The sequence below is a fragment of the Serratia sp. GW822-FHT06E05 genome (genome assembly GCF_058799445.1).
Genome location: NZ_JBXALM010000002.1, coordinates 110,427 through 223,969, shown reverse-complemented (window position 1 = coordinate 223,969; position 113,543 = coordinate 110,427). Strand labels below are relative to the sequence as shown.

General features: G+C 55.8%; 115 protein-coding genes and 1 riboswitch (2 of these 116 cut by a window edge). Of the genes, 73 read left to right on the top strand and 42 right to left on the bottom strand.

Translation table 11 applies throughout. The features are described from left to right. From AC1RKC_RS08665 to AC1RKC_RS08550, 24 genes are all read left to right on the top strand, one after another. Positions 1-1,584 carry the 3' portion of a polysaccharide biosynthesis tyrosine autokinase gene (locus AC1RKC_RS08665; protein WP_493092352.1) on the top strand. 597 nt of this gene lie to the left of the window's left edge, so the window shows 1,584 of its 2,181 coding nt (coding positions 598-2,181); its start codon lies off the left edge, out of view; its stop codon occupies positions 1,582-1,584. A 4-nt stretch (positions 1,585-1,588) separates the two neighbouring features. Continuing rightward, positions 1,589-2,878, top strand: coding sequence for a flippase (locus tag AC1RKC_RS08660; RefSeq protein WP_174574371.1), 1,290 nt, complete (start codon positions 1,589-1,591; stop codon positions 2,876-2,878). Continuing rightward, positions 2,868-3,716, top strand: a complete 849-nt coding sequence (locus AC1RKC_RS08655; protein WP_020827447.1) for an ATP-grasp fold amidoligase family protein — start codon at positions 2,868-2,870, stop codon at positions 3,714-3,716. The genes AC1RKC_RS08660 and AC1RKC_RS08655 overlap by 11 nt, the downstream gene beginning before the upstream one ends. Positions 3,717-3,855: 139 nt before the next feature. Beyond that, on the top strand, positions 3,856-4,761 hold the full coding sequence (locus AC1RKC_RS08650; protein ID WP_048760208.1) for a glycosyltransferase family 2 protein: 906 nt from the start codon (positions 3,856-3,858) through the stop codon (positions 4,759-4,761). Between the two features lies 1 nt (position 4,762). Continuing rightward, positions 4,763-5,824 (top strand): glycosyltransferase family 4 protein, encoded by a 1,062-nt coding sequence (locus AC1RKC_RS08645; protein WP_493092353.1) that lies wholly within the window; start codon positions 4,763-4,765, stop codon positions 5,822-5,824. Between the two features lies 1 nt (position 5,825). After that, on the top strand, positions 5,826-6,569 hold the full coding sequence (locus AC1RKC_RS08640; protein ID WP_020827444.1) for a glycosyltransferase family 2 protein: 744 nt from the start codon (positions 5,826-5,828) through the stop codon (positions 6,567-6,569). Then, a complete protein-coding gene (locus tag AC1RKC_RS08635; protein WP_493092354.1) occupies positions 6,566-8,452 on the top strand; it encodes a carbohydrate-binding protein CenC in 1,887 nt (628 codons plus the stop codon). The genes AC1RKC_RS08640 and AC1RKC_RS08635 overlap by 4 nt, the downstream gene beginning before the upstream one ends. A 6-nt stretch (positions 8,453-8,458) precedes the next feature. Next, positions 8,459-9,445 carry a glycosyltransferase family 2 protein gene (locus AC1RKC_RS08630; RefSeq protein ID WP_115058611.1) on the top strand — a complete coding sequence of 329 codons (987 nt, stop codon included), beginning with the start codon at positions 8,459-8,461 and terminating at the stop codon, positions 9,443-9,445. A gap of 103 nt (positions 9,446-9,548) precedes the next feature. Next, positions 9,549-10,451: a glycosyltransferase family 2 protein gene (locus tag AC1RKC_RS08625; RefSeq protein WP_262033779.1), complete on the top strand. Its 903-nt coding sequence runs from the start codon at positions 9,549-9,551 to the stop codon at positions 10,449-10,451. Between the two features lie 56 nt (positions 10,452-10,507). Next, entirely contained in the window at positions 10,508-11,761 is a 1,254-nt protein-coding gene (locus tag AC1RKC_RS08620) for a hypothetical protein (protein ID WP_349525716.1), read from the top strand. Positions 11,762-12,335: 574 nt separating this feature from the next. Next, positions 12,336-16,112: a nitrate reductase subunit alpha gene (locus AC1RKC_RS08615; RefSeq protein ID WP_261135476.1), complete on the top strand. Its 3,777-nt coding sequence runs from the start codon at positions 12,336-12,338 to the stop codon at positions 16,110-16,112. Beyond that, positions 16,109-17,653, top strand: a complete 1,545-nt coding sequence (narH, locus tag AC1RKC_RS08610; protein WP_046373295.1) for a nitrate reductase subunit beta — start codon at positions 16,109-16,111, stop codon at positions 17,651-17,653. Before AC1RKC_RS08615 ends, narH begins: the two co-directional genes overlap by 4 nt. After that, positions 17,650-18,387, top strand: coding sequence for a nitrate reductase molybdenum cofactor assembly chaperone (gene narJ / locus AC1RKC_RS08605; protein WP_115058616.1), 738 nt, complete (start codon positions 17,650-17,652; stop codon positions 18,385-18,387). The genes narH and narJ overlap by 4 nt, the downstream gene beginning before the upstream one ends. Positions 18,388-18,389: 2 nt before the next feature. Then, positions 18,390-19,067: a respiratory nitrate reductase subunit gamma gene (gene narI / locus AC1RKC_RS08600; RefSeq protein WP_044551986.1), complete on the top strand. Its 678-nt coding sequence runs from the start codon at positions 18,390-18,392 to the stop codon at positions 19,065-19,067. A gap of 322 nt (positions 19,068-19,389) precedes the next feature. Continuing rightward, entirely contained in the window at positions 19,390-20,397 is a 1,008-nt protein-coding gene (locus AC1RKC_RS08595; RefSeq protein WP_020827434.1) for a 3-oxoacyl-[acyl-carrier-protein] synthase III C-terminal domain-containing protein, read from the top strand. Then, positions 20,394-21,410, top strand: coding sequence for an NAD-dependent epimerase/dehydratase family protein (locus tag AC1RKC_RS08590; protein WP_404779991.1), 1,017 nt, complete (start codon positions 20,394-20,396; stop codon positions 21,408-21,410). The genes AC1RKC_RS08595 and AC1RKC_RS08590 overlap by 4 nt, the downstream gene beginning before the upstream one ends. Next, complete coding sequence (locus AC1RKC_RS08585; protein WP_401658859.1) at positions 21,403-22,209, top strand: MBL fold metallo-hydrolase; 807 nt, start codon at positions 21,403-21,405, stop codon at positions 22,207-22,209. Before AC1RKC_RS08590 ends, AC1RKC_RS08585 begins: the two co-directional genes overlap by 8 nt. Further along, positions 22,206-23,492, top strand: a complete 1,287-nt coding sequence (locus AC1RKC_RS08580; RefSeq protein ID WP_493092355.1) for a F390 synthetase-related protein — start codon at positions 22,206-22,208, stop codon at positions 23,490-23,492. Before AC1RKC_RS08585 ends, AC1RKC_RS08580 begins: the two co-directional genes overlap by 4 nt. After that, the gene (locus tag AC1RKC_RS08575) at positions 23,489-24,106 is read left to right on the top strand and encodes a phosphatase PAP2 family protein (RefSeq protein ID WP_020827430.1); all 618 of its coding nucleotides are present in this window, start codon (positions 23,489-23,491) and stop codon (positions 24,104-24,106) included. The genes AC1RKC_RS08580 and AC1RKC_RS08575 overlap by 4 nt, the downstream gene beginning before the upstream one ends. Next, positions 24,103-25,221 carry a sterol desaturase family protein gene (locus AC1RKC_RS08570; protein WP_493092356.1) on the top strand — a complete coding sequence of 373 codons (1,119 nt, stop codon included), beginning with the start codon at positions 24,103-24,105 and terminating at the stop codon, positions 25,219-25,221. The genes AC1RKC_RS08575 and AC1RKC_RS08570 overlap by 4 nt, the downstream gene beginning before the upstream one ends. Then, positions 25,214-26,305, top strand: coding sequence for a fatty acid desaturase family protein (locus AC1RKC_RS08565; RefSeq protein ID WP_149572776.1), 1,092 nt, complete (start codon positions 25,214-25,216; stop codon positions 26,303-26,305). Before AC1RKC_RS08570 ends, AC1RKC_RS08565 begins: the two co-directional genes overlap by 8 nt. A 2-nt stretch (positions 26,306-26,307) precedes the next feature. Continuing rightward, on the top strand, positions 26,308-27,402 hold the full coding sequence (locus AC1RKC_RS08560) for a fatty acid desaturase family protein (protein ID WP_493092438.1): 1,095 nt from the start codon (positions 26,308-26,310) through the stop codon (positions 27,400-27,402). A gap of 125 nt (positions 27,403-27,527) precedes the next feature. After that, a complete protein-coding gene (locus AC1RKC_RS08555) occupies positions 27,528-27,752 on the top strand; it encodes a hypothetical protein (protein WP_020827426.1) in 225 nt (74 codons plus the stop codon). Then, the gene (locus tag AC1RKC_RS08550) at positions 27,749-28,015 is read left to right on the top strand and encodes a hypothetical protein (RefSeq protein ID WP_116690288.1); all 267 of its coding nucleotides are present in this window, start codon (positions 27,749-27,751) and stop codon (positions 28,013-28,015) included. The genes AC1RKC_RS08555 and AC1RKC_RS08550 overlap by 4 nt, the downstream gene beginning before the upstream one ends. Before the next feature lie 8 nt (positions 28,016-28,023). Here AC1RKC_RS08550 and AC1RKC_RS08545 read toward each other — a convergent pair whose 3' ends face one another. From AC1RKC_RS08545 to AC1RKC_RS08535, 3 genes are read right to left on the bottom strand one after another with little or no spacing between them, the layout of a single operon-like run. Then, the gene (locus AC1RKC_RS08545; RefSeq protein ID WP_071844604.1) at positions 28,024-28,173 is read right to left on the bottom strand and encodes a DUF2474 domain-containing protein; all 150 of its coding nucleotides are present in this window, start codon (positions 28,171-28,173) and stop codon (positions 28,024-28,026) included. Positions 28,174-28,187: 14 nt separating this feature from the next. After that, positions 28,188-29,195, bottom strand: a complete 1,008-nt coding sequence (cydB, locus tag AC1RKC_RS08540) for a cytochrome d ubiquinol oxidase subunit II (protein WP_020827423.1) — start codon at positions 29,193-29,195, stop codon at positions 28,188-28,190. A 2-nt stretch (positions 29,196-29,197) separates the two neighbouring features. Continuing rightward, positions 29,198-30,598, bottom strand: coding sequence for a cytochrome ubiquinol oxidase subunit I (locus tag AC1RKC_RS08535; RefSeq protein WP_020827422.1), 1,401 nt, complete (start codon positions 30,596-30,598; stop codon positions 29,198-29,200). A gap of 144 nt (positions 30,599-30,742) precedes the next feature. Here AC1RKC_RS08535 and AC1RKC_RS08530 point away from each other — a divergent pair, with 144 nt between their 5' ends. From AC1RKC_RS08530 to AC1RKC_RS08505, 6 genes are all read left to right on the top strand, one after another. Then, positions 30,743-32,161 (top strand): aminotransferase-like domain-containing protein, encoded by a 1,419-nt coding sequence (locus tag AC1RKC_RS08530; protein WP_046373304.1) that lies wholly within the window; start codon positions 30,743-30,745, stop codon positions 32,159-32,161. 153 nt (positions 32,162-32,314) lie between these two features. Then, the gene (locus tag AC1RKC_RS08525) at positions 32,315-34,003 is read left to right on the top strand and encodes an ABC transporter substrate-binding protein (RefSeq protein WP_493092357.1); all 1,689 of its coding nucleotides are present in this window, start codon (positions 32,315-32,317) and stop codon (positions 34,001-34,003) included. Between the two features lie 48 nt (positions 34,004-34,051). Further along, positions 34,052-35,008, top strand: a complete 957-nt coding sequence (locus AC1RKC_RS08520; RefSeq protein WP_020827419.1) for an ABC transporter permease — start codon at positions 34,052-34,054, stop codon at positions 35,006-35,008. Between the two features lie 2 nt (positions 35,009-35,010). Continuing rightward, positions 35,011-35,961 (top strand): oligopeptide ABC transporter permease, encoded by a 951-nt coding sequence (gene opp4C / locus AC1RKC_RS08515; RefSeq protein WP_493092358.1) that lies wholly within the window; start codon positions 35,011-35,013, stop codon positions 35,959-35,961. After that, entirely contained in the window at positions 35,958-36,944 is a 987-nt protein-coding gene (locus tag AC1RKC_RS08510; protein WP_130016301.1) for an ABC transporter ATP-binding protein, read from the top strand. Before opp4C ends, AC1RKC_RS08510 begins: the two co-directional genes overlap by 4 nt. After that, positions 36,934-37,902, top strand: coding sequence for an ABC transporter ATP-binding protein (locus tag AC1RKC_RS08505; RefSeq protein WP_493092359.1), 969 nt, complete (start codon positions 36,934-36,936; stop codon positions 37,900-37,902). The genes AC1RKC_RS08510 and AC1RKC_RS08505 overlap by 11 nt, the downstream gene beginning before the upstream one ends. 2 nt (positions 37,903-37,904) lie before the next feature. Here the strand turns inward: AC1RKC_RS08505 and AC1RKC_RS08500 are convergent, their stop codons facing one another. Further along, positions 37,905-38,879: an alpha/beta hydrolase gene (locus AC1RKC_RS08500; RefSeq protein WP_048760173.1), complete on the bottom strand. Its 975-nt coding sequence runs from the start codon at positions 38,877-38,879 to the stop codon at positions 37,905-37,907. A 259-nt stretch (positions 38,880-39,138) separates the two neighbouring features. On the opposite strand from AC1RKC_RS08500, the gene AC1RKC_RS08495 reads away from it, so the two are divergent. Next, positions 39,139-40,065 (top strand): glycosylasparaginase, encoded by a 927-nt coding sequence (locus AC1RKC_RS08495; RefSeq protein ID WP_129982710.1) that lies wholly within the window; start codon positions 39,139-39,141, stop codon positions 40,063-40,065. Between the two features lie 97 nt (positions 40,066-40,162). Here the strand turns inward: AC1RKC_RS08495 and AC1RKC_RS08490 are convergent, their stop codons facing one another. From AC1RKC_RS08490 to AC1RKC_RS08465, 6 genes are all read right to left on the bottom strand, one after another. Further along, positions 40,163-41,155, bottom strand: a complete 993-nt coding sequence (locus AC1RKC_RS08490; RefSeq protein WP_020827413.1) for a LacI family DNA-binding transcriptional regulator — start codon at positions 41,153-41,155, stop codon at positions 40,163-40,165. A 61-nt stretch (positions 41,156-41,216) separates the two neighbouring features. Then, positions 41,217-42,350, bottom strand: a complete 1,134-nt coding sequence (locus AC1RKC_RS08485; RefSeq protein WP_041415470.1) for an ABC transporter ATP-binding protein — start codon at positions 42,348-42,350, stop codon at positions 41,217-41,219. Continuing rightward, entirely contained in the window at positions 42,350-43,762 is a 1,413-nt protein-coding gene (locus AC1RKC_RS08480) for a leucyl aminopeptidase family protein (protein WP_493092360.1), read from the bottom strand. Before AC1RKC_RS08480 ends, AC1RKC_RS08485 begins: the two co-directional genes overlap by 1 nt. Positions 43,763-43,766: 4 nt before the next feature. After that, entirely contained in the window at positions 43,767-44,600 is an 834-nt protein-coding gene (locus tag AC1RKC_RS08475) for a carbohydrate ABC transporter permease (RefSeq protein WP_020827410.1), read from the bottom strand. Further along, a complete protein-coding gene (locus AC1RKC_RS08470; RefSeq protein WP_493092361.1) occupies positions 44,590-45,531 on the bottom strand; it encodes a carbohydrate ABC transporter permease in 942 nt (313 codons plus the stop codon). Before AC1RKC_RS08470 ends, AC1RKC_RS08475 begins: the two co-directional genes overlap by 11 nt. A gap of 61 nt (positions 45,532-45,592) precedes the next feature. Next, positions 45,593-46,867 carry an ABC transporter substrate-binding protein gene (locus AC1RKC_RS08465; RefSeq protein ID WP_020827408.1) on the bottom strand — a complete coding sequence of 425 codons (1,275 nt, stop codon included), beginning with the start codon at positions 46,865-46,867 and terminating at the stop codon, positions 45,593-45,595. Positions 46,868-47,607: 740 nt separating this feature from the next. Here AC1RKC_RS08465 and AC1RKC_RS08460 point away from each other — a divergent pair. From AC1RKC_RS08460 to ompC, 6 genes are all read left to right on the top strand, one after another. After that, entirely contained in the window at positions 47,608-48,822 is a 1,215-nt protein-coding gene (locus tag AC1RKC_RS08460; protein ID WP_128864731.1) for an aspartate aminotransferase family protein, read from the top strand. Between the two features lie 52 nt (positions 48,823-48,874). After that, positions 48,875-49,909, top strand: coding sequence for an arginine N-succinyltransferase (gene astA, locus AC1RKC_RS08455; RefSeq protein ID WP_020827406.1), 1,035 nt, complete (start codon positions 48,875-48,877; stop codon positions 49,907-49,909). Next, complete coding sequence (gene astD, locus AC1RKC_RS08450; protein WP_400825848.1) at positions 49,909-51,381, top strand: succinylglutamate-semialdehyde dehydrogenase; 1,473 nt, start codon at positions 49,909-49,911, stop codon at positions 51,379-51,381. The genes astA and astD overlap by 1 nt, the downstream gene beginning before the upstream one ends. Before the next feature lie 180 nt (positions 51,382-51,561). Then, entirely contained in the window at positions 51,562-52,902 is a 1,341-nt protein-coding gene (gene astB / locus AC1RKC_RS08445) for an N-succinylarginine dihydrolase (protein WP_128864729.1), read from the top strand. Between the two features lie 11 nt (positions 52,903-52,913). Continuing rightward, on the top strand, positions 52,914-53,897 hold the full coding sequence (astE, locus tag AC1RKC_RS08440; RefSeq protein ID WP_493092362.1) for a succinylglutamate desuccinylase: 984 nt from the start codon (positions 52,914-52,916) through the stop codon (positions 53,895-53,897). 650 nt (positions 53,898-54,547) lie between these two features. Further along, positions 54,548-55,630, top strand: coding sequence for a porin OmpC (gene ompC, locus AC1RKC_RS08435; RefSeq protein WP_046373317.1), 1,083 nt, complete (start codon positions 54,548-54,550; stop codon positions 55,628-55,630). Positions 55,631-55,713: 83 nt separating this feature from the next. Here ompC and AC1RKC_RS08430 read toward each other — a convergent pair whose 3' ends face one another. Continuing rightward, complete coding sequence (locus tag AC1RKC_RS08430) at positions 55,714-55,938, bottom strand: biofilm development regulator YmgB/AriR family protein (RefSeq protein ID WP_020827319.1); 225 nt, start codon at positions 55,936-55,938, stop codon at positions 55,714-55,716. 130 nt (positions 55,939-56,068) lie between these two features. Further along, complete coding sequence (locus AC1RKC_RS08425) at positions 56,069-56,260, bottom strand: YdfD/YebW family protein (RefSeq protein ID WP_012145560.1); 192 nt, start codon at positions 56,258-56,260, stop codon at positions 56,069-56,071. A 228-nt stretch (positions 56,261-56,488) separates the two neighbouring features. On the opposite strand from AC1RKC_RS08425, the gene lysM reads away from it, so the two are divergent. From lysM to AC1RKC_RS08405, 4 genes are all read left to right on the top strand, one after another. Continuing rightward, positions 56,489-56,935 carry a peptidoglycan-binding protein LysM gene (lysM, locus tag AC1RKC_RS08420; protein ID WP_493092363.1) on the top strand — a complete coding sequence of 149 codons (447 nt, stop codon included), beginning with the start codon at positions 56,489-56,491 and terminating at the stop codon, positions 56,933-56,935. Positions 56,936-57,393: 458 nt separating this feature from the next. Then, positions 57,394-57,558 carry a hypothetical protein gene (locus AC1RKC_RS08415; protein WP_020827317.1) on the top strand — a complete coding sequence of 55 codons (165 nt, stop codon included), beginning with the start codon at positions 57,394-57,396 and terminating at the stop codon, positions 57,556-57,558. 96 nt (positions 57,559-57,654) lie between these two features. Continuing rightward, on the top strand, positions 57,655-58,596 hold the full coding sequence (locus tag AC1RKC_RS08410) for a pirin family protein (RefSeq protein ID WP_142815072.1): 942 nt from the start codon (positions 57,655-57,657) through the stop codon (positions 58,594-58,596). Positions 58,597-59,023: 427 nt separating this feature from the next. Beyond that, on the top strand, positions 59,024-59,377 hold the full coding sequence (locus AC1RKC_RS08405) for a DUF1304 domain-containing protein (RefSeq protein WP_122079640.1): 354 nt from the start codon (positions 59,024-59,026) through the stop codon (positions 59,375-59,377). 29 nt (positions 59,378-59,406) lie between these two features. Here AC1RKC_RS08405 and AC1RKC_RS08400 read toward each other — a convergent pair whose 3' ends face one another. Both AC1RKC_RS08400 and AC1RKC_RS08395 read right to left on the bottom strand, forming a co-directional pair. Further along, the gene (locus AC1RKC_RS08400) at positions 59,407-59,793 is read right to left on the bottom strand and encodes a helix-turn-helix domain-containing protein (protein WP_041414657.1); all 387 of its coding nucleotides are present in this window, start codon (positions 59,791-59,793) and stop codon (positions 59,407-59,409) included. A gap of 457 nt (positions 59,794-60,250) precedes the next feature. Further along, positions 60,251-60,463 (bottom strand): YccJ family protein, encoded by a 213-nt coding sequence (locus AC1RKC_RS08395; protein ID WP_037419942.1) that lies wholly within the window; start codon positions 60,461-60,463, stop codon positions 60,251-60,253. A gap of 200 nt (positions 60,464-60,663) precedes the next feature. On the opposite strand from AC1RKC_RS08395, the gene AC1RKC_RS08390 reads away from it, so the two are divergent. After that, positions 60,664-60,903, top strand: coding sequence for a DUF2766 family protein (locus AC1RKC_RS08390; RefSeq protein ID WP_004945684.1), 240 nt, complete (start codon positions 60,664-60,666; stop codon positions 60,901-60,903). A gap of 42 nt (positions 60,904-60,945) precedes the next feature. Here AC1RKC_RS08390 and AC1RKC_RS08385 read toward each other — a convergent pair whose 3' ends face one another. Then, positions 60,946-61,179 (bottom strand): YobH family protein, encoded by a 234-nt coding sequence (locus AC1RKC_RS08385; RefSeq protein ID WP_020827312.1) that lies wholly within the window; start codon positions 61,177-61,179, stop codon positions 60,946-60,948. A 178-nt stretch (positions 61,180-61,357) separates the two neighbouring features. Between AC1RKC_RS08385 and mgrB the strand changes: the two genes are divergently transcribed. Then, positions 61,358-61,501, top strand: coding sequence for a PhoP/PhoQ regulatory lipoprotein MgrB (mgrB, locus tag AC1RKC_RS08380; protein ID WP_461545429.1), 144 nt, complete (start codon positions 61,358-61,360; stop codon positions 61,499-61,501). Between the two features lie 99 nt (positions 61,502-61,600). Continuing rightward, positions 61,601-61,873, top strand: coding sequence for a YebO family protein (locus tag AC1RKC_RS08375; RefSeq protein WP_020827311.1), 273 nt, complete (start codon positions 61,601-61,603; stop codon positions 61,871-61,873). Positions 61,874-61,922: 49 nt separating this feature from the next. Here AC1RKC_RS08375 and fos read toward each other — a convergent pair whose 3' ends face one another. Then, positions 61,923-62,330 (bottom strand): fosfomycin resistance glutathione transferase, encoded by a 408-nt coding sequence (fos, locus tag AC1RKC_RS08370; protein ID WP_128864724.1) that lies wholly within the window; start codon positions 62,328-62,330, stop codon positions 61,923-61,925. Between the two features lie 169 nt (positions 62,331-62,499). On the opposite strand from fos, the gene AC1RKC_RS08365 reads away from it, so the two are divergent. The 3 genes from AC1RKC_RS08365 to AC1RKC_RS08355 all read left to right on the top strand — a co-directional run bounded on the left by AC1RKC_RS08365 (position 62,500) and on the right by AC1RKC_RS08355 (position 64,662). Continuing rightward, positions 62,500-62,814, top strand: coding sequence for a phage protein NinX family protein (locus AC1RKC_RS08365; protein ID WP_020827309.1), 315 nt, complete (start codon positions 62,500-62,502; stop codon positions 62,812-62,814). 67 nt (positions 62,815-62,881) lie between these two features. After that, entirely contained in the window at positions 62,882-63,118 is a 237-nt protein-coding gene (locus tag AC1RKC_RS08360; RefSeq protein WP_020827308.1) for a DUF4060 family protein, read from the top strand. A 176-nt stretch (positions 63,119-63,294) separates the two neighbouring features. Further along, a complete protein-coding gene (locus tag AC1RKC_RS08355; protein WP_142816399.1) occupies positions 63,295-64,662 on the top strand; it encodes an amino acid permease in 1,368 nt (455 codons plus the stop codon). Positions 64,663-64,700: 38 nt separating this feature from the next. On the opposite strand, the gene AC1RKC_RS08350 is transcribed toward AC1RKC_RS08355, so the two are convergent. After that, a complete protein-coding gene (locus AC1RKC_RS08350) occupies positions 64,701-64,991 on the bottom strand; it encodes a hypothetical protein (RefSeq protein ID WP_020827306.1) in 291 nt (96 codons plus the stop codon). Positions 64,992-65,213: 222 nt separating this feature from the next. On the opposite strand from AC1RKC_RS08350, the gene AC1RKC_RS08345 reads away from it, so the two are divergent. The 3 genes from AC1RKC_RS08345 (at position 65,214) to cspE (ending at position 67,459) form a co-directional block, all read left to right on the top strand. After that, positions 65,214-66,212 carry an MBL fold metallo-hydrolase gene (locus AC1RKC_RS08345; RefSeq protein WP_122079636.1) on the top strand — a complete coding sequence of 333 codons (999 nt, stop codon included), beginning with the start codon at positions 65,214-65,216 and terminating at the stop codon, positions 66,210-66,212. An 879-nt stretch (positions 66,213-67,091) separates the two neighbouring features. Next, complete coding sequence (locus AC1RKC_RS08340) at positions 67,092-67,208, top strand: DUF2627 domain-containing protein (RefSeq protein WP_071593021.1); 117 nt, start codon at positions 67,092-67,094, stop codon at positions 67,206-67,208. Between the two features lie 41 nt (positions 67,209-67,249). Beyond that, positions 67,250-67,459: a transcription antiterminator/RNA stability regulator CspE gene (gene cspE, locus AC1RKC_RS08335; protein WP_002221949.1), complete on the top strand. Its 210-nt coding sequence runs from the start codon at positions 67,250-67,252 to the stop codon at positions 67,457-67,459. Positions 67,460-67,511: 52 nt separating this feature from the next. On the opposite strand, the gene pgeF is transcribed toward cspE, so the two are convergent. Beyond that, positions 67,512-68,228: a peptidoglycan editing factor PgeF gene (gene pgeF / locus AC1RKC_RS08330; RefSeq protein WP_116928022.1), complete on the bottom strand. Its 717-nt coding sequence runs from the start codon at positions 68,226-68,228 to the stop codon at positions 67,512-67,514. Positions 68,229-68,370: 142 nt separating this feature from the next. On the opposite strand from pgeF, the gene rlmA reads away from it, so the two are divergent. Then, positions 68,371-69,192 carry a 23S rRNA (guanine(745)-N(1))-methyltransferase gene (gene rlmA, locus AC1RKC_RS08325; protein ID WP_217331347.1) on the top strand — a complete coding sequence of 274 codons (822 nt, stop codon included), beginning with the start codon at positions 68,371-68,373 and terminating at the stop codon, positions 69,190-69,192. 100 nt (positions 69,193-69,292) lie between these two features. Here rlmA and mntP read toward each other — a convergent pair whose 3' ends face one another. The 5 genes from mntP to manX form a co-directional block, all read right to left on the bottom strand. Further along, positions 69,293-69,862: a manganese efflux pump MntP gene (gene mntP, locus AC1RKC_RS08320; RefSeq protein ID WP_493092364.1), complete on the bottom strand. Its 570-nt coding sequence runs from the start codon at positions 69,860-69,862 to the stop codon at positions 69,293-69,295. Between the two features lie 11 nt (positions 69,863-69,873). Further along, a riboswitch (yybP-ykoY riboswitch) is annotated at positions 69,874-70,057 on the bottom strand. Positions 70,058-70,278: 221 nt separating this feature from the next. Beyond that, entirely contained in the window at positions 70,279-70,737 is a 459-nt protein-coding gene (locus AC1RKC_RS08315; RefSeq protein ID WP_020827301.1) for a DUF986 family protein, read from the bottom strand. Between the two features lie 54 nt (positions 70,738-70,791). Next, positions 70,792-71,634, bottom strand: coding sequence for a PTS mannose transporter subunit IID (locus tag AC1RKC_RS08310; RefSeq protein ID WP_012145539.1), 843 nt, complete (start codon positions 71,632-71,634; stop codon positions 70,792-70,794). A 15-nt stretch (positions 71,635-71,649) separates the two neighbouring features. After that, positions 71,650-72,450: a PTS mannose/fructose/sorbose transporter subunit IIC gene (locus AC1RKC_RS08305; RefSeq protein ID WP_017893113.1), complete on the bottom strand. Its 801-nt coding sequence runs from the start codon at positions 72,448-72,450 to the stop codon at positions 71,650-71,652. Between the two features lie 55 nt (positions 72,451-72,505). Beyond that, positions 72,506-73,477: a PTS mannose transporter subunit IIAB gene (gene manX / locus AC1RKC_RS08300; RefSeq protein ID WP_046373327.1), complete on the bottom strand. Its 972-nt coding sequence runs from the start codon at positions 73,475-73,477 to the stop codon at positions 72,506-72,508. Positions 73,478-74,052: 575 nt separating this feature from the next. Between manX and AC1RKC_RS08295 the strand changes: the two genes are divergently transcribed. Next, positions 74,053-75,597 carry a TerC family protein gene (locus AC1RKC_RS08295; RefSeq protein WP_262017343.1) on the top strand — a complete coding sequence of 515 codons (1,545 nt, stop codon included), beginning with the start codon at positions 74,053-74,055 and terminating at the stop codon, positions 75,595-75,597. Between the two features lie 17 nt (positions 75,598-75,614). Here the strand turns inward: AC1RKC_RS08295 and AC1RKC_RS08290 are convergent, their stop codons facing one another. The 4 genes from AC1RKC_RS08290 to pabB form a co-directional block, all read right to left on the bottom strand. Then, the gene (locus tag AC1RKC_RS08290) at positions 75,615-77,231 is read right to left on the bottom strand and encodes an EAL domain-containing protein (RefSeq protein WP_493092365.1); all 1,617 of its coding nucleotides are present in this window, start codon (positions 77,229-77,231) and stop codon (positions 75,615-75,617) included. A gap of 281 nt (positions 77,232-77,512) precedes the next feature. Continuing rightward, positions 77,513-78,877, bottom strand: coding sequence for an L-serine ammonia-lyase (gene sdaA / locus AC1RKC_RS08285; protein WP_493092366.1), 1,365 nt, complete (start codon positions 78,875-78,877; stop codon positions 77,513-77,515). Between the two features lie 445 nt (positions 78,878-79,322). Continuing rightward, entirely contained in the window at positions 79,323-79,901 is a 579-nt protein-coding gene (locus tag AC1RKC_RS08280) for a CoA pyrophosphatase (protein WP_046373330.1), read from the bottom strand. Continuing rightward, positions 79,898-81,271, bottom strand: a complete 1,374-nt coding sequence (gene pabB, locus AC1RKC_RS08275) for an aminodeoxychorismate synthase component 1 (protein ID WP_493092367.1) — start codon at positions 81,269-81,271, stop codon at positions 79,898-79,900. Before pabB ends, AC1RKC_RS08280 begins: the two co-directional genes overlap by 4 nt. A gap of 499 nt (positions 81,272-81,770) precedes the next feature. On the opposite strand from pabB, the gene AC1RKC_RS08270 reads away from it, so the two are divergent. Together AC1RKC_RS08270 and AC1RKC_RS08265 are read left to right on the top strand one after the other, a co-directional pair. Then, positions 81,771-82,778 (top strand): glycosyltransferase, encoded by a 1,008-nt coding sequence (locus AC1RKC_RS08270; protein ID WP_115058642.1) that lies wholly within the window; start codon positions 81,771-81,773, stop codon positions 82,776-82,778. Positions 82,779-82,841: 63 nt separating this feature from the next. Beyond that, entirely contained in the window at positions 82,842-83,087 is a 246-nt protein-coding gene (locus AC1RKC_RS08265; protein WP_044551884.1) for a YoaH family protein, read from the top strand. Positions 83,088-83,120: 33 nt separating this feature from the next. Here the strand turns inward: AC1RKC_RS08265 and purT are convergent, their stop codons facing one another. Then, on the bottom strand, positions 83,121-84,299 hold the full coding sequence (gene purT / locus AC1RKC_RS08260) for a formate-dependent phosphoribosylglycinamide formyltransferase (RefSeq protein ID WP_176983455.1): 1,179 nt from the start codon (positions 84,297-84,299) through the stop codon (positions 83,121-83,123). Between the two features lie 241 nt (positions 84,300-84,540). On the opposite strand from purT, the gene dbpA reads away from it, so the two are divergent. From dbpA to yebF, 4 genes are all read left to right on the top strand, one after another. Next, positions 84,541-85,923, top strand: coding sequence for an ATP-dependent RNA helicase DbpA (dbpA, locus tag AC1RKC_RS08255; protein WP_048760146.1), 1,383 nt, complete (start codon positions 84,541-84,543; stop codon positions 85,921-85,923). A gap of 88 nt (positions 85,924-86,011) precedes the next feature. Continuing rightward, positions 86,012-86,335, top strand: coding sequence for a YebG family protein (locus AC1RKC_RS08250; RefSeq protein ID WP_115058644.1), 324 nt, complete (start codon positions 86,012-86,014; stop codon positions 86,333-86,335). A 39-nt stretch (positions 86,336-86,374) separates the two neighbouring features. Beyond that, positions 86,375-86,683: a N(4)-acetylcytidine aminohydrolase gene (gene yqfB, locus AC1RKC_RS08245; RefSeq protein ID WP_020827289.1), complete on the top strand. Its 309-nt coding sequence runs from the start codon at positions 86,375-86,377 to the stop codon at positions 86,681-86,683. A gap of 70 nt (positions 86,684-86,753) precedes the next feature. Beyond that, complete coding sequence (yebF, locus tag AC1RKC_RS08240; RefSeq protein ID WP_020827288.1) at positions 86,754-87,113, top strand: protein YebF; 360 nt, start codon at positions 86,754-86,756, stop codon at positions 87,111-87,113. Positions 87,114-87,196: 83 nt separating this feature from the next. On the opposite strand, the gene AC1RKC_RS08235 is transcribed toward yebF, so the two are convergent. The 5 genes from AC1RKC_RS08235 to mdtH form a co-directional block, all read right to left on the bottom strand. Then, positions 87,197-87,760 (bottom strand): lipoprotein, encoded by a 564-nt coding sequence (locus AC1RKC_RS08235; protein ID WP_020827287.1) that lies wholly within the window; start codon positions 87,758-87,760, stop codon positions 87,197-87,199. Between the two features lie 154 nt (positions 87,761-87,914). Next, positions 87,915-89,555, bottom strand: coding sequence for an ABC1 kinase family protein (locus AC1RKC_RS08230; protein WP_493092369.1), 1,641 nt, complete (start codon positions 89,553-89,555; stop codon positions 87,915-87,917). A gap of 27 nt (positions 89,556-89,582) precedes the next feature. Next, on the bottom strand, positions 89,583-90,230 hold the full coding sequence (gene grxB, locus AC1RKC_RS08225; RefSeq protein WP_115058646.1) for a glutaredoxin 2: 648 nt from the start codon (positions 90,228-90,230) through the stop codon (positions 89,583-89,585). 129 nt (positions 90,231-90,359) lie between these two features. Then, positions 90,360-90,608 carry a hypothetical protein gene (locus AC1RKC_RS08220; RefSeq protein ID WP_020827284.1) on the bottom strand — a complete coding sequence of 83 codons (249 nt, stop codon included), beginning with the start codon at positions 90,606-90,608 and terminating at the stop codon, positions 90,360-90,362. A gap of 86 nt (positions 90,609-90,694) precedes the next feature. Then, on the bottom strand, positions 90,695-91,900 hold the full coding sequence (mdtH, locus tag AC1RKC_RS08215) for a multidrug efflux MFS transporter MdtH (protein ID WP_261447850.1): 1,206 nt from the start codon (positions 91,898-91,900) through the stop codon (positions 90,695-90,697). A gap of 345 nt (positions 91,901-92,245) precedes the next feature. On the opposite strand from mdtH, the gene rimJ reads away from it, so the two are divergent. The 4 genes from rimJ to murJ all read left to right on the top strand — a co-directional run bounded on the left by rimJ (position 92,246) and on the right by murJ (position 96,054). Beyond that, positions 92,246-92,830, top strand: a complete 585-nt coding sequence (gene rimJ, locus AC1RKC_RS08210; protein ID WP_020827282.1) for a ribosomal protein S5-alanine N-acetyltransferase — start codon at positions 92,246-92,248, stop codon at positions 92,828-92,830. Positions 92,831-92,839: 9 nt separating this feature from the next. Beyond that, on the top strand, positions 92,840-93,484 hold the full coding sequence (locus tag AC1RKC_RS08205; RefSeq protein ID WP_048760134.1) for a YceH family protein: 645 nt from the start codon (positions 92,840-92,842) through the stop codon (positions 93,482-93,484). Further along, a complete protein-coding gene (locus AC1RKC_RS08200; RefSeq protein WP_493092370.1) occupies positions 93,477-94,397 on the top strand; it encodes a Gfo/Idh/MocA family protein in 921 nt (306 codons plus the stop codon). Before AC1RKC_RS08205 ends, AC1RKC_RS08200 begins: the two co-directional genes overlap by 8 nt. 121 nt (positions 94,398-94,518) lie before the next feature. Further along, positions 94,519-96,054 (top strand): murein biosynthesis integral membrane protein MurJ, encoded by a 1,536-nt coding sequence (gene murJ / locus AC1RKC_RS08195; protein WP_261139335.1) that lies wholly within the window; start codon positions 94,519-94,521, stop codon positions 96,052-96,054. A gap of 71 nt (positions 96,055-96,125) precedes the next feature. Here the strand turns inward: murJ and argS are convergent, their stop codons facing one another. After that, positions 96,126-97,856 (bottom strand): arginine--tRNA ligase, encoded by a 1,731-nt coding sequence (gene argS / locus AC1RKC_RS08190; RefSeq protein ID WP_020827278.1) that lies wholly within the window; start codon positions 97,854-97,856, stop codon positions 96,126-96,128. Between the two features lie 125 nt (positions 97,857-97,981). On the opposite strand from argS, the gene AC1RKC_RS08185 reads away from it, so the two are divergent. After that, the gene (locus tag AC1RKC_RS08185; protein WP_165366488.1) at positions 97,982-98,239 is read left to right on the top strand and encodes a hypothetical protein; all 258 of its coding nucleotides are present in this window, start codon (positions 97,982-97,984) and stop codon (positions 98,237-98,239) included. A 526-nt stretch (positions 98,240-98,765) separates the two neighbouring features. After that, on the top strand, positions 98,766-99,329 hold the full coding sequence (locus tag AC1RKC_RS08180) for a VOC family protein (protein WP_020827276.1): 564 nt from the start codon (positions 98,766-98,768) through the stop codon (positions 99,327-99,329). On the opposite strand, the gene AC1RKC_RS08175 is transcribed toward AC1RKC_RS08180, so the two are convergent. Next, positions 99,326-100,477, bottom strand: coding sequence for a MalY/PatB family protein (locus AC1RKC_RS08175; protein ID WP_493092371.1), 1,152 nt, complete (start codon positions 100,475-100,477; stop codon positions 99,326-99,328). The genes AC1RKC_RS08180 and AC1RKC_RS08175 overlap by 4 nt on opposite strands. A gap of 100 nt (positions 100,478-100,577) precedes the next feature. Here AC1RKC_RS08175 and cutC point away from each other — a divergent pair, with 100 nt between their 5' ends. Together cutC and AC1RKC_RS08165 are read left to right on the top strand one after the other, a co-directional pair. Next, positions 100,578-101,336, top strand: coding sequence for a copper homeostasis protein CutC (gene cutC / locus AC1RKC_RS08170; RefSeq protein WP_020827274.1), 759 nt, complete (start codon positions 100,578-100,580; stop codon positions 101,334-101,336). 356 nt (positions 101,337-101,692) lie between these two features. After that, positions 101,693-102,190, top strand: coding sequence for a hypothetical protein (locus AC1RKC_RS08165; protein WP_046373342.1), 498 nt, complete (start codon positions 101,693-101,695; stop codon positions 102,188-102,190). A gap of 51 nt (positions 102,191-102,241) precedes the next feature. On the opposite strand, the gene cmoB is transcribed toward AC1RKC_RS08165, so the two are convergent. The 5 genes from cmoB to AC1RKC_RS08140 all read right to left on the bottom strand — a co-directional run bounded on the left by cmoB (position 102,242) and on the right by AC1RKC_RS08140 (position 106,022). Continuing rightward, positions 102,242-103,213, bottom strand: a complete 972-nt coding sequence (gene cmoB, locus AC1RKC_RS08160; protein WP_020827272.1) for a tRNA 5-methoxyuridine(34)/uridine 5-oxyacetic acid(34) synthase CmoB — start codon at positions 103,211-103,213, stop codon at positions 102,242-102,244. Beyond that, the gene (gene cmoA, locus AC1RKC_RS08155) at positions 103,210-103,953 is read right to left on the bottom strand and encodes a carboxy-S-adenosyl-L-methionine synthase CmoA (RefSeq protein WP_046373343.1); all 744 of its coding nucleotides are present in this window, start codon (positions 103,951-103,953) and stop codon (positions 103,210-103,212) included. Before cmoA ends, cmoB begins: the two co-directional genes overlap by 4 nt. A 102-nt stretch (positions 103,954-104,055) precedes the next feature. Further along, complete coding sequence (locus AC1RKC_RS08150) at positions 104,056-104,451, bottom strand: MAPEG family protein (RefSeq protein ID WP_020827270.1); 396 nt, start codon at positions 104,449-104,451, stop codon at positions 104,056-104,058. A 102-nt stretch (positions 104,452-104,553) separates the two neighbouring features. Then, positions 104,554-105,369, bottom strand: coding sequence for a DUF72 domain-containing protein (locus AC1RKC_RS08145; RefSeq protein ID WP_401658898.1), 816 nt, complete (start codon positions 105,367-105,369; stop codon positions 104,554-104,556). A 74-nt stretch (positions 105,370-105,443) separates the two neighbouring features. Continuing rightward, positions 105,444-106,022 (bottom strand): hydrolase, encoded by a 579-nt coding sequence (locus AC1RKC_RS08140; protein WP_046373345.1) that lies wholly within the window; start codon positions 106,020-106,022, stop codon positions 105,444-105,446. Positions 106,023-106,224: 202 nt separating this feature from the next. Here AC1RKC_RS08140 and AC1RKC_RS08135 point away from each other — a divergent pair, with 202 nt between their 5' ends. The 7 genes from AC1RKC_RS08135 to ruvB all read left to right on the top strand — a co-directional run bounded on the left by AC1RKC_RS08135 (position 106,225) and on the right by ruvB (position 112,144). Continuing rightward, positions 106,225-106,452, top strand: coding sequence for an FmdB family zinc ribbon protein (locus AC1RKC_RS08135; RefSeq protein WP_493137980.1), 228 nt, complete (start codon positions 106,225-106,227; stop codon positions 106,450-106,452). Between the two features lie 198 nt (positions 106,453-106,650). Continuing rightward, positions 106,651-108,441: an aspartate--tRNA ligase gene (gene aspS, locus AC1RKC_RS08130; RefSeq protein WP_020827266.1), complete on the top strand. Its 1,791-nt coding sequence runs from the start codon at positions 106,651-106,653 to the stop codon at positions 108,439-108,441. Beyond that, positions 108,441-108,887 (top strand): dihydroneopterin triphosphate diphosphatase, encoded by a 447-nt coding sequence (nudB, locus tag AC1RKC_RS08125; RefSeq protein ID WP_020827265.1) that lies wholly within the window; start codon positions 108,441-108,443, stop codon positions 108,885-108,887. Before aspS ends, nudB begins: the two co-directional genes overlap by 1 nt. Before the next feature lie 19 nt (positions 108,888-108,906). Beyond that, a complete protein-coding gene (locus AC1RKC_RS08120) occupies positions 108,907-109,650 on the top strand; it encodes a YebC/PmpR family DNA-binding transcriptional regulator (protein ID WP_020827264.1) in 744 nt (247 codons plus the stop codon). A 73-nt stretch (positions 109,651-109,723) separates the two neighbouring features. Then, positions 109,724-110,245 (top strand): crossover junction endodeoxyribonuclease RuvC, encoded by a 522-nt coding sequence (gene ruvC, locus AC1RKC_RS08115; protein ID WP_020827263.1) that lies wholly within the window; start codon positions 109,724-109,726, stop codon positions 110,243-110,245. A 259-nt stretch (positions 110,246-110,504) separates the two neighbouring features. Then, the gene (ruvA, locus tag AC1RKC_RS08110; RefSeq protein ID WP_020827262.1) at positions 110,505-111,119 is read left to right on the top strand and encodes a Holliday junction branch migration protein RuvA; all 615 of its coding nucleotides are present in this window, start codon (positions 110,505-110,507) and stop codon (positions 111,117-111,119) included. A gap of 20 nt (positions 111,120-111,139) precedes the next feature. After that, the gene (gene ruvB, locus AC1RKC_RS08105) at positions 111,140-112,144 is read left to right on the top strand and encodes a Holliday junction branch migration DNA helicase RuvB (protein ID WP_020827261.1); all 1,005 of its coding nucleotides are present in this window, start codon (positions 111,140-111,142) and stop codon (positions 112,142-112,144) included. 69 nt (positions 112,145-112,213) lie between these two features. Here the strand turns inward: ruvB and znuB are convergent, their stop codons facing one another. After that, positions 112,214-112,999 carry a zinc ABC transporter permease subunit ZnuB gene (znuB, locus tag AC1RKC_RS08100; protein WP_020827260.1) on the bottom strand — a complete coding sequence of 262 codons (786 nt, stop codon included), beginning with the start codon at positions 112,997-112,999 and terminating at the stop codon, positions 112,214-112,216. Next, positions 112,996-113,543, bottom strand: the 3' portion of a protein-coding gene (gene znuC, locus AC1RKC_RS08095; protein WP_020827259.1) for a zinc ABC transporter ATP-binding protein ZnuC. 211 nt of this gene lie beyond the right edge of the window; 548 of the gene's 759 nt are visible here — the last part of the coding sequence; its start codon lies off the right edge, out of view; its stop codon occupies positions 112,996-112,998. Before znuC ends, znuB begins: the two co-directional genes overlap by 4 nt.

Genomic DNA, 113,543 nt, shown 5'->3' with positions numbered 1-113,543 from the left:
CCGGGCACCACCTTCACCGTGGTTAACGTGCCGCGCCAAAAAGCGGTGGACGATCTGCGCAATATTCTGGATGTCGCACCTGGCGGCAAGGAAAGCGGCATCATGACCTTCAGCCTGGCGGGGGAGGATCCGCAGCGTGCGGAAGCGGTGCTCAAGAGCATCACCGATAACTACCTGCAGCAGAATGTGGATCGCAAAACTGAAGAGGCCCAGCGCATGCTGGCTTTCTTGCACGAGCAGTTGCCGCGGACCCAGACCTCGCTCAATAACGCCGAGAATCAGCTTAATCAATTCCGTCAGCAGAACGACTCGGTAGACCTGTCGCTGGAGGCCAAGTCGGTGCTGGACACCCAGGTGCAACTTGAAGGGCAACTCAATGAGTTGACCTTCAAAGAGGCGGAAATTTCCAAGCTCTATACCCGGGTGCACCCAGCCTACCGCGCACTGTTGGAAAAACGCGCCACGCTGGAGGCTGAAAAGGCGCGGCTCGGTAAACAAGTACAAACCTTGCCGAAAACCCAACAGGAAATTTTGCGCCTCACCCGCGACGTGCAGGTGGATCAGCAGGTTTATATGCAGCTGATGAACAAGCAGCAGGAGTTGAGCATCAGCAAGGCCGGTACCGTGGGCAACATCCGCATTATCGATGAGGCCGAAACCGGTCTGCGGCCAGTACAGCCGCAGAAAGCGATGATCGTTTTCTTCGCTCTGTTGATGGGGGGCGTGCTGTCGGCGTCAGTGGTGGTACTGCGTGCTGCGCTTCATCGCGGCATCAGCGATACCGATACGCTGGAAAAACGTGGGATCAGCGTCTATGCCACGGTGCCGTTGTCGCCATGGCAGCAAAAGCGCAATCGAGTTCAGCAGCAGCTGTTGACCAAACACAGCAGCGGCAAACTGCCGATCCTGGCGCAGGAAGAACCGGAAGACTTATCCGTTGAGGCTATCCGCAGCCTGCGCACCAGCCTACATTTCGCCATGATGGAGGCCAAAAACAATATTCTGATGGTTTCCGGTGCCAGCCCTGCCAGTGGTAAAAGTTTCACCAGCACCAACCTGGCGGTGGTGATCGCTCAGGCAGGGCAGCGGGTGTTGCTGATTGATGCCGATATGCGCAAAGGCTTCTTGCACCGTTGGTTGAACAACAGCGCCAAGGAAGGCCTTTCAGACATGCTGTCAGGGCTGATTGCGCCAGAGATGGCGGTGAAAAAGACCGATATCGCCAACCTGGATTTTGTGCCGCGCGGGCAGGTGCCACCTAATCCGTCCGAACTGCTGATGCACCAGCGCTTTGCCGATTTTCTGCGTTGGGCGGGACAGAACTACGATCTGGTGCTGATCGACACACCACCGGTGTTGGCGGTGACCGATGCCGCCATTGTCGGGCACCACGCCGGTACGGCACTGATGGTGGTGCGTTTTGAGGTCAACACCGTCAGGCAGATTGAGACCAGCATCCGCCGGTTCGAACAAAATGGTGTCACCATTAAAGGGGTGATCCTCAACGGCATGGTGAAGAAAACCGCTACCGACGCCGGTTACTATGCCTTTGCTTACCCGAGCCACCAGGAAAAGGTCCAGTAACCCTATGAAAGCGATGCTGATGAACTCCCTGTGGTTAATGTTGGAGCGAGTATCGCTGAGCCTGTCGGGGATTTTCGTTTCGGTCTACGTCGCGCGCTATCTTGGGCCGGCGCAGTACGGGCTGATTAACTATTTGCTGTCGGTGATTGCCATCGCGGTTCCGCTGGTGCAACTGGGGGCCGATGCGGTGTTGTTCAATCGCGTAGCCCGCCAGCGGCACAGCGGCATTCGGCTGATGTTGGCCTCGATGCGTCTGCGGCGGCAACTCTTTGCGCTGATCGCGGTGCCGCTGATGGCCTGGGCATTGTTAACGCAGGATCGCACCAGCCAGATCATGATGGCGCTAATGCTGGTCAGCGCATATTTCTCGGTACAGGACGTTTATAAAATTTATTACGACGCCCTGTTGAAATCGAAGCTGAACACGCTGATCAACAATGTGGCGCTGCTGTTGTCGATTGTGATGCGGTTGGCGCTGGTGCATGCCAAGCTGCCGCTGGAGTGGTTCGCGGTGCCCTATGTGCTGAGCAGCCTGATCCCCTACGGGGTACGTTGGCTGCTGTTTCGCCGCGAGCAAGGGGGCATGCGGCCCATCAGCCTGCGTCATCAACGGCGCTATGGCCGCTATCTGCTGAAGGTGGGGCTGCCGCTGGCCGTGTCCGGGTTATCGATTGTCATCTATACGCGTATCGATCAGATCATGATCGGTAACTACCTCGGGGAACACAGCGTTGGGTTGTACAGTGCCGCCATCACCCTGAGTCAGGGATGGGTCTTCGTGCCCATTGCGCTGATTACCTCGATGATGCCGGGGGTGGCCAACGCCGGTTCCTTAAGCGAGCAGGAAGGGCGGATCCGACTGCTGTATCTGGTGGTTCTGCTGCTTTCTATGCCAGTGATATTACTGCTGTCGCTGTTCCCGGGCCCGATAGTGAAGCTGATGTTTGGCGACAGTTACCGTGAAACCGCCGCCATTCTGGCGCTGTGCTCGGTGACTTCACTGTTCTCGGTGATGGGCACTGTTTCTTACCGGGCGATCGTGTTGTTTGGCGGTTATCGGTTTATCGCGATAAAAATGCCTTTGGCCGCTTTGGTCAACGTGCTGATGAATCTGGTGTTGATCCCGCGTTATGGCATTTTGGGCGCGGCGATATCAACGTTTATTACCGAATTTATTTCGTTTTTTGTACTTAATGGCTTTTTTAGAAAAGGACAAATTACCCGGCTGCAGGTCACCTGCTACCGTTGTTTACCGCAACTAATAGGGAAGGTGCGAGAACTTTATGCTAAATAATCTGGTGAAGGGTTTTTACCGTAATATACCCGATGCATTATATCATCAGTTAAAATACGCCTTATTTTTTCGCAAGGTGCCACATCTTGCTAAACCGGTGGGGTATAGCGAGAAACTGATGCGCAGAAAAGTCTATCCTCTGGCAATGTATACTCAACTGTCCGATAAATATCTGGTCAGAGAGTACATTGAACGGCTGTGGGGAAAAGAATACCTCATCGAACTCTATGCACAGGGTAAAAAATTAACTGAGGAAATGTATGAGTCATTGCCGAATACCTTCGTTATCAAGGCGAATCACGGCAGCGGTTATAACAAGCTGGTGTTTGATAAAAGCCAGACCAGTTTTAATGAGTTAAGGGTATTGACCAACAGTTGGTTGCGACAGAATTTTTATCAAGTCTATCGCGAGCGACATTATAAGGATATTTCGCCCTGCATCATGGTGGAAAAGATGTTGCTGGAAGACGGCAAGACGCCGAACGACATCAAGATCCACTGTTTTAATCGCAATGGAGAGGTGCGTTTTTTCATTCAGATTGATTACCAGCGCTTTATCGACCACCGTCGCGACTTCTTCGACGCCCACTGGAACCGCACGGAAATCCGCATGGGGGTGCCTAACAGCGATGTTCCGATGGAGAAACCTTGCCGTTTAGAACAGATGCTGAAGCTGGCACGCCAGGTGGCAGAGCAGTTCTCCTATGTGCGCGTCGATTTTTATCAGGTGCAGGAACGGATCTATTTTGGCGAGTTGACATTTACTCCCGGAGCCGGCCTGCAACGATTTACACCGGAAATTATTGAACAGGAGTGGGGAGGTTATTTCCAGGAGTAGTTGAGTAACCGGTGGGCTGCGCGTATTTCACCGCGTCAGGACGGGGGGAGTAACCGGACAAGGACATTCTGGGATAACAAGCTATTCCGTTGGCATTAGCGTTGTTTTGCCAAATGATAATATATTGTTGAGGTAATAAATGGACTTATCGATTGTCATGCCCGTTTTTAATAACTCAGCCAGCCTGGCCACTACATTAGTCAGGATGACTAATGCCTGCTCCGGATTCGATTATGAAATTATCGTGGTGGATAATGCGTCGGATAAACAAGAGCTGGATAATATGCGTAGCCTGTTGGTTGCAAATCGTCGGGCTCGGTTGCATGAAAATAAAGTTCGCCGTAATACCGCGGCGTCGTGCAATACCGGTTTTCGGTTAGCGCGAGCGGAAGTGGTTTTCTTTCTGGAACCGGAGGATTCGTTTAACACCAACTATATTATCCGCCGCCTGAAACGTCATCAGGACACCCGTATAGACATTATTTTTGGTAACTACGTTACGGTAAGTGACAGGAATGTACGCAGCTATCGATTCGATTATAAAGAAGGTGCAACGGGGGCGGATTTTTTATTTATCGACATGGGCGATATCCGCACTTCAACCATCAGTCTGCGTAAAAAGGATGACCGCCGGTTTTTATTTCCGGAGTTTCTTTATAAGTACCAGGATTGGGGATTTTTGGTCAATGCCACCAACCTGGGAGCCAAAGTGGCCTTTGACGAGGGACGCGGCGTGTTTATCCGCTGCGGTGATGCCGATACGGACCGCTGTCGGATGAATATCGACGCCAGCGAACAGTTTATTGACGCTTATCTCAATGCCAGCGGCCGCTATATCAGTGGTTTTGCCTGCAAACACCTGCTGGCCTCGCTCTACAGCGAAAATCTGCAGGCCTTTAACTATTACTCATCGCGCACTGAGCGCGATGCCCTGAGCAGCAAATTCAGGGCGATCAAACTGTACGGCGACTGTCTGGCCAGACTGGGGCTGTTTCCACTGGGCGGGCGGCTGTTGCGTACCGCTCGCGAGGGATTTCGGAGATGACATGCAGCAACGAAAAGTAGCGATTGTGATTGAGAATATCGCCGAAAAAGGCGGTACCGAGCGGGTGGCCAGCAGTCTGGCCAATGCGCTGGCGACGCGTTTAGGGCATCAGGTGGATCTGGTGTCGATCAGCGGTGACCGGGCGTTTTACCCGCTAGACCCGGCGGTGAATTTGCGCTTTATGCGCGGCAGAACGCTGCTGTGGCCCTGGCGACTGGCATGGTTTTTACGGCGCGGCCGCTATGACGCAATTATCACCGTTTCGATGGGCAAACTCTCGTCGATTATTGTGCCGTACCTGCGCTTGCTGTGCCCGCACAGCCGGCTGCTGCTGAGTGAGCACGTCAGTTTCCATCAGTACCCCTGGCCGATGAAGTGGTTGAAGGTACTGGTGTACCGACTCGGTGACCGTACGGTTCTGCTGACGAAGAAAGATTTGGCGACCATCAGCCGTTGGGTGCCTGACCGCAAATGTCGGGTGATCGAAAACGTTTCGCCATTCCCGGTGCAACCGCCACAACCGGCTCAGCAACAGCCGGTGGCGTTGGCGGTGGGGCGGTTATGCCGGCAGAAAGGGTTTGATCGCTTGATCGCCGCCTGGCAACGGATAGCGCCACAAGCGCTAGGCTGGCAATTGCATATCGTTGGCGACGGTCCGGACCGCGAAACGTTGCAACAACAGATTGACGCCGCCGGTCTGGGTGATCAGGTGAAGCTGTTGCCGGCGACGGCGGATATCGCCAGTCACTACCGTCAGGCCGCGATGCTATTGATGACCTCGCGTTACGAAGGCTTGCCGATGGTGCTGATTGAAGCGATGAGTTTTGGTCTGCCCCTGGTGGCGTATGACTGTCTGACCGGACCGGCTGAGCTGATCGATAACGGTAAAAACGGTTATCTGGTGGCGGAGGACGATATCGAGGCCTTCAGCCAACGAGCGCTGTCGCTGATAGGCGACGGCGAGTTGCGTCAGCGCTTCTCTCTGCACTCGTTGGCGCGGGCGCAGCAGTACATTCCCGAGCGTATTTATCCCCAATGGCAACAGCTTATCGCTGGAGGTTAAGATGGAAAAAGTTTCAGTTATCATGCCGGCTTACAACGCCGCGGGCTTTATCAAAGAGTCGATCCTCGGGGTGTTGAACCAGACTTACCAGGATTATCACCTGTATGTGATCGACGATGCTTCCACGGATCATACCGCCGAGGTGGTGAAACCGTTCATCCACGATCGTCTGACTTACATCCGCAACAACACCAATCAGGGCGTAGCCGAAACCCGCAACATCGCGATTGAAGCCGCACGCGGCGATTATATTGCGTTTTGCGACAGCGATGACGTTTGGCACCCGAACAAGCTGGCGCGTCAGGTCGGTATTCTCAAGACCAACCGCTACGACGTGGTGTGCTCCCATTATTACACCTTCGAAGATGACCCGACGCGGGTGAAAAACTACCGCGGTGCCGGCGAAATCATCGCCTATAAAGACATGTTGAAAAGCAACTGGATCGGCAATCTGACCGGCATGTACAACCAGCGACAGGTCGGCAAGGTGTACCAGAGCAAAGTGGGCCATGAGGACTACGTGATGTGGCTGTCGGTACTGGAGAAGGCGCGGAACCACATGGCTTATTGCATCCCCGAACCCCTGGCCTTTTATCGCCTGTCGGCGCAGTCGCTGTCCGGCAATAAATTCCGCGCGGCCGACTGGCAGTGGCAGATATATCGCCGCCATCTGGGGCTTTCCTATCAGAAGTCCTGTTATCTGTTCTTCTCCTATCTGTACAGCGCGGTGATGAAAAGACAATGAATTTCAGCAAACTAACCTCGGCCTGCCTGCTGGCGAGCGCCGGCTGGGCGGGGCTGGCTAATGCGGCCGGCTGCGACAGCAACCTGCTCAAGGATCCCGGCTTCGAGCAGGGTGGTGCCGGGTGGTCGCTGGCCTCGGCGCAGGTGGTCGCGGGTGGCCACGGCGGTCAGAGCAGCCTGTTTTATCAAAATCACAACCCGGCCAACTACCACAATATGCTGCAAACCCTGTCGGTCAAACCGGGTCAACAGCTGGCTTTTGGTGCCTGGGTACGCGGTGAAAACCTCAGGGGCAAGGGCGAAAATCAGGGCGCCGGCGTGTTTGTCGAAAGCTATGACGACCAGGGACGTTTTTTAGCGGGCAGCTATCCGCAGGGGCTGCTGGGCACCAGCGGCTGGCAGCCGGTGACCGGCGATTTTCGGGTGCCACCACGGGCGGTGAAAGTGGTGCTGGGCGTTTATCTGCGTCAGGGCACCACCGGCAATGCCTGGTTTGACGATGTTTACGCCTGCCTGCAACCCGTTGCGCCGGAGCTGTACCAGATGCGCAGCGGTAACGGCGCGGCCTCCAGCCTGATTGAAGTGGTGGGGCCGCAGCAGGTGCAGGTGGACAGTACCCTGGTCGATGACAAAAAAACCGCGGTGAAACGTGACAGCCGCCGTTATGCCATCAGCGGGCAGCAAAAGGTGGAATTTCCGCTGCCGGCCGATTTGGCCGCCGGCGAGTATCGTTTGCAGCAGCAGGTGACGGACGTGGCCACGCAACGCAGCCAGCGCAGCGAAATGCCGATCAGCGTTGGTCGCCCGCAGCCCAAGGTAGCGCTGGATGCTCAGGGTTACGTTTTGAAGCAAGGCAAGCGCTTCTTCCCGCTCGGCATCTACATGTACGGCGAGATGGCGACGGACGAACACCTGGCGCGCATCCGCGATGCCGGTTTCAATACCTTGCTCAATTACAACTACGGCACCGGCCGCGACCCCTACAACTATTTCCGCAAAACCCAGCAGTATGGTTTGCAGGTGATTTTTTCGCTCAAGGATATGTACGCCGGCACCCGCTTTGCGCCGGAAACCAAAATGAGCTATCCGCAGCTGACGGCCAGCTATGTGGAGAAGTTCAAGCATCAACCAAACCTGCTCGCCTGGTACATCAACGACGAACTGGGCCCGGAATATGTGCCGCAAATTGAGCAAAAACACCTGCAGGTCAAGCAGTTGGATCCGGATCACCTGACGTTCCAGGTGTTGGACAAGACCGGGACGCTCAATGCCTATTTCAACAGTTCGGACGTATTGGCCAGCGACCCTTATCCGGTCGGCAGAGACGCCGATCTGACGCGGACGCTGGAGTACAGCCGTATTACCAGCCAGGTGGCGCGCCAGGCAAAAGGAGCCTGGTTGGTGATGCAAATTATGGATCATGCCGCTTACGCCCCCGGCCGCAAACCGCGTCAGCCAACCGAGGCGGAGATCCGCAATCAGGCCTGGCTAGGGCTGATCGGCGGGGCCAGAGGCATCCTGTTTTATTCCTATACCGACTTGTTCTACAAGCGCCAGCGTGGCGGCTTCAGTCAGCAGGAGTTTGACGCTATCTGGCGCGGCGTCTCCGGCGTAGCACAGCAGATTGTCAGCTTTGAGCCTTACCTGCTTTCCGGTGAAAGCCGGTTGTTGCAAGGCAACAATACCGCCATCCCGGCCCGGCTGTTTATCCGCGGCGATCGCGGCCTGGTACTGATAGCCAACCCTTATTACCGTCAAATGTCGGCACGTTTTGATCTGCCTGCCGGTTGGCAGGCTCAGGGGCAACGGCAGATTGAGGCGAAATTGCCTTCGATGGGCAGCCGTGCGGTATGGGTGCAACGTCAAACAGAAGATAAAGGATAACCGGTCATGAATATTACCCTGAGCCTGATTATTCCTGTGTACAAGGTCGAGGCTTACATCGAGGCATGTCTTGACTCGGTGCTGCAACAGTTACCTGACTGGGCGGAAGTGATCATCGTGGATGACGGCAGCCCGGACGGTGCCATCGGCATTGCCGAAGAGATGCTGTGTCGCTACCCGCAGCACAAACGGCGGGTCAGCATTCTGCGACAGGAAAATCAGGGGTTAAGCCAGGCGCGCAACAACGGCATTGACCATGCCGAGGGGAACTACATTGGCTTCCTGGACTCCGACGACGTACTGCTGGAGGGCTACTTCAGCATTTTGGGGCGTTTGTTGGCGGATAATCCGTTGGCCGACATTGTGGCCTTCAACGCCCAGCGCTTTTCGACCTTCAATAACGGCAAGATCCAACCGGACGGAACCATGGCTATCGTGCCCGGTAATGCGGCTCCGCAGCAGCGTGATGAGCATATGGCGCTGCTGGCAGACAGCTTTAACCGCAGCATGTGGTACGCCTGGGCGAGGATTTATCGCAAAACGCTGTTCGATGAGGCTCGCTTCCCGGCGGGGCGCAATTTTGAAGATATTCAGCTGATCCCGCAGCTTTACCTGAAGGCCGAACGCATCGTGGTCTGCGATACGCCGTTGGTGGGATACCGCGCTAACCCGAATGGCATTACGCGCGCGCCCAAGCGACGCGATCTGGACGATCTGGATTACGCACTCGACGGCGCTGACAGCGGGCGACGGCAGGGACTGGGGCATGGACTTTACTCGATTCTCTACGTCACCACCCTGAAAGCGCGCTTGCTGGTGGGGTTGGACTTTTTCGGGCCGCGTGATGCGTTGCGCGAAACCCGCGAGCTGAAGCGCCGTTATTCCGGCCTGCGCGGCGAGGAGCGTAAAATGCTGAGCCGTAAAAACCGGCTGTTTTACCGTAGCCCGTTGGCTTACTACCTGATGGCCCGGCTGTACAACCTGCGTGGCTAGCGGCACAGCATTCGCTTCTTTCCCGTTTTCGTCAAAGCAGCAGCATGCTGCACCCATGTCAATTGGGGCGAGCCCTCTCGCCCCCAACAGGCAGAATAAAACTATGAGTATCACCGTCAGCGTCATCATACCCACCTATGGCCGCAGCGAACTGCTGGCACGCGCCATCGATAGCGTATTGGCACAAACCCATCGCCCGTTGGAAATCATCGTGGTGGATGACAACCCGCAGGGCGACGCCCATCGCCTGGCGACCCGCGAGCGCCTGGCCGACTACATTGAGCGGGGTGAGATTATTTATTACCCGCGCAGGCGCAATGGCGGCGGCGCGCTGGCACGTAACAGCGGGATCCTGCGTTCGAGCGGTCAGTACATCAGCTTTCTGGATGATGACGATTACTACCACCCACAGAAAATCGCCCGTCAACTGGCGTTTATGCAGCAGGGCGATTACGACGTCAGCCTGTGCGATATGGATATTCTGAAAAACGGGCAGATCAGCGCTGAGCATTACTACCGCGCGCGTTGCGAAGGGCTGGAGGACTTTATGCTGGCCGGCGTAGCCTACACGCCGATGATCATGATGCGCCGTAGCACGGCGATTGCGGTACGGGGTTTTTTCAACACTCCTCGCTACCAGGATCATATCTTCCTCTACCGGCTGCTGGCGGCCGGAGCGAAGATCGGTACGCTGCACGAACGACTGGCGGTGCACAACGACCATGACGGCGAACGCATCACCTCCAGTCCGAAGGGCATTATTGGCTACCGCAACAAAATGCAGTTTGAGCGGCGGCTGATGCCGCAGGTGTCACCCCGGGCACGCAAGATCATGCGTCTGCGCCATACCTGCATTACTTCGCGCATCATTACCGACGGCAAGAGTCGCCTGGCAGGTGTTTTCTATGGGTTGAAGGGCATTGTTTACGTTAATAGCGGCTTGATGGCGGGGGTGTATATGAAAAATATCATCCGCAATGTGTTTTTCCGCGGCGTGCCATTCTGAGATGCGTTTCGCGTACTCCGTTACCCTTAAGAGATTCCCCCTTTCAGAGGATGATTATGCGCTTTGAACGTTCGACGCTGATCGGCAGCGTACTGTTGCTGACGGTACCGCTTTTCGCCTTGTTGCACAGCATAGGCACGCTGAGGGCAGGAAAGAAGAACTCGGCGGCTTATGTGCTGATTGCGCTGTGTTTTTTCTTTTTTTTCATCAAAATTCCGCCGCTGGCGGACCTTTACCGCCACTTTGCCAACTACGATGCCATCAATTCGGCGACCCGCCTGAGTGATGTCATTCAGGGCAAGGTGGACGTGGTGCTGTACGCCAATTTCTATATTTTTAAAACGCTGGGGATCCCCTTTTTCATTATTCCGGGGCTGTACGTCGCGCTGTCGGTTTACTGCTATCTCAGCGCGCTGAATATCGTCATGCTGCATTCCGGCAAGGTGTTCACGGCGCGGCAGTTTGTGCTGCTGCATCTGGCGGTGCTGTTTTTGATTAACCCGTTTATCATTGCCATGGGGCTGCGCTTTGGCTTCTCGATGGCGGTGATGACCCTGGCGATGGTGCTGTTTTGCCATAAGCTTAACCGTCCGCTTGCCGCGGGCTTGATGCTGTTCGCCATGTTGACCCATTTTTCCAGCATGCTGCTGGTGGGGGTGTTTCTGTGCAGCCGGGTGATGCGCCTGAACCGCCTGCTGACGGTGGTGTTCAGCGCCATCGCCTTCCTGACCGCCAAGTTTGCGCTGCCGTTTATCGTTTCCCATATTACGATCTCCGGCATCAACAGTTACTCCGACGTCTATACCTCCGGCATGTACGCCAGCGACTACCTGACATCCGGCAACGCCAACGGCATGATTAACTTCCTGATCGTGTTATTCCCGGCGCTGTTTCTCGGCGTGTTTATGCTCGCTAACCCGATGCGCAATCAGGCGGGGGACATCAAAAACTACGCGGCATGGCTGGTGGTGTTTGTGTTTCTGTGTTCCAGCTCGCTGCAGGCGGCCAGCCGTTATGCCAGCGTGGCTTCGGTGTTCTTGCTGTTTTATTACGTGGCTCATCGGGGATCGTTCATCCGCGGCAGATTTAACTACTTCTTCCTGTGCTTTATGCTGATGGCCACCGGTTATAACCTGATAGAGAACATTTACGTTCCGCGTCGCCCGATCATGCTGGGGCAGATGTGGCAGTCGTTCTATAAAACGCCGCTGCTGAACCTGTTCTATGGCGAACAGGAATATGAGCAGTATCTGCAATTTATCAACCGCGACAGCGGCGAGTGGATAGGGCATGAGATGGATTTAGGCTAATGCGCTTTTTTAATCACTTCACCGAATCGGAAGCGGGCATCAGCCCGTTTGAGGCCGTTGACAAAGTTTAATGGTAGGGGCGCTGCATGCTGCGCCCAATAGCATCATCAATGGGTTAAATCGGGTCGAACATGTTCGACCCCTACCGGTTTAGCCCTTTCGCTGGTTTGTCAGCAGTCTGAAGCGGGCATCAGCCCGTTTCTACCCCCAAATACCTCGCCCCGCTCAGCACATCCCGTCATAGAAGTTCCATCTCATAATTTCTATATTATTTTCAATTAATTAAATCAATTTCACGCACTGATACTTTAGGGGTAGGCTTGCCGTTGCCGCCGTTTTTCTCCCCTCGTTCTCTTGATCGCAATCAATTTGCCCAACTTCTGGCCTCAGTAGGCTGGCGGCAGATTGAGCAACGTCATTACCCGCCGTATTTCAAGCCGCAGCGTTGTTACCTGCGTTAGCTCACTCCAGTGACTTACTTGAGTAAGCGCCTGGAGATGAGCGAACTGGCCGCCTGCTGCGACTTGAAATCCATAGGGTAAAAAATATTAAAAAGCCCTCAGGAGAATTCCGGATGAGCAAGTTTCTAGACCGATTCCGCTATTTTAAGCAGTTGGCGGAACCCTTTTCTGGCGATCATGGCCAGACGTTGAACACCAACCGCGACTGGGAAGACGGCTACCGTAGCCGTTGGCAGCATGACAAGATTGTGCGCTCCACCCATGGGGTCAACTGCACCGGCTCCTGCAGCTGGAAAATTTATGTGAAAAACGGCCTGGTCACCTGGGAAACCCAGCAGACCGATTACCCACGTACCCGTCCCGATCTGCCAAACCATGAACCGCGCGGTTGCCCACGTGGCGCCAGCTATTCCTGGTATCTGTACAGCGCTAACCGCCTGAAATACCCGTTGATGCGCAAACGCCTGATCAAACTGTGGCGCGAAGCCAAGGCGTTGCACAGCGATCCCGTCGATGCCTGGGGCTCGATCGTCAGCGATCCTGAAAAAGCCAAAAGCTACAAAGTGGCGCGTGGGCGCGGCGGTTTTGTGCGTTCCAGCTGGCAGGAGGTTAACGAGCTGATCGCCGCTTCCAACGTCTACACCGCCAAAACCTTCGGTCCGGATCGCATCATCGGCTTCTCGCCAATCCCGGCAATGTCGATGGTGTCTTACGCCGCCGGCGCCCGTTATCTGTCGCTGATTGGCGGCACCTGCCTGAGCTTCTACGACTGGTATTGTGACTTGCCGCCGGCCTCGCCAATGACCTGGGGCGAACAGACCGACGTGCCGGAATCCGCCGACTGGTATAACTCTTCCTACATTATCGCCTGGGGTTCCAACGTGCCTCAGACGCGCACCCCGGACGCGCACTTCTTCACTGAAGTCCGTTACAAAGGCACCAAGACCGTGGCGGTCACGCCGGACTACGCCGAAGTCGCCAAGCTGTGCGACCAGTGGCTGAATCCGAAGCAGGGCACCGACAGCGCGATGGCGCTGGCGATGGGCCACGTGATGCTGAAAGAGTTCCACCTGGATCGTGAGGTGGGTTATTTCCGCGATTACGTGCGTCGTTATACCGACATGCCGATGCTGGTCATATTGGAGCTGCGCGAAGAAGGGCATTACGCCGCCGGTCGTCTGCTGCGCGCCGCCGATTTGGTTGACGGCCTGGGGGAAGAAAATAACCCTGAATGGAAAACCGTCGCCATAGATCAACGCAGCGGCGAGCTGGTTGCTCCGCAGGGGTCGATCGGTTTCCGCTGGGGCGAACAGGGCAAATGGAACCTGGAACAACGCGCCGGGCAGGACCAGCAGGAAGTTGAATTGCAACTCAGCCTGCTGGGCGCGCATGACGACGTGGCCGAGGTGGGTTTCCCTTACTTTGGCGGCATCAAAAGCGGCGCTGCCGAGGGCGGGAACTTCAACAGCGTGGCGCTGGACGAGATCCTGCTGCACAAACTGCCGGTCAAACGCCTGCGCCTGGCGGACGGCAGTGAAGCGCTGGTGACCAGCGTGTATGATTTGACCCTGGCCAACTACGGCCTCGAGCGCGGCCTGAACGACGCCAACTGTGCCACCGGCTACGACGATATCAAAGCCTATACCCCGGCCTGGGCGGAGCAAATCACCGGCGTTTCCCGCCACAACATCATCCGCATTGCGCGCGAATTTGCCGACAACGCCGAAAAAACCCATGGTCGCTCGATGATTATCGTCGGTGCCGGTGTCAACCACTGGTACCACATGGACATGACCTACCGTGGGCTGATCAACATGTTGATCTTCTGCGGCTGCGTCGGCCAGAGCGGTGGCGGCTGGGCGCACTACGTCGGCCAGGAAAAGCTGCGGCCGCAGACCGGCTGGCTGCCGCTGGCGTTTGGCCTCGACTGGCAACGTCCGCCGCGTCATATGAACAGCACCTCGTTCTTCTACAACCATTCCAGCCAGTGGCGCTACGAAACCGTAGGTACCGAAGAGCTGTTGTCGCCGATGGCGGACAAATCACGCTTTGGCGGTAGCCTGATCGATCTCAATGTGCGTGCCGAGCGCATGGGCTGGTTGCCGTCCGCACCACAGCTGGGCACTAACCCGCTACATCTGGCAGCGCAGGCGCAAGCCGCTGGACAATCGCCGGTGGATTACACCGTCGACGCCTTGAAAAAAGGGACGTTGGGCTTTGCCGCCGAGCAGCCGGACAACCCGCAGAACTTTCCGCGTAACCTGTTCGTCTGGCGCTCCAACCTGCTGGGTTCCTCCGGCAAGGGCCATGAGTACATGCTCAAATACCTGTTGGGCACCGAAAACGGCATTCAGGGCAAGGATTTGGGCCAGCAGGGCGGTGCCAAACCGCAGGAAGTGGAATGGCTGGAAAACGGCGGCGAAGGCAAGCTGGATCTGGTGGTGACCCTCGATTTCCGCATGTCCAGCACCTGCCTCTACTCCGACATCGTGCTGCCGACCGCTACCTGGTACGAAAAAGACGACATGAATACCTCGGATATGCATCCGTTTATTCACCCGCTGTCGGCGGCAGTCGATCCGGCATGGGACTCGAAGAGCGACTGGGAAATCTACAAGGGCATCGCCAAAGCCTTCTCCGAAGTCTGTGTCGGGCATTTGGGGCAGGAAACCGACGTGGTGACGCTGCCGATCCAGCATGACTCTGCCGCAGAGCTGGCGCAGCCTTACGGCGTCAAAGACTGGAAAAAAGGCGAATGTGACCTGATCCCGGGCAAAACCGCGCCGCATATTATGGCGGTAGAACGCGATTATCCGGCCACCTATGAGCGTTTCACTTCGCTGGGGCCGCTGCTGGATAAGCTGGGCAACGGCGGTAAAGGCATCGGCTGGAACACCCAGGACGAAGTCGACTTCCTGAAAAAACTCAACTACGTGAAAACCGCCGGCCCGGCAGTGGGCAGGCCGAAGATTGAAAGCGCTATCGATGCGGCCGAAGTGATCCTGGCGTTAGCGCCGGAAACCAACGGGCAGGTGGCGGTCAAGGCGTGGGACGCGCTGGGTAAAATGACCGGTCGCGATCACCGCCACCTGGCGCTGAACAAGGAAGACGAAAAAATTCGCTTCCGTGATATTCAGGCCCAGCCGCGCAAAATCATTTCCAGCCCTACCTGGTCAGGGTTGGAAGACGAACATGTGTCGTATAACGCCTGTTATACCAACGTGCATGAGCTGATCCCATGGCGCACCATCAGCGGCCGCCAGCAGCTGTATCAGGACCACGAGTGGATGCGCGCCTTTGGCGAGAGTTTGCTGGTGTACCGTCCGCCGATCGATACTCGCGCCGCGCAGCCGTTGCTGAACCAGAAGCCGAACGGCAACAAGGAGAAGGCGTTGAACTTCCTGACGCCGCACCAAAAGTGGGGCATCCACTCCACCTACAGCGACAACCTGTTGATGCTGACCCTGTCGCGCGGCGGGCCGATTGTCTGGATGAGTGAAGACGATGCCAAAGAGCTGGGCATTGAGGACAACGACTGGATCGAGGCCTTTAACGCCAACGGCGCACTGACCGCACGGGCGGTGGTCAGCCAGCGTATTCCGGCAGGCATGACCATGATGTACCACGCGCAGGAACGTATCGTGAATATCCCCGGTTCGGAAATCACCAGCCAGCGCGGTGGTATTCACAACTCGGTGACCCGCGTCTGCCCGAAACCGACCCATATGATCGGCGGCTACGCGCAGCTGGCCTACGGTTTCAACTATTACGGCACCGTCGGCTCCAACCGCGACGAGTTTGTGGTGGTACGCAAAATGAACCGCATCGATTGGTTAGACGGTGAAGGCAACGACGACTCGCAGGGCTGCCAGCAGGAGAAAGCAAAATGAAAATTCGTTCACAAGTCGGCATGGTGCTGAACCTGGACAAATGCATCGGTTGCCATACCTGTTCGGTGACCTGCAAGAACGTCTGGACCAGCCGCGAGGGTATGGAGTACGCCTGGTTCAATAACGTTGAAAGCAAACCCGGCGTCGGTTACCCGCACGCCTGGGAAGATCAGGAAAAATGGAAGGGCGGTTGGATCCGTAAAATCAACGGCAGGCTGGAACCGCGCATGGGCAGCCGCGTCGGCCTGCTGTCGAAGATTTTCGCCAACCCGGACGTACCGGCGCTGGACGACTATTACGAGCCTTTCGACTACGACTATCAGAACCTGCATACCGCGCCGCAGGGGAAACATCAGCCGATCGCCCGTCCGCGCTCGCTGATCACCGGCCAGCGCATGAAGAAGATTGAAAGCGGCCCGAACTGGGAAGAGATCCTCGGCGGTGAATTCGAAAAACGCTCGCAGGACAAAAACTTCGACAATATGCAGAAGGCGATGTACGGCCAGTTCGAAAACACCTTCATGATGTATTTGCCGCGCCTGTGCGAACACTGCCTTAACCCGGCCTGTGTCGCTACTTGCCCAAGCGGTGCCATCTACAAGCGTGGCGAAGACGGTATTGTGCTGATCGATCAGGATAAATGCCGCGGCTGGCGCATGTGCCTGACCGGCTGTCCGTACAAGAAAATCTATTTCAACTGGAAGAGCGGCAAGTCCGAGAAGTGTATCTTCTGCTACCCGCGTATCGAATCCGGCCAGCCGACGGTGTGTTCGGAAACCTGCGTTGGCCGTATTCGCTATCTTGGCGTGTTGCTGTATGACGCCGACCGCATTGAGCAGGCCGCCGCCGCCGAAAACGAACAAGACCTCTATCAGCGCCAGTTGGATATCTTCCTGGATCCGCACGACCCGGCGGTGATTGCCCAGGCGTTGCAGGATGGCATTCCACAAGGGGTTATCGAGGCCGCACAGCAGTCGCCGGTGTATAAAATGGCGATGGACTGGAAGTTGGCACTGCCGCTGCACCCGGAATACCGCACGCTGCCGATGGTGTGGTACGTGCCACCATTGTCACCGATCCAATCCGCCGCCGATGCCGGTGAGCTGGCACACAACGGCGTATTGCCGGACGTGGAGAGCCTGCGTATTCCGGTGCAATATCTGGCCAACCTGCTGACTGCCGGGGATACCGCGCCGGTGCTGTTGGCGCTTAAACGCATGCTGGCGATGCGCCACTACAAACGGGCGGAAACCGTTGACGGCGTGCTGGACACCAGTGCCCTGGAGCAGGTGGGGTTGAGCGAAGCGCAGGCGCAGGAGATGTACCGTTATCTGGCGATCGCCAACTATGAAGATCGCTTTGTCATCCCGTCCAGCCACCGTGAACTGGCGCGTGAGGCTTTCCCGGAAAGCAAAGGCTGCGGCTTCAGCTTTGGTGACGGCTGCCACGGCAGCGACGGTAAATTCAACCTGTTCAACAGCCGCCGTATTGACGCCATCGATGTGACGCAAAAAACCGCCCGTCAGGAGGATGCCTCATGATCAGCCTGAAAGTGATTGCCCGCCTGCTGGATTATCCGGAGCAGGCGTTATTTGACCATCAGCAGGCGCTGGTAGAGGCACTGGAGCCGGCCAGCGAACTGGATTTGCACCACAGCGCGCAGTTGATCTTGTTTATTCGTCGATTTTGCGCTCGCCCGTTGTTGGACGTGCAGGCCGAATACTGCGAACTGTTTGACCGTGGTCGCGCCACCTCGCTGCTGCTGTTTGAGCACGTGCATGGTGAATCGCGCGATCGCGGCCAGGCGATGGTCGATTTGATGGCGCAATACCGTGAAGCGGGCCTGGAGATCGACAGTCGTGAACTGCCGGACTTTTTGCCGCTGTATCTGGAATACCTGGCCAGCCGCAGCCCAGCGGAGGCGCGCGGTGGCTTGCAGGACATCGCGCCGATCCTGGCGCTGCTGGGAGCCCGGTTGCAGCAGAGGGAAAGCCCGTACGCGCTGTTGTTTGACCTGTTGCTGACGCTGTCCGGTACCGAGGTGAAAAGCGCCAGCCTGGAAAGCCAGGTGGCGGGAGAAGCCAGGGACGACACGCCGCAGGCGCTGGACGCGGTCTGGGAAGAGGAGCAGATACGATTCACTTCCCAGGGCGGTCCCGGTGAGCAAGGCTGCGCTTCGGCACAGCAAACGGCACATCAGCGGCGTTTTGCCGGCGCGGTGGCGCCACAGTACCTGGACCTGACGGATGCGCTAACCGGAACCAAAGGACGCTAATCATGCAATTTTTAAATCAATTCTTCTTCGATATTTACCCCTATCTGGCGGGAGCGATTTTCCTGATAGGTAGCTGGTTACGCTACGATTACGGGCAGTACAGCTGGCGTGCCGGCTCCAGCCAAATGCTGGATAAAAAGGGCATGCGGTTGGCTTCCAACCTGTTCCATATCGGTATTTTGGGTATTTTCGCCGGGCACTTCCTCGGCATGCTGACGCCGCACTGGATGTATGAAGCCTTCCTGCCGATCGACGTGAAACAGAAACTGGCGATGATCGCCGGCGGTGCCTGCGGCGTGATGACGCTGGTTGGCGGGGCGCTGTTGCTGAAACGCCGCCTGACCAACCCACGAGTGCGGGCCACCAGCAGCTTTGCCGACATCATGATCCTGACGCTGTTGGTGGTGCAGGTGTGTCTGGGGCTGCTGACCATTCCGTTCTCCGCCCAGCATATGGACGGCAGCGAGATGATGAAGCTGGTGGCTTGGGCGCAGGCAGTGGTGACTTTCCACGCCGGGGCGTCACAGCATTTGGCCGGCGTTGCGTTGATCTTCAAATTGCATATGGTGCTGGGCATGACGCTGTTCGTGCTGTTCCCGTTCTGCCGTCTGGTGCATATCTGGAGCGTGCCGGTGGAATACCTGACCCGTCGCTACCAATTGGTGCGTAACCGCCGTTAATTCCTCGCCTACATAGCGGCAATGCCTGCCAGGTGTTGCCGCTTTTCTGCTTCTCCGTTGTTTTCCACCTATTCTTAATTCATCTCCCCTGAGTGAGTTCCTGTAGATCTCCGTTCGACCTTGCTCTAGGCTGTGGCCGGATAAACAGACGTGATTTATCGGCTCAGTTAAATGAACGGAATCAATCAGTAAGAATGCCACTTAGGTTTTTCTTTATACTGATGTCAAACAAGGGTGTGGCTGTGGATAGCGGGGTTTGAATCATTAACCGCGCTTGAGAGTCGGCCAACGGAATAATGGACACACAGGCTGAACAACGATAATGACCCTAAATAGCCTTTCCCAAAGCTTATTGCCTCTTAAAATTATTGCGACCGGCGCGGCGTTGCCGCCGCAGTGCGTCGAATCCTCGGCGCTGGATCGTCGCTTGAACAAGTCGGCCGGTTACGTAGAAAAACGTTCGGGCATTATTCATCGTTTCCATGCCGACAATGATGCCAGCCAGGCTGAACTGGCCGTTGCCGCGCTGGACGATGCTCTTGCCCGCCATGCGATCCCGCGAGATTCCATCGATCTGCTGATCTCTGCCTCGGCCATCGCGGTGCAGGCATTGCCTTTCAGCGCCGCCCATATTCTTAAACTGGCACGACTGCGGCCGGGTATTGCGGGCTTTGATATCAACACCAGCTGCGTGAGCTTTATTTCCGCATTGCAGGTGGCGGCGGGGTTACTCAATACGGGCGTTTATCGGCGTATTGCCATTGTCTCTGCCGATATTGCTTCGCGCGGTATCGACTGGGAAGACGAAGAGTCTTCATTGATCTTCGGTGATGGCGCGGCCTGTGCCATTGTCGAACGCGGTGACGGGCGTAGCGGTATTTTGTCCTACCTGATGGAAACCCACCCGGAAGGCAGCGATCTGTGTGAAATCAGGGCTGGGGGGACGCGCTGTAATCCGCGTGCCGGCATGAACGACAGTGACTTTCTGTTCCATATGAAGGGCAAGCAGCTGTTCCGCCAGGCGTCGGCGCTGATCGAAAGCTTCCTTGGCCGCTTGTTGTCGGCTGCGGGGCTAAACCTGGCGCAAATCGCCACCGTGGTACCGCATCAGGCCAGCCATCTCTCTTTGGAACATATGCGCAAGCGGCTGCACGTTTCCCCGCAGGCCCTGGTGGATATCTATCGTTATCGGGGCAATCAGGTGGCGGCTTCGATCCCTTCGACCCTGCACCAAGCGGCGATCACCGGCAGGCTGCACGCCGGACGTCCGGTGATGCTGATCGGCACCGCCGCCGGTTTAACGCTGGGCGGCATGGTACTGCTGCCATGAGAGTGTTGATCACCGGAGCGACCAGCGGGCTGGGGCGCAACGCCGCCGAGTGGCTGCTGGCCGCCGGGCATCAGGTGCATGCCACCGGGCGGGACGTTGCCGTTGGACGGCAGTTGGCGGCACGGGGCGCCAAGTTTACCGCGCTGGATCTGACCCTCGCCGACGACGGGCAGTGTGAGCAGTTAATGGCGGGCTACGATATTGTCTGGCACTGCGCCGCAAAATCTTCTCCCTGGGGGAGCCGCCAGGCATTTTATCAAGCCAATACCCGCGTGACGGAAAAACTGGCCCATGCCGCCGGACGTTGCGCAGTGCAGCGGTTCATTCATATTTCGACGCCGGCGGTTTATTTCGATTTCAGCCATCGTCACAACGTGACCGAAGCGGATGTTTCCCCACGCTTTGCCAATCACTATGCCGCCAGTAAGTTTGCTGCCGAGCAACGTATTGCGGCGCTGCTGCCTGATTATCCGCAAACCACCTACCTGATCTTGCGCCCTCGCGGCCTGTTCGGCCCCCATGACCGGGTGATTGTGCCCAGGATACTGGCGCAGCTGCAGGGCGATAAAGGCCTGTTGCGTTTGCCGGGCGGCGGTTCGGCTTATCTGGACCTTACCTTTGTGCTCAACGTGGTGCATGCGATGGATCTCGCCAGCCGTCAACCAGGTTTGCCGTCCGGCAGCATTTTCAATATCACCAACCAACAGCCGCAGCGGCTGGCCGATATGTTGCACCAGTTGCTCAACCGGCAGCTGGGCTGGCAATACGCCGTCAAAGCGGTGCCTTATTCCTTATTGTCGGGCGTTGCGGCGGGGATGGAGCTGTTGGCGCACGTCACCCGCAAAGAACCGATGCTGACCCGCTATAGCGTTGCGGCAGCCTATTTCGACATGACGCTGGATAACACCCAGGCGATAGAGGTGCTGGGTTACCGGCCGCGCTACAGCCTGGAGCAGGGGATCGAACTGACGGCGCAGTGGTTAAAGCAACAGGGGATGAGCGCAGATGGCTAATATCACGACCTTTGAAATCGGTTATTGCACTCATCTGGGCTGCATGGCGCTGCGCGGTTCGGCGATGCGCACCTGTAAATTTCCTTCCCGGGCCTATCTGCTGGAAGTCGGCGAGCGCCGCTGGCTGTGGGATACCGGTTATGCCAGCCATTTTGAACATTACACCGCCAGCGGCATTTTTCGGCTTTATCGCCAGGTGACGCCGGTTTATTTCAGTCCGCAGCAGGCACTGTTGGAACAGTTGCGCAGTCTGGGGCTGAACACTGGCGATATCGAGGCGGTGATCATTTCGCACTTTCATGCGGACCACATTGCCGGTCTGCGAGACTTCAGCAGCCTGAAGATGATGTGCTCCGGCGAAGGGTGGCAGCAAACCCGAGAGCTGCGCGGTTTTGCCGCGTTGAAAAGGGCGTTTGTGCCAGGATTGATCCCGGAAGGTTTTGAATCTGCGCTGCAGTTCGTCGAGGGATTTCCGCAGCAAAGCCTGCCTGCCGCATTGGCCCCCTTCCAACAGGGCTATGTGCTGCCGGGCAGCGGTGGAGAAATTGTTATCGTGCCGCTGCCGGGGCACGCCGCCGGGCACCTTGGGGCCTTTGTCCTGACCGATGCCGGTTGGACGCTGCTGGCCAGCGATGCCGCCTGGTCGCCGCTGAACTATCAGCAACTGCGTGGCCCTTCGCGGTTGGCTAACCTGATCATGGACAATCCGCGCAGCTATTACGACACCCTGGGCGCGCTCAACCAGCTCTATCTTGGCGGCGCTGCGGAGATCCGCCTGTGTCATGAGGGGGATTTATGATCCCGCTGATGACGCTATGGCACTACCTGCGCGCACGGCGACTGCGCTTTACCCAACGGGCGGTGCTGGAGGCCTATCAGGCGCGCCAGCTGAAGCGGTTTGCCCAGCGCGTATTGGCGAACAGTCCCTATTTTCAGCCCTATAGTTCATTGCCTCTGACCGCGTGGCCAACGATGGACAAGGCGGTGATGATGGCCAATTTCGATCGGATGAACACCGCCGGTCTGCGATTGGAGGCGCTTTTGGCCTGTGCCCGGCGCAGCGAAAGCGATCGCGATTTCAGCCCTAAAGTGGGCAACTACAGCGTCGGTTTATCTACCGGTACCTCTGGGCGGCGCGGCGTGTTCGTCGTCAGCCCGCAGGAGCAGCAGATTTGGGCCGGGGGCATGCTGGCAAAAATGTTGCCGCAGGGGGTGTTTGCCGGGGAGAAGGTCGCGCTGTTCCTACGGGCCGACAACAACCTGTACCACAGCGTCAATAACCGTTGGCTGAGCCTGTCGTTTTACGATCTGTTCGCTCCCTTTGCCGAACATTTGCCGCAGATTGAACGTGAACAGCCGACGATTATCGTGGCCCCGGCCCAGGTATTGTGCGCCCTGGCTGATGCCGTTGAAGGCGGCGAACTCAAGCTCAGCGTCAAAAAAGTGATTTCAGTGGCCGAAGTGCTGGAACCGCAGGATCGCCAGCGCCTGCAGCGGGTGTTTGCGCAGATGGGAGAAGTGTATCAAGCCACCGAAGGTTTTTTGGCCGCGACCTGCAGCCACGGCACTTTGCATCTGAACGAAGAGTTTATTCATGTCGAACCGCAGTGGATCGACGAGCGGCGTTTTACCCCGTTGATTACCGATTTTACCCGCCGTACCCAACCGATAGTGCGTTATCGGCTGGACGATATTCTGGTGATGAGCGAACAGCCCTGTCCCTGCGGGCTGGCGACCATGGCATTGGATCGTATCGAAGGGCGCTGCGATGACCAACTGCTGTTACCGGCCAGGCAGGGCACAATGCAGCGGGTCTTCGCCGACCTGTGTCGCCGCGTGATAGCCAATGCGTTGCCAGAGGTGGCGGATTATCGGCTGACGCAACGGGGCGACAGCGAGCTGCATCTGATGGCCGATTGCAGCCCGGAGGCGTTGGCGAATTGCCAACGGCAATTGATCGCGCTGTTCGAACAGCAAGGTATTGCCACGGAGCAACTGGCGTGGCGCCTGCAAACGCAGGCGATCATGCCGCAGTTTGATGCCAAGCGTCGCCGCATTGTTCGCATGCCGGAGGCCGGATGAAACTCGTTGTTTATCGCTTATGGCAGATGCTGCTGGGGTGGGGATTTGTCGGGGTCATCTACCATGGTAGCGATCGCTGGCAAGGTGCCGGCCACCTGCTGACGCCAGGTTGGGTCGACCGAGCGATCCCGTTCAGCCCGCACGCCATCTGGCTGTATCTGTCGTTTTTCCTGATTATCCCGCTGTGCTATCTGCTTTGCCCGTTAAACCGGCTAAAATGGCTCAGAAGTACCATGCAGCTTAGCGCCTTGCTGGCGGGAGCCATTTATCTGCTGTGGCCGACGACGATGAACTACCCGATCGTTCCGTCCGATTCGGTGAGCGGCGATTTACTGGCGAGGTTGATCAGCGTCGATTCGTCGCAAAACTGCCTGCCTTCACTGCATATCGCCCTGACGGTGTTGGCGGTGTGGGCGGCGGCGGAAAGCCGCAAAAAACTGCGCAGCGCGTTGCTGATCGTCTGGGGGCTGGCGATTGCCTTTTCTATCTTGCAACTGCGTCGGCACCTGTTTGTGGATTTGCTCAGTGGGGCGGCGTTGGCATGGGGCGTGGGCTACGTCTGCCAGCGAGTTCAAGGGATTGGCTGGGGCGTACGGCAGGGGGAAGAGTCATGATCGATCTGGTGATACCTATCGTGTTTATGCTGTTGGTGGTGCTGGGGGAAGCCCTGTGGCTACAGTGGCGGCGCAAGGGCAGCGTGGATTGGCATGACGTGATTTTCAACCTCAACTCCGGGCATATCATGCTGTGGCTGTTTCGCGGTTTGGAGATAGCCTGCTACGGCTACGTGGTCACGCATTTTAATCAAGGCTGGCTGGGCGGTTGGCCGCCGGTGCTGATGTGGCTGTTTGCGATACTGGCCTGGGATTTCGGCTTTTACTGGCTGCACCGGTTACACCACCGTTTTCGCCTGCTGTGGGCGGTGCATGTGGTGCATCACCAGGGCGAGCATTTCAATCTGTCGCTGGGCGTGCGCAACTCGTGGTATTCGTCACTGACCTCGATCCCGTTCTTTATGCTGTTGGCATTGGCGGGCGTGCCGCTGTCGGTGTTCATCACCGTTTCTATCCTGCATTACAGCATTCAGCTGTTTAACCATAATTCGGTAACCCCCAAACTCGGCTTTCTGGAGCACATCCTGGTGACACCGGCGCATCATCGGGTGCACCACGTTAAAGATTTGGCCTATTCCAACCGGAATTTTGGCGGCAGCTTTATCTTCTGGGACAAGCTGTTTGGCACCTTTTGCCCGGCGCTGCCAACGGAGCCCTTTACCTATGGCGTGCGTGGCGACAAATCTTCCGCCAACCCGTTTTGGGCCAGTAACCTGCCGTTTATGCGCTACTTCAAGCTGCCTTTCCAGCCTTCGAGCAAGGGCGGGCATTTCCGCTGTTCCCCCGGCTGCCTGGTAAGCGGGGCGATGCTGCTGTTCGCTCTGGTGTTGGGTTATGTTTATCGTTTTGGTTACGGGTATGGCGGGGTGACCGGCGAGCAGGCGGCGTTGTTTGTGCTGTTGGCGGCCGGGGCGATAGCCTTGGGTGGGATGGCTGAAGGTCGCCGCTGGGGCGTAGGCGTTTGGCTGTTGGTGACGTTGGCATTCCCCCTGTGGTTATTGAGTGTGCCCGATGGGCAGTCTGCTCTCTGGTGGGGCGTAGCCGGTGCCATGGTGTTGCACGGTTGCGCTGTCGCGGTCGGTTGGGGACGCCAAAAGGAGGCCGCATATGGCTGATTTGCCGCCGCTGAGTTTCCCCGCTGCGGGGGAACAGGCGTTTCATCGGGAATTGAAACGACGGGCGCATGCTTATCTGAGCGCTCGCGACGATCACCGGTTTGCCGATGCGGCCCGTTGGGCCAAGGCCACGATTTTGTTGCTGCTTTGCGTTGGCTTCTACCTGCTCAGTTTGGTGCAGCACCAGGCTCTGGCCTTTATGCTGAGTTACTTCGCTTTTGTCATGATGGGCATGTTGCTGAACGTCAACGTCAATCACGATGCTTCGCACAACGCCTTCGCCCGCACGCCGTGGGTCAATCGTCTGGCCGGGCGGCTGGTGACTTTGCCGCTGGGCGTCGATCCGGATTACTGGCGAACCCGGCACGTCAGCTATCACCATGTGTATGCCAACGTCGAACATTACGATCTGGATACGGAAGAGAACGGCTTTTTCCGCCAAACCCCGTTCCAACGTTGGCGGGCTTATATGCGCTATCAACATCTTTACTGGCCGCTGATTGCCGCGCTGTCGTTGCCGTACATTGCGCTGGTGTTCGATTGGTCGGATCGCTTGGGCAAAACACCGTTGGCGACCAAGGACGTATTGCCGGGGCGTAAGGGCTGGGCAATGTTCATTGCCGGGAAATTGTGTCACCTGTTGCTGGTGCTGGTGATCCCGCTGGTGGTGGCACAACAAAATGGCATCGGCTGGCAAACGGTACTGATTGCCTATTTGATTAGCCAAATGCTGGCCTCGTTACTGGTGGTTTTTTTGCTGTTGGGCACGCACTGGGCGCAAGCCGAATTTTATGCGGTGCCGGCAGGCAGCCAGATGCCGCAGGGCTGGTATCGGCATAACTTCGCCACCGCCTGCGACTGGGAAACTTCGCCGAAGAGCTTGCACCATCTGACCGGCGGGCTGAATTATCACCTTACTCACCATCTGTTCCCCGGCTGGAATCATCGCCATTATCCGGCGCTGGCTGCCATATTGGCTGAGACGGCGGCGCGACACGGCATGGATTATCGCTGTATCGGTTATCGTGAATTGTTGCGACAGCAGCAACGTTTTTTACGTGCTATGGGGCAGCCACCACAATGAAAATGCCGGATACCACACCGCTGCCGCCTTTGGCGTTCCAGCGAGAGGCGAGTGAGATCCATCAGGAGCTGATGCGGGCTAGCCAGGCCTACCTGGCGACGCGCGGCGATCACCGTTTTGCCGACGGCAGAATGTTCGCTAAGCTGTTGGCGCTAATACTGCTGTGCGCCGGTTTTTACGTGCTGAGCCTGCAGCAGCAACATTTCTGGGCCTATTTCGGCTGTTACGTCGGCTTTATTTTTTCCGCCATGATGCTAACGGTGAATGTAGTACACGACGCCTCGCATAATGCCGTTTTCAAACGCGCACGGTTAAATCACTGGCTTAACTTCTTTGTCAGTATGCCCCTGGGGCTGGATGCCGACTGCTGGCGAGTGCGGCATGTCATTTTCCACCACGCCTATAACAACATTGAAGGTTACGATCCGGACATTGAACCCAACGGGGTGTTGCGCCAAACGCCGTTCCAGCACCGCAAGGCGTTTATGCGCCTTCAGCCTTACTATTGGCCGATCGTCGCGGCGCTGACTTTCCCTTATTACATCTGGTTGTTCGACTGGTTGGATCGCGCCGGTAAAACCCGCATGACGCCAAAGATGATGTTCCAGGGCCGGAAGGGATGGGGGATTTTCCTGTTGGGCAAGCTGGCGCATTTTACCCTGGCGCTGGCCGTTCCGCTGTGGCTCACGCCGCCGACGATCGGCGTCGGCACGGTGTTACTGACCTATCTGCTCAGCCAGATGCTGTCGTCGCTGGTGTTTGTGATGCTGATTGTCGGCACCCACTGGGCCAAAGCCAACTTTTATCAGGCCCCCGAACAGGGAAGGTTGGCGCACGGTTGGTATCAGCACGTTTTTGCCACCACCTTTGACTGGCAAGCTTCACCGGCGTGGCTGGGGTATTGGCTTGGCGGGGCTAACCTGCACCTGACGCACCACCTGTTTCCCCATTGGAATCACCGGCACTACCCGGCATTGAGTCGTATCATTGAAGAGGTTGCCCCGCGTTTTGGCATTGATTATCGGATCCTTGAACTGAGGGAGCTGCTGCGGTTACAGCAACGTTTTCTCAGCGCTATGGGGCGAAAGCCCAGCTGATCGTGGCTAAACGCAAGTCTTGCAACATATTGAATTTGCGAGACGTTACGCAGTTCACTAATTGAACAGTCCGTGCGGCTCACGTAAACTCTATCTCACTGACAGTCAGCCACAGGAGGTGGAGTATGCGCAGTTTGCCGATCCGTTTATCCAATAAGATTGATGACGATCTGAATGATATAGCCCGGCGCCATGGGATGGAGAAAACCGAGGTGATCAAGATGGCCTTTGCGTTGATAGCCATAGCCGATAAGCACTGGATGAAACAGAACGGAACCTCCCTTGGCATCGTGAGAGAGAATGGCAAAGAGCTGGAGGCCGTGGGGCGAGTCGTGGGGATCTTCCCATGAGCACCGAAAACGCAAACTTGCACGATGAGGCCGCAAAGGGGTACCTGAAGGAGATATTGGTCTTCGATGAAATGGAACGTTTGCGCTTGGCGCGTCAGGTGCTGTGCGGGATCTTCGTGATAAGCGTGGGCGTTTTTACCGCCCACGCTTATTGGGATCAAAGCGAGCCTATCAGGCAAGTGTTCGAGCTGTTGAAAATTGGTGCGCTACCCTTGGTAACGCTGGTTATTTCCTTCTACTTCCCCAATACTTCGGCCAGATAGCGCTCAACTTATTCCGATTTCATGCCCGCGGCGGTCATCAGCAGGCGGAACATCGAGGCGACCAGGAACAGCCCCAGTACGCTGGCGCTCCAGATAATCACCAGCCAGCCAACGCGCTTCCACCAGGGGGCCGGAGCGGATGCGGTTTTATTTTGCATAATGTCTTCCCTCATCAGTGGTAACCCTGTTCATGGCTGACCTTGCCGCGGAACACGTAGTAGCTCCAGAAGGTGTAGACCAAGATAATCGGGATAATAAACAGCGCGCCGACCAGCATAAAGCCCAGGCTTTGCGGTGGGGCTGCGGCGTCCCACAGGGTGATGGACGGTGGGATCAACAGCGGCCAGATGCTGATGCCCAAGCCGCTCAGGCCGAGGAACACCAGCAGCAGGGTCAGCAAGAAGGGCGAATAGTGCGCCGCGTTTTTCACGCCGCGCTGGATGCCCCAGGCGCTGAGCAACACCAATACCGGTACCGGCAGCAGCCAGAACAGGTTTGGCAGCGTAAACCAGCGGCTGGCGATCTCGGGATGGGCAATCGGCGTCCAGATACTGACCACCGCCAACACCAGCAGCAAAGTGATCAGCAGCGGCGTTGCCAACCGATACATGCGTGCCTGCAGATCCCCGGCGGTTTTCATCACCAGCCAGGTACAGCCCAGCAGTGCATAGGTCACCACCAGCCCCAACCCGCAAAACAGCGCGAACGGCGTCAGCCAGTCTAGAGCACCACCGGCATAGCTACGGCCGTTGACCGGGAAGCCGTTGATGATGGCACCCACCACCACCCCCTGACTGAAGGTGGCGAAGAGAGAGCCCCAGATAAACGCCTTATCCCAGATATGCCGCTTTTCTTCCTTGGCCTTGAAGCGGAATTCAAAGGCCACGCCGCGGAAAATCAACCCGAACAGCATCAAGGTGAGCGGGATGGCCAGCGCATCGAGGATCACCGCGTAGGCCAACGGGAAGGCGCCAAACAGCGCCGCACCGCCCAGTACCAGCCAGGTTTCGTTGCCGTCCCACACCGGTGCGACGGTGTTCATCATCACATCGCGGTCACCGCTGTCCTTGACCCAGGGGAACAGGATGCCGATACCCAAATCAAAGCCGTCCATTACCACGTACATCATGGTGCTGAACACGATGATCACAAACCAAATCAACGGAAGATCAATGCCCATGCTCAGCTCCTGTCATCCAGAGTTTCTTTTACCGCAGACAGCGGGCGAGCCGGTCTGCCGTCCGTGTCGTCTTCATGGCTTTCATGCTGCTGCGGTCCCTTACGGATCAGGCGCATCATGTAGGAGTACCCCACGCCGAACACCGAACAGTAAACGATGATAAACGCCAGCAGGCTGATGCTCATGTGCAAATCACCGTGCGCAGAGACCGCATCTTTGGTACGCAGCAGGCCATAGACCACCCACGGCTGTCGGCCGATTTCGGTGGTGAACCAACCCGCCAGCAGCGCCAGCAGCCCCGATGGCCCCATCCACAGGATGAAGTACAGGAAGGGACGCGACTGGTACAGCCCGCCGCGCCACCGCAGCCACAGGCTCCACACCCCTGCGAGGATCATCAGCATGCCGAGTGCTACCATGATGCGGAACGACCAGAACACCACGGTGGAGTTGGGGCGATCTTCCGGCGGGAAGGATTTCAGCGCCGGGACCTGTTCGGTCAGGCTGTGAGTCAGGATCAGGCTGCCAAGATAGGGCACTTCCAGCTTGAAGCGAGTCTCTTCACGCTCCATGTCCGGCCAACCGAACAGGATCAGCGGCGTTGCCTCTCCCGGCGGGTTTTCCCAGTGGCCTTCAATGGCGGCAATCTTCGCCGGTTGGTACTTCAGCGTATTCAGTCCGTGCGCATCACCAATCAGGGCTTGTACCGGCGCGACGATCAGCGCCATCCACATCGCCATTGACAGCATTTTGCGCATTGCCGGCGTATCACGCCCGCGCAGCAGGTGCCAGGCGGCGGAAGCGCCCACGAAGAAGGCCGAAGACAGGAAGGCGGCGGTCGACATGTGCAACAGACGGTAGGGGAATGACGGGTTGAATATCACTTTCAGCCAGTCGACCGGTACCACCTGGCCGTTGATGATTTCGTGACCCTGCGGCGTTTGCATCCAGCTGTTGGAAGCCAGGATCCAGAAGGTGGAAATCAGGGTGCCCAGCGCCACCATGCAGGTCGCGAAGAAGTGCAACCCTGGCCCGACGCGGTTCCAACCGAACAGCATCACCCCAAGGAAACCGGCCTCGAGGAAGAAGGCGGTCAGCACTTCATAGGTCAGCAACGGGCCGGTAATACTGCCGGCAAACTCAGAGAAGAAGCTCCAGTTGGTACCGAACTGATAGGCCATTACCAGCCCGGAAACTACGCCCATGCCGAAGTTGACGGCGAAAATTTTTGACCAGAAATGGTACAAATCGCGATAGGCTTCATTGCGCGTTTTCAGCCATAACCCTTCCAGCACCGCCAGATAACTGGCCAAACCTATGGTGATTGCGGGAAAAATAATATGGAAAGAAACGGTGAAGGCGAACTGTATTCTGGCAAGTTCCAGTGCATCAAGACCCAGCATGGCGCCTCCTTGGGTTGGACATAAAATAACCTCTTCAGTATAGCTGTAATTTTTTTGTGGAAAGCTTGGCGTCAAGTTAAGCACGGAGTACAGTGACTATAATAGTGACAGTTATTTCACTTTTTCATATAACAGTTAAGGCCTATGACCAGATACGAGCAGCTTGCACAACAAATTCGTGAACAGATCCAGAACCGGGTATGGCGGGCGGGGGACAAGCTGCCTTCGCTGCGGGAAAGCGGTAAACGCGCAGGCCTGAGTCTGATGACGGTGGTGCAGTCGTATCAACTGCTGGAGAGCCAGGGCTGGATCGTTGCGCGCCCGCAGTCCGGTTATTACGTGGCGGCGCGTCCGCAGCCGCTGCCGCAGCCGGCACGCGGGGAGAAACTGCTGCTGAGCGAGCAGGTAGACATCAACACCTTTGTTTTCGACGTGCTGCAGGCGTGCAAAGACCCAGGCATTGTCCCGTTCGGTTCGGCCTTTCCGGACGCCACGCTGTTTGCTCAGCCGAAGCTGGCGCGGGCGCTGAGCAGCGTGGCGCGCAAATTTACCCCGCACAGTTCGCTGGCTAACCTGCCGCCCGGCAACGACGCGCTGCGCCGCAACATTGCCCAGCGTTATGCTTTAAGCGGCATGCAGGTCGCCCCGGATGAAATCGTGATTACCGCCGGAGCCATGGAGTCGCTGAGCCTTAGCCTGCAGGCGGTGACGCAGCCGGGGGATTACGTGGCGATCGAGTCCCCGGCCTTTTACGGGGCATTGCAGGCGCTGGAGCGGCTGCGGTTAAAGGCGGTGGCGATCGCGACCCATCCGCAGGACGGCATCGATCTGGATGCGTTGGAACATGCCTTGGAACAGTACCCGATCAAGGCCTGCTGGCTGATGACCTACTTCCAGAATCCATTGGGCGCCTCGATGCCGGCAGAGAATAAACAGCGGCTGGTGGGCATGTTGCGCGAGCGGCAGATATCGCTGATTGAGGACGATGTTTACGGCGAATTGTACTTCAGCGCTGAGCGCCCGCAGCCGGCCAAGGCATTAGACCAGGGCGGACAGATTTTGCACTGTTCGTCGTTTTCCAAATGTCTTGCGCCAGGCTTTCGCGTGGGCTGGGTGGCTGCCGGGCGCTACGCACAGCAGATCCAGCGTTTGCAACTGATGAGCACGGTATCCACCAGCGTGCCCACCCAGTTGGCGATCGCTGATTATCTGTTGCATGGTGGCTACGATACCCATCTGCGGCGCTTGCGTCGGCTGCTGGCTCAGCGTCAGAGCATGATGCGTCAGGCGATTGCTCACCACTTCCCTCCGACCGTAAAGGTCAGCCAGCCAGATGGCGGTTACTTTTTGTGGGTAGAGCTGGATCCGGCGTTGTCGTCGATGGAGCTGTATCAGCGCGCGCTGGCGCTGGGGGTGAGTATCGCGCCGGGCAGGATGTTCACCACCGGCAACCATTTCAACCACTGCTTCCGACTGAACGCCTCTTTCGACTGGAGCGACAAGCATGAAGCGGCTATCCAGACCTTAGCCAAACTTATCCGGCAGCTCGAGCCGGCAGGCTGAACTCCCCCCAACGGCCGGCTATCGCAATAGAAAAATTCATATTGCGATTTCCGGCAATAGAATGCCGGTTTCGTTGTTAGACAGCCTCCCGGCCGCCGATTACTCTGCGATAAATTTTGTCACATTTATCAACGGGTAAACGAGGGGCAGTGGGTGAGAAAAATAAAAAACAAGGCAATCAAACCTTTACAAAAGCGGCTGGTTACGCTGGCGATCGCCTGCGCCGTGGGGCTGGCATTTAGCGTGCAGGCGAAAACCTTGGCGGAAGGTATTACCCCGGCCAGCGATGCCAGCCTGGTGCCGGCGGCGGCCAAGTTGCGTAAAGACACCGTGGTGGCCGGTATTCTTGAACCCCAGGGTAATTTTAATCCCTATCTGTTCAGCAATGGCTGGGATGAGAACGTCACCGACGTGATCTTTACCCGGCTGATTGGTCTGGACAGCCAGGGCAAGCCGGTGGCGCGGCTGGCAGAGTCCTGGCAGGTCAGCCCGGACAACCGGGTCTACACCATTAAACTGCGGCCTAATCTGGTCAACAGCGACGGCTCGCCAATCAAGGCCGAAGACATTGCCTTTACCCTGACGCTGCTGCATGACCCGGCCTATGACGGAGAGACCGACATTACTCCGGCGCACATTCTGGGCGGGGCAGAGTACAAGAACGGAACTGCCCCCAGCATCAGCGGGCTAAAGGTGATCGACGATCGTACGCTTCAAATCACCACCACCCAGCCGGGGGCGACTACGCTGCAGCTGATCGGCGGGCCGGTGCTGTCGAAAGCCTATTACGGCAAGGAGTATCAGCGCGGTAAGCTGGACAGCGTGCGTGCGCTGAACGGCAAGCCGTTAGGCAATGGCCCTTATATTTACGACAAATACGTGCCGGGTCAGGAGATCCGTTTTCACGCCAACCCGAACTTCTATCTCGGTAAGCCAGCGGTGGCGCGTTTTATTTACCGCGTGACCAACCCTTCTACCAACTTCCAGCTGTTCCAGACCGGTGAAACCGACTACGACGCCTTTACTTCCAAACCGGATGATATTGAACAGCTGAAGCTGCTCGGCTTCGCCAATATCAATTTGTACAGCTCGAGCGACTACAGCCGGGTGGATTTCAACTTTAAACGCCCGGCACTGCAGGATGCGCGTGTGCGTCAGGCGCTGATTTACGGGCTGGATCGGCAAAAGCTGATCACCGTGGTCTACCAGGGTTACGGTTCGGTCGCCAATCAGCCGATCTCACCCGTTTCCTGGGCTTATGATCCCAAGGGGATCAACCCCTATGCTTACGATGTCAACAAAGCCAAGCAACTGCTGGATCAGGCCGGGTGGAAACCGGGAGCGGACGGCATTCGCCAGAAGGACGGCAAAAAGCTGGAGCTGACGCTGTTGGTGACCAAAAAGCTGATTAACGACGCACTGGTGCCGATTGCCAAAGATAACTATCGGCAGATTGGCGTGCTGTTGAAGCCGCAGGTGCTGGATTTCAATGCGCTGCTGGCGCAACGCAAGGCCGGTAATTACGATCTGGCGTCGCTCAGTACCAGCGGGCTGAATGATCCGCACGACGGGGTACGCGATTTCATCAGTCAGGTCAGTGAAACCGGCTATAGCAATCCGCAGGTGGACAAGCTGATTGGCGAGGCTAACGCCACGCTGGACATCGAGCAGCGTAAGCCGCTGTATCACCATTTGTATCAGGTGCTGGCTGAAGATCCGCCGGTGATCCTGTTGGGGAACCGTAAAGTGCTCAGCGCCAGCAGCGCACGCGTCACCGGCTTTAAACCGGACGTATACAACGGCCTGACCGGCAGCCTGCCGGACGTCAAGATCGCTCAGTAACGGTAAGGCACCGCTGCGCCGGTTTGGGCAGCGGTGACGGAAAACACCATGAGAAATTTTATCCTGCGCCGCTTGCTGCAAACCCTTCCGATGATGCTGCTGGCATCGCTGCTGATTTTCTTTATTTTCGCACTGACCCCCGGCGACTTTATCGACGGCAACATCAACCTGACGCCGCAGCGCGCGGCTGAGCTGCGGGCGCTGTACGGGCTGGATCAGCCGTTATTCAGCCGCTATCTGCACTGGCTCGGTCAACTGCTGCAGGGCGATCTCGGTTTCTCGCTGCAATACCAGATCCCGGTCAGTACCTTGTTGAACCAGTACATCTGGAACTCCTTCCTGCTGGCGTCGGTGGCGCTGGTACTGTACTGGGGCATTGCGCTGGCGGTAGGTGTCGCCTCGGCGATGAAACCCTATTCGCTGTTCGATCATCTGGTGACCGTGGCGGTGTTCGGCGCTATGTCGTTTCCTACCTTTTTCCTGTGTCTGTTGCTGATCAAATGGTTCGCCGTCGATCTGCACTGGCTGCCTGCGGGTGGCATGCTGCGCACCGGTAGCGAAGCCAGCGGATTGGCGTGGGCACTGGACGTGGCGGCGCACCTGTTGCTGCCGGTGCTGGCGTTGGTGATGCTGCAGGCCGGCACCCTGACGCGCTATTTCCGCGCCAGCATGCTGGACGTGATCCGCATGGATTATATCCGTACCGCACGCGCCAAGGGGCTGAAGGAAAAGACGGTGATCCTGCGGCATGCGCTGCGTAATGCGCTGTTGCCGATCATCACCTTGTTGGGTTTTGAGCTACCCGCGCTGTTTTCCGGTGCGCTGATCACCGAAAAAATCTTCAACTGGCCGGGCGCCGGGCACATCCATCTCGATTCGCTGGCGGCGCGCGACTACCCGGTATTGATGGGCTTTACGCTGTTTCTGGCGGTATTGACCATTTTAGGCAATCTGCTGGCGGACATTTTGTACGCCTATGCCGACCCGCGCATTCGTTTGAGGTAACTATGTTGGCATCCTTGTTTTTCGGACGTCGTCGCCGTTGGCGGCAAGCGCAACTCCCGGCGCTGGCGCAGCTATCGCCACCGCCGACCGCCCAGGCTTGGCAGCGGCTGCGGCGTCACCGCCTGGCGATGATTTCACTGCTGCTGTTGGTATTGATGGCGGTGCTGTGCCTGTTCGGCCCGATGCTGTCGCCCTGGCAGGACGATGCCGGCGATGCGTTGAGTATCAATCAGGCACCCGGCGCGCAACACTGGCTGGGCACCGATTTTCTCGGTCGCGATATTTATACCCGCCTGCTGCTGGCGGGGCGTATTTCGCTGACCATTGGCCTGGTGTCGATGCTGTTATCGGTCACGCTCGGCTACCTGCTGGGGGCGCTGTCCGGCTATCTTGGCGGCGTGGTGGATAAGCTGATTATGCGCTTTGCCGATCTGTTGATGACCATTCCCAGCCTGCCGCTGCTGATCATCATGGGAGCGATGCTGTCGGAGCTGGACGTTTCGCCGGACTACCGTATTTACATGGTGATGATCATGCTCAGCCTGCTGGGTTGGCCGTCGCTGGCGCGGCTGGTGCGTGGGCAAATTTTGTCGTTGCGCGAGCGTGACTTCATGCTGGCCACTGAGGTGCTGGGGTTATCCACCCGGCGGCGTATCTTCGGCCACCTGCTGCCCAATACCATTCCGATCCTGGTGGTGGTGGCCACCATGGGCGTCGCTAATGCCATTCTCAGTGAATCGGCCCTGAGCTATCTGGGGTTGGGCGTAGTGCCGCCAATGCCGTCGTGGGGCAACATGATGGACGCCGCCAACAGCCTGATCGATTTTCAACGCCGCCCTTGGCTGTGGATGCCGCCGGGGTTGGCGATTTTCATCACCGTGGTGGCGATTAATATTCTCGGCGACGGCCTGCGAGACGCGCTTGATCCAAAAATGAACGGGGTAATACGATGAGCCAACCGCTGGTGGCCTTTAATCAACTGTCGGTAGCCTTCCAGGGCGAACAAGGGCGGGTGCGGGCGGTACAACAGGTGAGTTTTGACCTTTACGCCGGACAAACGCTGGGGGTCGTCGGTGAGTCCGGCTGCGGTAAAAGCGTGACCGCGATGGCGCTGATGGGGCTGCTGCCGCAACCGCTGGCGCAAATCGACGGTGGTGAAATCCATTTCGACGGCCAGGACTTGCTGAAACTACGCCCGCAACAGATGGCCGATTTACGCGGTAACCGTTTGGCGATGATCTTTCAGGAGCCGATGAGCGCGCTGAACCCGGTGCTGACCATCGGTGAGCAGTTGGTTGAGCCGTTAATCCGCCATCGGGGGACTGCGCCAAAAGCGGCCTGGCGGGAGGCCACGGCGCTGATTACCGAGGTCGGACTGGCACGCGCCGAACAGCTGATGACCAGCTATCCGCACCAGCTTTCCGGTGGCATGCTGCAGCGCATCATGATCGCCATGGCCATCAGTTGCCGGCCGGCGTTGCTGATTGCCGACGAACCCACTACCGCGTTGGATGTCACCGTGCAGGCGCAAATTCTGGCGCTGCTGCGCGAGCAGGCGCGTAAGCACAATATGGCGATGATGCTGATTACTCACGATCTCGGGGTGATTGCCCAGATGGCGGATCGGCTGGTGGTGATGTACGCCGGGCGTATTGTCGAGCAGGGGGCCACGCATGAAGTGCTGACCAACCCGCAGCACCCTTACACTCAGGGATTGATGGCCTCGCGGCCGGTGGCGGGGCAGCGGCGGCGGCGGTTGTATTCGATCCCCGGTCAGGTGCCCGATCTGGCCAGTTTGCCGGACTACTGCGCCTTTGCCGAACGCTGTGACAAAGCGAGCGCCCGCTGCCGTGACGGTATTCCGCCATTGTATGGCGATCGGCGGCGGCAATCCGCCTGTTTCCTGAATGCCGGGGGGCGTATTCATGTTGGCTGAACCCTTGGTGGAGGTAAAAGGGCTGAAGAAATATTTCCCGCTGCGTGAAGGACTATTCGGTCAGACCACCGGGCAACTGCGGGCGGTGGATAATGTCAGCTTCAGCATTCGCCGGGGAACGGTTTTTGGCCTGGTGGGGGAGTCTGGCAGCGGTAAAACCACCGTAGGCCGAACCCTGCTGGGGCTGCATGAAAAGACCGCCGGTGAGGTACTGTTCAAAGGACAGGCGTTAGATGCGCTCAGCGCCCGCGAGCGGCGCGCGATGCGCCCGAAGATGCAACTGGTGTTTCAAGACCCGTACAGCTCTCTGAATCCGAGAATGCGGGTAGGCGATGCGATTGGCGAAGCGCTGTTGCAGCACGGTTTGGCGCAAAAGAGCGAGCTGCGAGACCGGGTGATAGACACGCTGGAAATCTGCGGGTTGTCGGCACAGCATTACGGGCGCTTCCCGCACGAGTTTTCCGGCGGCCAGCGCCAGCGCATCGGTGTAGCCCGCGCGCTGATCCTGCAGCCGGAGTTTATCGTCGCCGACGAACCGATTTCGGCGCTGGACGTCTCTATTCAGGCGCAGATCATCAACCTGTTTTCCGATCTTCAGGAACAGCAGGGGGTGACTTTCCTGTTTATTTCGCACGATCTTGGGGTGGTGGAGCATCTGTGTCAGGACATAGCGGTAATGTACCTCGGGCAGATTGTCGAAAGCGCCGATCGCGATGCGCTGTTTCGTCGGCCGCTGCACCCTTACACTCAGGCACTGTTGGCCGCGGTACCCAGTTTGGATCCGCACCGTCAGCCGCAGGCGATGGCCCGGGGAGAATTACCTGACCCTGCCCAACCGCCGCAGGGCTGTCGCTTTCACACTCGCTGTCCGCAGGCCACTGCGCAATGCCGGGAACAGGCCCCGGCATTGCGGCAGGTAGCGGCAGGACATCGGGTGGCCTGCCATTATGTCGGCTGAGCTTAGGCCAGATAATGTTTTAGCGCGCGCCCGGCCTGATGGATGGCCGAGTGCACCGCCGGGACTTCTGCGATCGCGTTGAGCAAGCCATAGTCGTGGATCAGCCCGTTATAACGGGTGGAGGTGACTTCGACTCCGGCGGCGTTGAGCAGGCGGGCGTAGGCTTCGCCTTCGTCACGCAGCACGTCCAGCTCGGCGGTTTGCACCAGCGCCGGTGGCAGGCCTTTCAACTGTTCCAGCGTGGCGTTAAGCGGCGAGGCGTAGATCTCTTTGCGCTGGGCTTTATCGGTGGTGTAGTGGTCCCAGAACCATTTCATCATATTGCGGGTGAGGAAATAACCTTCGCCGAACTGGTGGTAAGACTCGGTATCGAAATTGGCATGGGTCACTGGCCACAGCAGGATCTGGCTGCGCAGGGCAGGCGTGCCTTTATCTTTCGCCATCAGGCTGACCACCGCCGCGATATTGCCGCCGGCGCTGTTGCCGACGACCGCCAGACGTGAACCGTCAACGTTGATTTTCTCGCCGTACTCGGCCACCCATTCGGTCGCCGCGTAGGCCTGATTGATGGCGACAGGGTAAGGGGCTTCCGGCGATCGGGTGTAGTTAACGAACACCGCCGCTGCGCCGGAGCTGTGGACCAGATCGCGCACCAGCCGTTCGTGGGTCGGGAAGTCCCCCAACACCCAGCCGCCGCCGTGGAAGAACATGAATACCGGCAGCTTCTCCTTTACTTTGGCCGGCCGCACGATGTGCAACAGGATATCCTGGCCATCGACGTGAATGGTTTTTTCGCTGATTTCGACTTCACGCAGAGGGACTTCGGTACCGCTTTGCAGGCCCTCCATCACCTTACGCGCTTCTTTCGGCTTCAACTGCTCCAGGGGTTTGGCGTCACTGGAGTTCAGCGCATCAAGAAAGGTACGGATATCGTGCTGTGCTGCAGGCTGGGTGAGATCAACAGTTTTCTTGGACATCTTGATTCCTCTGGCACAGGGGGATGAAATCTTCTGGTGAGATCACAGTGTAGTAGAACAATGTGCCTGTGGGCTTAGTGGTGTGTGCCCTGTTGGAAAAGACGCGTTACGCCACGCTTTTCACCGCTTCGGTTTGACTTTTCAGGTGGGCAGCGATATTTTTTAATCACCATGGAACACGTGTTCCATTGATGCGAATGACCGGTCATCACCGGTGCCTTTCTTTTAGCGCTGAACGCCGTGCGGGAAACATAACCCTATGATTGTGATTGCAAACTCTGAAGGACATCCGGGTATCGGTCTGTCTGCCGAACGGTTACGACAGGGGCAGAATGGCCTGCGTGCCATCGTTGAGGGTATCAAGCTGGTGGAGCTGGATCCGAGCGTACGTACGGTGGGTTTCGGCGGCTGGCCCAACGTGCTGGGTGAGATGGAGCTGGATGCTTCGGTGATGGACGGCGACAGCTTGCGCACCGGTGCGGTGGGAGCGTTGCAAGGCTATCTGCATCCGGTGGAAGTCGCTTATCGGGTAATGGAAGATCTTAACCATGAAATCCTGGTGGGCGCCGGAGCGGCACGTTTCGCCGCTGAGATCGGCGCATTGGCGGGTGACAACCTGATTGCCGACTCCAAGCGTGTCTGGTGGGAAAAACTGGAGCAGGCGATGGACGCCGAACAGCTTCGCAACTGGCCGAATATCCCACTGGCAGGGCTGTCCAATAATGCCACCGATCCAGAACGGGTGCGCGACACCACGGTATTTTTAGCCATGGATGGTGGGCGCACGCTCAGCGCGGCGACGTCAACGTCAGGCTGGGCGTGGAAATACCCGGGGCGGCTGGGGGACAGCCCGATCATCGGCAGCGGCTCCTATGCCGACAGCCGCTATGGCGCCTGTGCCTGTACCCACACCGGGGAAATGACCATTCGCTGCGGCACCAGCCGCGCAGTGGTGCTGTATATGAAGATGGGCATGACGCTGGAACAGGCGGTGTACGAGGCCATCGAGGATTTGAATTACCTGAAAGATGGCTATACCGAAGGGGTGACTATTCACGCCATCGATAAGGACGGAAAGCATAAGGTCGTCAGCCTTAACTGCCCGGGCCCAATTCAGTATTGGCTGTGGCAGAGCGGTATGGCGGCGCCGGAATTGCGCGACGCGGAGATTATAACCACCCGTTGACCCGCTGCTCTGTGGTTTATGGAAGGGGCGCGGCATGCTGCGCCCAATAGCATCATCAATGCGTTAAATTGGGCCGAACAGGCTCACCCCTACCGGTTTAGCAAGACGCGCGAACCACCAATTCGGTGGGAATGGTGATCTGCTGCGGCGCAGCCTGGGGGCTGCCGCTGCGCAGTTCGACCAGCCGAACGATGGCGGCGATCATTGCGTCCATATCGCGGCGTACCGACGTGAGTTGGTAACTCGGCCAGGCTGCCATCGGGATATCGTCGAAGCCGTAAACCGCGACGTCCTGAGGGATCTGCAGCGAAGTGTGCAAACGAATATAGTCCATCACCCCCATCGCCATGGAATCAGCGGTGCAGAAAATGGCCTGCGGAGCCGGAAGCGCGTCGAGCAGCTGCGGCGCGAGGTTAAAGCCGCTCAGGTAGCTGTAGTCGCCGCTCAGCTGCGCGACAATCTCTAACTGCTGCTGTGCGGCATGAGCCAGAAAGGTTTGTTGACGCAGCTGTTCACCGTGGGCGCTGCTGCGGCCACCGAGCAGCGCCACGCGGCGTTGACCCTTTTGCGCCATCAGTGCCGCCAGCTGTTGCAGGCTGGGTGACTCATCGGCGTTGAGAGCGTCGCACAGGGCGTCGCCCGCCAAACCGTTGAGCATAATGGGCGTAGCGATGCGAAACAGATCTTTTGCTGCACGCGCGCTGATGTTGTCGGCGAACACCACGGCAGAATCGACATGGTAAGAGATGGTTTGCTTCAGGTAGTTGGCCGGATCGTCAATGCCTTCCAGGCGGATCATCACCGCCTGCCGGTTGCTCTTCTGCAGTTGTTCAACCAGACGATCGAAAAACTCCAGGTCAGACAAATCGTGAAAGTGGTTCACTACCACCGCGACAAAGCCGGTTTTGCCGCTGTGCAGGCTCTGGGCGATGGCGTCTGGCGCATAGCCTAACTGACTGGCGACGCGCATCACCAGATCGCGGTTCTTTTGCGAGACCCGGCCCTGATTGGAAAAGGCGCGTGACACCACGGTGCGTGAAACGCCGGCCACGCGGGCGACATCGTGAGAGGTGACTTTTTTCATCGGCATACGGCAGCTACTCAACGGAAAACGGGGCGCTGCGGCAGGGGCACGCAGCGGCGATATGGTCTCACAGAATGCCGGCCGGCAACACTGTTTCCCCGCTTTGAGCTACCCGTTGACCGCTATGCGGATCAAAAAAGTGCAGGGCGGTGATATCCAGCGTAATGGCCAGCGGCTGGCCCTGGGCATACTGCAGCTGGGCGTGCTGTTTGACGATGTACTGCGCACCGTTGTCACCCTGTACGAACAGGTTGCTCTCAGCGCCCAGGTTTTCACTGTACACCAGCGTTCCACTCAAGTGGGGTTCTGCCCGTGGCGCGCTGATGCTGCACGCTTCCGGACGACAGCCCAGCGTCAGCCAGTCGCCCCCTCTTGCTGCCAGCGCCGGGAATTCGGCGGCGCTCAAGGGCAGCAGCAAACCAGAGTCGCCCTGCAATACGATCTGCTCGCCCTGTACCAGAACCTGCACGTCAAACAGGTTCATCTGCGGCGAACCGATAAACTCGGCGACAAAGCGATTAACCGGGCGATGATAAAGATCCAGCGGCGTACCTATTTGCTGCACTTTCCCCTGATTCATGATGACCACTTTGTCCGCCATGGTCATGGCTTCCACCTGATCGTGGGTGACGTAAATGATGGTCGCGCCGATCGCCTTATGCAGTGCAGACAACTCCTGACGCATGCGGTTGCGCAGTTTGGCATCGAGGTTGGAGAGCGGTTCGTCAAACAGAAATACCTTGGGCCGCCGAACAATCGCCCGGCCCAACGCCACGCGCTGACGCTGACCACCGGAAAGCTGGCCGGGTTTGACCTTAAGGAATTCCGTCAGGTGCAGCATTTCGGCCACGGCGGCAATCTGCGTGGCAATCTCCGCTTTGGCCATTCCTTTGATTTTCAAAGACAGCGCCATGTTTTCATAGACGGTCATATGCGGGTACAGCGCATAGCTCTGGAAAACCATGGCGATATCACGGTATTTGGGCAGCACCTCGTTCATGCGTTCGCCGTCGATCAACAGTTCGCCGGAGGAGAGGGTTTCCAGCCCGGCTATCATCCGCAGCGTGGTGGACTTGCCGCAGCCGGACGGGCCGAGCAGCACCACAAACTCACCTTTCTCTACCTGCAGATTCACGTCGCTGGCGGCCTGGTAACCGTTGTCATAGCGTTTGTTGATATCAACCAGTTCTACGTAAGCCATCATTCGCACTCCGTCTGGGCAAGCAGGGCGCTCAATCGCGCCAGCAGCAGCACGCCGAATGAGGACGCGCCGTTGGCGTACAGCTTGCGGTGCGGCATATCGGTAGACATGGCGGCAATATCCAGGTGCGCCCAGCGCTGGCCCGGCTGCACGAACTCGCCGATAAAGGTCGCCGCTACGCACGGGCTGCCGTGCGGATCTTCACCGCCGTGACGGTAATCGGCAAATTCAGACTTCAATACCCCGCGATACCAGCCGCCGTGCGGCATTGGCCACACCGGCTCGGCGCTGGCCTTGCCCGCCTGGGTGACCTGCGCCAGAAAGTCGTCGTCGTTACCCATCATGGCCGCATACTCCTTGCCCAGCGCCACGCCTGCGCCGCCGGTCAGGGTGGCGATATCGAGTAAAAAGTCGGGCTGGAAGCGCTGCTGGGCATAGCTGATGACGTCCGCCAGCACCATGCGGCCTTCGGCGTCGGTTGAAATGATTTCCACCGACTTGCCGTTGTGCATGGTTACCACGTCGCCGGGGCGCTGTGCGCGGGAGGAGGGCATGTTTTCTACCAGGCCGCACAGGCCAATCACGCGGATCGGCAGTTGCAGTGCGTCGATGATACGCATGGCGCCCACCACCGCAGCCGCACCGCCCATGTCGAACTTCATGGTGCTCATGCGTGCCGCACCTTTGATGCTGATGCCACCGCTGTCGAAGGTGACACCTTTACCCACCAGCGCCAGAGTATGGCGTGCGTTGGCGGGATGGTGATCGAGGATCAGTAATTGCGATGCGCGGGCGCTGCCTTGACCAACGCCCAGCAGGCCACCGAAGCCAAGCTGTGCCATCTGCTCTTCATCCAGCACCTCCTGGCGCACATGAGTAAAGGGCAATTGCGCGACGGCCGCCACGAAGCTTTGCGGATAGAGAATATTGGCCGGCTTATTCATCAGCTCACGTCCGATGATCACGCCCTCGGCATGCAGATTGGCCCAGTCGCACAGCGCCTGCGTTGTTGCATCATGGCTGGCTAACGGCTGGGTCGGGTCGGTCAGCGTAGGGCTGGCATGATGCTGATAGCGATAAGCGCCCAGACGCAGGCCGAACAGCAGCCAGCGCCAGGTTTCTGTACTGGCCGATGAGCCTTCATCCAGTGTCAGACGCAGGTGCTGTAACCCGAAGTGTTTTTGCCCGGCGGCGATACCGGCACCGGCATCCTGTAGGGCCGCGGGAGTCAGGGAAGGGCCGATATTGAGCGCAAAACGGCCGTCACCCAGCGGATAAAGCACGCCGACGGCGGCCTGTTGCAGGCTGGCATTTTGCAGCGTTACCGGCAGTGAACCTTCCGCAGCGGTAAACAGGGTGATTTGCTGGCGCGCCGCAGTGTCGTTTTCAATGTAAATATCAATGAATTGCATAAGGTTACCCTTTGACCGCCCCACGGGTGAGGCTTTCCATCATTTGTTTGGACGAGAAGATAAAGGCGATCAGCAGTGGGACGATCGCCAGGAAACTGCCGGTCATCACCAGGTTCCACGGCGTGGCGGTAGCGCCGCTCAGGCTGCGCAGCACCAGTTGGAGAATTTGCTTGTCCGGCGACTGCAATGCCACCAGTGGCAACATAAAGTTGTTCCAGGTATCGACCACCACCACGATCGCTACCGTCAGCAGCGCCGGGCGCATCAGCGGCAGGCCGATACGCAAAAATATCTGCAGTTCATTCAGACCGTCCATGCGTGCACTGTCGAGTATTTCGCTGGGCAGTGAGGAACTGACGTATTGCCGCACCAGGAAAATCCCGAAGATATTCACCCCGGCGGGCAGCCAGACGGCGGCAAACTGATCGAGCAAGCCAACGCTTTTAATCACGAAGAAGTAGGGCACCAGATTGACCACGCTGGGCACCATCATGGTCAACATGAGGGTGGTGAATAACACCTTTTTGCCCTTGAACTGATAGACGCTGAAGGCGTAGCCCGCCGCCGCGGAAACCAGCACGCTGGTCAGGGTGGCCATGGCGGTGACATACAGGGTGTTGAGCAGCGAGCGGGTGAAAGGCACCTGTTGCTCCAGCCCCCGGTAGTTTTCCAGCAGGTGGCTGCCGAAGCGCAGCGACATGCCCATGATGCTGCGGGTGTCCTGCGTCGCCAGCAACGCCGACCAATAGAACGGGAACAGCGACAGCGAGGCGAACAGCGATACCAACAGGTAAATCACCAGCTTGCCGGTGTCGAAACGGCGGCCCTCAGCGATCATTTTTGAGTCCTCCACGGTTGCCGAAACCCCAAAACACCAGCGCGCTCACCAGCGCAATCAGCAGGAACAGGATCCAGGAGATGGCCGACGCGGTGCCCATATCCAGATAGGACCAGCCGGTCTTGTAGACGTACATCGATACCGTCAGGCCGCTGTTGTCGACGCCGCCGGTGCCCTGCGTCAGGATCATGGGTTCATTGAACAGCTGCATGTTGCCGATCAGCGTCATCAGCGTGGCGAAGAAGATAAAGGGCGCCAGCAGCGGTAGTGCGATATAGCGGAATTTTTGCCAGCGGCCAGCACCGTCCAGTTCGATCGCTTCGTACAGGTCCGTCGAAATAGAGGCCAGACCGGTCATGTAAATCACCGTATTGATACCGGTGAATTTCCAGGTCACCTGATTGGCGATGGTGAAGCGGATCCAGTCGCTGTCAAAGAAGTTGATCGGCAACGCGGCGGCCAGCACGCTCAGGTGCAGCTTGGCGGCCAATCCGCTTAACAGCTCGTTGACCATGCCGACCGGCGAGAACAGGTTGAAGACGATCAGGCTGACGGCAACGGAAGAGGTGATGTAGGGCAGGAAGATCGCCGCCTTCAAAAAACGCCTGCCGCGCACGATGATGTGCAGCAGCGAATAAGCCAGTGTGATGGCGAACAGATGTTGGCACAGGCCGGACACCAACGTGATTTTAATGGTGTTGACCAGCGACACCCAGAAGGCGTCATCGGTGAAGGCATAGTAAAAGTTATCCAGCCCGACAAACTTCATCGAACTCAGGCCTTTTACCGGGTTCCAGGATTGGAATGAGAGAAACGCCGAGAAGAAGATCGGGAAGGCGTTGAACACCGCAAACAGCAGCATGAAAGGCAGCAGCAGCAGGTAGGCGGTGCGGTGATCGTGCAGCAGCCCTTTGAAAAATCGCTTACGCATAGACTCCCCGAACCGTCGGAAAACGAAAAAAGGCGGCCGGTAAGCCGCCGTAGGCTGATGATTACAGGGCGCGCATCCGCCGCTCCAGCAGCTTATTGGCATCGCGCAGAGTGCTGTCGATGTCCTGATGCTGCACCAGGATCTTCTTCGCCGCTTCGTTGAGAATTTCGTTGGCGATATTGTCTTCCGGTGAGGAAGCTACGGGCTTCAGGTCCGGCACCAGGCTGGCGTAATAGCGCATCGAGTGTTGACCGCCGAGAATGCTGCTGGGCGTATCGAAGTAAGGCGCGTTATACACGTCGAGGCGCGCAGGCAAGGTGCCGGCGGTTTTCGCGGCGTCGATCACTACGTCACGCTGCATAAAGTATTGAATGAACTGCCAGGCCGCCTGGGCATTCTTGCTTTGCTTGGGGATCACCAGCGTGGTGCCGCCTGCGTTGACCTTGATATTGCCCGGCACGCCCGTCACCCGCCACAGACCGGCTTTCGCACCGTCCGGATCCAGTTCCTGCTCGATGCGGCCTTCGTCCCACGGGCCATCGATATCGGCGAACAGTTTCCCCTGCCGGTACAGTTTGATGTATTCCTGCGAGTTGGTGGAGCCGTCCAGGGAGGCTGCCAGCCCTTTGTCATACAGCGTTTTGATCACCGTCATCAGCTGTTTGATTTGCGGTGAATCCAGGTTGGGCTTGCCGTCTTTGGTGTATACCGGCTTACCCGGCTCACTGTTCATGCCTACCACCAGCGGATTGATCAGGCTGGTGGCCGCCGGCAGCAGATAGGCGCCTTGCTCTTTTTTCAGTTTCTCACCGAAGGCGATAAAGCTGTCCCAGCTTTGGGTGATGTCCTCAATCTTTACACCCGCTTTCTGCACCATGTCATTACGGTAGATCATGATCACCGGCCCGGTGTCGTAAGGCACGCCATAGATATTGCCGTCATTACCCTTCGCCAGGCTGATCATCGAAGGATCGAACTGCCAGCCCTGGCTATCAATGCTGAACGGCGGGGCGCTCAGGTTATTCAGGCCGCCGGAGTTGGCGAAGCTGCCGAGTTTGATGGTGCTGACGCTGAAGATATCGGCGGCGCCCTGGCCAACGGCCAACGCGGTGGTCAGCTTTTGATGACAGTCGGCGAAGCCGCATTTGATCGACTGCACCTGAATGTCCGGATGCGCCGCCTCAAAGTCTTTAATCACTTTGTTGATGTAATCATTGGGCAAATAGTTGGCGAAGGTAATGCTGGTGTTGGCACTGGCGGAAAGGGGCAGGCCCAGCAGCACGGCCAGTGCGACCCCGGTGATTCTTTTATTATTACGCAAGCAGACTTGAGCCATGATAACCCCGATCCTGTGCAGTCGATGTGGTGTGTGTTTTTTCATCATGGAACACGTGTTCCATTGAAATTAACCTATTATCGCGTCAGCAGACTGTCAACATTTTGTTCGGCAAGTTAACAAATATGAGATCTGACGCGGCAGTTGCCCAGCTTCACGCCCGATTTTGGCCCACACAGGGGCACGCAGAGCCTGTAATGACGCGGGTTTGCCCGCATCCGGTGCATTTTCTGCACCTGAATGGGGCAAAAGTGTGATGGGGAGCAAATCAGGCCAAATTATTTTTGCGAGCGCGATCAGAAATATCGAAGTTTTTTGTCATTGAATAGGATTTCGCAGCCAATGATGATTTTTCGCCTTATTTTTCCAATTATTCATTAGCAATGCATATTTATTGAATAAGTATGCATTATAAGCCGTTGTTTTACCGAAAAAAACCGCATTTTTCGCCAAAAATCCCATTTTGGCACGATAGCTGCTCTACACTCTTTATCAAACGGCATGTATTTTAACTGCTCGTTAACATTTATTCCCCGTTACAGGACCTGATACCCGGCATAAATAGCGAAAAACGCGAATGATGTAACAGATTTGTTTCTGAATAGGCGGTGAAAGGCAGAGTTATCACCGGCTAAAAAACGGATCGAACGGCGCGGTTTTTTATGTTTTGTTGTGGACCATCCAGGCTGGAGCGGCCCTTACAGTCAAAATTCAGTCTTTGCTGAAGTTATGAGGTCATTATGGAACAGCCAATCGCAGTTACCCGCCAGTCTTTCGACGACTGGATGGTCCCGGTTTATGCCCCCGCTGATTTTATTCTGGTACGGGGAGAAGGTTCGCAGGTATGGGATCAGCAGGGTAAGTCTTACATCGATTTTGCTGGCGGCATTGCGGTTAACGCGCTGGGCCATGCGCACCCGGTCGTGACCGCAGCGCTGGTGGAGCAGGCGGGCAAACTTTGGCACCTGGGTAACGGCTATACCAACGAGCCGGTGCTGCGGTTGGCCAAGCTGCTGATTGACGCCACCTTTGCCGAGAAGGTGTTTTTCTGTAACTCCGGGGCAGAAGCCAACGAAGCGGCGCTGAAACTGGCGCGTAAACGCGCACTGGATAACGGCAACCACAGCAAGAACCAGATTGTGGCATTCAACAACGCCTTCCACGGCCGCACGCTGTTTACCGTGTCTGCCGGTGGCCAGCCTAAGTATTCCAAGGACTTCGCGCCATTGCCGGGCGGCATCACCCACACGCCATTTAACGATCTGGCGGCCGCTGCCGAGGTGATTAACGACAACACCTGCGCGGTGATCGTCGAGCCTATTCAGGGCGAAGGCGGCGTGTTGCCGGCCGATGCTGCTTTCCTGCAAGGCCTGCGTGAGCTGTGCGATCGCCACGATGCGCTGCTGATTTTCGACGAAGTGCAAACCGGCATGGGCCGTACCGGCGACCTGTACGCCTACATGCAGTACGGCGTGGTTCCTGACGTGCTGACCACTGCGAAAGCGCTGGGCTGCGGCTTCCCGATCGGCGCCATGCTGACCACTGACGAACTGGCCAAAACCCTGAGCGTCGGCACCCACGGCACCACCTACGGCGGTAACCCGCTGGCGACGGCGGTGGCGGGCGCGGTGTTCTCAGTCATCAACACGCCGGAAGTGCTGGAAGGGGTTAAGCAACGCCACCAGTGGTTCCTTGACGGCCTGAACAAGATTAACCAGCAGTATCCGATTTTCTCTGAAATCCGCGGCGGCGGCCTGTTGATTGGCTGCCAGTTGACCAAGGACTACGCCGGCAAGGCGAAGCAGATCACGCAGTTGGCCAACGAAGAGGGCGTGATTGCCCTGATCGCCGGTCCGGACGTGGTGCGTTTCACCCCTTCACTGGTTATTCCTGAGCAGGATGTGAAAGAGGGGCTGGCGCGATTCGCGCGAGCCGTGGCGCGGATTTGCAGCTAACACACAGGCTGCGCCCTTACCGGCGCAGCCTGATTCAGACGAGGTTCGCATTATGATGATTATTCGCCCTATAGAGCGTCGCGATTTGGCTGACTTACTGACGCTAGCCGGTAAGTCCGGCATCGGTCTCACTTCCCTGCCACAAGATGAAGATACCTTGTCGGCACGCATTGAGCGGGCGTTAAAAACCTGGCAAGGCGAACTTCCGCGTGGTGACCAGTGTTATCTGTTTGTGCTGGAAGACAGCGAACGCCAGCAGGCGGTAGGGGTTTGCGCGATTGAAGTGGCCGTCGGGCTGACTGAACCCTGGTACAGCTTCCGCGTCGGCACGCAGGTGCATGCGTCCAAACAGTTGAACGTGTATAAATCGGTGCCGACGCTGTTCCTCAGTAACGATCACACCGGCCATTCCGAACTGTGTACGCTGTTCCTCGATCCGGACTATCGTCACGGCGAAAACGGCAAGCTGTTGTCGAAGGTGCGTTTCCTGTTTATCGCCGCTTTCCGTGAGCGTTTCTCCGCCCGGCTGATTGCCGAAATGCGCGGTTTCTCTGATGAAGAGGGCCGTTCGCCGTTCTGGGAGAGCGTCGGGAACCATTTCTTTTCCATCGAGTTCGCCAAGGCGGACTACCTGAGCGGCACCGGCCAGAAAGCGTTTATCGCCGAACTGATGCCGAAACACCCGCTGTATGTCGATTTCCTGGCCGAAGACGCGCAAAAAGTAATAGGCGAAGTGCACCCGCAGACCGTACCTGCACGTCGGGTACTGGAGTCCGAAGGGCTGCGTTATCAGGGTTACGTCGATATTTTTGACGGTGGCCCAACGCTGGAAGCGGAAATCGATCAGATCCGCGCGGTCAAACAAAGCCGTCTGGTGAAAGTGGTACTGGATGAGACCCCGATGCGCGCCGATGCGCCGGCTCTTTTGGTGGCCAACGATCATTATGAGAATTACCGCGCACTGCTGGTCAATGCCGATCTGTATGACGACCGTCTGCATCTCAATGCTGCTACCGCCGAGGCGCTGGGCGTTGAACAAGGCAGCCCGGTGCGGGTCATCCCCCTTATTGCACAGGAGAAAGCGTAATGTCACATCCTGCACTCTTTATTAATGGTGCCTGGCAGCAAGGCCATGGCGCTGCGTTCAGCAAAACCGATCCGGTTGATAACCAACCGCTGTGGCAGGCTAACGCCGCCGACGGCAGCGATGTTGCTGCCGCCTGTGAAGCTGCCCGCGCCGCTTTTCCGGCCTGGGCACGTACTCCGTTCGAACAACGCGAACAGTTGGTGAAGCGTTTTGCCGCTTTGTTGGAAGAGCACAAGTCTTCTTTGGCGGCGGTGATCAGCCGTGAAACCAGTAAACCGCGTTGGGAGACGCTGACCGAAGTGCAGGCGATGATCGGCAAAGTGGCGATTTCATTGCAGGCCTATCAGGCGCGTACCGGCGTAAGCCAGACTGCGATGGCGGACGGCGCTTCGGTGCTGCGCCACCGCCCGCACGGCGTACTGGCGGTGTTCGGCCCTTATAACTTCCCCGGACATTTGCCGAATGGCCACATCGTGCCGGCGCTGCTGGCGGGCAACACCGTGGTGTTCAAGCCGAGTGAACTGACGCCGCAAACTGCCGAAGAAACCCTGAAACTGTGGCAACAGGCCGGCCTGCCCGATGGGGTTCTCAATCTGGTGCAGGGCGGGCGTGAAACCGGTGAGGCGCTGGCCGCCAGTGCGGATATCGACGGCCTGCTGTTCACTGGCAGCGCGGGTACCGGTTACCACCTGCATCGCCAGTTGGCCGGGCAGCCAGAAAAAATCCTGGCGCTGGAAATGGGCGGCAACAACGCGCTGATTATCGATCAGATCGAGGATCGCGATGCGACGGTTAACCTGGCGATTCAGTCGGCGTTTATTTCCGCCGGCCAGCGCTGCACCTGCTCGCGCCGCATTCTGGTGAAACGCGGCAGTGAGGGCGACGCTTTTATCGAGCGTTTGGTGCAGGTGGCGAGTGCGCTGCGTGTCGGGCGTTGGGACGCTGAACCGCAGCCGTTTATGGGCGGCGTGATCTCTTCGGCGGCGGCGGAAAAAATGCTGGCGGCGCAACATCACCTGTTGGCACTGGGCGGCAAAGCTCTGCTGACCATGCAGCGTCTGGAAAGCGGCAGCGCGCTGCTCAGCCCAGGCATTATTGACGTGACCGGGGTGCGTGACGTACCGGACGACGAGTACTTCGGCCCGCTGACCACCATCATTCGCTATAACGACTTTGATGAGGCGCTGCGTATCGCCAACCAAACGCGTTATGGCCTGTCGGTTGGGCTGGTCTCGCCGCAGCGTGAGCAGTTTGATCATCTGCTGCTGGAAGCGCGTGCCGGTATCGTCAACTGGAACAAACCTTTAACCGGGGCTTCCAGTGCGGCACCTTTCGGCGGTGTCGGGGCGTCCGGCAACCACCGTCCGAGCGCCTATTACGCGGCAGATTATTGCGCCTGGCCAATGGCGTCATTGGAAAGCGAAAGCCTGACGCTGCCGGCCAGTTTGTCGCCGGGGCTGTCGTTTAATTAAATTTTACCCGTCGCCTTTCAAGCCGCAGCGGGGCGAATAAGTTCGCCCCGTTTAACGCGGGCACAGCATGTAGCGCCCCTACAATAACTGGGGATGAGCAAGCTGCTCGCCTGGCTGCAACTTGAAATTCATAGGGTATGTTTTGAGTAGGGCCGAGCTTGCTGGGCCCAGGAGAAAAGCATGTCAGGATATGAAGTCAATTTCGATGGTCTGGTGGGCCTGACGCATCACTATGCCGGGTTGTCATTTGGCAATGAGGCCTCGACCCAGCATCAAAACAGCGTGTCGAATCCGAAACTGGCGGCCAAACAGGGTCTGCTGAAGATGAAGGCGCTGGCGGATCTCGGCTTTCAGCAGGGGGTATTGCCGCCGCAGGAACGGCCGCACCTGCCGATGCTGCGCAAGTTGGGTTTCAGCGGCAGCGACGAAACGGTCTTGGCGCAGGCGATGAAGCAGTCTCCGCGCCTGCTGTCTGCGCTCAGCTCGGCTTCTTGCATGTGGACCGCCAATGCGGCCACGGTTTCACCTTCGGCGGACAGCGCGGATGGCAAAGTGCATTTCACCGCGGCCAATCTGAACAACAAATTCCATCGCGCGATTGAGGCCGAGACCACCACCGGCGTGCTGCGGGCGATTTTCAACGATCCACGCCATTTCGCCCACCATGAGGCTTTGCCGCAGGTGGCGCTGTTTGGTGACGAAGGCGCGGCCAACCACAACCGACTGGGCGGCGATTATGGCAAGCGTAGCGTGCAGATGTTCGTCTACGGCCGACAGGAGTTTGGCGGAGAAATCGCCCCAACTCGCTATCCGGCACGCCAGACGCGCGAGGCCGGGGAGGCGATTGCCCGTCTGCACCAGTTGGATGAGCAACATACGGTGTTTGTGCAACAGAACCCGGCGGTGATCGATCAGGGCGTATTCCACAACGACGTTATTGCCGTCAGTAACCAGAATGTATTGTTCCACCATCAGCAGGCGTTTTATCAGCAGCAGCAGGCGCTGGATGAAGTGCGTCGCAAAATGGCGTCGCTGGACAGCGAACTGGTGGCGATTGAGGTGCCGACGGCGCGGGTTTCCGTGGCGGATGCGGTCGCGACCTATCTGTTCAACAGCCAAATTCTGACCAAGCCTAACGGCAAGATGATGATTGTGGTGCCGGAAGAGTCGCGCCAGCATCGCGGCGTGTGGGGCTATCTGAGCGAGATGGTGGCCAGTGGCGGACCAATTGATGAAATCAAGGTGTTCGATCTGCGTGAAAGTATGCGCAATGGCGGTGGGCCTGCCTGCCTGCGATTACGTGTGGCGCTGAACGAGCAGGAATTGCGGGCGGTCAATCCGCGCGTGATGATGAACGATACGCTGTTCGTTACGCTCAATGACTGGGTTGACCGCTATTACCGAGATCGTCTGACGCAGAACGATTTGGCTGATCCGCAATTGCTGCGTGAAGGGCGCGATGCGCTGGATACCCTGACGACCATCCTCGGGCTGGGATCGGTTTATCCTTTCCAACAATAGGCGATGTCATCATGTTTGATTTGTTGGCTCTGACGCTGGAAGGGCAAACGCCCGAAGAGCAACGGGGCGAAAATGCGGATTTACACTGGCGTTGGCTGGCGGAAGGCCTGCTGGAAATCACACCGCGCCGGGGATACCGGCAGGCGGTGGTGCTGTCGGCGGGGATCCACGGCAATGAAACGGCGCCGATTGAGCTGCTCAATCAACTGGTCAAGGATCTGCTTGGCGGCAAGCGAACTTTGGTGGTTCGGCTGCTGGTGATATTGGGAAATCCACCGTCAATGCGCGCCAATAAACGGTACCTGCACAGCGACATGAACCGGATGTTTGGCGGCCGCTATCGCGATTTCAGCCACAGCGACGAAACCGTGCGGGCGCAGCAACTGGAGCAGGCCGTCGCCGCGTTTTTCGACGGTGAGCAAGCGACACGTTTCCATTATGATCTGCATACGGCTATCCGAGACTCGCGCCTGCCGCGCTTCGGGATTCTTCCTTTCCAGACCCGGTCTTACAGTGCCGAGATGCTGGCATTGCTGGACGCGGCCGATTTGGATGCGTTGGTGATCCACAGTGCGCCGGGCGGCACCTTCAGTAATTTCACCAGTGAGCATGCCGGCGCCGCCAGCTGTACGCTGGAACTGGGCAAGGCGCGGCCGTTTGGTAGCAATGATTTACAGCAATTTGCGGCCATTAACCGTGCACTGCAGGCGGCAGTCAGTGGCGAAGCCTTGCCGCAGCGAATGGGAGAGGCTCTGCGGGTGTTCCGCGTTGAGCGATCGCTGATCAAACGTAGCGAAGCGTTCAAACTGCATCTCAGTGATGATACCGCCAATTTTACCGAGCTGGAGCAGGGGACGTTACTGTGTGAACAACCGGGGGAGGAGTACCGGGTTCAGCATGCCAGAGAATGGATTTTGTTCCCTAATCCCCAGGTCGCACTTGGATTGCGCGCCGGTATGGTGCTGATTGAAGCGCCGCGCAGCACGCTGTATTAACCTGTCAGTTTCGAATACGGTTTTATACTTACAGTATTTAAGGTTGTAGCGATGTCGGCTGCAACCTTAAATAACGGTGGTATATCCTGCTGCTAATTCCTGTTACTTCCCCTTCTTTATAGTCTCTCTATCGAAACTTATATTTTATGTTGAATTTATTTTTGCCGTCATTTTTTGATGGTTTGAATCGATTTAATTATTCGAAGCGGTAAAAGACTTGCTTAAAACGTGGCGAAACACACTAAATCACCGCAATGACTTTACTCAGATAAAAATGTGAAATAAGTAACGTTATTAGTAACCATGCTAAGATTCATGGTATTTATGAATCGAATGGAAAGCATACAAAAGGAAACCAAATTGCACCTTTATGGTGCGTTGCACCAAATTGGTTATAAGATATGTAATAAATATCAATATGAATCAATGAGTTGATTGACTTCTTTGTTGTAATGTTTTGTTACACATAAACATGCTTTATCCACGGTGTTTTATGAACTTTTTTATTTTAAGTTTGGATTCATGATGCTAATGTCACATGGCCTCTTAATTAGAGGCGCTCATAAAACACTAAATGATAAAGATCACAGCCCAAACCATAAATTGGGCGTGATGGGCAGAAATTAAAATTATAATATCTAGGAAAATAAATGATGAAACGCAGTGTATTAGCCTTAGCTATTGCCTTAGGGGCAATGACCTCCTTTGCCAACGCGGCAGAAATTTATAATAAAGATGGCAATAAACTCGACCTGTACGGTCGCGTAGCCGCCAAACATGTTTTCAGCGATGACAAATCCGAAGATGGCGACAAGACTTATGTCCGCTTCGGTTTTAAAGGCGAAACGCAAATCAATGACCAACTGACCGGTTACGGCCAGTGGGAATACAACGTCCAGGCCAACCACGATGAAGCGCAGGGCACTGCCGGCACCAAAACCCGTCTGGGCTTTGCTGGCCTGAAGTTCGCCAACTACGGTTCATTCGACTACGGCCGTAACTACGGCGTGGTGTACGACGCAGAAGCCTATACCGACATGCTGCCGGAATACGGCGGCGACTCCTACAGCTACACCGACAACTTTATGACCGCGCGCTCCAATGGCCTGGCTACCTACCGTAACCGCGACTTCTTCGGCTTGGTGGAAGGCCTGAACCTGGCGTTGCAGTACCAGGGCAAAAACGACAGCGACAGCCGCGGTGTGACCAAACAAAACGGCGACGGCTACGGCATGTCCCTGGATTACCAGGACATCGGCGGCTCCGGTATCGGCGTAGCGGCGGCATTCTCGGATTCCAACCGCACCAGCGATCAGAAAAAATCTGTTTACGGTAAAGGCGACAGCGCAACGGCCTGGACCACAGCGATTAAATACGACGCCAACCAGGTTTACCTGGCTGCCATGTACGCCGATACGCGCAACATGACGCCAATCAGCGGCAACGGCGTATCTGGCTTCGCCAACAAAACGCAGAACTTCGAAGTTGTGGCCCAGTACCAGTTCGAAAACGGTCTGCGTCCTTCTCTGGCCTACGTGCAGTCTAAAGGCAAGGATATCGAAGGGATTGGCGATGTTGATCTGGTGAAATACGTGGAAGTGGGTGCGACTTACTACTTCAACAAAAACATGTACACCTACGTTGACTACAAAATCAACCAGTTGAACGACGATAACAAACTGAAGCTGAGCACTGACGACGTCGTGGCAGTGAACCTGACCTATCGTTTCTAAGTTTCAACACCATTACCTTCTTCCTGTGTCGGGATAAAACGGTAATCAGGCAGAGCGAAAGCTCTGCCTTTTTTATTGGGTTGTTAACCTTTGGGGGCTTGCCCCATCACTTCGATGGCGGAACGCAATGTAGCAAAGCGTTGCTGATTGGTTTCATGTTCAATCTCGTTAACCAAATGGGCCAGAATATTATTGCCGGAAACTTTTTTGTTGAGATTGATCAGTTGAATGACCGCGCCGCCGACCACCAGGCTGACGTCGCGTAACAGGGCTTCGTAGTGTTCGTTTGAGAAGGTAGAAACGGGCATCGCGCCATCTCCATATCGTTCGGGTGAGGCAATTTAGCAAAATAGTGGCATAAAGCATCGTCGGCATGCCGGCTTTCCGGTGAATTCAGAAATTCCTCAGAGGAAAGTAGTATAAAAGTCTTTTGGCGATTTACATCGGCGCATATTCGTTGGCGGGTAGCCAAAAGCCATCGATAAAATCTTCAAATGGGAAGCAGCCGGCGTGGCGCAGGTTTTGTTCTTTCATACTGATCAGGCACTGGCGTTCGTCACGCAGCACGTCAACCACGATATCGGCGCAGCCGCCGTCCAGATAACAGACAAACATCACCAAGGCGTACATCGCTTCTTATATCCTTCCTCCTAATCCTTCCATGCTCTTATTGTAGGTAACTTCAGCGATTGTTTCATGTCAGGTGCTGCATAAAAGGACAGATTGGCAATGAAAGTTGGCACTTTCGGATTACTCTAACCGCTTAATACTGTTGGACCAATTGAATATCCCTCTTGCGGTGCTAAGCTTAATAAGTCTTAAGTCAATGCAACATGCTAACCATCGAAAGGAGTGAATATGGGTTTGTTTAACTTCGTCAAAGAAGCGGGCGAGAAACTGTGGGACACAGTGACCGGCAATGCGACAGCCGAAGATCAAAGCGCCAAACTGAAGGACCATCTCAATAAAACCGGCTTGCCGGGTATCGATAAGGTTGATGTGCAGGTGGTTGACGGTAAAGCCGTAGTAACCGGGGATGCGGTCAGTCAGGAGTTGAAAGAGAAGATCCTGGTGGCCATCGGTAACGTGGCAGGTATCAGCGGCGTGGAAGACAAAGTAGCGGTTGAACAAGCCACCGCGGAAAGCCGTTTCTATACCGTGAAGAAGGGCGACACCCTGAGTGCGGTCTCGAAAGAAGTGTATGGCAACGCAAATCTGTATAACAAGATTTTCGAAGCGAACAAGCCAATGCTGTCCAGCCCGGACAAAATTTATCCGGGGCAGGTGCTGCGTATTCCGCAGTAATACCCACAGCAGCACGACACTGCCTGGCCCGATCTGTTATCGGGCTTTTTTTATGTTTACTTGCATAAGTTAGCCTAATTATTTTATTGTCTTAATAAGACTTTTGAATGCATCGTAATCTTGGTCATCTCAGTTCTGGGGGAGTGTTGACCCTGGTGAGGAAAGTTGATAGCGTCTTGCCACTCTTGAGGTCTGAGTGGCATTGGGCGCGGAATCTGACAAACCCGCAATGGCGGGCTTTTATCAATCACCCTTCACAAAAACGTTAACGCGTGATGAGTTAAGATAGATTCTGTGAAACAACAACGTAATACCTCACAAGATAAAAACTACCGTGAAACTTTGGGAGACGCGCAATTCGCTGTCATTGTGCTGGCGATAGCGTCCTGTTCCCTGATCATTTTTACGCTTTCAGTCACGCTATGGCTGACGTGATGTCGTTCAATACAGGAGATAAAATGGAGCACAATCTCCACGATGAAACCAAGCTGTTGGCCGTTATCGGTTTACTGGTTTCCGTGTTGTTAGTGGTATCGATTCTTTTTGGTGTGACTTACTTTTCCGATCTCAAGCATGCACGCGATGAGGTCGACATCAAAGGCTGCTATATAAAGGCGTCGTAGCCTTCTGCCTCCCGGGTTGCGTTCTGGTCGCTTGCTCATGATAAGCTGGCGTCCAGCTACTCACTCAACCCGTGTGTCGTTCTGGAGGCGTTAATCATGAGCAATTCCCGCCCAACCTATTCATCCTCTTCCCGTGATTGTCCTGTGGTTGACGGCATCCGTCAGATCCAACGTATTGCCGTACGTAACGCCGAAGTTGGTGGTATCCCGATAAGCCGTGCCTTGCCCACCCGTGAACGGCGTACGCTAGGCGCATGGTGCTTTCTCGACCATGCAGGCCCGTCGGTATTCAGCGGTTCCTCCCAGGGGATGGACGTTGGTCCACATCCGCATATCGGTCTGCAAACCTTTACCTGGATGATTGAAGGGGAAGTTCTGCACCGGGATAGCCTGGGCAGCGAACAGGTGATACGGCCCGGACAGGTCAATCTGATGACCGCAGGACGCGGTATAGCGCATACCGAACAGTCCACCGGTGAGCAACGGCGTTTGCATGCTGCACAATTGTGGATTGCCTTGCCTGCAGAACATGCCGATACTGCGCCGCGCTTCGATCATTATCCCGACTTGCCGTGCTGGCTGCACGATGAGGTCAAACACACTTTACTGGTGGGGGAGTTCGAACAATATCGCTCTCCGGTGTCGACTTTTTCACCGTTAATCGCCATGGATTTGGAATGGCAGGCTGATGGTTATTTGCAATTACCTCTGCGAAAAGATTTTGAAATAGGTTTATTGCCCCTTATTGGTGCATTTGAGGTTAATGATGAAAAATTTTCACCTGATGAATTCGCCTATTTAGGTATAAATCTTAACCGTATCGAGTTACGTGCCAAGAAAGGAAGTCGTGCATTATTAATCGGTGGCTTGCCATTAACCGAAGAGATTCTCATTTGGTGGAATTTTGTCGGCCACAGCAAACAAGAGATTAGCCGTGCGCAGCGTGATTGGGAGCAGGGGAATTCACGTTTTCCCGATGTCGTCGGCTATTGCGGTCCCCGCATGACCGCGCCACGCCTGCCCTGGAGCGATGATTGATACCTTCGTGCTATAACAACGGGATATTTTTATTCATTTCGCTCTATTAACGTTAAATTAATGTGATCGGAATTCCATGTTTTCGCATCGATATAGTTTATCTGGTAAATAGTGATCTTGCGCAAATAAATGGTCGGAGCAGTGGATTAAGATAACTTTCAAGAAGTGATGTTATCTACCGCTAGTCAGAAGCCTGTGAGGTTAATATGAGCCAAGTACTCTATCGTGCAAGATTATCCCATGTTGTTATTGCAACGGCGGCGTTCTGGATCTCTATCGCAGCCATGCTGGTTGTTGTTCTGAGCTAACTCTGAATGATTATGCAATAAACCCGCTACGGCGGGTTTTTTTATGTCGATATATTCGCAATATTCTCAGTGAGGTTATACTTATAAAACCCAATATCTGATTAACCCTGCTAATAACAATGATAATTCTTTCTAATATAGTGGTGTTGCTTATTGCAGCGATCCATTTGTATATCCTGATCCTGGAAATGTTCCTATGGCAGAAGCCTACCGGCAGGCGAGTGTTCGCCACCACCGCGGAGTTTGCTGCCGCCACGCGGGTGCTGGCGGCCAATCAAGGGTTATACAACGGTTTTCTGGCGGCGGGATTAGCCTGGGGCGTCTGGCGTGAGGAGCCGGCGGTGCAACTGTTCTTTCTTGGGTGTGTGCTGGTGGCGGGCGTGTTTGGTGGGCTGACCGCGAGCCGCAAGATTCTCCGTGTACAGGCGCTGCCCGCGCTGGTCGCTATTTTAGTGATGCTGTGGGCGCATTAGCCCGCCGTTAGCGGCGGCGGGAAAGAGAGTCAGGCGGTTTTTTGATGAATGACGTGCAGCGGCGGGGCGATATGCAGGTCGACGCTTAAATCCTGACGGAAATCATAAGGCGTGATGTTGAAGCGCTTTCTGAACATATAAGTGAAATGCGATTGCGAGCCAAAACCGAAATCCAGAGCGATGTCGAAGATGGAGGCGTCACTGGTGCGCAACTGGTAAACCGCCCCGGCCAATCTGCGTTCGCGAATATACTTACCGAGCGAAATCCCGGTCGCTTCTTTGAACAGCTTCTGCATGTGCCACAGGGAGTAGCCGGAATACTCGGCCAGCTCTTCAAGATGGATCACTCTTCCAAGGTGAGTTTCGACCCATTTACTGAGGGCGCAGACTAATGAGAGGTGGTGTTCTTGTATCATCAGTGCGTCTGTGTGAGATCTACATAGCGCTGAAGTATACACAACTTGCCGCCATGGACAAAAAGACCGCCGTCACCCAGGCGAAATTATTCGGAAAAACCATCGTCAAGCAGCTTGTCAGGCGGAAGGAAAAACGGCTAATCTGAGGTTGCCCGCTACCGCTGATATCGCAGTGGTTCTGGTCGCAAAGAATAACCGCCAAAGCAGAGTCAGCCGTGACAATTCAGCGTTGAAGGGGTGATCGCATGTTAATGACAGTGATTATTACTCTGGTTGTGATTGTGGGCGTTGCCGCTTTTATGGTGACGCCGGTGATGAGAATGAATAATGCGGAAGGTGTGGGAGGTGAAGAGCCGTGATTTCAGGGAACAACACGACCCCAAGTCGGGGTTGACCGAAAACCGAAAAAGCCTGGGCGCAGCAGTGACCCGGGCTTTTTATTGCTGAGTTGCGTGGATTAGACGTTTTTTCGCTCCACGGTTTCTTCGCCCCAGTACAGCTGGTCGGCACTGGTTTTGGCGAAAGCTATTTGCAACGCTTCGTCACTGCCTTCCTCCCAGATTTTTTGTGCCAGAACCTCATCGTTTTTTGCCAGCTCAAAAATTGCCTCCGCGATTTCAACCGAGGTTTCACGTACGGTTGCCCAGGATTTCACATTGTGATTTGCCATAACTTTCTCCTGTTGGGGTGTGGCTGAAGGATGCGCCGGTAAGCGCGTCGCTTAAACCTTAAGTATAGGCCAATACGGCCGGGCATTTTGGCACCCGATGCGCAATAACGTTGAAATTCAGCGGCAAACAACCTGGGGGCGGCAAAGCACCAGGTGACATGTTATTCTGTGCGGCGACTGAATCAAGAAGGAAAGTAATTATGTCAGACATGCTGAGCAACGATCAGGAATTGGCCTCCGACCTGGTTGCCTGCCAACTGGTAATCAAACAGATTCTGGATGTTATCGACGTTATCGCGCCGACCGAGGTGCGTGACAAGATGGCAAGCCAGCTGAAAAGCATCGATTTCTCCACTCATCCTGCCGGTGCCGATCCCGTGACCCGCAGGGCGATCGAAAAAGCGATTGCGCTGATTGAGATGAAGTTTACCCGCAACTGATGGGGGAAACCGTCGCCAGGCGACGGTTTCGGGCGGTGGTGATCAATCCACCACCGTTTCGACTTTTTTGAACAGCGGACAGTCGGCCACGCCAATGACGCCGTTGTCCCCGTGCAGATACTGAGCAATCACCACATTGCGTGCGGTCATATATTTACACTGCAACCCCAGGCCAGCCACGTTCTTGTTGCTGCCGACCAATACGCCGTATCCCGAAAACAAAAATACGCCATACACCACTGCCAGTAGCAGTAACCCCTTAATCAGCTTACTCATTATAACTCCCGTTTATTTATCGTCGTTGCGATATAGCCACGCGCCGACGCAGGCTGCAACGGTAACAATCTGAAAAGTCATCGTCAAAACGGTTTCTAAACGACAGGTTAAACTTCGTTTAAGTTAGCTGTGGTAGCATGACGAACAGATTATCAAGATAACAATGAGGCTGCTAAATTTGTTGCGAAAAAAAGTCCTCGTGATAGTGGCGTTCCTTGCGGCCTGTCTGTTTTTTTACCTGCTGGCGCTGGATAGCTACTGCGATGAGGGAGGCTCCTTTGCGTTGGGGGTGTGTTCCGTTACTCGTTTCATTCCCTGGTGAGATGCGCAGCGGTGCATAACAATTTACTATCAAGATGTTCGTGCCCGCACCCGGAGTGTTAAGATGTGCGCCTGTTTTTAGCAGTAGATAGGGTTGTCCATGTACGATTTAGGTTTTGGTTCGAATAGCCTGCTTTCGCTGGCCCTCGCGGCGCTGGCGCTGTTGGTGGGATTATGGGTCTGGTTCCTGGTGAATCGTGCCAGTGTGCGTGCCAATGAACAGGTCCGTCTGCTGCAGGAAATTGCCGAGCAGCAGCGTCAGCAGACTGCATTATTGAAAAGCCTGGCGCAAAGCGCGCGTGGCGATAGCGTAATCGACGATGACGATCTCAGCCCGGCGCTGGATTTCAAAGGTTTTATCCCCGAGCGTTAATCAAACTTTCTGCCGGGTGGCGTGCCCCAGTTTACGCCACCCGCATCGCTTAGAAAAACTCCATTCCCTGATAGGGCGCTGCGCGGCACGCCGCCAACCGACTGGCCAGGTCGCCGCCGTGAATTTCCAATTGGTGTCCGTCCGGATCAAGAAAGTACAGCGACGCCCCCTCGCTACGGTTAGTTTTCCACTCATCAACCCCAGCCTGGCGCAGCCGCGAAGCAACCTTGGCGAAATCTGCCGGCGCCACGCTGAACGCGTAATGGGTGTAATCCTTCGCTGAATTTACGGCTCGCGTGTCGTCCCATGACAAACACAGCCACAGCTCCCCCAGAGACAGGTAGGCGCCAGTTTGCCAGCGAGCATGTGGGACAAAACCCAACCGGTTGCTATAAAAATTGAAGCTGCGGTTGACGTCGCTGACTGCAAGCGTCAGATGGTTGAGGCCAGTTAACATGCCGGTATTCCTGCGCAACAAAACAGGGAAAAAGTGTAATCAGCGCCCAGGAAAAGATAAAGCTGAAAAAACATTAGTGGAGATAATGTGGAAAGCCCTCGCGTTGTCATAAATCTGTCGTATTGGCATCGTAATGTAGCGCCAACTCTACGAAAGATGGATAAAGCCGATGATTAAATGGTATGAAGAAAGCGACGCCGAGGTGAACCGCAGCATTGCGCTGATCACCGGAGAAAATCCGGACAAATGGTATCCCTACGGCGGTGTGAAAGGTAAAGACTATTGCAAGAATCCCTCCGATGCCTGGCCGATTATCTGCGCCAATAAAATCAGCCTGAATGCCGACAGCCAGGGCGACAACCCGCAGTGGCAGGCGCGTATGATCACCCAACGCGGCGAATGGCAGGCGGACAGCAGCAGCCCGCTGCGTGCGGCAATGATCTGCTTCCTGCTGAGCCAGCAAACCAACGAAATGGTCCGTTGAAACACCAGAATTACTGATGATTTTTCCCTTTTTATGACAACAGAACTGTCTCTGGCGGAGCCTGTTTATGAAGCGCATTATTAAAGGTGATAAAAACTTGTCTCATCTGGTGATTGCCCATGCGGCAATCGATCGTCATGCCGAAAGCTTTGGTCAGCGCCGACAGGGCTGGCCGTCAACCTACCTGATAAAATATCAAAACGATCGCGTGGCGGTAGAGGTGGTAACACGCCGCCAGTCCTACGTCGCCACGCTGATGATTGGTGCCCGCAACCTGACCAAACTTTGCGGTCTGTCCAGCTAAAAACCTGCCCTTACTGCCGTTAATCCCAGCATAAAATAGCGCCTTGGCCGACGTCGCCGGGGTGCTACTCCTTGATGCTCACGGGGTTAAGTGTTAAAAAGCCGCCCGCAGATACATTTATTGAATGGCGAAATCTTGTGCAACAGCGCCAGGTTCCCACGCCATATGAGGATAAGATGGGCGGTCAGCAGCAGGATACCCCGCTAAAACGCGGTTTAAAAAACAGACATATACAACTTATCGCCCTGGGCGGCGCTATTGGCACCGGCCTGTTTCTCGGCATTGCGCAGACCATTAAAATGGCCGGCCCATCGGTATTGCTGGGCTATGCCATCGGCGGGTTCATTGCCTTCCTGATCATGCGCCAACTGGGGGAAATGGTGGTCGAGGAGCCGGTTGCCGGGTCGTTCAGCCACTTCGCTTATAAATATTGGGGCGATTTCGCCGGTTTTCTTTCCGGCTGGAACTACTGGGCGATGTTCATTTTGGTCGGCATGGCCGAACTGACCGCCGTCGGTATTTATATTCAGTACTGGTGGCCGGACATCCCAACCTGGGTTTCCGCCGCGGTATTTTTTGTCCTGATCAATTTGATCAACCTGGTCAATGTCCGACTGTATGGCGAGACCGAGTTTTGGTTTGCCATCATCAAGGTGGTGGCGATCGTCGGTATGATCCTGTTTGGTGCCTGGCTGTTGGCCAGCGGCAACGGCGGTCCGCAAGCCAGCCTCAACAACCTGTGGGAGCAGGGGGGCTTTATGCCGCACGGCATCAGCGGGCTGGTGATGGCGATGGCGGTGATCATGTTCTCGTTCGGCGGCCTGGAGATGGTCGGCATCACTGCGGCCGAAGCCGCCGATCCGCGCCGCAGCATCCCGAAGGCCACCAATCAGGTGGTGTACCGCATCCTGATTTTTTATATCGGTTCGCTAACGGTCCTGCTGTCGCTTTATCCGTGGGACAAAGTGGTGGAAGGCGGTAGCCCGTTCGTGATGATTTTCCATGCGTTGGACAGCAGCCTGGTGGCGACCCTGCTTAACGTGGTGGTCCTGACGGCAGCGCTGTCGGTGTACAACAGCGGCGTCTATGCCAACAGTCGCATGCTGTTCGGCCTGGCTACGCAGGGCAATGCGCCCAAGGCGTTGACGCGGGTGAACAAGCGCGGCGTGCCGGTGCTGTCGATTGCGCTGTCGGCGCTGGTGACCTCTGTCGGTGTACTGATCAACTATGTGATGCCCGGCAAGGCGTTTGAATTGCTGATGGCGCTGGTGGTGTCCACGCTGGTGATCAACTGGGTGATGATTTGCCTGGCGCATTTACGCTTCCGCGCGGCGAAAAACCGTCAGGGCGTGATCCCGAGCTTTAAGGCGCTGTGGTACCCGTTTGGCAACTATTTGTGCCTGGTGTTCCTCAGTCTAATCCTGGTCATCATGTATTTCAGCGAGGGTATCCGTATCTCGGTGTTGCTGATGCCGGTGTGGATCTTGCTGTTGTGGGTGGGGTTCAGGCTGACGCGCCGCAAGGGCGCTAACATTCGGCGTTAAGGTTTAACGGAGGCGCGTTTTGCGCCTCCCATTTTCATTTAGCCGCGTGGCATAAAGGCATTGCCCGGTGCGGAGCGGCCCAACCCCAACAGCTTCCTGCACAGCAGGAATACCGTGGTGATGACATCGATAGCGACCACGCTAAGCATCAATACGGCCAGCATGAAAAAACTCACCATCGCGCCAAACAACAGCACCAGGGGTGCCGGCACGCGTACGCGGCGCAGTTTCATCGCGACATACATTTTCCAATACTGCATCTGTGCCAGCATCGCGCTACGGATACGGCCCATGCGAACACGTGATTTGCGTGATGTAGAACGGCTCATAACTTCTCCTTTTCTGAATGTCCTATAAGTAAAACACAAGGATCTTAAGAGATGCTTAACAGGCTCTAGGCGGCCCTGGCATTCTCACAGGGATTGTGACACCACATTAGGCAAAAAGGTCCCCCCTGAGGTGAGCACAGTTCACAAAGCGCACCAATCGTCTATTTTGTTATGTTATCGAAACTGCCCGTGCAGGGTGTCCGCAGTGGTCGGGAGAGCAACTTGAAGATAACCAATCGTTACTATGATGCCGGCAAAGCGCACCATACGCCGCAAGGGTTTCGTAACCCGGAGCCTACTCTGCGCCGGGAAGGGGATTTGAAGCGCTGGCAGAATGAGCGCAAGCAGCAGGGCCTGCCCAAGCCGCCGCAAATGGGATACCAACAGTTTACCCAACGCTGGTGGCAGCAGGCCGACCTCAGCGGCAGTGACAACGGTATCTGGTGGTTGGGGCATGCCTCAATGCTGCTGCGTCTTGAAGGGCGTTACATTCTGATTGACCCGGTGTTGTCGCAGCGCGCATCGCCGTTGAGTTTTTATGGCCCAAAGCGCAAGACCCCAACGCCACTGACGGTGCAGCAGTTACCGACGGTGGACGTGGTATTGATCTCGCATAACCATTATGACCATCTCGATCGGCGCACCATCAGGCAGTTGGCGCGTCGTTTTCCGCACGCGACCTTTATCGTCCCGTTGGGGCTGAAAAGTTGGTTCCGGCGCTATCGCCTGCAACGGGTCGAGGAGCTGGACTGGTGGGATAGCCTGCAGTTGGGTGACTTGACGTTTCACAGTACGCCGGCGCGCCACTGGAGCATGCGCACCCTGTGGGACCGCAATCGCTCTTTATGGTGCGGTTGGGTGATTCATCATCCGGCACTTCGATTCTATTTTTCGGGCGACAGCGGCTATTCGGAGCGGCTGGCGGACATTGGCGCGCGTTTAGGGCCTTTCGACGTGGCGGCGTTGCCGATAGGCGCTTATGCACCACGTTGGTTCATGCAGGAACAACATATGGATCCGCAACAGTCGGTGACGCTGTATCAGCAATTAAATGCGCCGCAGGTCATTCCAATCCATTGGGGTGTTTTTGAATTAGCCGATGAGTCATTGGATGAGCCGCCGCAGCAATTAAAACTGGCGTTGAGTTCGGCCGGGATAGAGCAACACCGGTTCCGGCCAATTAAAATTGGTGAGCGCATTCTGCTTGAACCTAACTCTTAAGCGTTAATTCGTGGCAAACGGGGCTGGCGTCGCCCCCGTAGCCGTCCGCAAGCCAGTCCCACCGCAGGTTGTAGCGATGTGGGCAGCTTGCCGGACGGCAATATCCACAACCTGGCCTAACCGGTTGACTTGAATAGGGTAGCGGCGCGACAAAAGATAAAATAAATACGTCAACTCGCAATTGCTCTTGATCGCATAAATACCCGCTCGGTTTTTAAGATTTAATTTCGCTATAGGTTCGCACTGACCTCAAGGTTATTGGCGTTATTTAACGGCGTAACGGAGGATGTATTTCTCTGTGGATGCACGACCACGGTGCGTAAATTCTGATTTTGCATGCTTATGCACCCAAAAGTGGCACGCTATTTGATTTTCATGGTAGGGCGTGGGTTGCATAAATTATGGTCAGTTGGCGAGCGTGGCAATAATTTACCCTAGTATTATTGTGCTGTCGCAGGCGGAGGGATTGCCGAAGAGTGGGCTATGCCAGCGTTAAGCCGTCCGGATGGCAACCCAATGGTCGGATCAGCCGGTCTCCAATACGCCCGTTCACCGATATTCAAATGTCGTATAAGAAATTCCATAAAGATTCAAATTTTTTAACGTTCTAAGCGCCGGGCTGGGGTTATATGTTGCAACATTCATGGGTCAATCGGATGAAAGAATTGTTAAAATTCAGTCAGGATGCGGAGTGTAGCGCGGTGTAAGTGTTAAGCAGAAAATAGCTAAGGCTTCAACATCTTTTAGCCTATTTAAGCTTATATTGCTCTCGACCGTTTCAAATATGTGCGACAGCTCCATCAGTGATTAAAAATGGCTTGCCATCGAATACAGAGTATGTGATAACGCATCTGGGTAAAACGAGGTACAGTTCTGTATATGTGTGGCATTTTCAGTAAAGAAGTTCTGAGTAAAAACGTTAGCGTTGAATACCGCTTCTCTGCCGATCCTTATCTTAGTGCCTCAAGCAGTAACGACTCTAGTTTGTCTATGTAACGCCTACGGGCGGTTTAAACAATCCAAAGGAAATACTCAAGATGGCAAAGATCAAAGGTCAAGTTAAGTGGTTCAACGAATCTAAAGGTTTCGGTTTCATCACTCCAGCTGACGGCAGCAAAGACGTGTTCGTACACTTCTCTGCAATCCAGGGTAACGGCTTCAAAACCCTGGCTGAAGGCCAGAACGTTGAGTTCGAAATCCAAGATGGCCAGAAAGGCCCATCTGCAGTAAACGTTACTGCAATCTAATCAGCGTCAGCTGTACAAAAAACCCGCCTTGGTGCGGGTTTTTTCGTTTCTGTTATTCGCCGGTGATAATAATGGCCGCGTACTGGTTGCGTCCGGTGATGCCCGGGTGGGTGGGATCCTGTTCGCGACGGTGACTGTTGCGCCGATAGCTGGTGTATTTAAAGCGCTGTGGCTGGAGCGGGTCGGTATTTGGCGTGCAGATAGTGCAGCTGCCGGCACGGTCCACGGCGGCGAACCCCAGCTCACGAAGTTTGGATTCGGCGATTGCGGCCAGATCCAGGTGACGATAGTGGGGGCTGATTAAGCTGGCGGGCAGCGGCAACTGCTGTTTGAACCGTTCGACCAGCTCTTCGTTCACCTCATAACAGCATGGGCCGGCCGCAGGGCCGATGGACGCGACCCAGTTGGTGGTTGAGTCATCTTGTGCGATACGCGCCGCCAGTTGCTCCAGAACGCCATCCAGCAGCCCACGCCAGCCGGCATGCACGGCTGCAATGGCCGAGCCGTCATGGCGGCTGAAAATCACCGGCAGGCAGTCTGCCGTTAACACGCTGAGCAGAATGCCCGGCTGGCGGGTATAGAACCCATCGGCTTCACCGCACGCCTGTGCTGCCTGCGTTACGTCGACAATGCGCGTGCCGTGTACCTGTTTTTTTTCCGGCAAGGTGGCGCGATAGGGCTGCAGATGCCCAGGCAGCAACGCGCTCTTATTGCCGAAACCGTGTCGAATAGCGGGAACGCGGTTGAGAAGCGGGGAATAGTCGGTCATAAACGTCTTTACCTGCGTCAGAAAACTTAGCGTCAGTGTAGTCAGTTTTTTTCCTGCTTGGCTAGCCCCCATGGGATGCGCCTTGCATCACACAGAAGCCTTCTTTAGACTAGCCGCGCCGTATCTCTCTGGAACCCAAGCCATGTCTTATCAGTGTCCTCTGTGCCATCAGCCGCTTCATTTTTCCTCACCGCAATGGCGTTGCGACGCTAACCATCAGTTTGACTGCGCCAAAGAGGGCTACGTCAACCTGCTGCCGGTACAGCACAAGCGTTCGAAGCAACCCGGCGACAGTACGGAAATGATGCAGGCGCGGCGCGCGTTCCTGGATGGCGGTTTTTATCGGCCTTTGCAGCAGCGGGTAGCCGAGCTGTTGGATGAGGCGCTGGCGCCCGACGCACAGGCGCTGCTGGATATCGGCTGCGGCGAGGGGTACTACACGGCGGAAGTGGCTGCCAGATTGACGCAACAACGCAATATGACCCTGTATGGGCTGGATGTCGCCAAGGTGGCAATCCGCTATGCGGCCAAGCGTTATCCCGCGGTGTCATTCTGCGTAGCGTCGAGCCATCGTCTGCCGTTCGCCGATGCCTCTTTAGACGCCATTCTGCGTATTTATGCGCCCTGCAAGGCGGAAGAACTGGCCCGGGTGGTGAAACCCGGTGGCGTTGTGGTGACGGTATCGCCTGGTCCACGCCATCTGTATCAGTTAAAAGAGCAGGTTTATCAGCAGGTGCAACTGCATGCTGAACAGAATGAGCAGTTCGCAGGCTTTGACTGTGAGCGGGTCGAATCGCTGGCCTACCCGATGACGCTGCCGGGCGAGCAGGCGGCCAATCTGCTGCAGATGACGCCTTTTGCCTGGCGGGCCTCCCCGGAGGTCCAGCAGCGCCTGAGCGCCAGTGAGACCTTCCTCTGCGAAACAGATTTCGTTATTGCGCTCTATCGCCGCCGGCATGCTTAATGCCGCCCGACAGAGTGCGGGCCAGCGATGACCTGACCGACTAAGGTGGGCAGAAACAAAAAAACCTGCCGTTGGCAGGTTTTCTTTGGGTGCTGTCGGTTCAGGCGAGGTAGCCCAAATGCTCCAGCAGAATATTGACGCCGATGGCGATCAGCACCACGCCGCCAAGGATCTCGGCACGTTTACCGAGTAATGGCCCAATAAAGCGGCCAATCATCATGCCCAGCGTCGCCATAATCATGGTGGCCATGCCGATAGCCATGGCGGTGTGCACAATGTTTACCTGCAGGAAGGCCAGGCCAACGCCGATAGCCATAGCATCCAGACTGGTGGCTATAGCCGTGGCCACCAGCAGCCAGAATCCGTGACGCTTCACTTTCTCTTCTTCTTCAGGGCGGTTTCTGACGCCTTCGACAATCATGCGCATACCGAGAATAAACAGCAGCGAGAAGGCGACCCAGTGATCCCATTCCATGATGTATTGACTGGCGAACAGGCCGATGGCCCAACCGATAATCGGCGTAATGGCTTCAACCACGCCGAAGATGAGTCCGGTGCGTAGCGCTTCACGAAAACGGGGCTGATGCAGGCTGGCACCTTTGCCGATCGATGCGGCAAACGCATCCATAGACATGCCAAAAGCGAGAATGAGAGTAGCTGACAAGTTCATGTAAAATAGCCTCGGCCGGGCGGCTCCATATACACGTAACCCACCCCCAACCATACGACGGAGTTACGTGTCTATGGTCTCGCCAACCTTACCTGGCTGCCCGCACCACGTTTTAATGATTAAAACGAGTATGTTGATACGGGCGTTTCTGGCGTTTAATTGTCCAGAAACCGGCTACTCCCCAATGACGGCGCAACCATACCATATTATTTCCGTTGGCAACAACCCTTATTCCCCATGGATGTTTATTTGGAATTGATAATTATTTTCATTAATGAAATATGCAAGACGGAATATAATGTAGGCGAGTGCAATAATGTTGCATAAATAATAATCAGGTAGCCTTATGCGCTGGTGATTAATTATCCACATTCAGCGCATGGCGAGAACAGAGGTTCTGTTGAGGTTATTTTTACTCACTGATTTTCAACAAAAAAGTGATATATTTTTTCCAAGTCGTCTAATTGTGTGACCTGAATCAGCAGTCTGCGCCGCTCCAGATCGATGACCAGAATGCCATCCTCGGATAAATTCATGGCCTTAATGCGGTTATATTCGATAAACGCATTGGCATAAAAGAAACCCTGCGCTTTAAACAACATCTTGGGCCAGCGAATATAGGATATGTAGACGGCGATCAGTGCTAAAGAAATAAGCAGATAGGTGGTTAATGCAGCACCCTGTGTCGTGACATTACGATAAATCAGAATGGCAATCAGACCGACAAAGATCAGACAATCAATCCGGTTACGTCGTTTTAGCTGTACCTTGAGCAGCGTTTTGCCCTTCAGCAGGTTCATCCCGAATTCGTCGTAAATCGCATACACCAGCATCAGCGCGGTGAAAATCAGTAATACGCCATCGGTCAGCGACATCTTTCAACTCCACAAATAAAAAAACCGGGGGTTTCCCCCCGGCTGATAATCGTCTTACAGGCCCAGCAGGCCAACCCAGTAACCAAAGATACCGATGGCGAAGAAGCCGATGATGATCCACAGCGCATTCACTTTCCTGCGCAGCAGCCACATACAGCCAAAGGTCAGCAGTAACGGCACCAGGCCCGGCATCAACTGGTCGAGGATAGTCTGCACCGTGGTCACCGTGGTATGCCCGGTCTGGTCGGTGATTTTAGACACCACCAGCGGGATATTCACGTGCGTCCACTTGTTAACCAATGCCCCCATGACAAACAGGCCGAGAATCGACGCTCCTTCCGTCAGTTTTTGCAGGAAGCCGCCGCCCATGTCGTTAACGATATCCACCCCTTTGCGGTAGCCGTAGGCCACGCCGTAATAGCGGGTCAACAGGCGCACCAGGTTGAACAGGACGAAGAATAAAATCGGACCCAGCAGGCTGCCGCTCATGGCGATACCGGCACCAAGCGCGGCGAATACCGGACGAACGGTCCCCCAGAAAATCGGGTCGCCTACGCCGGCCAGAGGCCCCATCAAGCCGACCTTGATGCCGTTGATTGCCGCATCGTCGATCGGCGCGCCGTTAGCGCGTTGCTCTTCCATTGCCATGGTCACGCCAAGCACCGGCGCCGCCACGTAAGGGTGGGTGTTGAAGAACTCCAGATGGCGTTTAATCGCTTGTTTGCGATCGTCGTTATTTTCCGGGTAAAGGCGACGGATCACCGGCACCATGGAGAAGCAAAAACCCAGCGCCTGCATACGTTCGAAGTTCCATGAACCCTGGAACAGGTTCGAACGCATAAACACACCGCGAATATCGGCTGGCGTGAGTTTCTTTTGAGCTGTTGTATCAACCATTTCTCTCACCTATTCCTAGTCCAGTTCGTTATCGAGGTCGTTGGCGTTAGCCGGGCCGGCTTGCACAACTTGTGACTTGTTGTATTTCGGGCTGAGCTGGATATACAGCACGGCCATCACCACGCCGATAACGCCGAGCGCGACCAGGTTAAAGTTGGTGAAGGCGGCGGTAACGAAGCCGAGGTAGAAGAATGGCATCAGATAACCGGCACGCATCATGTTGATCACCATGGCGTAACCGACCACCACGATCATCCCGCCGGCGATGTTCAGGCCGCTGGTGACGACTTCCGGGATCGAGTTAAGCAGCGCGTGAACGCCAGAAGTGCCGACCGAGATAGCGACGATAACCGCCGGGATAGCGATACGCATCGCCTGCAACAGCAGGGCGGAAATATGCAACCAGGTGATGGCGCGTAAACTGCCGCGTTCTGCCGCGCTGTCCGCAGCGTGCTGGAAGGCGACGGTCAGGGTACGCACGATGATGGTCAGAACTTGTCCGGCTGCCGCCAGCGGGATGGCCAGGGCGATACCGGCACCGACGCTTTGTCCGCCGGCAATAACCAAAATGGTGGAAATAATGGACGCCAATGCCGCATCTGGCGCAACCGCCGCACCGATGTTCATCCAGCCCAGGGCGATCATCTCCAGCGTACCGCCGATGATGATACCGGTTTTCATGTCACCGAGGATAAAACCGATCAGGGTACAGGCGACCAGCGGACGGTGAAATTGAAACTCGTCGAGAACGGAACCCATCCCGGCGATACAGGCAACGATAAATATCAGTACAATCTGAAGAGTGGTAATCTCCATTGCACTTCTCCTATGACCAAAGATCTCTGAGTAAAATAATTACTGGCTGTCGCCATTAATTGAGTTTGTTAATCAGGTCCATCATTTTTAACCGGCTGTCGGACGAGACTTTACGCACTTCCAATTCAATACCGCGCTCGTTTAATTTCTTAAACGCTTCGATATCTTTTTCGTCAACCGACACGGCATTGTTCACCTGCGTTTTGCCCTGGCGGAACGCCATGCCACCGATATTCACCGACTTGATATCCACACCGGCTTCCACCAGGCGCCAGACGTCGGTCGGATTGGTAAACAGCAACATCACGCGATCGCCAGCGTATTTCGGGTTGTTCCACACGCGAATGGCTTTCGCTACGTCAACCACGTGTGCGGTGACGCCCGGCGGGGCAACCTGGGTCAGCAAGGTTTTGCGGACGTGGTCGGCGGCAACTTCGTCGCTGACCACGATAATGCGGCTGACGTCGGTTTCCTTGGTCCAGCGGGTCGCTACCTGGCCGTGGATCAGGCGGTCATCGATACGGGCCAGGCCGATTTTCATATGGTCATTGGGCCCCAGCGGCGCTTGTGGGGCAGCGGGTTTGGCGGCGGGAGAACTCTGCGGTGCCGCGGGCTTAACACTCTCTTCTGCCGGTTTTTTCAGCGCTTTCACGCCCTCACGGCCGGTTTCCAACGCCAGGGCGACCAATTCGTCGAAGCTGGGGTTGTCGTCTCGTGCCATGAAGGTTTCCACCAGCATGGGAATGTTAACCCCGGTGACGACCTCATAATTTTCTTTATCGACGGCGATGCGGCTGGCCGCATTGAACGGGCTGCCGCCCCAGGTATCCACCAGGAACAGGACGCCACCGCTGGTGTCGAGTCCGCTGATTTTCCCGTTGTATTTCTCGATTAACGTTTCGGCATTTTCTCCGGGGACGAAATCTATAAAAGCGACGTTGTCCTGTTCGCCCAATAGCATCTCCGTCGTTTTCAGCAATTGTTCCGCTGCGGTCCCGTGTGTGCCGATGATAATAGCTATTGCCACTCGCTACCTCCTCATTGAACTTCGTGCACGGATTGTGTCGGTCTTTAGTTCATTTGCTTCCTGGCAGTCACTTCCGCGGTTCAGATACATTATGGTAGAAATCTGGAAACCCGCTCTTAACATTTCTCGCGCAGTTTCAAATGCCTGTGCGCGTTGTTCCACGTTAGCGCCATTTATTTTAGTGAGTGAAAAAATAAATTTTGTGACGTTGCTCTGTTATTGAGCGCTCGGATAAGTCCTAACGCAGCGTTTGAGGAATTAAACAACAGAGCTGTTACAAGAGAATGCAGAAGGTAAAAAAGCTTCTTTGCCGGCTAAAAATTTCCTGCTAGAGTATTTCCTCTTTCATATTTAGGAGTGAAGGGCCTCAGCCCACCCTATGGACTGTCACCGAAGTTACTGTTTTTCAAGGTTCCACCCGCCACCTGCTGGCGTTGCAAACATCACACGGCCGCTCGGCCATTCCCCGGTACTACAATCCCGTTATCTTGCTGTTGTTGTCAGCGCTAATCCTGCGTCGGCATTCTCACGCCTGAGCACAGCTCGGCAATCCTGTCTTTTTTTCGGAGTCTGATATGGAATTTTTAATGGACCCCTCAATTTGGGCTGGGTTACTGACACTTGTCGTGTTGGAAATTGTACTGGGTATCGACAACCTGGTGTTTATCGCCATTTTGGCCGATAAGCTGCCGCCGAAGCAGCGTGATAAAGCGCGTATCCTCGGATTGTCGCTGGCGCTGTTTATGCGTCTGGGCCTGTTGTCGGTGATTTCCTGGATGGTTACGCTGACCACGCCGCTGTTTAGCGTCGCGGACTTCAGCTTCTCCGGCCGCGATCTGATCCTGCTGTTCGGTGGTGTTTTCCTGTTGTTCAAGGCCACCATGGAATTGCACGAACGGCTGGAAGGGCAGACGCATCAGGATGGCGCCAACCGCGGTTACGCCAAGTTCTGGGCGGTGGTGGTGCAAATTGTGATCCTTGACGCAGTGTTCTCGCTCGACGCGGTGATTACCGCCGTGGGGATGGTGAACGACCTGCCGGTGATGATGACCGCCGTGGTTATCGCTATGGTGGTGATGTTGGTGGCCTCTAAACCGCTGACTAACTTCGTGAATGCGCACCCGACTATCGTGGTGCTGTGTCTGAGCTTCCTGTTGATGATCGGTTTGAGCCTGATCGCCGAAGGCTTTGGCATGCATATTCCGAAAGGCTATCTGTACGCTGCGATTGGCTTCTCGATCCTGATTGAGCTGTTTAACCAAATCGCGCGCCGTAACTTTATCAAGCACCAGGCCCATCGCCCGATGCGTGAACGCACCGCCGAGGCGATTATGCGTCTGATGGGGCAACAGCGTGCGCAGCAGACGGATGAAGCGGCACCGTTGCCGGTGAATGAAACCTTCGCGGAAGAAGAGCGCTATATGATCAGCGGCGTGTTGACGCTGGCCTCGCGTTCACTGCGTAGCGTGATGACGCCGCGTACCGAAATTTCATGGGTGGATTGCGATCGTTCCCGCGAAGAGGTGCGCGAACAGCTGTTGGATACTCCACACAGCCTGTTCCCGGTTTGTCGTGACTCGTTGGATGAAATTATCGGCGTGGTGCGCGCCAAGGATCTGCTGGTGGCGGTAGAACGGGGCGAAGACATCGCCGAGTTTGCCGCGCGTACACCGCCGATCGTGGTGCCGGAAACCATGGACGTGATTAATCTGTTGGCAGTGCTGCGTCGCGCCAAGGGGCGACTGGTGGTGGTCACCAATGAGTTCGGCGTCGTCCAGGGGCTGGTGACGCCTTTGGACGTGCTGGAAGCCATTGCCGGTGAGTTCCCCGATGAGGACGAGACGCCGGATATCGTGGTGGAAGCCGACAGCTGGCTGGTAAAAGGCGGTGCCGATATGCACTCGCTGGAGCAGGCGCTAAACTGCGAAGATCTGGTTAGCCCGACGGCAGATTACGCCACCTTGGCTGGGTTCCTGCTGGCCCATTACGGCCAAATGCCGGTGGTGGGTGACGTGGTGGAGCTTAACCGGCTGCGCTTCGAAGTCACTGAGGTGTCAGAGTACCGCATTGAGCTGGTGCGCATCACCAAAGTGGATCCTCACGACGAGGAACATCAGTAACACGCAAGCCGGAGGCGTCATGCCTCCGGTTTTTTTTCCAGCCCTGCTTTTTGCTCTTCCCGCTGATTCCCCGTCCGTAACCGCGATTCGTACTGCTGTAGCCACAGCGGGAAAACATGGATTGGCATTGGCTTGGCAAAGTAGAAGCCTTGCAGGGCATTCACGTCGTGCGAGCGCAAGTATTCAACCTGTTCGGCGGTTTCTACCCCTTCAGCCACCAGTTTTAATTTCAGACGCTGTGCCAACGTAATAATGGTATCGGTGACCGTGGCGTTAATGGCATCGGTACCGATGGCGGCGGTAAACCCGCGATCGATCTTCAATACGTCCGGGCTGAGTTTTTTCAGGTAGCTGAGCGAGCTGTGCCCGGTGCCAAAGTCATCGATCGCAAGCATAATGCCCATTTCCTTCAGCGTTTTGATTTGCTCATACTGAATTTCCGACAGCGCGGTGCGTTCGGTCAGCTCCAGCATCAGCGACGGCATCGGCGCGGCAGGCAGCCACAGACGGCGAATGTCATCGATGATGGTCACCGCGTTGAAATGCTCGGCGGCGATGTTGATGCTGATATAAAACGACGGACGCGGCGGGAATAACTGCAGATTTTCCACCACGGTGCTCATCAGGTAGCGGGTCAGGGGAATGATTAACCCATGCTGTTCCGCCAACGGGATGAACACGTCGGGGGAGATCCAGCCCTGGCGTTTGTTTTTCCAGCGCAGCAGGGTTTCAACCCCAACGCAGCGACCGGTTTCAGCGTTGATGATCGGCTGACAGTAAACGCGGAATTCGCGATGAGAAATGGCATGTCCTATATGGTACGAAAGGCTCATGCGATTCGCGGTGAGCAGGTACACCACGTAGGCTGCCAGTAGGCTGATTAGTAACGACAGCGGAACATGGCGCGGCAGCGCCGCCAGCGCCAGCATGCCGGCCTGAGGACCGAACAGCGAGACAGAGAACGGGTATTGCGTAGATTTTGCGGTATAGCGCAAATCGGTTGTCAGGCTATCGCTGCGCAGGATCTCGCGGCGACCGTATTCCAAACTGTAATCTCCGACGTTCAGCACCACCCGTTGCGCATAGGGCTCCTGAGGCTCGAGCAGAAAGTTTGCCAGCAGTTCAATATTAAAGACGTGCAAGACGCCGTTACGGCGATCATTATCCGCCTCTGGCGTCCACATGATCAGGGTGGGGACGCCTTTGGCGACCGACAGCGAAGGGCGCAGCGCCAGCTTCGCGCCATCGTTTGCTATTGCGGGCAAAATAGCGCTGAAAACATACTTGCGGGAACCAAACAGGCTGGAACAGTAAATAACACCATCCTTGACCAGCAGCATTGCCCGAAGTGCCTGGTTTTGCGCGGCGCGAAAGCGCAGCGTTGGCATGACGGTTTCACAAGTGGAGGTCAGCAGGGGCATGGAGCGTTTGGCCTGTTGCTCAGCCGGCAGCAGCAGATTGTTGATCTTGGCGACGGTGCGATTGGCAAGCACCTGTCGATTGTGTTCGATGGTGCCGATTTCCTGATAATAGCGGGTGTAAAGCGACAACAGTAGAATAGCCAACCCGACCGCCCCGGCTAGCAGCCAACGGTAATAGCGGTATTTGGTCACGGTAAGTTGGGTCATCAACATCGCTAAATCCTTGTTCGGTAAGCCAGCCCAGAATCACCGTCAGGCCAAACAGTCCAAAATGATACTCGGCTAATTCTAGCCTGTCGTTATACAAGAGTGATGGTAACCCAGTAAATTATTTAAATTTGGCGAAACAGAGGGGGAAATTGTGGGTTAACCGCAGGATCGATGTGACGTTGCCGACATATTTTACTGTGACATTGTCACTTAATTGGCGTTAGCGATTTGATTATCAACAAATTCTGGCAAGAAAAACCCCGCCATAAAGGCGGGGTTTGGGGTTAATCGCACTGCACTTTTATTGCCAGACCGCCACGCGAGGTTTCGCGGTATTTAGCGTTCATGTCTTTACCGGTTTCATACATGGTCTCGATCACCTTATCCAGTGACACGCGAGGCTCACTGGTACGGCGCAGCGCCATGCGCGCCGAGTTGATCGCCTTCACCGAAGCAATGGCATTACGCTCGATGCAAGGCACCTGAACCTGACCGGCAACCGGGTCACAGGTCAACCCCAGGTTGTGCTCCATGCCAATTTCCGCCGCGATGCAAACCTGTTCCGGGCTGCCGCCCAGCAGTTCGGCCAAACCGGCCGCTGCCATGGAACAGGCCACGCCGACTTCGCCTTGGCAGCCTACTTCAGCGCCAGAGATAGACGCGTTCATTTTGTACAGAGCACCGACTGCGCCCGCCGCCATAAAGTAACGGATGTAAATATCCGGGCTGACGGACTCGATAAAGTGGTCATAGTAAGCCAGCACGGCCGGTACGATGCCGCAGGCGCCGTTGGTTGGAGCGGTGACCACGCGGCCACCGGCGGCGTTCTCTTCGTTGACCGCCAGCGCGAACATATTGACCCAGTCAATGACGTTCATCGGATCGCTGGACAATTTGTCGGAAGAGACCAGCAGGCGACGTAATGCGGAAGCACGACGCGGTACGCGCAGCGGACCAGGCAGCACGCCTTCGGTGTTCAGGCCACGGTCGATACAGGCGCGCATGGTCTGCCAGATATTGCCGAAGTAGGTTTCGATCTCCTGCTTGCTGTGCAGCGCCAGTTCGTTCTGCATCACCATGCCGGACAGCGACAGCCCGGTTTCACGACAATGCTCCAGCATTTCACGCGCAAAATTGAACGGGTAAGGAACGCTCAATTCATGCGCATCGGTTTTGCCGAAATTCTCTTCATCGACGATAAAACCACCGCCGATAGAATAGTAAGTCTTGCTGTAAACTTGTTTATCCCCGGCGAAGGCGTGGATTTGCATGCCGTTCTCATGCAGCGGCAGGTTATCGCTGCGGAACACCATGCCGCCGTCACGCAGGAAATCTACCTCATGCAGGCCGCTGGCCAGCATCAGTCTTTGACGTTGTTCTACATCGCGAATAAAACCCGGGATGCTATCGATATCAACGGTATCCGGCATGTTGCCTGCCAGGCCGAGGATGATAGCGATATCGGTATGGTGACCTTTACCGGTCAATGAGAGTGAGCCGTAAACGTCTACGGCAACACGCGTGATAGAAGGCATCAGGCCTTTATTTACCAGATCGTCGACAAACTGTTTGCCGGCTTTCATCGGTCCAACCGTATGAGAGCTGGACGGGCCGATGCCGATCTTAAACATGTCGAAAACGCTAATCACGCTAAAACTCCTTAGAGGCATATTGTTATGGCTGCATCGGTTAAAAACCGTGCAGGGAACAGCGATATTGTAAAAGGGCCGTACGGGTTCGGTTGCCTTTTTCGCATGAAATAAAATAATCCTTGGTGTCAGTCCTGTTTATGATTGCCGCAGGCGCTCGGCCAGTCGTAGAACAGCCGCCACCTAAACTCGGTTAATGGCAATCGCGCCAGCTTCCACTGCTGAACGCGGCCGGCTTAAACCCTGCTGAAATAGTGGTTTATTCCGGACGGCGGTATTTTACAGGTATTTCGTAAGGTTGAAGAGAGGGTTTACAGTTTTTTTAAAACTCTGATAGCCAGAACGGTAGTTGAAAAAGCAAACAAATGAAGTGATGCCGATCGCTTTACCCGTGCCGCTGGTGCAGGTAACCGTTTGGCTTGTGATCGGCGTCACGGAATTGGGGCTAAATGCTGACCTGTTGCGCCAGGCGGCGAATGATTGCCGCGGTCAATCCCCAGACAAATTGACTCTGATACCAGGAGAGATAAATACGGTGCGAATGACCGGCGCGCTGAATATCCAGCGGGTAATAGCGTGAGAGGGTCAGCGCTTCGTGCAAAGGCATTTCGAAAACGTCGGCCACTTCATCTTCATTGGCGCTAAATTGCACGTCGGGTGAGATCAGGCCGACAACCGGAGTGACCTGGAAACCGGTGCTGCTGTCGAGCGGGGCCAGTTGGCCAAGGATGGTCACCGCCTGGGGCGGGATTGCCACTTCCTCCTGGGCTTCACGCAGGGCGGTAATAATCGCTGAGCCGTCTTCGGCATCGGTTTTACCGCCGGGAAATGCCACCTGGCCCGGATGTTTTCGTAGTGAGTCGGCACGGCGGGTGAGCAGCAGCGTGGGCTCGGGCCGGCAGATAATGGGTATCAGCACCGCCGCAGGGCGAACGTTATGCGAAATCTGTGACGCCTGCGGCAATTGCAGCTGGAAGCGGCTGATAAACGCCGCCAGCGAAGTCGGATAAGTCGGTTGGCTCACGAAGCGATAAACTCCCCCAGTTGCGGTAGGATGCGGCCGACTTTATCGAAAGTCTCCTGGTATTCCGCCTGTTCCTGGCTGTCGGCTACGATGCCGCCACCGGCCGAACAGTAAATGCGGCCACTTTCGGTGAACAAAGTGCGGATGGTGATGTTGGTGTCCATGGTGCCACAGGCGCTGATATAGCCGATACTGCCGCAGTAGGCGTTACGCCGCTGTGGCTCCAGCTCTTCGATAATTTCCATCGCCCGTACCTTGGGCGCACCGGTAATAGATCCGCCCGGGAAGCAGGCGCGCAACAGCTCAGTTGCCGGCGTGCGTTCGGGCAGGAGGGCGGTAATGGTGCTGACCAGATGATGTACCGCCGGGAAAGGCTCCACCACGAACAGTTCGGGAACTTTGACGCTGCCCGGTTCGGCGACGCGGCCGATATCGTTGCGAAGCAGATCGACAATCATCAGGTTTTCCGCGCGATCTTTGGCGGAATTCGCTAACCGTTGCGCCTGCTGCGCATCTTGCTCGGCATCGGCCAGCCGCGGCAGCGTGCCCTTGATAGGGCGGGTTTGGATCTGCTGGTTCTCCAGCCACAAAAAACGCTCGGGCGAAACGCTCAGTACGGCGTTGTCCGGCAGACGTAAAAAGGCAGAGAAGGGGGCTCGATTGCTGACGTTCAGTTGCTGAAAGGCTTGCCATTCATCGCCCTGATAATCTGCGGAAAAGCGTTGAGCCAGATTGATTTGGTAGCAATCGCCGCTACGCAAATACTGCTGGATGCGCTGGAATTTTTCACCATATTGCTGCCGTGTCATGTTGGCTTGCCAGCGGCTGGTCAAGGTGAAGTCTTGCTGAGGTTCAGATTGCTGACTGCATAACCACTGCCAGCGTTGTTCAGTATCGCCATAGCTGAGCAGCGTTAGCGTCTTCTTATGGTGATCGGCAATCAGCGCCCAGTCGTAAATGCCAACCGCCATGTCCGGCAAGGTGATATCCGCCTGTGCCATTTGCGGCAGTTTTTCCACTCTGCGGCCCAGGTCGTAACCGAATAGCCCCAGAGCGCCGCCCTGGAATGGCAAGTCGGTATTTGCTGCCGGATGTTGGTTTTGTTGTTCCAACTGCTGTTGCAGCAACTGGAAAGGATCTTCCTGTGATTGCTGCTCCTCCATCCCACGGCAGATTTCTGTGATTTGCCCTCGGGTAGTCAGAGTGACCTTGGGGGCCGCGACCAAAATATCGAAACGATTATGCGAATGTTCGGCAAAGCCGGAGTGTAGCAACATGGCCCAAGGTTGTTGAGCAAGGGGAGCAAACAGCTCCAGCAGGGTGGTGGGGGTATAGGGCAAAGATTTTAGATTGGGTGCGGTTGCGCTCATGGGCCTCAATAAACCTGACTGACGGGGCGGCTGTTTATGATGGCTATTCTGCCATATTCGGCCGATAGGCGCATGTCCTGGCATGTGTGGACAAAGCACACTTCACATAAACAATGAATCAACAAATTTGCAAATGAAGCATTTTTTGCGACTTCAACTATAATCCAATATGTTAAAAACTGCGTTATCAATTAATGACTCGGATATATCTTATCCATTGGAATCGGGTTTTATAAATTAAATCCTAGTAATTAGTTTTATTGCGTTATTACTTTTGATTGAGATCACAAAAATATCAGGCGAACTTATGACATTGCCTGATAATACCGGTTCCCGGACGATAAATACCCAAAAAGAGCACGTTTCGTATAAAACTATAACAGTAACAAGACGCATTTATACCCATTTTATCGCCGGGCACTGCGTTCTAATTTAATTGCACCCTGATATTTTTAAAAAATAGAGATATTCATTCGTTACTTTTTGCGAAGAGCTGCCTATGCCCCTAATGCTGAGTGTCATCGTCCCGTTACATAACGTGGGTGAACTGTTTGAGCCGTTTTTGGCCTCGCTGTTAGCCCAACAGGAGCGGCGCCTGGAGGTGATCATCGTCAACGACGGATCCACCGACGGCTCTGGTGATATCGCCCACCGCTATGCACAACGGCATCCTCATATTACCGTTATTGACCAGCTCAATGCGGGCGTATCCTGTGCGCGCAATGCCGGGTTGGCTGTAGCACGCGGAAAATATGTGGCATTTCCCGACGCGGATGATTTACTGGCGCCGGAAATGTATGCAACTCTGATTGAAATGGCTGAAGAAAATCAATTGGATGTCATGCAGTGCAACGGTGAACGTTATTTCACCGACCACGATGAACTGCAACCGATTATTCCGCAAAACCGCTTGGGCGACACCGGCGTTATTAGCGGAGTGAAATGGTTGGAACGTGCGCTCAAATCGAGAAAATTTATTCATGTGGTCTGGCTGGCGGTATATCGCCTTGATTTTATTAAACAGCATCGGTTGTATTTTGAACCGGGTTTGCACCACCAGGATATTCCCTGGACCACCGAGGTGATGTTTAATGCGCAGCGGGTGAAATATCTCAGTAAAACGTTGTATCGCCAGCGAGTGCACGATAAATCGATCAGCAACCGTCGCCGGACAGGCCAGGCCAACGTTGAATATCAACGCCATTATATGAAAATAGTGGAGATGCTGGTGGCGTTGAACCAGCGCTATGCGCGGAAAATCAGTATCCGTCCTGCTTTTCACTGGCAGATCACCCGTGAAGCCTTGGGAATTTGTCACAGCATTCGCCGTGAGCCCGAACTGGCGGCGCAGTGCCGGATCACCGATGAGTTCTACCAGCGCGGTATCGATCGCGCAATGTCCACCAACGCGCGCGGCCTTAAGCAGGGCTGGCACGTCATGCTCTGGTTGCATCGCCTGAAACAGTGGCGACACGGCGATCATTGCTCACAACCGGCCGCTGAATAACAGGCGTTGGGATCCGCCGGTTTAAGGGGTATACTCGCCCTCCATTTTACCGGAGAGAAACACATGCTTGCAGGTATGCCGTCGTTAAGCCATCTAGAGCAGCAGGAAGCTGCGGATCGTATCCATCAGCTGATGGAACAAGGCATGAGCAGTGGTGAAGCCATCGCACGGGTTGCGCAGGAAATCCGTGAAAAACATCAGGGTGACCAGGTTAGCGTGATGTTCGATGACGAAGATGACGATGAAGAGTATCAGGAACGCCCGGAAGACCAGGGTGATGACGACTCGGAAGAAGACGAAAACTATTGATGTTGCAGGGGCCGGCAAGCCGGCCCCAAAGCCTTAACCTTCAATGACCACCGCAGCAGCAGCCTGCTTGGCCGACTCTACCGCCAACTCGATATTTTCAGCTGTCGCCAACGCGACGCCCATCCGACGTTGACCTTCAATTTCCGGCTTGCCGAATAAACGCAGCTGATTGTGGCCGGTCAGTGCACGATCCAGCCCGCTGAAACGCAGGTCGCTACTGGTAAGCTGTGGCAGGATCACCGCCGAGGCAGAAGGGCCGAACTGACGGATCGCGCCAATCGGCAGACCGAGGAAAGCACGCACGTGCAGTGCAAATTCAGACAGGTCTTGTGAAATCAGGGTCACCATGCCGGTATCGTGTGGGCGCGGTGAAACCTCGCTGAAAATCACTTCGTCGCCACAGACAAACAGCTCGACGCCGAACAGGCCAAATCCACCCAGTGCCTTCACCACGTTTTCCGCAATGGCCTGCGCGCGGCTGAGCGCCAGTTCGCTCATCTGCTGCGGCTGCCAGGACTCACGGTAATCCCCGTCTTCCTGACGGTGTCCGATCGGTGCGCAGAAATGTACGCCATCGACGGCGCTGATGGTCAGCAGAGTGATTTCAAAATCGAACTTCACCAGGCCTTCGACAATCACCCGTCCCCCGCCGGCACGGCCACCCTGTTGGGCGTAATCCCAGGCGGTTTTCAGCTGCTCCGGGCTGCGGATCAGGCTTTGGCCCTTACCGGAAGAGCTCATGACAGGTTTGATGATGCATGGGTAGCCGATTTGGTCGACGGCCTGACGGAAGGCTTCTTCACCGTCGGCAAAACGGTAGCTGGAGGTCGGCAGGCCGAGTGTTTCTGCCGCCAGGCGACGGATGCCTTCGCGGTTCATGGTCAGGCGCGTCGCTTCTGCGCACGGCACCACACGGTGCCCTTGCTGCTCCAGTTCAACCAGCATGCCGGTAGCGATAGCTTCGATCTCCGGCACGATGTAATCAGGACGTTCCTGTTCAATCACGGCTTTCAGCGCGTTGCCGTCCAGCATGTTAATAACGTGGCTGCGATGGGCGACGTGCATGGCCGGGGCATTGGCGTAACGATCTACGGCAATCACTTCCAGCCCCAAACGCTGGCATTCGATGGCAACTTCTTTACCCAGCTCGCCGGAGCCGAGCAGCATAACGCGGGTGGCGGAGGGGCGCAGGGCGGTTCCAATAGTTAACATAGTCTCGTACCTGGATCTGTGGAGAGTAATGCGGTCTGATTGTAGGCGAGCAGTATAAACGAAAACGTTTGCGTGTGCAGCCGGTGGCAAACGCGTTATCGGTTTCTGGGGTAAAACCCCGACTGATGGCTTTTTTTATGCGTGAAATCCGTAATCCTGACTATCTCTGTTATCATCTGCGGTTGATTCGGTGCTACCGTGGGCGCGCCGCCATTCCATTTGCCATATAAGAGTTATCGCCGTGAGCACAGTTTCTTTTTCTTCCCTGCCGCTGCCAGCCGAACAGTTGGCCAACCTCAACGAACTGGGGTATGCCGAAATGACGCCGGTGCAGGCTGCCGCATTGCCCGCCATCCTGAAAGGGCAGGACGTACGTGCCAAAGCAAAAACCGGCAGCGGTAAAACGGCGGCGTTCGGCATTGGCCTGCTGGACAAAATCAACGTTTCCCAAGTGGCCGCTCAGGCACTGATCCTGTGCCCGACGCGTGAGCTGGCGGACCAGGTGAGCAAAGAATTGCGTCGTCTGGCGCGCTTCACTCAGAACATCAAAATTCTGACCCTGTGTGGGGGCCAACCGATGGGGCCGCAGCTCGATTCGCTGGTGCACGCGCCGCATATTGTGGTGGGCACGCCGGGGCGTATTCAGGAACACCTGCGCAAGAAAACGCTGGTGCTGGATGAACTGAAGGTGCTGGTGCTGGACGAAGCCGACCGCATGCTGGACATGGGCTTTGCCGACGATATCGACGATGTGATCAGCTACACGCCGCCGCAACGTCAGACGCTGCTGTTCTCCGCAACCTATCCGAGCGGGATCGAACGCATCAGCGCTCGCGTGCAGCGCGAGCCGTTGAATGTGGAAGTGGACGACGGTGAAGAGCAAACCACCATCGAACAACGTTTCTACGAAACGACCCGCGATCAACGCCCGGCGGTATTGGTGTCGGCGATTCGTCATTACCAACCTTCTTCTTGCGTAGTGTTCTGCAACACCAAACGCGATTGCCAGAGCGTGTACGAAGCGCTGGAAGCGCGAGGCATTAATGTCCTGGCGCTGCATGGCGATCTGGAACAGCGCGATCGCGATCAGGTGCTGGTGCGTTTTGCCAACCGCAGCTGCCGTGTGCTGGTAGCGACTGACGTTGCTGCGCGCGGTCTGGATATTAAAGAGCTGGAGTTGGTGGTCAACTACGAGCTGGCGTTCGATCCGGAAGTGCACGTGCACCGCATCGGCCGTACCGGCCGTGCCGGCTTGAGCGGCCTGGCGATCAGCCTGTGTACGCCACAGGAAATGACGCGTGCGCATGCGATTGAAGAGTATCTGCAGATCAGAGTTAACTGGGCCCCGGTGTCCGAGTTAAGCGGTGCGGGAAACACCACGCTGGAAGCCGAAATGGTCACCCTGTGCATCGACGGCGGGCGTAAAGCCAAGATCCGTCCTGGCGATATTCTCGGTGCACTGACCGGCGAGGCCGGGTTGACGGCGGCGGAAGTGGGTAAAATCGACATGTTCCCGGTGCATGCCTACGTGGCGATCCGCAAGGCCAGCGCGCGTAAGGCGCTGCAGCAGCTGCAGCAAGGCAAAATCAAGGGTAAGAACTGCAAGGTGCGGTTGTTGAAATAAGTCGCGTCAGGGGTGCGCTTGCATCCCTGCGTATAATCACCTTATACTGGTTATAAATACAGTATTCTAACCTTTGAGGAATGCACACATGGCGGTTGAAGTTAAATATGTGGTGGTGAGAAACGGTGAGGAAAAGATGACTTTCGCGACCAAGAAAGAAGCCGACGCTTACGACAAAATGCTGGATCTGGCCGACAGCCTGGGTGAGTGGCTGCAGCAGGCTCCGCTTGAGCTGGATGACGAACAGCGAGAAGGCCTGAGCTTCTTCCTGGCGGAAAATAAAGACGCACTGGGGCAGATTTTGCGCGGCGCGACGCCGACTGAAACACCGAAGAAAGCTGCTAAAGTGAAAACGGAAAAACCTGCTGCTACCCCAAAAGAGGGATCTGCGTCAGAAAAGCAGGCAGCATAATGACTTATGTTGCGGTAATGTGATGAAAAAGGATCTAGAATGAGCCGTGAAATAACTTTCTTCACTCGCTTTGAGCAAGACATTTTGGCCGGGCGCAAGACCATTACCATTCGGGACGCCAGTGAGTCTCACTTTCAACCCGGTGAGGTTTTACGCGTTAGCCGCAATGAAGACGGTGTTTTCTTCTGCATGATTGAAGTGCTGTCGGTTACGCCGGTGCGTTTGGATGCGTTAACCGAGCAGCATGCCCAGCAAGAAAACATGTCGCTCAGCGAACTGAAGCAGGTGATCAAGGAAATCTATCCGGGGCTCGATGAGCTGTTCGTCATCACCTTCGCCAAACGCTGATCTTTTGCCAGACCAGTTGTGAGCCAAGGGCAGGCGCCCGCGGGTAGCGTAAATCACAACTGGAGGGAATATGAAAGCAACGGGACTGAGTTTGGCCGTAGCACTGTTGGCCACGGTAGGTTTTACCACCACGGTACAGGCGCAGGAACAACGCAGCGCAAAGGTGGCACAATGCGCGGGTCTGCAACCTACAGACGTCGCCGCTCAGGTGAAACGCGATTATCTGCAGAACCGCATTACGCGCTGGGAGTCGGATAAAAAGCTGCTGGGTACCGCTACCCCGATAGCCTGGATCAGTCCGGAGGCGATTACCGGCAAGGACGCGGTATGGCAGGTGCCGTTAACGGTACGGGGCACCAAAATGGATAAAACCTACAATGTTACCCTCGACTGCAACGCCGGTAAAATCACCTACAGCGAACCGCAATAATCTCACCGTTTTCCGGCGTATTAACGTCTGAAAAATATCAAGCCCGCGTTAACAGCGGGCTTTTTGTTTTTTTAGTGTCAGCGTCAGTCGGTAAACGGAATAACCAGTTCACCCGGCTTCACTTCCAACCCTTTAGCCAGTTTTTTGGCCATGGCTTCTGTTTTACTGTTATCCGGGTTCAGCACATAAGCCGGCTTTTGATCGAAATAGGATTTCAGCGATTGGTTCAGATAAGGGGTCAGGGCCTTCATCACCGTCTGCATTTTCTCCGGCTGCACGCTGTAGTCGGTCAACTCCATGTCTTTGAGGAACACCGCGCCTTGCTCGCGGTCATACACCGGTTGCGCCTTCAGCGTCAGCTTCAGGTCCGCGGTCTGCGGGCCCAGAATGGAAGTGATATTCACTTTCGCATCGCCGGAAAGGGTAACCTTGCCCGGTTCGCTACGCCCAATTTGGCTCTTTAGCTGAGTCAGCACGATATTGGCGTCCAAGAGCCCTGGCACGCCGATCTGCTTCTGGTAATCGTTGTGCTTTTGCAGGTAATCATTCACTTCCTGCTCGCTGAGCGTGTACTGGGTCAGCTGATTGCAGCCGACCAATGCGCCGGCGAACAGCAGGGCGGCTGCGCCCATCAGGATCTTTTTCATGTGTGCCTCATAGCTACTGCCAACGAAAATGCTGCAGATTATTGATTTGTCATTATAAACGCTCGCTGTCTGCGAAGGAAACCGTTGATGTCAGCGAGCAGGGTGATAGTGCGCGTGAAATGCCTGGCTACCTATCGGATAACGCTGAAACTGTTCAGCGCCGCAGACGCAGTACCAGCAGCAAGACACCACCCAGGCAGGCAAGCGCGCCCAGCGCCGGAAACAGTGGAATACCCCACAACCGCAGGGAAGAGTGCATCAGATAGGGCGCCAGGCCCAACGCGAAAGCGGCGGTGACAATAGCAATGGCCAGGGTGATGGCGGCTCGCTCCAGTGCCTTGCTCAATTGATCAATATTCTTGACGTTGATATCGGCGCTGATTTTCCCGCCTTTGAGACGGCGCATCAGCAGCCGCAAGGTTTGCGGCAACTCTTCACTGGCGTCCAATGCCTCGCCGCCCAATACCAGCATGCGCCGACGTACCGCCTCCGGGGTATAACGCTGCAGCATCACCTGTTGCAGCATAGGTTTCAGGGTGGCGATGATATCGAAATGGGGATCCAGCCGATGCAGCACGCCGTCGGCCGTGATTAACGCCTTGAACAGCAACACCAGGTCTGGCGGCAGTGCCAACTGATGCTCACGCACCATCACCAACAAATCGGTCAGCGCCTTGCCCAGTGTGAGAGTGGCAGAGGCCTGTTTATCGAGAAAGTTTTGCGCCGCCAACTCCAGATCCAGCAGATCCAAGGGATCGCTGTCCGACCAGGCGATCAAGGTGTTGACGATGCCGGCGGATTCTCGTTCGGCGATGGCCTGCAGCAACAGCAGCAATTGATTACGTCGCCGTTCGGAAAGCTGCCCGACCATACCGAAATCGATAAAACCGACGCGATTATCCGCTAACGCCATTACGTTACCCGGATGCGGATCGGCATGATAAAGACGGTGCTCCAGCACCATTTTCATAAAGGCCTGTGCGCCGCGCTGAGCGAGTAATGGGCCATCTAATCCTGCCGCCGTCAGTTGCTGCGGATTTTCCGGTGCGATACCCGGTAGAAATTCCTGCACCAGCAGGCGCTGAGACGACCATTGCCAGTAAATCTTCGGAATGACCACGTTGGGCTGCTGGGCAAACTGTTGGGCGACCCGTTCGCAGTTGTTACCCTCGTGAGTCAGGTCCAGTTCATGCGTCAGCGCGGTTGCCAGGGCTCTGACCATCTGCCGCGGACGATAACGGGCCAGCGCCGGGCTCTGTTGCTCCACGGTTTCCGCCAGATAGGTCAGCAGGCGCAAGTCGGCTTGAATGGTTTTTGCCAGGCCGGGACGTAACACTTTAATCACCACCGCTTCGCCGCTGTGCAGGCGGGCGCGGTAAATTTGCGCCATCGAGGCAGCGGCCAGCGGGGTTTCGTCAAATTCGGCGAACAGGCTGTGCGGGTCACCCTTCAAGTCTGCCCGGATCTGTGGTGCCAGTTGCTCCCACGAAAGGGTGCTTGCCTGACTGTGCAGACGGTCAAGTTCGTCGGTCCAGCTTGCGTCCAACAGATCTGAACGGGTAGCCAGGATCTGGCCGAACTTAACAAAGGTCGGCCCCAAGGCTTCCAGCGCCGCACGCAGGCGCTGCGGCAATGTTTGACCGTCTTGCCTTTCACTGCTGCCTTCAGCACCGCTTAACAGATTGCTCAGACCCAGCAGACGAATCACATCCTGCAATCCATAACGGATCAGCACGGTGGAGATTTCTTTCAGCCGTGCCCGATCGCGGGCAGTGACCAGCACCATTTTCAACATTTGCGCGCTATATCCTTATCGCGGGGGTTACTGTTCCATATCGAACAGCAGTGGGACGTCACTGCGTTGCGCCATACGGTTGCGATAAGCTTCTACGTTTTCCGGCAGCGTAAGTCCGGCGACGATCGACAGCGAACGCAGCAGGGGGAACAGGTGGATATCATCTTCCGACAGCGTGCCATTCACCGCGTCTGCGGAGACCACCAGGCCGGAAAGTGTTTGCAAGTCGTCCTCCAGTTGGGCAATCAGATCGGCACTGTCAGCAAGGTGCTCGGAAAAATCCCCGATCGAGGCCTGCTTTTTGTCGCTAAAGTACTGGCGTGCACTGTCAGTGGCGAACTCTTCGAAGTCGGCATTGGCAAAGCGCGGCAGCAATAGGTTGATGCTGTAACCACCGACCCGTTGCAGCCAGTCGGCGATCGCCGGGTTGGTTTTACCGGTCAGCAGCGGCTTGCCGTCGAGGTTATCAACGTAATGCACGATATCCATGCTTTCAGGAAGATAGCTGCCGTCATCCTTTTGTAAAATCGGCGCCATTTTTTTGCCAATCATGCCGACAGGCGTTGCTTCATCATCGTTGAGCAGGGTGACCAGGCGGACGGGCAGGTTTTTCAGGCCGAAAATCATGCGGGCTTTAACGCAGAATGGGCAATGATCGTAGATAAACAGTTTCATGCTTGCTCCGGTTGTCAGGTTTCAACAGCAATAGTTATCACAGCATACTGAGGCTGTCGCGAAAAGTTCTTGCTGGAAGGTGCGTAATTGTTGTTTGGCCCGTACAGACTGCGCGGGCCAAAGCAGGGATTATTTTTTTGTCGGAACGGAATTAATCACTTCTATCAAATGCATGCGTGCTTCTTCCAAATCGATTTTATCACGCTCGTTGCTGGCGTTGACTATCTGCAGCTGTTTGATGATGTCGCTCTTTAAAGTGGCATTGTCAGCGATGACGTGGGCCAGCGCTTTTTCTACCAATGTTGACCGCGCGTAGATCATGCGCAGGTTCAGTACCATGTGTTCCAACAGCTGCGGTAATTTGTCTTCTTCACTCATCGCCAACTTCTCCCGTTTATGTTTTTACTATCAGGATAGCAGCTGTGGGTAATTCGGCTGATTTTCTGGCAACTTAGAGAAAAATCTCAGCCGCCGGGCAGCGCTTCCGATGCGATGCTGCGTGGATTGAACTGCCAATAAAGGGCGAATAGGGTTATCAGTCCCACGATGCCAAGCAGTATCCAGGGCAGTTCCGGCATGCCAACCGCATGGCCGGTGTCGTACATCCAACCGCCGCCGGTATAACCCACAGCGCCGCCCAGCGCCAGACCAAGCCGGCTGAATCCCATATAACTGCCGCGTGCGCGCGGATCCGCTAGCGAAGCACTGAGGGTTTCACGCGCTGGTTCGGCGATGATGGAGCCGAGATAGAAACAGCAAATCAGGGTAAATACACCCTGAAGACTGGTAGCCAGCCCGACCGGGATCAGGCTGAGGGTCATCAGCAACAGCCCGGCCATCAGCCGCTGCTCCAGACGGAAACGTTTTTCGCTCCAGCGCGCGATCGGGTAGAGCAGTGACAGCGACAGTACGGCCTCAATGGCATACATCCATTTCACCGCCGTCGGTGAACCAGCGATTTCATTGACGACAATTGGCAGCATCAACATCACCTGTACCGACAGCATGTAGTAACCGGTCAGGGTCAGTACATAGGTCAGGAAGCGGCGATCGCGCAGGACACGCATCATGCCTTCCTTCATGGGGGCTCGAACGGTAGAAATTCGGTATGCCGGCAGCAACCAGGCATTCCAGCCCGCCGCTAGCACAAAAATGCCCGCACCGACCCAGCAGACAAAGTGGAAATCATACTGCAGCAACCAACTGCCGATCAGGGCGCCGATGACCGCACCAGCGCTGTCTTGCATCATCAACAAGGAGTAAAAACGACCGCGTTCATGCGGGCGGGTAAGCTTAATCACCAATGCGGTACGCGGCGGATCAAACAGCGTGCCGCCGAGGGCGGACAGGGCACAGGAGAACCACAGTATCCAGGGTTGGTCGGCCATCGCCATGGTGGCGAAGCCTGCCGCGCGCATCAGCATGCCGGTGACAATCATCGGTTTGGCGCCGAATCGGTCGGCTATCGCGCCCCCAAAGATCCCCAGGCCTTGCTGGATCAACTGGCGTAAACCCAGCGCTGCGCCGACCACCACCGCCGCCCAGCCAAGCTGATCGACAAAGCGAATCGAAATAAGCGGGAAGACCACAAAAAAGCCTAAAACCACCAACAGATTATCGAGTAATAGAAAATATTTACCCAAGCTCCGCGCTTGCGATACCAGAGACATGCTTCACCACGAGCAATTAAGAGGGAGAGGAGTGCAACCGCTCTAGTGTGTACCCAATCCCGTATTGCCGATAGGGGCGGGATAGATAATATTTTTTTATCGTCAATACGTTACCTGCACGGCAAAACGGCACGAAAATAGTCGTAAAATGACTAATCGCTTATTTACTGAGCTACCGGGATTTTACCTCTGGGGCAGGCTGCGGTTATATTAAATGAGGGTAAGTGCGGTTCTGCGCCGATGGTTGAGAAATAATGGCTCAGAATAGGTTCGTCGCCGGATTATTGTCCAAACGTGCGCCCAATAAATACTTCTTATCGAACCGTTCTGACCGCGGGGGAAATGATGTTTGGCTACCGCTCTGCATCACCAAAAGTACGCCTCACCACCGACCGACTGGTTGTCCGTTTAGTTCATGAACGCGATGCCTACCGGCTGGCGGAATACTATGCCGAAAACCGAAGCTTCCTTAAACCCTGGGAACCGGTTCGGGATGAAAGCCACTGTTATCCTTCCGGCTGGCAAGCGCGGCTGGGGATGATCACTGAAATGCAAAAGCAGGGCAGCGCCTACTATTTTATCCTGCTCGATCCGGAAGAAAATGAAGTGCGCGGCGTGGCCAACTTCAGCAACGTGCTGCGCGGCTCATTCCATGCTTGTTTCCTCGGGTATTCGCTGGCCGAGAAATGGCAGGGCCAGGGGCTGATGTTTGAAGCGTTGCAGTCCTCCATCCGCTATATGCTGCGCCAGCAGCGTATGCACCGCATCATGGCTAACTATATGCCGCACAATCAGCGCAGCGGCGCACTGCTGACCCGCCTGGGATTCGAACGTGAGGGTTATGCCAAGGATTATCTGCTGATCGACGGGCAGTGGCAGGATCACGTACTGACAGCTTTAACCAATAAAGAATGGCTACCGCCACGCTGAGGCAAAATAATGAAATATGAATTAAGCGCTAAAGAAGCCAGGGTAATTGGCTGCATGCTGGAAAAGCAGGTAACCACCCCGGACCAGTATCCCCTTTCTCTCAATGCCATCACCCTGGCCTGCAATCAGAAAACCAACCGCGAACCGGTGATGGATCTTGCTGAAAACGAAGTTCAGCAGGTGCTGGATCTGCTGTTAAAGAAACACTTTTTGCGCACCCTGAGCGGTTTCGGCAATCGGGTGGTCAAATATGAACAGCGTTTTTGCAATTCAGAGTTTGGTCAGCTCAAGCTGAGCGCCGCTGAATTGGCGGTGATCGCCACTTTACTGCTGCGTGGCGCACAAACTCCTGGGGAATTGCGTACCCGAACCAACCGCATGCATGAATTTAATGATGTTACCGAAGTGGAGCAGGTGCTGGCGCAACTGAGTGCGCGTGAGGATGGCCCCTTTGTGGTGCGGCTGGCGCGGGAGCCGGGCAAACGTGAAAGCCGGTTTATGCATTTGTTCAGCGGCCAGATTGACGAGGCACCTGCGGAAGCATCAACGGCCAATGACAGCGATTTACACGAGCGAGTGAGTACGCTGGAAAACGAAGTGGCGCAGCTTAAACAGCAAGTGCAGGCGTTATTGGAGCGGGGATCGCATGAGTAAATTACGCGTTGGCGTGGTGGGGTTGGGCGGTATTGCTCTAAAGGCTTATCTGCCGATCCTCAGCCAGGCGGCAGACTGGACGTTAGTCGGCGGTTTCTCCCCGAATCAGCAAAAGGCACAGCCCATTTGCGACAGCTATCGCATGGCCTGTTTTTCGGGGCTCGACAGCCTGGCGCAGCAGTGTGATGCGGTGTTCGTTCACAGCAGCACCGCCAGCCATTTTCAGGTGATTGGCGAGCTGCTGCGATATGGCGTTCACGTTTATGTCGACAAGCCGCTGGCGGAGACTGTGGAACAGGGCGAACAGCTACTGGCTCTGGCTGAAAAACAGGGCAAGGCGCTGATGGTTGGCTTTAACCGTCGCTTTGCACCGCTGTACCGTCAGTTGAAGCAGGATATGAACCAACCGGCGTCGATTCGCATGGATAAACATCGTGCCGACAGCGTCGGACCCAACGATGCGCGCTTTACCCTGCTGGACGATTACCTGCACGTGGTGGACACCGCACTGTGGTTTGGCGGCGACCCTGGGCAACGGCTTAGCGGTAGTCTGCGCATTAACGATGTCGGTGAGTTGGTTTATGCCGAACATCATTTTGAATGCGGAGAAATGCTGGTGACCACCAGTATGCATCGTCGGGCCGGCAGCCAGCGCGAAAGCGTACAGGCGGTAACGGACGGCGCAATCTATCAAGTAAACGATATGCGTCAGTGGCTGCGGGAAGATTCACAAGGCGTGCTGGAACAGCCGGCACCCGGCTGGCAAACCACGCTGGCGCAGCGCGGTTTTGACGGCGCGATCCGTCATTTCCTGGCCTCCGTCAGTAACCAAACGCTGCCGGAAACTGCCGGAGAGCAGGCGATCGCTGCCCAGCGGGTGATTGAACGCCTGTTGCGAGACGCCAATTTGTAACATAACTCCATGTAACATATGAGAGTAGCTATTCTGCGACGTACGGGTAAACTTAGCCGATAGTTTTACTGACGCCTGCTGATGCAGGCGTCGACATTTACAGGGCACATCAAAAAACCACATGAACCTACTAAAATCACTGGCAGCCGTCAGCTCTATGACGATGTTTTCACGGGTGCTGGGCTTTGCCCGTGACGCCATCGTGGCGCGGGTATTTGGTGCCGGTATGGCAACGGACGCCTTCTTCGTGGCGTTCAAACTGCCTAACCTGCTGCGGCGCATCTTCGCCGAGGGGGCCTTTTCGCAAGCCTTTGTCCCGATCCTGGCCGAATACAAAAGCCAGCAGGGAGAAGAAGCAACGCGTACCTTTATCGCTTACGTTTCCGGACTGCTGACGCTGGTGTTGGCCGTGGTGACGGTGTTGGGGATGCTGGCCGCCCCATGGGTGATTTACATTACCGCGCCGGGCTTTGTCGATTCGCCGGACAAATTCGCGTTGACCTCGTCGCTGCTGCGGGTGACCTTTCCGTATATTCTGCTGATCTCGCTGGCGTCATTGGTGGGGTCAATCCTCAATACCTGGAACCGTTTTTCGATCCCGGCGTTTGCGCCGACGTTGCTTAACGTCAGCATGATTGGGTTCGCGCTGTTTGCCGCACCTTACTTCACTCCGCCGGTGATGGCGCTGGCCTGGGCGGTCGTCGTGGGCGGCGTGCTGCAATTGGGCTACCAGCTCCCGCATCTGAAGAAGATCGGCATGCTGGTGCTGCCGCGCCTCAAACTTGGCGACGCGGGCGTATGGCGAGTGATGCGTCAGATGGGGCCAGCCATTTTCGGCGTCTCGGTCAGCCAGATCTCACTGATCATCAATACCATTTTCGCCTCCTTCCTGGTCTCCGGTTCGGTGTCCTGGATGTACTATGCCGACCGTCTGATGGAATTCCCCTCCGGCGTGCTGGGCGTGGCACTGGGAACCATCCTGTTGCCGTCGCTGGCGAAAAGTTTTTCCAGCGGCAACCACGATGAATATTCGCGTTTGATGGATTGGGGGCTGCGCCTGTGCTTCCTGCTGGCGCTGCCGAGCGCCATAGCTTTGGGCATTCTGGCCAAGCCGCTGACCGTCTCTTTGTTCCAGTACGGCAAGTTCAACGCCTTCGATGCCGCCATGACCCAGCGTGCGCTGGTGGCCTATTCGGTGGGACTGATGGGATTGATCGTCGTGAAGGTGTTGGCGCCAGGGTTCTATTCGCGTCAGGACATTAAAACGCCGGTTAAGATTGCCATTATCACGTTGATTTTAACCCAGGTGATGAACCTGATGTTTATCGGTCCGTTAAAGCATGCGGGGCTTTCGCTGTCGATTGGTCTGGGAGCCTGTATTAACGCTTCGCTGCTGTATTGGCAGTTGCGCAAGCAGAAGATTTTCCACCCGCAACCGGGTTGGGCTCTGTTCCTGACTAAACTGGTGATTGCGGTGATCGTGATGTCGGTAGTATTGGTCGGGGTGATGTGGCTGATGCCAGCCTGGGATCAGGGCAATATGCTGGCGCGCCTGCTGCGTCTGGCAGTGGTTGTGGTCGCAGGTATTGTGGCTTACTTCGGCGTATTGGCCGGCTTGGGTTTCCGTCCGCGCGATTTTGCTCGGCGAGTGGCGTAACAGGGCTTTCCCACTTTCAGAACATAAAAAGGGTCGCCTCGGCGACCCTTTCTCGTATTCAGCGTGATGACTTACATACGTTCGACGGTTTCGATACCCAGCGTATCCAGACCGATTTTCAGCGTTTTGGCAGTTAACAGTGCCAGCTTCAGGCGGCTCTGGCGCGCTTCTTCGCTGTCTGCATTCAGGATCTGGCAGTGTTCGTAGAAGCCGGAGAACAGGCCCGCAAGATCGTACAGGTAGCTACACATCACGTGCGGGGTACCTTCGCGTGCCACGGTGGTGATCACTTCTTCAAACTGTAGCAGGCGGGTCGCCAGCGCAATTTCGCGCTCTTCGGTCATCACCAGCGGCAGGGTCAGATTACTTTCGTCGACACCGGCACGTTTGAATACGGAAGCCACACGGGTGTAAGCATACTGCATGTAAGGTGCGGTATTGCCCTCAAACGCCAGCATGTTGTCCCAGTCGAAGATATAGTCGGTGGTGCGGCTTTTCGACAGGTCGGCGTATTTAACCGCACCAATGCCCACGGCATTGGCCAGGCTTTGCATCTCTTCCGCTGGCATGTCCGGGTTTTTCTCGGCGATCAGTTTACCTGCACGATCGACCGCTTCATCCAGCAGATCGGACAGTTTCACCGTGCCGCCTGAACGGGTTTTGAACGGCTTGCCGTCTTTACCCAGCATCATGCCGAACATGTGGTGTTCCAGCGAGAGGGAGTCTGGGATATAACCGGCTTTACGCACGATGGTCCAGGCCTGCATCAAATGTTGATGCTGGCGTGAGTCGATGTAGTAGAGCACGCGGTCGGCGCCCAGAGTTTCATAGCGGTATTTCGCACAGGCGATGTCGGTGGTGGTGTACAGGTAGCCGCCATCCTTTTTCTGGATGATGACGCCCATAGGCTCGCCGTCTTTATTCTTGTATTCGTCGAGGAATACCACGGTGGCGCCTTCGCTTTCTACCGCCAGCCCCTTGGCCTTAAGATCGGCCACGATGCCCGGCAGCATCGCGTTGTACAGGCTTTCACCCATAACATCGTCTTCGGTCAGGGTGACGTTCAGGCGGTTATAGGTCAGCTGATTCTGCGCCATGGTGATATCGACCAGTTTGCGCCACATCTTCAGGCAGTATTGATCGCCGCCTTGCAGTTTTACCACGTAGGCACGGGCGCGTTCGGCGAACTCGGCGTCTTCATCATAGTGTTTCTTTGCTTCACGATAGAACTGCTCCAGATCGGACAGGCCCATATCGCTGGCGTTTTCGTTCTGCATTTTTTCCAGATAGGCAATCAGCATGCCGAACTGGGTACCCCAGTCACCCACGTGGTTGGCGCGGATCACTTTATGCCCCAGGAATTCCTGAGTGCGTGCCGCAGCGTCACCGATAATGGTGGAGCGCAGGTGGCCGACGTGCATTTCTTTCGCCACGTTGGGCGCTGAGTAGTCAATCACGATGGTTTGCGGTTTGACGGGGGCAATACCCAGTTTTGGCGCGCCAAGCACCAAATCAGTTTGCTGCGCGACCCAGTCGCTGTTCAGGAAGATATTGATAAAGCCGGGACCGGCGATTTCCACTTTGCTGGCAACGTCGCCGAGATCAAGCAGTTGCACCACTTTTTCTGCCAATTGGCGCGGCGGCATGCCGAGTTTCTTGGCGACGGACATCACACCATTAGCCTGATAGTCGCCGAACTGCGCTTTGGCGGACTGACGGACCTGCGCTTCGCAATCGGCTGGCGCGCCTGCGGCAATCAGCGCCTGGCTGACTTTATCTGAAAGAAGAACCTGAATATTCACCGGGTTACCTTAATGACGAACGAGGGGCCGTATGCCATGCCCCTGTGGGATTCAAAGGTGGTTTTACTGGCCACGCGTCAACACGCCGACCCACCACAAAACAGCCTGCAATTGTAACCGATCTGATGAGTGACGTCAGCAGTTGGCGCGGGGGAAGGCGAAAGTCGCAGTTTGATTATGCCTGGCGCCGCAAAGCGCCAATGTTGCGGAAGGCAAAGCTGAAGGGAAAAACGAGAAAAAGACAATGTCTGTGGGAAAATAAAATAGCAGGGTTAGTGTTTTTTGTTTCGGCGGCCAGCGTCCAACGTATTATTGCGGCGCGATTTAAAGTGGCGAAAGATCGCGTAAACGGCAATAACGACCAGCAACAGGGAGATTATTAAAAGAAACATGAATGATTATCTCTGGCTCAATTTTCACTAAAGTAGCTCAATTGATATTTCCAAGCAATTGTCGATGCCTCGTTTAGGAGGATTCTCATGCTTTTATTATAATAATTTTAATAATAACAGTGCATTGTGTTTTTGATGTTCATTCCATTAAGTTTTTCATTGGTTTTTACTACGTGAGGATTAACTATTTATTAAGCATTTTTTAACGCCAATTTTGATGTGTTTTTGGGCTTAATAAGTTAGTAGTACTCTCATGGTTCAGTTCATAAGAAAAAACTATAAACTAATTCCATAGCCATTATCTGAAATTAAAATTCAGGAAATGCTAACCCGTGTAGTAATAGGAACAGAGTAAGTTATTTTTTGTGCGTTTTCACGTCTTCTAAAGCGAAAAGTTAATCAGCGATGGCATCTTCTGCTAAAAAAAGGCAGTTTGCCTGACTGGCCCTGTGGCTAGCAACGTCTCAGGCGTGTAAATTACCCCCCTGAAAACCGCTTTTGTTGTTTCGAGGACCCTATGACTAGCTTTCCGGCCATTGCCGAACTTCACGATTTAGCGCTGGATCTGCCGCGTTTTGAGCTGGCGCTGAGCCAGTTTGCTGAAAAACTGCAGCTGGATCTGTCCCAGTTCACTGCAGACCACGTTTCGCTGCGCTGCCATCAAAACACTACCGCTGAACGCTGGCGACTGGGGTTAGAGCAGTGTGGTTCGCTGCTGTCGGAGGCGATGATCAATGGCCGTCCTATTTGCCTGTTTGATCTTCAGCAGCCACTTAAGGTGGGGCCTTGGCAGATCGACTGCGTGGAGCTGCCTTATCCCGGAGACAAGCGCTATCCGCACGAAGGTTGGGAACACGTAGAGCTGGTGCTTAGCGGCGAACCGGCCACGCTTTATGCGCGTGCGTTGGCCCACTTGCCGGATGAAGCGCTGCTGGCTCCGGGCATCAAACTGAAACAAAGCTCACCAAAGGGAGAAGGCGAACGTTTACCGAACCCAACGCTGGCGATCACCGACGGCACCGTGACGATCAAATTCCATCCTTATTCCATCCGGGACATTGTCGCCAGCGAACAGGGTTAATTGGGCTGCAGCGAGCGGGTGGCCAGCAGCATGCGGTCTAGCGCCTGGCTGAGCAGTTCGCGCTGACAACCAAAATTCAACCGGACAAAGCGCCGGTTGCCAAAATCCAGACCCGGGCTTAATCCTACGCCGGCCTGTTCAAAGAAGGCGTGCGGGTTATCGACCGGTAGTTGGCTGCAGTCTATCCAGGCCAGATAGGTGGCTTCGATGGGCTGCAGTGCCAGACCTGGCATGGCATTAATACGCTCGATCACCCAATCACGGTTTGTGCGTAGATAAACCAACAGTTCGTCCAGCCACGCTTGCCCATGTTGGTAAGCAGCCTGCGCAGCAACCAATGCGAGCACATCCACCTCCGGCACAATACCGCTGCGCGCACGGACCAGCTTCTTGCGCAGCTCCGGGTTGGGAATAATTGCCATTGAGGCACCAAGACCGGCGATATTGAAGGTTTTCGACGGCGACATCAGTGTGACGCTGCGCTGGGCGGCATCATCATTCAACGTGGCGAAGGGGATGTGTTCACACCCCGGTTCAAGCAACAGATCGCAATGAATTTCATCTGAACAAACAACCAGATTATGTTTTTTGGCAAACTCATGCTGTTGCAACAGCTCCTGTCTGCGGTAGACGGTGCCGCCGGGATTTTGCGGGTTGCACAGCATCAATAATCTCTCTGCACCGCTGAGCTGTGCTTCGACAGCGCTGAAATCCAATAGCCAGCGCCGGTCCTGCAGCGTCAACGGCACCGGTAGCTGTGTGCGGCCGGCAAATTTCGCTGCTTTACGAAACGGCGGGTAGATTAGCGAGGGGGCCAGAGTGCCTTCTCCCTCGGTGGTAAAAGCCCGCACGCATAAATTCAGGCCGCAAACCAGGCCAGGCAGGAAAACCAGCCATTCAGGATTGATATGCCAGCCGTAGCGCTCTAGCATACGGCGGGTAAAAACCTCAATCAGCTCAGGAGAGGGATGACCGTAGCCGAATACGGCATGAGCGACGCGCTGCTGCAAGGCATCAATAATTGCCGGCGGTGACGGGAAGTCGGTATCGGCAACCCAGAGCGGAATAACGTCGCGGCCGCGATATTTATCCCACTTAACGCTGTCACTGTGACTGCGGTCTACCCATAGATCAAAATTGAATGCCATAGTTACTACCCTGAGCTGGCTTATGCTTACTATGAGCCTAAATGAGAAATTGAAAAATTAACAATGGCCGTCGCAAGTTAGCCGTCATCTGGGGGTGACAATGATTAAACTGGAAGTTTGCTGCTATAGCGTCGATTGCGCGCTGACGGCCGAGCGGGCAGGTGCCGATCGTATAGAGTTATGTGCCAGCCAAAGTGAGGGCGGCTTGACGCCAAGCTATGGCTCTTTACGTCTGGCACGCGACAGGATCGGTGTGCCGGTGCACCCTATTGTTCGTCCACGCGGTGGGGATTTTTGCTACGGTGCGGTGGATTTTGACGTGATCAAGCATGATATTGCCCAGATCCGCGATATGGGCTTTGCCGGTGTGGTGGTGGGTATGCTGGATGAAGAAGGGCATATCGATCTGCCGCGCATGCAAGAAGTGATGCGTTTGAGCGGTAATATGGCGGTGACGTTCCACCGCGCTTTCGACATGTGCCAAAATCCGCTGGTGGCGCTCGATCAACTGACGCAGTTGGGTGTGGCGCGGATACTCACCTCAGGCCAGCAGCAAAATGCGGAATTGGGATTGCCCTTACTGCGCGATCTGGTGCAGGCCAGCCAGGGACCGGTGATTATGGCCGGTGCCGGCGTGCGGCTCAGCAACCTGCACAAGTTTGTCGACATCGGTATTCAGGAGCTGCACAGCTCCTCCGGCCACGCGGTGCCTTCGACCATGCGCTATCGCAAAGCCGGTGTCACCATGTGTTCCGACAGTGAGTTTGACGAGTTCAGCCACTATTGCGTAGACGGCGATATGGTAGAGGCGATGAAAAACTCGTTGGCTCTGGTTGATCCCCTGGCGCAAAGCGCCTAAAACGCATTGCTAACCCGCAAGCCCCGGTTTTCCTGCCGGGGCTTTTTTATTTCCATGATCCCCGACGACCTTGTCCTGTCAGCGCTGGCACTGATGGCGTCCAATGACGGCGCCATAACAAGTGCAATAACCTCTGTCGTCAGCCAGCTCGCATGGCTGCATAAAACACAGGGATTTGTACGGTTATGGAGGAGTCATGAAGTGTTATTTGATTTTGTTGTTGATGGCCTGTCTTGCATTGTCCGGCTGCGTCGCAGCTTATTACCGCTAAGGAGAGTGGCATGCGTTATCTGATGATTGTATCGCTGATTTGTTGTTTAAGTGCCTGCGCCTCTATGTATTACAGGTGAATGACGATGAGAAGACTAACCGCTATTGCATTGCTGATGCTGACAGGTTGCGTGTCGGTGTATGGGCCGACAAAAGCCGGTAATCAACCCGCCGAGGGCACGACAGGTGATGCATCTGTTCCTTCCGCAGCCAATGACGGCAGCCTGATCGGTAACCGAAAACCGGATGAGCTGTTCACGCGCACCCTGGCCATTTTAAGCGCGAAAGGGATAACCCCAACGTTGACCGACAGTCGTCTTGGCGTTATCGGGGCTGCCGGGAGCGAGGCCGAACTGGCGGGACTTTATCTGGATTGCACCGACCAGGCGACCCCGTCAAATCTGACGGAGGAATATCGAATACTGGTGCAGATTTATAGCGCCGGGGAGGGAAGTCATGTCATGGTGCAGGTTAGCGGGGTTGCCGGGCTGATTGCTGCGGATGGCAATGACAAAGTGAAACCCTTTGAATGCAAATCCAGCGGCGTGCTGGAAAAGGACTTGCTGGAGGCCTGGCGAAAATAACGGGCGTAACGTCATCACCCCGATAGGGACGAGGTGATGACGTTTTTCACTTTAGGGCTTCCTGGCTACCAGTACGGCACGCAAGGGCGCGGGGTAGCCTTCGACGGTTTTGCTCGGGTCTTGTGGATCAAGGAATTCGGCCAGTGACTCACTGGTCATCCAATCTGTGCGGCGTTGCTCTTCGGTGCTGGTGACGCACATGTCGGCGATTTTAACGTCGACGAAACCGCATTTCTCCAGCCAGCATTTCAATGCTTCGGCTGACGGAATAAAGTAGACGTTACGCATTTGCGCGTAGCGATCACCGGGTACCAGAACCTGATGGCGATCGCCTTCCACCACCAGCGTTTCCAATACCAGCTCACCTTCGGAAACCAGCTGGTTTTTCAACTGATACAAATGGTCCAGCGGCGAGCGGCGATGGTACAGCACGCCCATCGAAAACACCGTGTCGAACGCCGCCAGCTCGGGCAGTTGCTCAATACCGAGCGGCAACAGGTGGGCGCGTTGATCGCCGCCCAACAGCTTACGCACCGCTTCGAATTGGCACAGGAACAGCTGCATCGGATCTATGCCCACAGCCAGATGCGCACCCGCGCCAACCATGCGCCACAGGTGATAACCGCTGCCGCAGCCGACGTCGAGAATGGTGCGTCCAGCCAGCGGTGAAATGTGCGGTAATACGCGATCCCACTTCCAATCGGAATGCCATTCGGTGTCGATATCGATGCCATACAATGAGAACGGGCCTTTGCGCCACGGCATCATGGTGCGCAGCATCTTTTCAATGCCTTCCAACTGGCCCGGCGACAAAGGGGGTTCCATTTCGGCACGGACGCCGTGCAACAAATCAAGCTGGGTCGGCGTCAGTGCCGGTAAATGTTCAACCGAATTAAACCACTGCTTGAATTTACCGTGTAGTGACTCGCGTTGCCAGGCGCTGAGCTGTGCCGGCAGGGTATCCAGCCAGTGGCTGAGGTTGCTTTTCGCGATGCGTTGATAAAAATCGCCAAACTCAATCATGCTGCGGCTCCCGCTTTCAACGCGATCAGTGAACCGAAGTTAAAGCACTGGAACCAGACTTCCGCATGCTCAAAACCGGCCTGTTTCAGACGGGCTTTGTGGGCGTCCACGGAGTCAGTCAGCATGACGTTTTCCAGCATGCTGCGCTTCTGGCTGATTTCCAGCTCGCTGTAACCGTTGGCACGTTTGAAATCGTGATGCATGTTGAACAGCAATTCTCCGACATCGGCATCTTCAAAGCTGAACTTCTCCGACAGCACCAGTGCGCCGCCAGGGCGCAGACCGCGGTAAACCTGTTCCAGCAGACGCAGGCGGTCGGCGGGTTCGAGGAATTGCAGGGTAAAGTTCAGGACTACCATCGAGGCGTTTTCGATGTTGATATCAAGGATATCGGCTTCGATAACGTCTACCGGGGTGTCGGCGCGGAAGGCATCAATATGACGGCGGCAGCGCTCGACCATGGCCGGAGAGTTGTCGACGGCGATGATGTTGCAACCCGCCACCTTAATATTCCGCCGCATCGACAGCGTGGCTGCACCCAGCGAACATCCCAGGTCGTAAACCCGACTGTCGGGCTGCACGAAACGCTCGGCCAGCATGCCAATCATGGAAATGATATTGGAATAGCCTGGAACGGAACGCTGGATCATGTCAGGGAACACTTCAGCGACGCGTTCGTCGAAGGTCCAGTCGCCCAATTTGGCGATCGGGGCAGAAAAAAGAGTATCGCGGTTTGGCATAGCGGAAAATCGGTTCAGAATTCGAAGGGGCGTATTCTAACAGATAATGACAAAAAGCGCAGCGGAAGCAGGCGGCGTAGCCGCCTGAGGACGAACAGGGGATTAATGCAGGCTAAAAATAAGATCCCATGGCAGATAGAAAATATTGGCCAGTACCATTAACACCAGCGAAATGTAGGTGGCCGCCATGCCCGATCGACGCCAGCGCACCTCGCGGTTACGCAGACCGTAGTAATGCACCAAACGGCCGGCCATCAGCATCAGACCGCAAATATGGATCATCCATATTTCAGCGCCGTTCATCTCCATGATCACCAACAGCACTGCGGCGATAGGAATGTATTCTACGGCATTGCCGTGAACGCGGATTGCAGTTTGCAGCTCATAAAAACCGCCGTCCCCGTAGGCGACACGGTATTGCATCCTTAACCTAACCACGTCATAAGAGAGTTTGATCAACAACAATGCGCCGAGCACTACATAAAGCGCGCTTACCATTTTTAACTCCATTCCCTAACCAAAACTGGCAGCCAGCATCATAGCCGCCATTGCAATCACTGTCGCGAGGAAAAATCTGATGTAATTGGTCAGATTAATCGGTCAAAACAGCGCATCCTGCTCCGGCCAGTCCGGCGGTGGGGGTAAATTCGGAATAGCCTGATACAGCTGCTGCCAGATTTTCTGTGCCTGCTGGGGGGAATCACCATTATCCGGCGTATGTATAAACAGAAAAGGTTGGTGCTGTTGCTGCCAAACGGGCAATTTCTGCTGCCAGGCGTCGAACCAGCGCAGGTTATCTTGCAGCACATCGCCGCCGATGAAACGTACCAGCGGATTGTTGGCGGTGACCAGAGCATGCACCGGCAGTTTGGGCTTTTTCTGCTGGGCATCGCGCACGGCGGCGCTGTTGGGCAGGGCGTGATGCACTGGCCGGCTGTCGAGGATCACCCGGTTGATACCCCGCTGGTGTAACCCCTGATTCAGCCGCCGCTCTTCCTCGCCTTTGTCGAAAAACGCCGGATGCCGCACTTCCACGCCATAGGTAAACTCTTTCGGCAAAGCGTCGAAGAACTGCCACATCGCCGGTAATTCCGCCGGGCCGAACGCCGCTGGCAATTGCAGCCACAGCTGGCCTATGCGCTGATGCACCGGACCCAGGCAGTGGTAAAATGCCTGCAGATCGGCGGCGCAATTACGCAGTGCAGCCTGATGGCTGACGGTGGCGGGGAACTTGAAACAGAAGCGAAAATCATCGGTGGTCATATCGCGCCAGCGCTGGACTATTTCCAGTTTAGGTAACGCGTAGAAGGTGGTATTGCCTTCCACGCAGTTAAAATAGCGGCTGTAATCCGCCAGATCGCGCAGCCCGATACGATTCCAGGCCGGGTGTTGCCACTGTGGGAGTCCGATATACATCAAGCTTGCATCTTCCTTAATTTTCCCTGCCAGTCAAAGGTGGGCGCAGCAGGCTGCGCCCCTACAAGTTAGCGTTACTGGTCGAGTGCGGCAACAATTTCGCGGGTGCTGCGAACACGCGCCAACCGCGGGAAGATATTATCGAAAGCAAACTGGTGCATTTCAGCATTTTGCGCACTGCAGAGATCTTCGGCTATCACTAACTCGTAGCCGTGTTCCCAGGCCGCGCGAGCCGTAGATTCCACGCCAATATTGGTGGAGATACCGCCCAGCACCACCGATTTAATGCCACGGCGACGCAGTTGCAAGTCAAGATCGGTGCCGTAAAACGCACCCCATTGGCGCTTGGTCACCAGAATGTCGCGGTCGCTCACCGCCAGGGATTCCGGGAATTCCCACCAGTTGGCAGGCAATCCGCCGGCAGGGGCGGGAGACGGCTTGTCCACCGGCTGTTTCAGCGCTTCGGCGAAAGAGTCGGACCAGCCGACGCGTACCAGGATCACCGGTGCCCCCAGCGAACGGAAATGTGCCGCCAACTGCGCGCCATTGGCCACCACGCTTTCGGCGCTGTGTGGGCCACCGGCGAAGGGCAGGATGCCGTTTTGCAAATCAATTAACACCAGTGCGGTGGTGTGAGCATCAAGTTTCAACATGGAAATATCTCGTGACAAGGTGGATGAAATACGCGCAGCTTAGATAGCGCGCTAAACAAGCATCGATTCAGGCTACGTGAAAAAAGCATCACCGGTTAATGAGAAATTTGTTAATCAATGTGTTACTTCGGGCAAAAACACACCATTTAGTGCTGCAACAAAGCTGTGTTCGCACTTATCTGGCGCATGAATTTCCTTTATAATGATCGCCTTTTTTCAGCTCACTTTACTCCAACGACCTATGCCGACTTATGAATATGCATGTGGTGCTTGCAGCCACCGGTTAGAGAAGTTGCAAAAATTTTCCGATGCGCCGCTGACGGATTGTCCGGCGTGTAGGCAGCCCGCGTTAACCAAGCTGATTTCTTCCACCGGTTTCCAGTTAAAGGGTACCGGTTGGTATGCAACCGACTTCAAACCGGGCAAGTAAATATACCCTATAGCTTTCGAGTAGCAGCCAGCCAGCTATCTCACCCCTGGCGCCTACTTGAGTAAGTCACTGGGGTGAGAGAGTGCAGATAACAACTCTGCAACTTGAAAGATGACGGGTATTGAGTTCATCAGAAAACAGCCGCGTGGCAGGCGCCAAAAGCCCGCGCGGCATCGGCTTAAGCCAAAAGGATAGCGTATGCGTACTGAATATTGCGGGCAGTTGAATCTGTCTCACGTGGGCCAGGAAGTCACTTTGTGTGGTTGGGTCAACCGTCGTCGCGATCTGGGCGGCCTGATCTTTATTGATATGCGCGACCGCGAAGGCATCGTGCAGGTGTTCTTCGATCCGGACCAGAAGGCCGCGTTCGACAAGGCGTACGACCTGCGCAATGAATTCTGCATCCAGATCGTCGGTACCGTGCGTGCCCGTCCGGACAGCCAGATCAATAAAGATATGGCTACCGGTGAAGTAGAAGTGTTCGCCCATGCACTGGAGATCATCAACCGCTCCGAGCCACTGCCGCTGGATTCCAACCAGGTCAACACCGAAGAAGCGCGCCTGAAATACCGCTACCTGGATTTGCGTCGCCCGGAAATGGCCGATCGCCTGAAAACCCGTGCCAAAATCACCAGCTTTGTGCGCCGCTTTATGGACAGCCACGGTTTCCTCGATATCGAAACCCCGATGCTGACTAAGGCCACGCCGGAAGGCGCCCGTGACTATCTGGTCCCGAGCCGCGTACATAAAGGCAAGTTCTATGCGTTGCCGCAATCTCCGCAGCTGTTCAAACAGCTGTTGATGATGTCCGGTTTCGACCGCTACTACCAAATCGTCAAATGCTTCCGCGACGAAGACCTGCGTGCCGACCGTCAGCCTGAATTTACCCAGATCGACGTGGAAACCTCTTTCATGACCGCCGATCAGGTGCGTGAAGTGATGGAGAAACTGGCGCGTGAACTGTGGCTTGACGTGAAGGGCGTAGATCTGGGTGATTTCCCGGTCATGACCTTCGAAGAAGCCATGCGTCGCTATGGCTCGGACAAGCCGGACCTGCGTAACCCACTGGAGTTGGTGGACGTTGCCGATCTGGTGAAGGACGTGGAATTCAAGGTGTTCTCCGGCCCGGCTAACGATGCCAAAGGCCGCGTTGCCGCGATCTGTGTACCTGGTGGTGCGCAGCTGACCCGTAAGCTGATCGATGAGTACGGCGCTTTCGTTAACATCTATGGTGCCAAAGGCCTGGCCTGGCTGAAGGTCAATGACCGCGCCGCCGGCATGGAAGGCGTACAGAGCCCGATTGCTAAATTCCTCAGCGCAGAAGTGCTGGAAGCAATTCTGGCGCGTACCAACGCGCAGAGCGGCGACATTCTGTTCTTCGGCGCCGACAGCTTCAAGATTGTCACCGATGCGATGGGCGCGCTGCGTCTGAAGCTGGGCCGTGATTTGGAACTGACCAAGCTGGACAGCTGGGCACCTCTGTGGGTCGTGGACTTCCCGATGTTCGAAGAAGACGGCGAAGGTGGACTGGCAGCGATGCACCACCCGTTCACCGCACCGCGCGACATGAGCCCGGAAGAGCTGGCCAACACGCCAATCAATGCCATCGCCAACGCCTACGACATGGTGATTAACGGCTACGAAGTGGGTGGCGGTTCCGTGCGTATTCACCGTAGCGAAATGCAGCAGACGGTATTCAGCATTCTGGGTATTAACGAACACGAGCAACGCGAAAAATTCGGTTTCCTGTTGGACGCGTTGAAGTACGGTACGCCGCCGCACGCCGGTTTGGCTTTCGGTCTGGACCGTCTGGTGATGCTGCTGACCGGCACCGACAACATTCGTGACGTGATCGCCTTCCCGAAAACCACCGCTGCGGCCTGCTTGATGACCGAAGCACCAAGCTTCGCGAACCCGGCTTCGTTGCAGGAGCTGGCAATCAGCGTGGTAAAGAAAGCGACTGACGATTCAAATGTAGAGAACCAGTAATGAACTACAAGCGTCCCGAGTCTATTCTGGTAGTGATTTATGCCAAATCCAGTGGTCGGGTGCTGATGTTACAGCGGCGCGATGATACCGAATTCTGGCAGTCGGTGACCGGCAGCCTGGAGGAAGATGAGTCGCCGCCGCATGCCGCACGGCGTGAGGTCATGGAAGAAGTCGGCATCGATATCGAAGCAGAGAAACTGCCGTTGTTCGATTGCCAGCGCTGTGTGGAGTTTGAACTCTTTGTCCATTTGCGACATCGCTATGCCCCGGGAACCACGCGCAATAAAGAGCACTGGTTCTGTCTGGCTTTGCCTGAAGAGCGCGATCCGGTGATTACCGAGCATCACGCCTACCAGTGGCTTGAGGCGGCGGAAGCCGTGAAGTTGACCAAGTCCTGGAGCAATCAGCAGGCGATTGAAGAGTTTGTGATTAATTCAGTCCAGTAATTTTTTTCGGAGATTTTTTATGGCAGGTCATAGTAAGTGGGCCAACACAAAGCACCGTAAAGCAGCGCAGGATTCCAAGCGCGGTAAAATTTTCACCAAAATTATTCGCGAGCTGGTGACCGCCGCGAAACTGGGCGGTGGCGATCCGGGGGCTAACCCGCGTCTGCGTGCGGCGATCGACAAGGCGCTGTCCAACAACATGACGCGCGACACCCTGAACCGTGCCATCGCGCGTGGGGTAGGCGGTGATGATGATACCAATATGGAAACCATCATTTATGAAGGCTACGGCCCGGGCGGCACTGCCGTCATGATCGAGTGCCTGAGTGACAACCGCAACCGTACCGTGGCGGAAGTGCGTCATGCCTTCACCAAGTGTGGCGGTAACCTCGGCACCGACGGCTCCGTGGCTTACCTGTTCACCAAGAAGGGCGTGATCACTTACGCAGCGGGCCTGGATGAAGACGTGGTGATGGAAGCTGCGCTGGAAGCCGGCGCTGAAGATATCGTCAGCTACGACGATGGCGTTATCGACGTCTTCACCGCCTGGGAAAACCTGGGTGAAGTGAAAGACGCGCTGACCGCTGCCGGTTTCACCGCCGAATCGGCAGAAGTTTCCATGATCCCATCGACCAAAGCCGATATGGATGAAGAAACCGCGCCTAAGCTGCTGCGCCTGATCGACATGCTGGAAGACTGCGACGACGTGCAGGAGGTTTACCACAACGGTGAGATCTCCGACGAGGTTGCTGCGACGCTGTAATGGGGTTGAAGTACGGCGCTGTCTTGTGGCAGCGCCTGGCGAAGTTAATGCTTAACGCAAGGTGGGTGTAGGGATGACGATCATACTCGGTATCGATCCCGGATCGCGCGTCACCGGTTACGGCCTGATTCGTCAGCAGGGCCGCCAGTTGAGCTATATTGCCAGCGGCTGTATTCGTACCGTAGTGGATGACATGCCGACGCGCTTAAAGCTGATTTACGCGGGCGTCAGTGAAATCATTACCCAGTTTAAACCAGACTTTTTCGCTATTGAACAGGTGTTTATGGCGAAAAACCCGGATTCGGCGCTCAAGCTTGGGCAGGCGCGCGGCGTGGCTATTGTTGCTGCCGTGAACCAGAATTTGGAAGTGTTTGAGTATGCGGCACGTCAGGTTAAACAAACAGTGGTCGGTACTGGCGCGGCCGAAAAAGCACAGGTGCAGCATATGGTGCGCTCGCTGCTTAAGTTGTCGGCCAATCCTCAGGCCGATGCCGCCGATGCGCTGGCGATCGCCATTACCCACTGTCACCTCAGCCAAAACGTGCTGCGGATGAGCGAAGGGCGATTGAACCTGGCGCGTGGACGTTTAAAGTAACGCTTAATCAGTTCCGAGGCTGGATATTCATCCAGCCTTAGTTTGATGACAAACACCCGAAAAGCGTGGTTTTCGGATGTTTGGGGTAAACCTGTAGACATCATCCTTTGTTTTTATTAGCACTCAGATCGCTGATGTTAAATGTAGAGGACTTTGTCAGCAGTATGAGGCTGGATATTCATCCAGCCTTTTTTATGTTATAAGCTTTAGCAGCACGGCATGGCAGAAGGTCATGCTCAGGAATTCAGCAGGAGGGTAAATGATAGGTCGTCTCAGAGGTTATATTCTGGAAAAGCAACCGCCACTGGTATTACTGGAGGCAAACGGCGTGGGCTATGAAGTGCATATGCCGATGACCTGCTTTTATGAACTGCCCGAGCTGGGGCAAGAGGCTATCGTGTTTACCCAATTTGTGGTGCGCGAAGATGCCCAACTGCTGTATGGCTTCAACGATAAACAAGAGCGCGCGCTGTTTCGCGAACTGATTAAAGTGAACGGCGTTGGCCCTAAGCTGGCGCTGGCTATTCTGTCCGGCATGTCAGCGCAGCAGTTTGTCAGCGCGGTTGAGCGTGAAGAGATCACGTCGCTGATAAAATTGCCGGGCGTAGGCAAGAAAACCGCAGAGCGCCTGGTGGTCGAAATGAAAGACCGCTTCAAAGGGCTTAATGGCGATCTGTTTAACAGCAGCAGCGAAATCACGCTTCCAGCCACAGCGGCGAAAGCGGCCGAACTGGATGCGGAAGCCGAAGCGGCCTCTGCGCTGGTGGCGCTGGGCTACAAACCGCAGGAGGCCAGTCGCATGGTCAGTAAAATCGCCAAGCCGGGTGCAGATTGCGAAACCCTGATCCGCGACGCGCTGCGTGCCGCGCTGTAAGCGCCGATAAGGGGTAGAGAATGATTGAAGCCGATCGCCTGATTTCTGCCGAGCCGATCAATGAAGAAGAAATTCTTGATCGCGCCATCCGGCCGAAGCTGCTGACGGAGTATGTCGGTCAGCCGCATGTCCGCGAGCAGATGGAAATCTTTATTCAGGCTGCCAAGCAGCGTGGCGACGCTCTGGACCATTTGCTGATCTTCGGCCCGCCCGGGTTGGGGAAAACCACGCTGGCCAACATCGTTGCCAATGAAATGGGCGTTAACCTGCGCACCACCTCCGGGCCGGTGCTGGAAAAGGCGGGCGATCTGGCGGCGATGCTGACCAACCTGGAACCGCACGACGTTCTTTTTATCGATGAAATCCACCGTCTGTCTCCGGTAGTGGAAGAAGTGCTGTATCCGGCGATGGAAGATTACCAACTGGATATCATGATCGGTGAAGGCCCGGCAGCACGCTCGATCAAACTCGATTTGCCTCCGTTCACGCTGGTGGGGGCAACCACCCGCGCCGGTTCCCTGACTTCGCCACTGCGCGATCGCTTCGGCATTGTGCAGCGTCTGGAGTTTTATCAGGTTGCCGATCTGCAGCACATCGTTTCACGCAGCGCTAACTGTCTGGGGCTGGATCTGTCGGACGAGGGCGCACATGAAGTGGCTCGCCGTGCGCGCGGTACACCGCGTATCGCCAACCGTTTGCTGCGTCGGGTACGCGATTTTGCCGAAGTCCGCGCCAATGGCGTGATCAATGGCGAGGTGGCGATGCAGGCGCTGGATATGTTGAACGTTGACGCCGAAGGCTTCGATTACATGGACCGCAAACTGTTGCTGGCGATAATCGACAAGTTCACCGGCGGCCCTGTGGGCCTGGATAACCTGGCGGCAGCGATCGGCGAGGAAAGGGAAACTATCGAGGACGTGATCGAGCCGTTTCTGATCCAGCAAGGTTTCATCCAGCGCACGCCGCGCGGGCGCATGGCCACCAATCATGCCTATAAGCACTTTGGCATGGTGCGCGAAGAGTAAATATTACGCCGTAATCCGCATTAAAAAGGGCCGCTAATTGCGGCCCTTTTGCTATCTGCGAGAGGGAGATCAGGCTTGCTGCTTCCTGGATAAGCTAAGGACGAACAGCACCGCCGCACTCAGTACCACCGATGGGCCGGCCGGGGTATCGTAAAATGCCGAGAAGGCCAATCCACCGGTCACTGCCAGCACACCCACCAGCACCGCGTAGGCGGCCATTTGCTCGGGGGTTCGGGCAAAGCGCCGTGCGGTAGCGGCCGGAATAATCAGCAGTGAGGTGATGATCAGCGCGCCGACGAATTTCATCGCCAGACCAATGGTCAGGGCGGTAACCAGCATCAGTACGGTACGAGCACGGACCAGATTGACCCCGTCAACATGTGCCAGCTCTGGGCTGACGGTCATCGACAGCAGGTTGCGCCACTGCCACCACAGGATCAACAGCACGACGCTGACCCCAATGGCAATCATCCAGATATCGGTGAAGGTAACCGACAGCAGGTCGCCAAACAGATAGGCCATCAGGTCGACCCGCACGTTGGACATCAGCGCCACCACCACCAACCCCAACGACAGTGCACTGTGCGCCATAATGCCGAGCAGGGTGTCAACGGAAAGTTGCGGACGACGCTCCAGCCACACCAGCACCAGCGCCAGCACCAGCGTCACGGCAATCACCGCATAGAAAGGATTCACGTCCAGCAGCAGCCCGAAGGCCACACCCAGCAAAGAGGCGTGTGCCAGGGTATCGCCGAAATAGGACATCCGGCGCCAGACCACAAAGGAGCCCAATGGACCGGCAGCGGCGGCCAATAACACCCCGGCCAGCCAGCCGGGTAATAACAGTTCGATCATGCCTCACGGCCCCCGGTTTTCTTCAACACAATTCGTCCTTGCAGGTCGTGACGGTGATTATGGTGGTGACGATAGACCGCCAATTGTTCCGCACCGCGGTTGCCAAACATGGCGATAAATTCAGGATGCATCGAGACCACTTCCGGTGCGCCGGAACAGCAGATGTGTTGGTTGAGGCATAACACTTCATCGGTTTTCGCCATGACCAGATGCAGGTCATGGGACACCATCAGAACCGCGCAACCCAGTTCTTTGCGCAGTTGGTCGATAAGATCGTACAGCGCCAGTTGGCCGTTGACGTCAACCCCTTGCGTTGGCTCATCCAGCACCAGCAGTTGCGGTTTGTTCAGCAGCGCCCGCGCGAGCAGTACGCGCTGATTCTCGCCACCGGAGAGTTTTTGCATCGGCTGATCGAGCAGGTGCGCTGCGTGCACGCGTTTCAGCGCGGGCAGAATATCGGCTTTCTTGACGCCGGGTTTCAGGCGCATAAAGCGGCTTACGGTGAGTGGCAGGGTGGCGTCGAGGTGCAGTTTTTGCGGCACGT

Coding starts and splice junctions, on each gene's coding strand:
- AC1RKC_RS08500 (WP_048760173.1), bottom strand. CDS start 38,879: ATGTCCAAGAAAACTGTTGATCTCACCCAGCCTGCAGCACAGCACGAT.
- AC1RKC_RS08375 (WP_020827311.1), top strand. CDS start 61,601: ATGTACGATTTAGGTTTTGGTTCGAATAGCCTGCTTTCGCTGGCCCTC.
- AC1RKC_RS08650 (WP_048760208.1), top strand. CDS start 3,856: ATGGACTTATCGATTGTCATGCCCGTTTTTAATAACTCAGCCAGCCTG.
- AC1RKC_RS08660 (WP_174574371.1), top strand. CDS start 1,589: ATGAAAGCGATGCTGATGAACTCCCTGTGGTTAATGTTGGAGCGAGTA.
- AC1RKC_RS08570 (WP_493092356.1), top strand. CDS start 24,103: ATGATCGATCTGGTGATACCTATCGTGTTTATGCTGTTGGTGGTGCTG.
- astB (WP_128864729.1), top strand. CDS start 51,562: ATGTCAGGATATGAAGTCAATTTCGATGGTCTGGTGGGCCTGACGCAT.
- cutC (WP_020827274.1), top strand. CDS start 100,578: ATGATTAAACTGGAAGTTTGCTGCTATAGCGTCGATTGCGCGCTGACG.
- AC1RKC_RS08505 (WP_493092359.1), top strand. CDS start 36,934: ATGTTGGCTGAACCCTTGGTGGAGGTAAAAGGGCTGAAGAAATATTTC.
- ruvA (WP_020827262.1), top strand. CDS start 110,505: ATGATAGGTCGTCTCAGAGGTTATATTCTGGAAAAGCAACCGCCACTG.
- AC1RKC_RS08230 (WP_493092369.1), bottom strand. CDS start 89,555: ATGTTGAAAATGGTGCTGGTCACTGCCCGCGATCGGGCACGGCTGAAA.
- AC1RKC_RS08305 (WP_017893113.1), bottom strand. CDS start 72,450: ATGGAGATTACCACTCTTCAGATTGTACTGATATTTATCGTTGCCTGT.
- AC1RKC_RS08270 (WP_115058642.1), top strand. CDS start 81,771: ATGCCCCTAATGCTGAGTGTCATCGTCCCGTTACATAACGTGGGTGAA.
- cydB (WP_020827423.1), bottom strand. CDS start 29,195: ATGGGCATTGATCTTCCGTTGATTTGGTTTGTGATCATCGTGTTCAGC.
- AC1RKC_RS08640 (WP_020827444.1), top strand. CDS start 5,826: ATGGAAAAAGTTTCAGTTATCATGCCGGCTTACAACGCCGCGGGCTTT.
- AC1RKC_RS08460 (WP_128864731.1), top strand. CDS start 47,608: ATGGAACAGCCAATCGCAGTTACCCGCCAGTCTTTCGACGACTGGATG.
- fos (WP_128864724.1), bottom strand. CDS start 62,330: ATGTTAACTGGCCTCAACCATCTGACGCTTGCAGTCAGCGACGTCAAC.
- AC1RKC_RS08310 (WP_012145539.1), bottom strand. CDS start 71,634: ATGGTTGATACAACAGCTCAAAAGAAACTCACGCCAGCCGATATTCGC.
- ruvB (WP_020827261.1), top strand. CDS start 111,140: ATGATTGAAGCCGATCGCCTGATTTCTGCCGAGCCGATCAATGAAGAA.
- AC1RKC_RS08625 (WP_262033779.1), top strand. CDS start 9,549: ATGAGTATCACCGTCAGCGTCATCATACCCACCTATGGCCGCAGCGAA.
- AC1RKC_RS08495 (WP_129982710.1), top strand. CDS start 39,139: ATGATTGTGATTGCAAACTCTGAAGGACATCCGGGTATCGGTCTGTCT.
- AC1RKC_RS08430 (WP_020827319.1), bottom strand. CDS start 55,938: ATGCCCGTTTCTACCTTCTCAAACGAACACTACGAAGCCCTGTTACGC.
- AC1RKC_RS08590 (WP_404779991.1), top strand. CDS start 20,394: ATGAGAGTGTTGATCACCGGAGCGACCAGCGGGCTGGGGCGCAACGCC.
- narI (WP_044551986.1), top strand. CDS start 18,390: ATGCAATTTTTAAATCAATTCTTCTTCGATATTTACCCCTATCTGGCG.
- AC1RKC_RS08560 (WP_493092438.1), top strand. CDS start 26,308: ATGCCGGATACCACACCGCTGCCGCCTTTGGCGTTCCAGCGAGAGGCG.
- cmoA (WP_046373343.1), bottom strand. CDS start 103,953: ATGCCAAACCGCGATACTCTTTTTTCTGCCCCGATCGCCAAATTGGGC.
- AC1RKC_RS08355 (WP_142816399.1), top strand. CDS start 63,295: ATGGGCGGTCAGCAGCAGGATACCCCGCTAAAACGCGGTTTAAAAAAC.
- AC1RKC_RS08265 (WP_044551884.1), top strand. CDS start 82,842: ATGCTTGCAGGTATGCCGTCGTTAAGCCATCTAGAGCAGCAGGAAGCT.
- ruvC (WP_020827263.1), top strand. CDS start 109,724: ATGACGATCATACTCGGTATCGATCCCGGATCGCGCGTCACCGGTTAC.
- AC1RKC_RS08220 (WP_020827284.1), bottom strand. CDS start 90,608: ATGAGTGAAGAAGACAAATTACCGCAGCTGTTGGAACACATGGTACTG.
- narJ (WP_115058616.1), top strand. CDS start 17,650: ATGATCAGCCTGAAAGTGATTGCCCGCCTGCTGGATTATCCGGAGCAG.
- AC1RKC_RS08340 (WP_071593021.1), top strand. CDS start 67,092: ATGTGTGGCATTTTCAGTAAAGAAGTTCTGAGTAAAAACGTTAGCGTT.
- AC1RKC_RS08385 (WP_020827312.1), bottom strand. CDS start 61,179: ATGAGTAAGCTGATTAAGGGGTTACTGCTACTGGCAGTGGTGTATGGC.
- znuB (WP_020827260.1), bottom strand. CDS start 112,999: ATGATCGAACTGTTATTACCCGGCTGGCTGGCCGGGGTGTTATTGGCC.
- astA (WP_020827406.1), top strand. CDS start 48,875: ATGATGATTATTCGCCCTATAGAGCGTCGCGATTTGGCTGACTTACTG.
- AC1RKC_RS08150 (WP_020827270.1), bottom strand. CDS start 104,451: ATGGTAAGCGCGCTTTATGTAGTGCTCGGCGCATTGTTGTTGATCAAA.
- AC1RKC_RS08315 (WP_020827301.1), bottom strand. CDS start 70,737: ATGTCGCTGACCGATGGCGTATTACTGATTTTCACCGCGCTGATGCTG.
- rlmA (WP_217331347.1), top strand. CDS start 68,371: ATGTCTTATCAGTGTCCTCTGTGCCATCAGCCGCTTCATTTTTCCTCA.
- lysM (WP_493092363.1), top strand. CDS start 56,489: ATGGGTTTGTTTAACTTCGTCAAAGAAGCGGGCGAGAAACTGTGGGAC.
- AC1RKC_RS08200 (WP_493092370.1), top strand. CDS start 93,477: ATGAGTAAATTACGCGTTGGCGTGGTGGGGTTGGGCGGTATTGCTCTA.
- AC1RKC_RS08630 (WP_115058611.1), top strand. CDS start 8,459: ATGAATATTACCCTGAGCCTGATTATTCCTGTGTACAAGGTCGAGGCT.
- AC1RKC_RS08635 (WP_493092354.1), top strand. CDS start 6,566: ATGAATTTCAGCAAACTAACCTCGGCCTGCCTGCTGGCGAGCGCCGGC.
- AC1RKC_RS08425 (WP_012145560.1), bottom strand. CDS start 56,260: ATGTACGCCTTGGTGATGTTTGTCTGTTATCTGGACGGCGGCTGCGCC.
- AC1RKC_RS08580 (WP_493092355.1), top strand. CDS start 22,206: ATGATCCCGCTGATGACGCTATGGCACTACCTGCGCGCACGGCGACTG.
- AC1RKC_RS08405 (WP_122079640.1), top strand. CDS start 59,024: ATGATAATTCTTTCTAATATAGTGGTGTTGCTTATTGCAGCGATCCAT.
- AC1RKC_RS08490 (WP_020827413.1), bottom strand. CDS start 41,155: ATGCCGATGAAAAAAGTCACCTCTCACGATGTCGCCCGCGTGGCCGGC.
- AC1RKC_RS08185 (WP_165366488.1), top strand. CDS start 97,982: ATGAGTGACGTCAGCAGTTGGCGCGGGGGAAGGCGAAAGTCGCAGTTT.
- ompC (WP_046373317.1), top strand. CDS start 54,548: ATGATGAAACGCAGTGTATTAGCCTTAGCTATTGCCTTAGGGGCAATG.
- nudB (WP_020827265.1), top strand. CDS start 108,441: ATGAACTACAAGCGTCCCGAGTCTATTCTGGTAGTGATTTATGCCAAA.
- mdtH (WP_261447850.1), bottom strand. CDS start 91,900: ATGTCTCTGGTATCGCAAGCGCGGAGCTTGGGTAAATATTTTCTATTA.
- astD (WP_400825848.1), top strand. CDS start 49,909: ATGTCACATCCTGCACTCTTTATTAATGGTGCCTGGCAGCAAGGCCAT.
- AC1RKC_RS08395 (WP_037419942.1), bottom strand. CDS start 60,463: ATGGCAAATCACAATGTGAAATCCTGGGCAACCGTACGTGAAACCTCG.
- AC1RKC_RS08655 (WP_020827447.1), top strand. CDS start 2,868: ATGCTAAATAATCTGGTGAAGGGTTTTTACCGTAATATACCCGATGCA.
- AC1RKC_RS08475 (WP_020827410.1), bottom strand. CDS start 44,600: ATGATCGCTGAGGGCCGCCGTTTCGACACCGGCAAGCTGGTGATTTAC.
- AC1RKC_RS08120 (WP_020827264.1), top strand. CDS start 108,907: ATGGCAGGTCATAGTAAGTGGGCCAACACAAAGCACCGTAAAGCAGCG.
- AC1RKC_RS08565 (WP_149572776.1), top strand. CDS start 25,214: ATGGCTGATTTGCCGCCGCTGAGTTTCCCCGCTGCGGGGGAACAGGCG.
- yebF (WP_020827288.1), top strand. CDS start 86,754: ATGAAAGCAACGGGACTGAGTTTGGCCGTAGCACTGTTGGCCACGGTA.
- aspS (WP_020827266.1), top strand. CDS start 106,651: ATGCGTACTGAATATTGCGGGCAGTTGAATCTGTCTCACGTGGGCCAG.
- AC1RKC_RS08645 (WP_493092353.1), top strand. CDS start 4,763: ATGCAGCAACGAAAAGTAGCGATTGTGATTGAGAATATCGCCGAAAAA.
- AC1RKC_RS08520 (WP_020827419.1), top strand. CDS start 34,052: ATGAGAAATTTTATCCTGCGCCGCTTGCTGCAAACCCTTCCGATGATG.
- mntP (WP_493092364.1), bottom strand. CDS start 69,862: ATGAACTTGTCAGCTACTCTCATTCTCGCTTTTGGCATGTCTATGGAT.
- AC1RKC_RS08575 (WP_020827430.1), top strand. CDS start 23,489: ATGAAACTCGTTGTTTATCGCTTATGGCAGATGCTGCTGGGGTGGGGA.
- AC1RKC_RS08350 (WP_020827306.1), bottom strand. CDS start 64,991: ATGAGCCGTTCTACATCACGCAAATCACGTGTTCGCATGGGCCGTATC.
- yqfB (WP_020827289.1), top strand. CDS start 86,375: ATGAGCCGTGAAATAACTTTCTTCACTCGCTTTGAGCAAGACATTTTG.
- purT (WP_176983455.1), bottom strand. CDS start 84,299: ATGTTAACTATTGGAACCGCCCTGCGCCCCTCCGCCACCCGCGTTATG.
- AC1RKC_RS08535 (WP_020827422.1), bottom strand. CDS start 30,598: ATGCTGGGTCTTGATGCACTGGAACTTGCCAGAATACAGTTCGCCTTC.
- AC1RKC_RS08250 (WP_115058644.1), top strand. CDS start 86,012: ATGGCGGTTGAAGTTAAATATGTGGTGGTGAGAAACGGTGAGGAAAAG.
- AC1RKC_RS08595 (WP_020827434.1), top strand. CDS start 19,390: ATGACCCTAAATAGCCTTTCCCAAAGCTTATTGCCTCTTAAAATTATT.
- AC1RKC_RS08545 (WP_071844604.1), bottom strand. CDS start 28,173: ATGCAAAATAAAACCGCATCCGCTCCGGCCCCCTGGTGGAAGCGCGTT.
- AC1RKC_RS08390 (WP_004945684.1), top strand. CDS start 60,664: ATGTCAGACATGCTGAGCAACGATCAGGAATTGGCCTCCGACCTGGTT.
- AC1RKC_RS08140 (WP_046373345.1), bottom strand. CDS start 106,022: ATGTTGAAACTTGATGCTCACACCACCGCACTGGTGTTAATTGATTTG.
- murJ (WP_261139335.1), top strand. CDS start 94,519: ATGAACCTACTAAAATCACTGGCAGCCGTCAGCTCTATGACGATGTTT.
- cspE (WP_002221949.1), top strand. CDS start 67,250: ATGGCAAAGATCAAAGGTCAAGTTAAGTGGTTCAACGAATCTAAAGGT.
- AC1RKC_RS08620 (WP_349525716.1), top strand. CDS start 10,508: ATGCGCTTTGAACGTTCGACGCTGATCGGCAGCGTACTGTTGCTGACG.
- AC1RKC_RS08290 (WP_493092365.1), bottom strand. CDS start 77,231: ATGTTGATGACCCAACTTACCGTGACCAAATACCGCTATTACCGTTGG.
- AC1RKC_RS08585 (WP_401658859.1), top strand. CDS start 21,403: ATGGCTAATATCACGACCTTTGAAATCGGTTATTGCACTCATCTGGGC.
- AC1RKC_RS08550 (WP_116690288.1), top strand. CDS start 27,749: ATGAGCACCGAAAACGCAAACTTGCACGATGAGGCCGCAAAGGGGTAC.
- AC1RKC_RS08365 (WP_020827309.1), top strand. CDS start 62,500: ATGATTAAATGGTATGAAGAAAGCGACGCCGAGGTGAACCGCAGCATT.
- AC1RKC_RS08175 (WP_493092371.1), bottom strand. CDS start 100,477: ATGGCATTCAATTTTGATCTATGGGTAGACCGCAGTCACAGTGACAGC.
- pgeF (WP_116928022.1), bottom strand. CDS start 68,228: ATGACCGACTATTCCCCGCTTCTCAACCGCGTTCCCGCTATTCGACAC.
- AC1RKC_RS08555 (WP_020827426.1), top strand. CDS start 27,528: ATGCGCAGTTTGCCGATCCGTTTATCCAATAAGATTGATGACGATCTG.
- pabB (WP_493092367.1), bottom strand. CDS start 81,271: ATGAGCGCAACCGCACCCAATCTAAAATCTTTGCCCTATACCCCCACC.
- AC1RKC_RS08295 (WP_262017343.1), top strand. CDS start 74,053: ATGGAATTTTTAATGGACCCCTCAATTTGGGCTGGGTTACTGACACTT.
- AC1RKC_RS08360 (WP_020827308.1), top strand. CDS start 62,882: ATGAAGCGCATTATTAAAGGTGATAAAAACTTGTCTCATCTGGTGATT.
- AC1RKC_RS08415 (WP_020827317.1), top strand. CDS start 57,394: ATGGAGCACAATCTCCACGATGAAACCAAGCTGTTGGCCGTTATCGGT.
- narH (WP_046373295.1), top strand. CDS start 16,109: ATGAAAATTCGTTCACAAGTCGGCATGGTGCTGAACCTGGACAAATGC.
- AC1RKC_RS08615 (WP_261135476.1), top strand. CDS start 12,336: ATGAGCAAGTTTCTAGACCGATTCCGCTATTTTAAGCAGTTGGCGGAA.
- AC1RKC_RS08510 (WP_130016301.1), top strand. CDS start 35,958: ATGAGCCAACCGCTGGTGGCCTTTAATCAACTGTCGGTAGCCTTCCAG.
- rimJ (WP_020827282.1), top strand. CDS start 92,246: ATGTTTGGCTACCGCTCTGCATCACCAAAAGTACGCCTCACCACCGAC.
- AC1RKC_RS08180 (WP_020827276.1), top strand. CDS start 98,766: ATGACTAGCTTTCCGGCCATTGCCGAACTTCACGATTTAGCGCTGGAT.
- opp4C (WP_493092358.1), top strand. CDS start 35,011: ATGTTGGCATCCTTGTTTTTCGGACGTCGTCGCCGTTGGCGGCAAGCG.
- AC1RKC_RS08145 (WP_401658898.1), bottom strand. CDS start 105,369: ATGTATATCGGACTCCCACAGTGGCAACACCCGGCCTGGAATCGTATC.
- AC1RKC_RS08470 (WP_493092361.1), bottom strand. CDS start 45,531: ATGCGTAAGCGATTTTTCAAAGGGCTGCTGCACGATCACCGCACCGCC.
- AC1RKC_RS08480 (WP_493092360.1), bottom strand. CDS start 43,762: ATGCAATTCATTGATATTTACATTGAAAACGACACTGCGGCGCGCCAG.
- grxB (WP_115058646.1), bottom strand. CDS start 90,230: ATGAAACTGTTTATCTACGATCATTGCCCATTCTGCGTTAAAGCCCGC.
- AC1RKC_RS08165 (WP_046373342.1), top strand. CDS start 101,693: ATGAGAAGACTAACCGCTATTGCATTGCTGATGCTGACAGGTTGCGTG.
- cmoB (WP_020827272.1), bottom strand. CDS start 103,213: ATGATTGAGTTTGGCGATTTTTATCAACGCATCGCGAAAAGCAACCTC.
- AC1RKC_RS08400 (WP_041414657.1), bottom strand. CDS start 59,793: ATGATACAAGAACACCACCTCTCATTAGTCTGCGCCCTCAGTAAATGG.
- AC1RKC_RS08235 (WP_020827287.1), bottom strand. CDS start 87,760: ATGAAAAAGATCCTGATGGGCGCAGCCGCCCTGCTGTTCGCCGGCGCA.
- AC1RKC_RS08485 (WP_041415470.1), bottom strand. CDS start 42,350: ATGGCTTACGTAGAACTGGTTGATATCAACAAACGCTATGACAACGGT.
- AC1RKC_RS08205 (WP_048760134.1), top strand. CDS start 92,840: ATGAAATATGAATTAAGCGCTAAAGAAGCCAGGGTAATTGGCTGCATG.
- AC1RKC_RS08465 (WP_020827408.1), bottom strand. CDS start 46,867: ATGGCTCAAGTCTGCTTGCGTAATAATAAAAGAATCACCGGGGTCGCA.
- AC1RKC_RS08530 (WP_046373304.1), top strand. CDS start 30,743: ATGACCAGATACGAGCAGCTTGCACAACAAATTCGTGAACAGATCCAG.
- AC1RKC_RS08410 (WP_142815072.1), top strand. CDS start 57,655: ATGAGCAATTCCCGCCCAACCTATTCATCCTCTTCCCGTGATTGTCCT.
- AC1RKC_RS08135 (WP_493137980.1), top strand. CDS start 106,225: ATGATCGCCTTTTTTCAGCTCACTTTACTCCAACGACCTATGCCGACT.
- astE (WP_493092362.1), top strand. CDS start 52,914: ATGTTTGATTTGTTGGCTCTGACGCTGGAAGGGCAAACGCCCGAAGAG.